The organism is Streptomyces sp. Q6 (assembly GCF_036967205.1).
GTDB classification, from domain to species: domain Bacteria; phylum Actinomycetota; class Actinomycetes; order Streptomycetales; family Streptomycetaceae; genus Streptomyces; species Streptomyces citrinus.
This window is the reverse complement of sequence record NZ_CP146022.1, coordinates 8,428,339-8,542,306: the sequence shown is the minus strand read 5'-3', so window position 1 is coordinate 8,542,306 and position 113,968 is coordinate 8,428,339. Positions and strand designations below refer to the sequence as shown.

101 protein-coding genes and 8 pseudogenes (1 of these 109 cut by a window edge) are annotated in these 113,968 nt (G+C 68.9%); 41 read left to right on the top strand and 68 right to left on the bottom strand.

The features are described from left to right. From istA to V2W30_RS39315, 3 genes are all read right to left on the bottom strand, one after another. A protein-coding gene (gene istA, locus V2W30_RS39325) for an IS21 family transposase (protein ID WP_338703402.1) crosses the window boundary here: on the bottom strand, positions 1-1,066 show its 5' portion. Its footprint begins 353 nt before the window's first position; 1,066 of the gene's 1,419 nt are visible here — the first part of the coding sequence; the start codon lies at positions 1,064-1,066; its stop codon lies beyond the left edge, outside the window. Between the two features lie 278 nt (positions 1,067-1,344). Then, complete coding sequence (locus tag V2W30_RS39320) at positions 1,345-1,524, bottom strand: DUF6480 family protein (RefSeq protein ID WP_338703398.1); 180 nt, start codon at positions 1,522-1,524, stop codon at positions 1,345-1,347. 79 nt (positions 1,525-1,603) lie between these two features. Continuing rightward, positions 1,604-2,935 carry a glycosyltransferase gene (locus V2W30_RS39315; protein WP_338703396.1) on the bottom strand — a complete coding sequence of 444 codons (1,332 nt, stop codon included), beginning with the start codon at positions 2,933-2,935 and terminating at the stop codon, positions 1,604-1,606. A 337-nt stretch (positions 2,936-3,272) separates the two neighbouring features. Between V2W30_RS39315 and V2W30_RS39310 the strand changes: the two are divergent. From V2W30_RS39310 to V2W30_RS39290, 5 genes and pseudogenes are all read left to right on the top strand, one after another. Then, a pseudogene (locus tag V2W30_RS39310) lies at positions 3,273-3,515 on the top strand (fasciclin domain-containing protein); the annotation flags it as partial. A 218-nt stretch (positions 3,516-3,733) separates the two neighbouring features. Continuing rightward, positions 3,734-4,636 carry an oxygenase MpaB family protein gene (locus V2W30_RS39305; RefSeq protein ID WP_338703395.1) on the top strand — a complete coding sequence of 301 codons (903 nt, stop codon included), beginning with the start codon at positions 3,734-3,736 and terminating at the stop codon, positions 4,634-4,636. Positions 4,637-4,655: 19 nt separating this feature from the next. Further along, positions 4,656-5,330: an SDR family NAD(P)-dependent oxidoreductase gene (locus V2W30_RS39300; protein ID WP_338703393.1), complete on the top strand. Its 675-nt coding sequence runs from the start codon at positions 4,656-4,658 to the stop codon at positions 5,328-5,330. 102 nt (positions 5,331-5,432) lie between these two features. Further along, positions 5,433-7,475, top strand: a complete 2,043-nt coding sequence (locus V2W30_RS39295; protein ID WP_338703391.1) for a glycosyltransferase family 4 protein — start codon at positions 5,433-5,435, stop codon at positions 7,473-7,475. Between the two features lie 199 nt (positions 7,476-7,674). Then, positions 7,675-7,890: a hypothetical protein gene (locus tag V2W30_RS39290; RefSeq protein WP_338703390.1), complete on the top strand. Its 216-nt coding sequence runs from the start codon at positions 7,675-7,677 to the stop codon at positions 7,888-7,890. Positions 7,891-7,986: 96 nt separating this feature from the next. On the opposite strand, the gene V2W30_RS39285 is transcribed toward V2W30_RS39290, so the two are convergent. From V2W30_RS39285 to V2W30_RS39275, 3 genes and pseudogenes are all read right to left on the bottom strand, one after another. Then, positions 7,987-8,748 (bottom strand): hypothetical protein, encoded by a 762-nt coding sequence (locus tag V2W30_RS39285; protein ID WP_338703966.1) that lies wholly within the window; start codon positions 8,746-8,748, stop codon positions 7,987-7,989. A 322-nt stretch (positions 8,749-9,070) separates the two neighbouring features. Continuing rightward, a pseudogene (locus V2W30_RS39280) lies at positions 9,071-9,817 on the bottom strand (IS5 family transposase); the annotation flags it as partial. A 36-nt stretch (positions 9,818-9,853) separates the two neighbouring features. After that, positions 9,854-10,432 (bottom strand): O-methyltransferase, encoded by a 579-nt coding sequence (locus tag V2W30_RS39275; protein WP_338703388.1) that lies wholly within the window; start codon positions 10,430-10,432, stop codon positions 9,854-9,856. A 613-nt stretch (positions 10,433-11,045) separates the two neighbouring features. Between V2W30_RS39275 and V2W30_RS39270 the strand changes: the two genes are divergently transcribed. The 3 genes and pseudogenes from V2W30_RS39270 (at position 11,046) to V2W30_RS39265 (ending at position 12,278) form a co-directional block, all read left to right on the top strand. Beyond that, positions 11,046-11,513, top strand: coding sequence for a hypothetical protein (locus tag V2W30_RS39270; protein ID WP_338703387.1), 468 nt, complete (start codon positions 11,046-11,048; stop codon positions 11,511-11,513). A gap of 280 nt (positions 11,514-11,793) precedes the next feature. Further along, positions 11,794-11,941 (top strand): annotated as a pseudogene (locus V2W30_RS41780) (IS256 family transposase); the annotation flags it as partial. Positions 11,942-11,954: 13 nt separating this feature from the next. After that, positions 11,955-12,278 (top strand): hypothetical protein, encoded by a 324-nt coding sequence (locus V2W30_RS39265; protein ID WP_338703385.1) that lies wholly within the window; start codon positions 11,955-11,957, stop codon positions 12,276-12,278. 240 nt (positions 12,279-12,518) lie between these two features. Here the strand turns inward: V2W30_RS39265 and V2W30_RS39260 are convergent, their stop codons facing one another. From V2W30_RS39260 to V2W30_RS39245, 4 genes and pseudogenes are all read right to left on the bottom strand, one after another. After that, positions 12,519-13,502, bottom strand: coding sequence for an NADPH:quinone reductase (locus tag V2W30_RS39260; protein WP_338703935.1), 984 nt, complete (start codon positions 13,500-13,502; stop codon positions 12,519-12,521). Between the two features lie 423 nt (positions 13,503-13,925). Next, positions 13,926-14,096, bottom strand: a pseudogene (locus tag V2W30_RS39255) (PadR family transcriptional regulator); the annotation flags it as partial. Between the two features lie 393 nt (positions 14,097-14,489). Next, on the bottom strand, positions 14,490-15,476 hold the full coding sequence (locus tag V2W30_RS39250; RefSeq protein ID WP_338703384.1) for an aldo/keto reductase: 987 nt from the start codon (positions 15,474-15,476) through the stop codon (positions 14,490-14,492). A 1,006-nt stretch (positions 15,477-16,482) separates the two neighbouring features. Continuing rightward, entirely contained in the window at positions 16,483-17,067 is a 585-nt protein-coding gene (locus V2W30_RS39245) for a hypothetical protein (RefSeq protein ID WP_338703383.1), read from the bottom strand. 589 nt (positions 17,068-17,656) lie between these two features. On the opposite strand from V2W30_RS39245, the gene V2W30_RS39240 reads away from it, so the two are divergent. Beyond that, entirely contained in the window at positions 17,657-19,126 is a 1,470-nt protein-coding gene (locus tag V2W30_RS39240) for a hypothetical protein (RefSeq protein WP_338703382.1), read from the top strand. Positions 19,127-19,817: 691 nt separating this feature from the next. On the opposite strand, the gene V2W30_RS39235 is transcribed toward V2W30_RS39240, so the two are convergent. After that, positions 19,818-20,033 (bottom strand): DUF6199 family natural product biosynthesis protein, encoded by a 216-nt coding sequence (locus V2W30_RS39235; RefSeq protein ID WP_338703381.1) that lies wholly within the window; start codon positions 20,031-20,033, stop codon positions 19,818-19,820. A gap of 195 nt (positions 20,034-20,228) precedes the next feature. Continuing rightward, positions 20,229-20,951 carry a winged helix-turn-helix domain-containing protein gene (locus V2W30_RS39230; protein WP_338703380.1) on the bottom strand — a complete coding sequence of 241 codons (723 nt, stop codon included), beginning with the start codon at positions 20,949-20,951 and terminating at the stop codon, positions 20,229-20,231. Between the two features lie 108 nt (positions 20,952-21,059). Here V2W30_RS39230 and V2W30_RS39225 point away from each other — a divergent pair, with 108 nt between their 5' ends. Next, positions 21,060-21,566: a GNAT family N-acetyltransferase gene (locus V2W30_RS39225; protein WP_338703379.1), complete on the top strand. Its 507-nt coding sequence runs from the start codon at positions 21,060-21,062 to the stop codon at positions 21,564-21,566. On the opposite strand, the gene V2W30_RS39220 is transcribed toward V2W30_RS39225, so the two are convergent. From V2W30_RS39220 to V2W30_RS39190, 7 genes are all read right to left on the bottom strand, one after another. Beyond that, positions 21,548-22,822 (bottom strand): SGNH/GDSL hydrolase family protein, encoded by a 1,275-nt coding sequence (locus V2W30_RS39220; RefSeq protein ID WP_338703378.1) that lies wholly within the window; start codon positions 22,820-22,822, stop codon positions 21,548-21,550. The two genes, V2W30_RS39225 and V2W30_RS39220, sit on opposite strands and share 19 nt — an antisense overlap. A 59-nt stretch (positions 22,823-22,881) precedes the next feature. Next, positions 22,882-25,245 carry a glycosyl hydrolase family 95 catalytic domain-containing protein gene (locus V2W30_RS39215; RefSeq protein WP_338703377.1) on the bottom strand — a complete coding sequence of 788 codons (2,364 nt, stop codon included), beginning with the start codon at positions 25,243-25,245 and terminating at the stop codon, positions 22,882-22,884. 89 nt (positions 25,246-25,334) lie between these two features. Continuing rightward, on the bottom strand, positions 25,335-26,666 hold the full coding sequence (locus V2W30_RS39210) for a glycoside hydrolase family 27 protein (protein WP_338703376.1): 1,332 nt from the start codon (positions 26,664-26,666) through the stop codon (positions 25,335-25,337). 25 nt (positions 26,667-26,691) lie between these two features. Next, positions 26,692-27,531 (bottom strand): carbohydrate ABC transporter permease, encoded by an 840-nt coding sequence (locus tag V2W30_RS39205; RefSeq protein ID WP_338703375.1) that lies wholly within the window; start codon positions 27,529-27,531, stop codon positions 26,692-26,694. 3 nt (positions 27,532-27,534) lie between these two features. Further along, positions 27,535-28,506, bottom strand: a complete 972-nt coding sequence (locus V2W30_RS39200; protein WP_338703374.1) for a sugar ABC transporter permease — start codon at positions 28,504-28,506, stop codon at positions 27,535-27,537. A gap of 6 nt (positions 28,507-28,512) precedes the next feature. Further along, positions 28,513-29,781, bottom strand: a complete 1,269-nt coding sequence (locus V2W30_RS39195) for a sugar ABC transporter substrate-binding protein (protein WP_338703373.1) — start codon at positions 29,779-29,781, stop codon at positions 28,513-28,515. A 47-nt stretch (positions 29,782-29,828) separates the two neighbouring features. Beyond that, positions 29,829-30,983, bottom strand: a complete 1,155-nt coding sequence (locus V2W30_RS39190; protein ID WP_338703372.1) for an ROK family protein — start codon at positions 30,981-30,983, stop codon at positions 29,829-29,831. 74 nt (positions 30,984-31,057) lie between these two features. Between V2W30_RS39190 and V2W30_RS39185 the strand changes: the two genes are divergently transcribed. Continuing rightward, entirely contained in the window at positions 31,058-33,130 is a 2,073-nt protein-coding gene (locus tag V2W30_RS39185; RefSeq protein ID WP_338703371.1) for an alpha-galactosidase, read from the top strand. Positions 33,131-33,478: 348 nt separating this feature from the next. Here the strand turns inward: V2W30_RS39185 and V2W30_RS39180 are convergent. From V2W30_RS39180 to V2W30_RS39170, 3 genes and pseudogenes are all read right to left on the bottom strand, one after another. Further along, positions 33,479-34,506 (bottom strand): annotated as a pseudogene (locus tag V2W30_RS39180) (IS630 family transposase); the annotation flags it as partial. Positions 34,507-34,834: 328 nt separating this feature from the next. Beyond that, positions 34,835-35,971 carry a hypothetical protein gene (locus V2W30_RS39175; protein WP_338703370.1) on the bottom strand — a complete coding sequence of 379 codons (1,137 nt, stop codon included), beginning with the start codon at positions 35,969-35,971 and terminating at the stop codon, positions 34,835-34,837. Positions 35,972-36,365: 394 nt separating this feature from the next. Continuing rightward, a complete protein-coding gene (locus tag V2W30_RS39170) occupies positions 36,366-37,259 on the bottom strand; it encodes a ribosome-inactivating family protein (protein WP_338703369.1) in 894 nt (297 codons plus the stop codon). A gap of 571 nt (positions 37,260-37,830) precedes the next feature. On the opposite strand from V2W30_RS39170, the gene V2W30_RS39165 reads away from it, so the two are divergent. Continuing rightward, complete coding sequence (locus tag V2W30_RS39165; RefSeq protein WP_338692552.1) at positions 37,831-38,232, top strand: hypothetical protein; 402 nt, start codon at positions 37,831-37,833, stop codon at positions 38,230-38,232. A gap of 17 nt (positions 38,233-38,249) precedes the next feature. On the opposite strand, the gene V2W30_RS39160 is transcribed toward V2W30_RS39165, so the two are convergent. After that, entirely contained in the window at positions 38,250-39,371 is a 1,122-nt protein-coding gene (locus V2W30_RS39160) for an IS630 family transposase (RefSeq protein ID WP_338692551.1), read from the bottom strand. Positions 39,372-39,526: 155 nt separating this feature from the next. Here V2W30_RS39160 and V2W30_RS39155 point away from each other — a divergent pair, with 155 nt between their 5' ends. Continuing rightward, complete coding sequence (locus tag V2W30_RS39155; protein ID WP_338703368.1) at positions 39,527-39,679, top strand: hypothetical protein; 153 nt, start codon at positions 39,527-39,529, stop codon at positions 39,677-39,679. Positions 39,680-39,998: 319 nt separating this feature from the next. Here V2W30_RS39155 and V2W30_RS39150 read toward each other — a convergent pair whose 3' ends face one another. Next, positions 39,999-40,397: a hypothetical protein gene (locus V2W30_RS39150; RefSeq protein ID WP_338703367.1), complete on the bottom strand. Its 399-nt coding sequence runs from the start codon at positions 40,395-40,397 to the stop codon at positions 39,999-40,001. A 608-nt stretch (positions 40,398-41,005) separates the two neighbouring features. After that, positions 41,006-42,004 (bottom strand): NADP-dependent oxidoreductase, encoded by a 999-nt coding sequence (locus V2W30_RS39145; RefSeq protein WP_338703366.1) that lies wholly within the window; start codon positions 42,002-42,004, stop codon positions 41,006-41,008. Between the two features lie 122 nt (positions 42,005-42,126). Between V2W30_RS39145 and V2W30_RS39140 the strand changes: the two genes are divergently transcribed. Further along, entirely contained in the window at positions 42,127-43,002 is an 876-nt protein-coding gene (locus V2W30_RS39140) for a LysR family transcriptional regulator (RefSeq protein WP_338703365.1), read from the top strand. Between the two features lie 271 nt (positions 43,003-43,273). Here V2W30_RS39140 and V2W30_RS39135 read toward each other — a convergent pair whose 3' ends face one another. Continuing rightward, the gene (locus tag V2W30_RS39135; RefSeq protein ID WP_338703363.1) at positions 43,274-46,852 is read right to left on the bottom strand and encodes a CDP-glycerol glycerophosphotransferase family protein; all 3,579 of its coding nucleotides are present in this window, start codon (positions 46,850-46,852) and stop codon (positions 43,274-43,276) included. A gap of 366 nt (positions 46,853-47,218) precedes the next feature. Here V2W30_RS39135 and V2W30_RS39130 point away from each other — a divergent pair, with 366 nt between their 5' ends. Both V2W30_RS39130 and V2W30_RS39125 read left to right on the top strand, forming a co-directional pair. Beyond that, positions 47,219-48,577, top strand: coding sequence for a capsule biosynthesis protein CapZ (locus V2W30_RS39130; protein ID WP_338703362.1), 1,359 nt, complete (start codon positions 47,219-47,221; stop codon positions 48,575-48,577). A gap of 261 nt (positions 48,578-48,838) precedes the next feature. Next, entirely contained in the window at positions 48,839-50,593 is a 1,755-nt protein-coding gene (locus V2W30_RS39125) for a hypothetical protein (RefSeq protein WP_338703361.1), read from the top strand. Between the two features lie 137 nt (positions 50,594-50,730). On the opposite strand, the gene V2W30_RS39120 is transcribed toward V2W30_RS39125, so the two are convergent. After that, positions 50,731-51,510, bottom strand: a complete 780-nt coding sequence (locus V2W30_RS39120) for an alpha/beta fold hydrolase (protein WP_338703360.1) — start codon at positions 51,508-51,510, stop codon at positions 50,731-50,733. A gap of 535 nt (positions 51,511-52,045) precedes the next feature. Between V2W30_RS39120 and V2W30_RS39115 the strand changes: the two genes are divergently transcribed. After that, a complete protein-coding gene (locus V2W30_RS39115; RefSeq protein ID WP_338703359.1) occupies positions 52,046-52,387 on the top strand; it encodes a GNAT family N-acetyltransferase in 342 nt (113 codons plus the stop codon). 161 nt (positions 52,388-52,548) lie between these two features. On the opposite strand, the gene V2W30_RS39110 is transcribed toward V2W30_RS39115, so the two are convergent. Continuing rightward, on the bottom strand, positions 52,549-53,199 hold the full coding sequence (locus tag V2W30_RS39110) for a TetR/AcrR family transcriptional regulator (RefSeq protein WP_338703358.1): 651 nt from the start codon (positions 53,197-53,199) through the stop codon (positions 52,549-52,551). A 115-nt stretch (positions 53,200-53,314) separates the two neighbouring features. Here V2W30_RS39110 and V2W30_RS39105 point away from each other — a divergent pair, with 115 nt between their 5' ends. Then, the gene (locus tag V2W30_RS39105) at positions 53,315-54,085 is read left to right on the top strand and encodes an SDR family oxidoreductase (protein ID WP_338703357.1); all 771 of its coding nucleotides are present in this window, start codon (positions 53,315-53,317) and stop codon (positions 54,083-54,085) included. A 78-nt stretch (positions 54,086-54,163) separates the two neighbouring features. Here V2W30_RS39105 and V2W30_RS39100 read toward each other — a convergent pair whose 3' ends face one another. The 8 genes and pseudogenes from V2W30_RS39100 to V2W30_RS39065 form a co-directional block, all read right to left on the bottom strand. Next, entirely contained in the window at positions 54,164-54,610 is a 447-nt protein-coding gene (locus V2W30_RS39100) for a VOC family protein (protein WP_338703356.1), read from the bottom strand. Between the two features lie 142 nt (positions 54,611-54,752). After that, on the bottom strand, positions 54,753-54,941 hold the full coding sequence (locus V2W30_RS39095) for a hypothetical protein (RefSeq protein ID WP_338703355.1): 189 nt from the start codon (positions 54,939-54,941) through the stop codon (positions 54,753-54,755). 296 nt (positions 54,942-55,237) lie between these two features. Next, complete coding sequence (locus tag V2W30_RS39090) at positions 55,238-57,304, bottom strand: glycosyl hydrolase family 28-related protein (RefSeq protein ID WP_338703354.1); 2,067 nt, start codon at positions 57,302-57,304, stop codon at positions 55,238-55,240. A gap of 177 nt (positions 57,305-57,481) precedes the next feature. Next, a complete protein-coding gene (locus V2W30_RS39085; RefSeq protein ID WP_338703353.1) occupies positions 57,482-58,003 on the bottom strand; it encodes a DUF6328 family protein in 522 nt (173 codons plus the stop codon). A gap of 321 nt (positions 58,004-58,324) precedes the next feature. Continuing rightward, positions 58,325-58,699 (bottom strand): ATP-binding protein, encoded by a 375-nt coding sequence (locus tag V2W30_RS39080; RefSeq protein ID WP_338703352.1) that lies wholly within the window; start codon positions 58,697-58,699, stop codon positions 58,325-58,327. 142 nt (positions 58,700-58,841) lie between these two features. Next, on the bottom strand, positions 58,842-59,210 hold the full coding sequence (locus V2W30_RS39075) for an STAS domain-containing protein (RefSeq protein ID WP_338703350.1): 369 nt from the start codon (positions 59,208-59,210) through the stop codon (positions 58,842-58,844). Between the two features lie 367 nt (positions 59,211-59,577). Then, complete coding sequence (locus V2W30_RS39070) at positions 59,578-59,763, bottom strand: hypothetical protein (RefSeq protein WP_338703349.1); 186 nt, start codon at positions 59,761-59,763, stop codon at positions 59,578-59,580. 189 nt (positions 59,764-59,952) lie between these two features. Beyond that, positions 59,953-60,171 (bottom strand): annotated as a pseudogene (locus tag V2W30_RS39065) (DUF5133 domain-containing protein); the annotation flags it as partial. A gap of 236 nt (positions 60,172-60,407) precedes the next feature. On the opposite strand from V2W30_RS39065, the gene V2W30_RS39060 reads away from it, so the two are divergent. The 3 genes from V2W30_RS39060 to V2W30_RS39050 all read left to right on the top strand — a co-directional run bounded on the left by V2W30_RS39060 (position 60,408) and on the right by V2W30_RS39050 (position 61,817). Then, positions 60,408-60,812: an ATP-binding protein gene (locus V2W30_RS39060; protein ID WP_338703348.1), complete on the top strand. Its 405-nt coding sequence runs from the start codon at positions 60,408-60,410 to the stop codon at positions 60,810-60,812. Positions 60,813-61,091: 279 nt separating this feature from the next. Continuing rightward, complete coding sequence (locus tag V2W30_RS39055; RefSeq protein WP_338703347.1) at positions 61,092-61,265, top strand: CsbD family protein; 174 nt, start codon at positions 61,092-61,094, stop codon at positions 61,263-61,265. A gap of 162 nt (positions 61,266-61,427) precedes the next feature. Continuing rightward, positions 61,428-61,817 carry a hypothetical protein gene (locus V2W30_RS39050; RefSeq protein WP_338703346.1) on the top strand — a complete coding sequence of 130 codons (390 nt, stop codon included), beginning with the start codon at positions 61,428-61,430 and terminating at the stop codon, positions 61,815-61,817. A 120-nt stretch (positions 61,818-61,937) separates the two neighbouring features. On the opposite strand, the gene V2W30_RS39045 is transcribed toward V2W30_RS39050, so the two are convergent. Together V2W30_RS39045 and V2W30_RS39040 are read right to left on the bottom strand one after the other, a co-directional pair. Then, on the bottom strand, positions 61,938-62,933 hold the full coding sequence (locus V2W30_RS39045) for a YihY/virulence factor BrkB family protein (protein ID WP_338703345.1): 996 nt from the start codon (positions 62,931-62,933) through the stop codon (positions 61,938-61,940). Between the two features lie 299 nt (positions 62,934-63,232). Continuing rightward, positions 63,233-63,670 carry an ATP-binding protein gene (locus tag V2W30_RS39040; RefSeq protein WP_338703344.1) on the bottom strand — a complete coding sequence of 146 codons (438 nt, stop codon included), beginning with the start codon at positions 63,668-63,670 and terminating at the stop codon, positions 63,233-63,235. Positions 63,671-64,232: 562 nt separating this feature from the next. On the opposite strand from V2W30_RS39040, the gene V2W30_RS39035 reads away from it, so the two are divergent. Further along, on the top strand, positions 64,233-64,634 hold the full coding sequence (locus V2W30_RS39035) for a hypothetical protein (protein WP_338692552.1): 402 nt from the start codon (positions 64,233-64,235) through the stop codon (positions 64,632-64,634). Positions 64,635-64,651: 17 nt separating this feature from the next. Here V2W30_RS39035 and V2W30_RS39030 read toward each other — a convergent pair whose 3' ends face one another. From V2W30_RS39030 to V2W30_RS39020, 3 genes are all read right to left on the bottom strand, one after another. Then, positions 64,652-65,773: an IS630 family transposase gene (locus V2W30_RS39030; protein ID WP_338692551.1), complete on the bottom strand. Its 1,122-nt coding sequence runs from the start codon at positions 65,771-65,773 to the stop codon at positions 64,652-64,654. Positions 65,774-65,856: 83 nt separating this feature from the next. Beyond that, on the bottom strand, positions 65,857-66,012 hold the full coding sequence (locus V2W30_RS39025) for a hypothetical protein (protein ID WP_338703342.1): 156 nt from the start codon (positions 66,010-66,012) through the stop codon (positions 65,857-65,859). Positions 66,013-66,529: 517 nt separating this feature from the next. Then, positions 66,530-67,705, bottom strand: coding sequence for a spore photoproduct lyase family protein (locus V2W30_RS39020; protein WP_338703341.1), 1,176 nt, complete (start codon positions 67,703-67,705; stop codon positions 66,530-66,532). A 357-nt stretch (positions 67,706-68,062) separates the two neighbouring features. Here V2W30_RS39020 and V2W30_RS39015 point away from each other — a divergent pair, with 357 nt between their 5' ends. The 3 genes from V2W30_RS39015 (at position 68,063) to V2W30_RS39005 (ending at position 70,686) form a co-directional block, all read left to right on the top strand. Then, the gene (locus V2W30_RS39015; protein ID WP_338703339.1) at positions 68,063-68,521 is read left to right on the top strand and encodes a hypothetical protein; all 459 of its coding nucleotides are present in this window, start codon (positions 68,063-68,065) and stop codon (positions 68,519-68,521) included. Positions 68,522-68,820: 299 nt separating this feature from the next. After that, positions 68,821-69,963, top strand: a complete 1,143-nt coding sequence (locus V2W30_RS39010; RefSeq protein WP_338703338.1) for a fused response regulator/phosphatase — start codon at positions 68,821-68,823, stop codon at positions 69,961-69,963. A gap of 231 nt (positions 69,964-70,194) precedes the next feature. After that, positions 70,195-70,686: a GNAT family N-acetyltransferase gene (locus tag V2W30_RS39005; RefSeq protein ID WP_425244726.1), complete on the top strand. Its 492-nt coding sequence runs from the start codon at positions 70,195-70,197 to the stop codon at positions 70,684-70,686. 89 nt (positions 70,687-70,775) lie between these two features. Here the strand turns inward: V2W30_RS39005 and V2W30_RS39000 are convergent, their stop codons facing one another. Then, positions 70,776-71,249, bottom strand: a complete 474-nt coding sequence (locus V2W30_RS39000; RefSeq protein ID WP_338703336.1) for a hemerythrin domain-containing protein — start codon at positions 71,247-71,249, stop codon at positions 70,776-70,778. A 283-nt stretch (positions 71,250-71,532) separates the two neighbouring features. Between V2W30_RS39000 and V2W30_RS38995 the strand changes: the two genes are divergently transcribed. Then, on the top strand, positions 71,533-71,748 hold the full coding sequence (locus V2W30_RS38995; protein WP_338703335.1) for a hypothetical protein: 216 nt from the start codon (positions 71,533-71,535) through the stop codon (positions 71,746-71,748). 256 nt (positions 71,749-72,004) lie between these two features. Here the strand turns inward: V2W30_RS38995 and V2W30_RS38990 are convergent, their stop codons facing one another. The 7 genes from V2W30_RS38990 to V2W30_RS38960 all read right to left on the bottom strand — a co-directional run bounded on the left by V2W30_RS38990 (position 72,005) and on the right by V2W30_RS38960 (position 78,245). After that, entirely contained in the window at positions 72,005-72,448 is a 444-nt protein-coding gene (locus V2W30_RS38990; protein WP_338703334.1) for a response regulator, read from the bottom strand. Further along, positions 72,445-74,076, bottom strand: a complete 1,632-nt coding sequence (locus tag V2W30_RS38985; protein ID WP_338703333.1) for a sensor histidine kinase — start codon at positions 74,074-74,076, stop codon at positions 72,445-72,447. The genes V2W30_RS38990 and V2W30_RS38985 overlap by 4 nt, the downstream gene beginning before the upstream one ends. Then, a complete protein-coding gene (locus V2W30_RS38980) occupies positions 74,073-75,344 on the bottom strand; it encodes a PP2C family protein-serine/threonine phosphatase (protein ID WP_338703332.1) in 1,272 nt (423 codons plus the stop codon). Before V2W30_RS38980 ends, V2W30_RS38985 begins: the two co-directional genes overlap by 4 nt. A 158-nt stretch (positions 75,345-75,502) precedes the next feature. Beyond that, the gene (locus V2W30_RS38975; protein ID WP_338703331.1) at positions 75,503-76,030 is read right to left on the bottom strand and encodes a MarR family winged helix-turn-helix transcriptional regulator; all 528 of its coding nucleotides are present in this window, start codon (positions 76,028-76,030) and stop codon (positions 75,503-75,505) included. Between the two features lie 442 nt (positions 76,031-76,472). After that, entirely contained in the window at positions 76,473-76,898 is a 426-nt protein-coding gene (locus V2W30_RS38970; protein ID WP_338703330.1) for a DUF6299 family protein, read from the bottom strand. 179 nt (positions 76,899-77,077) lie between these two features. Further along, positions 77,078-77,548, bottom strand: a complete 471-nt coding sequence (locus tag V2W30_RS38965; RefSeq protein ID WP_338703329.1) for a spore-associated protein A — start codon at positions 77,546-77,548, stop codon at positions 77,078-77,080. A 220-nt stretch (positions 77,549-77,768) separates the two neighbouring features. Beyond that, positions 77,769-78,245, bottom strand: coding sequence for an SRPBCC family protein (locus V2W30_RS38960; protein WP_338703328.1), 477 nt, complete (start codon positions 78,243-78,245; stop codon positions 77,769-77,771). A 492-nt stretch (positions 78,246-78,737) separates the two neighbouring features. Here V2W30_RS38960 and V2W30_RS38955 point away from each other — a divergent pair, with 492 nt between their 5' ends. The 5 genes and pseudogenes from V2W30_RS38955 to V2W30_RS38935 all read left to right on the top strand — a co-directional run bounded on the left by V2W30_RS38955 (position 78,738) and on the right by V2W30_RS38935 (position 82,809). Then, on the top strand, positions 78,738-79,280 hold the full coding sequence (locus tag V2W30_RS38955) for a hypothetical protein (protein ID WP_338703327.1): 543 nt from the start codon (positions 78,738-78,740) through the stop codon (positions 79,278-79,280). 225 nt (positions 79,281-79,505) lie between these two features. Beyond that, complete coding sequence (locus V2W30_RS38950; protein WP_338703326.1) at positions 79,506-79,874, top strand: VOC family protein; 369 nt, start codon at positions 79,506-79,508, stop codon at positions 79,872-79,874. 209 nt (positions 79,875-80,083) lie between these two features. After that, the gene (locus tag V2W30_RS38945; RefSeq protein ID WP_338703325.1) at positions 80,084-80,668 is read left to right on the top strand and encodes a hypothetical protein; all 585 of its coding nucleotides are present in this window, start codon (positions 80,084-80,086) and stop codon (positions 80,666-80,668) included. Between the two features lie 557 nt (positions 80,669-81,225). Next, entirely contained in the window at positions 81,226-82,083 is an 858-nt protein-coding gene (locus V2W30_RS38940; protein WP_338703324.1) for a GAF and ANTAR domain-containing protein, read from the top strand. Then, a pseudogene (locus tag V2W30_RS38935) lies at positions 82,073-82,809 on the top strand (ZIP family metal transporter). Before V2W30_RS38940 ends, V2W30_RS38935 begins: the two are co-directional and overlap by 11 nt. 140 nt (positions 82,810-82,949) lie before the next feature. Here V2W30_RS38935 and V2W30_RS38930 read toward each other — a convergent pair. From V2W30_RS38930 to V2W30_RS38915, 4 genes and pseudogenes are all read right to left on the bottom strand, one after another. Next, positions 82,950-83,090, bottom strand: coding sequence for a hypothetical protein (locus V2W30_RS38930; RefSeq protein WP_338703322.1), 141 nt, complete (start codon positions 83,088-83,090; stop codon positions 82,950-82,952). Positions 83,091-83,246: 156 nt separating this feature from the next. After that, positions 83,247-83,813, bottom strand: coding sequence for a type 1 glutamine amidotransferase domain-containing protein (locus V2W30_RS38925; RefSeq protein ID WP_338703321.1), 567 nt, complete (start codon positions 83,811-83,813; stop codon positions 83,247-83,249). Between the two features lie 56 nt (positions 83,814-83,869). Beyond that, positions 83,870-84,114 (bottom strand): annotated as a pseudogene (locus tag V2W30_RS38920) (NAD(P)H-dependent oxidoreductase); the annotation flags it as partial. A gap of 354 nt (positions 84,115-84,468) precedes the next feature. Beyond that, complete coding sequence (locus V2W30_RS38915; protein WP_338703320.1) at positions 84,469-85,029, bottom strand: hypothetical protein; 561 nt, start codon at positions 85,027-85,029, stop codon at positions 84,469-84,471. 424 nt (positions 85,030-85,453) lie between these two features. On the opposite strand from V2W30_RS38915, the gene V2W30_RS38910 reads away from it, so the two are divergent. The 3 genes from V2W30_RS38910 to V2W30_RS38900 all read left to right on the top strand — a co-directional run bounded on the left by V2W30_RS38910 (position 85,454) and on the right by V2W30_RS38900 (position 88,445). Then, positions 85,454-86,464, top strand: coding sequence for an aldo/keto reductase (locus V2W30_RS38910; RefSeq protein WP_338703319.1), 1,011 nt, complete (start codon positions 85,454-85,456; stop codon positions 86,462-86,464). A gap of 173 nt (positions 86,465-86,637) precedes the next feature. Then, entirely contained in the window at positions 86,638-87,126 is a 489-nt protein-coding gene (locus V2W30_RS38905; protein ID WP_338703318.1) for a MarR family winged helix-turn-helix transcriptional regulator, read from the top strand. Then, the gene (locus V2W30_RS38900; RefSeq protein ID WP_338703317.1) at positions 87,123-88,445 is read left to right on the top strand and encodes an MFS transporter; all 1,323 of its coding nucleotides are present in this window, start codon (positions 87,123-87,125) and stop codon (positions 88,443-88,445) included. Before V2W30_RS38905 ends, V2W30_RS38900 begins: the two co-directional genes overlap by 4 nt. A 367-nt stretch (positions 88,446-88,812) precedes the next feature. On the opposite strand, the gene V2W30_RS38895 is transcribed toward V2W30_RS38900, so the two are convergent. The 3 genes from V2W30_RS38895 to V2W30_RS38885 form a co-directional block, all read right to left on the bottom strand. Further along, positions 88,813-89,571, bottom strand: coding sequence for a DUF4232 domain-containing protein (locus V2W30_RS38895; protein WP_338703316.1), 759 nt, complete (start codon positions 89,569-89,571; stop codon positions 88,813-88,815). Positions 89,572-89,904: 333 nt separating this feature from the next. Beyond that, a complete protein-coding gene (locus tag V2W30_RS38890; RefSeq protein WP_338703315.1) occupies positions 89,905-90,180 on the bottom strand; it encodes a hypothetical protein in 276 nt (91 codons plus the stop codon). After that, positions 90,177-90,995, bottom strand: a complete 819-nt coding sequence (locus V2W30_RS38885; protein ID WP_338703314.1) for a phytanoyl-CoA dioxygenase family protein — start codon at positions 90,993-90,995, stop codon at positions 90,177-90,179. Before V2W30_RS38885 ends, V2W30_RS38890 begins: the two co-directional genes overlap by 4 nt. Positions 90,996-91,068: 73 nt before the next feature. Between V2W30_RS38885 and V2W30_RS38880 the strand changes: the two genes are divergently transcribed. Then, positions 91,069-91,857: an AraC family transcriptional regulator gene (locus V2W30_RS38880; protein ID WP_338703313.1), complete on the top strand. Its 789-nt coding sequence runs from the start codon at positions 91,069-91,071 to the stop codon at positions 91,855-91,857. Between the two features lie 245 nt (positions 91,858-92,102). Here V2W30_RS38880 and V2W30_RS38875 read toward each other — a convergent pair whose 3' ends face one another. Continuing rightward, entirely contained in the window at positions 92,103-92,534 is a 432-nt protein-coding gene (locus V2W30_RS38875) for a PRC-barrel domain-containing protein (protein ID WP_338703312.1), read from the bottom strand. Between the two features lie 1,555 nt (positions 92,535-94,089). Continuing rightward, a complete protein-coding gene (locus V2W30_RS38870) occupies positions 94,090-94,635 on the bottom strand; it encodes a hypothetical protein (protein WP_338703311.1) in 546 nt (181 codons plus the stop codon). A 307-nt stretch (positions 94,636-94,942) separates the two neighbouring features. Here V2W30_RS38870 and V2W30_RS38865 point away from each other — a divergent pair, with 307 nt between their 5' ends. After that, the gene (locus V2W30_RS38865) at positions 94,943-95,704 is read left to right on the top strand and encodes an esterase/lipase family protein (protein WP_338703310.1); all 762 of its coding nucleotides are present in this window, start codon (positions 94,943-94,945) and stop codon (positions 95,702-95,704) included. Between the two features lie 171 nt (positions 95,705-95,875). Here the strand turns inward: V2W30_RS38865 and V2W30_RS38860 are convergent, their stop codons facing one another. Next, the gene (locus tag V2W30_RS38860) at positions 95,876-96,286 is read right to left on the bottom strand and encodes a helix-turn-helix domain-containing protein (RefSeq protein ID WP_338703309.1); all 411 of its coding nucleotides are present in this window, start codon (positions 96,284-96,286) and stop codon (positions 95,876-95,878) included. A 99-nt stretch (positions 96,287-96,385) separates the two neighbouring features. On the opposite strand from V2W30_RS38860, the gene V2W30_RS38855 reads away from it, so the two are divergent. Continuing rightward, on the top strand, positions 96,386-97,252 hold the full coding sequence (locus V2W30_RS38855; RefSeq protein WP_338703308.1) for an alpha/beta hydrolase: 867 nt from the start codon (positions 96,386-96,388) through the stop codon (positions 97,250-97,252). Positions 97,253-97,442: 190 nt separating this feature from the next. Here the strand turns inward: V2W30_RS38855 and V2W30_RS38850 are convergent, their stop codons facing one another. The 7 genes from V2W30_RS38850 to V2W30_RS38820 form a co-directional block, all read right to left on the bottom strand. Continuing rightward, complete coding sequence (locus tag V2W30_RS38850; RefSeq protein WP_338703307.1) at positions 97,443-97,970, bottom strand: DUF6584 family protein; 528 nt, start codon at positions 97,968-97,970, stop codon at positions 97,443-97,445. 294 nt (positions 97,971-98,264) lie between these two features. Further along, positions 98,265-98,891: a LysE family translocator gene (locus tag V2W30_RS38845; protein WP_338703306.1), complete on the bottom strand. Its 627-nt coding sequence runs from the start codon at positions 98,889-98,891 to the stop codon at positions 98,265-98,267. Positions 98,892-98,974: 83 nt separating this feature from the next. Continuing rightward, entirely contained in the window at positions 98,975-99,271 is a 297-nt protein-coding gene (locus tag V2W30_RS38840; RefSeq protein ID WP_338703305.1) for a hypothetical protein, read from the bottom strand. Between the two features lie 42 nt (positions 99,272-99,313). Then, positions 99,314-100,150, bottom strand: a complete 837-nt coding sequence (locus V2W30_RS38835) for a hypothetical protein (protein WP_338703304.1) — start codon at positions 100,148-100,150, stop codon at positions 99,314-99,316. A gap of 673 nt (positions 100,151-100,823) precedes the next feature. Then, the gene (locus V2W30_RS38830) at positions 100,824-101,393 is read right to left on the bottom strand and encodes a dihydrofolate reductase family protein (protein ID WP_338703302.1); all 570 of its coding nucleotides are present in this window, start codon (positions 101,391-101,393) and stop codon (positions 100,824-100,826) included. A 69-nt stretch (positions 101,394-101,462) separates the two neighbouring features. After that, entirely contained in the window at positions 101,463-102,398 is a 936-nt protein-coding gene (locus V2W30_RS38825; RefSeq protein ID WP_338703301.1) for a sigma-70 family RNA polymerase sigma factor, read from the bottom strand. A 189-nt stretch (positions 102,399-102,587) separates the two neighbouring features. Then, complete coding sequence (locus tag V2W30_RS38820; protein WP_338703300.1) at positions 102,588-103,007, bottom strand: FKBP-type peptidyl-prolyl cis-trans isomerase; 420 nt, start codon at positions 103,005-103,007, stop codon at positions 102,588-102,590. 221 nt (positions 103,008-103,228) lie between these two features. Here V2W30_RS38820 and V2W30_RS38815 point away from each other — a divergent pair, with 221 nt between their 5' ends. Continuing rightward, on the top strand, positions 103,229-103,507 hold the full coding sequence (locus V2W30_RS38815; protein WP_338703299.1) for a DUF3253 domain-containing protein: 279 nt from the start codon (positions 103,229-103,231) through the stop codon (positions 103,505-103,507). Between the two features lie 161 nt (positions 103,508-103,668). On the opposite strand, the gene V2W30_RS38810 is transcribed toward V2W30_RS38815, so the two are convergent. Next, complete coding sequence (locus tag V2W30_RS38810; RefSeq protein WP_338703298.1) at positions 103,669-104,067, bottom strand: hypothetical protein; 399 nt, start codon at positions 104,065-104,067, stop codon at positions 103,669-103,671. A 224-nt stretch (positions 104,068-104,291) separates the two neighbouring features. Here V2W30_RS38810 and V2W30_RS38805 point away from each other — a divergent pair, with 224 nt between their 5' ends. From V2W30_RS38805 to V2W30_RS38795, 3 genes are all read left to right on the top strand, one after another. Beyond that, complete coding sequence (locus V2W30_RS38805; protein WP_338703297.1) at positions 104,292-105,257, top strand: YihY/virulence factor BrkB family protein; 966 nt, start codon at positions 104,292-104,294, stop codon at positions 105,255-105,257. 175 nt (positions 105,258-105,432) lie between these two features. Next, complete coding sequence (locus V2W30_RS38800; protein WP_338703296.1) at positions 105,433-109,305, top strand: LPXTG cell wall anchor domain-containing protein; 3,873 nt, start codon at positions 105,433-105,435, stop codon at positions 109,303-109,305. Between the two features lie 550 nt (positions 109,306-109,855). Continuing rightward, entirely contained in the window at positions 109,856-111,451 is a 1,596-nt protein-coding gene (locus V2W30_RS38795) for a cation acetate symporter (RefSeq protein ID WP_338703295.1), read from the top strand. Between the two features lie 1,465 nt (positions 111,452-112,916). On the opposite strand, the gene V2W30_RS38790 is transcribed toward V2W30_RS38795, so the two are convergent. Continuing rightward, entirely contained in the window at positions 112,917-113,870 is a 954-nt protein-coding gene (locus V2W30_RS38790; protein WP_338703294.1) for an ADP-ribosylglycohydrolase family protein, read from the bottom strand. Positions 113,871-113,968 lie beyond the last annotated feature (98 nt).

The window sequence follows — 113,968 nt, the reverse complement described above, 5'->3', positions numbered from 1 at the left end:
CGACGAGTTGGCGGGCGCGGACCTTGCGGGCCGGCACCGAGTAGAGGTTCGCGTCGAAAGCGACCAGGCAGTCCTTGCCGACGTGTCGCAGGTGCCGTTGCGTGACCACATAGGGTGCCTGCGGAAGAGGCTGCAGAGCCACGTGATCGCGGACTGCCCGGTTGCCGATGACTTCGCCATGGGTGCGGTGAGTGCGCGACCGGCGGTCGGGAACCCAGGCCATGAACGCGGCATCCATCTCCTCGAGGGAGGAGAAGGCCCGCCCCGCCAGCACGTGGTCGCGGACGATGTCGACCTGCCGTTCGACCCGGCCCTTTCCCGTCGGCCGATAGGCGGCCAGCACGTCGATGTCGAAGTCGTAGTGTCCGGAGAATGCAACCGCCTCAGGATGCAGGGGGACAGCCTCTCCGGGGGCGACATGCCTGCGGACCACGGTCTTGGTCCGGTCATAGACGATCGCCATCGGAATGCCACCGAAGTGTGCAAATGCCTGGCGGTGGCAGTCGAAGAACGTCGCCAAATCCTGGCTGGTGGTAAAGCAGCAGAACGGATCACGCGAGTAGGACAAGGTCATGTGGAACGAATAGACCTTCGGGGTGCCCATGTGGGCGAGGACCTTTCCCTTATCACCCCAGTCCACCTGGGCCTGGGCCCCTGGGACCACCTCGAACCGGCGGTGCAGTCCAGCCAGTTCATCAGGTGCAATGCCCAGCTCGGCCGCGATACGGGGCCTTGCTTCCTGCAGATAGAGCTTCACTCGCTGGTAGTTGCCGGCGAAGCCGTACTCCTTCACCAGCCGCTCGTGGATTACCGCTCCCTTGATCAGGATCTCGGCTCGCAACATGGCGTCGATCAGCGGCGCGACCTCGTCCACCACGCGCCTGCGAGGCTGCCCATTGGGCGCCCGCCGCGGCGGAGCCACCGGAGCCTGTGCCGCCAGGTATTTGCGCACCGTGCGTCGGTTGAGTCCGGTCTCCTTCGCGATCTCCGAAAGGCTCATCGCCCCGGACTCGACCAGACCGCGAAAGCGGCGAAGCTTCAACCATCGATGCTGATCCAGGACCACCGTCAGCCGCCCCTCTGCCACCCCAAGAACAGACAGCAGCAGATTGCCGACCCACCGGCCTCAGCACATCAACAACTGAGCACATTCATCCGTACGTAGCTGGGCACGTTCACGTGTACGCCGACAGTTGTCAGTAAACCAGTTGAGCGGCGGGGTGGGGCGGGCACCCGGCCGGCGTACTCCATGCGCTCAGCCTGGTCGTCCGGGATTGAGTCCGTGTCGTCGGCGAGCGCAGGAGCGGGGAAGCCGCTGGCTGCCCGTGCTGAATTCGGTCGTGTTCAGAGGCTCCAGATACGCGCCACGAAGAACCCGGCCACCGAGAGGGATCCGACCACGATGAGCAGTACCCACCAGTATGGATGCGCCCAGATTCCGCCGTCGGCCCGTTCTCGATGCGCCTCAGCGATCGAACCTTCCGCCGGCGGAGTCTCCGTCGGCGGGATGAGTGGATGAGTCATACGTCAACGGTCCCTCATCCGGCTCCGGTGTGCATGTCGAACTCGGGGCACGGGGGCGACAAAGCTCCTCTGGCCAGCTCTACGCCACGCGGTTCATGGCTCCCAACAACCGTGCAGCTGCCCATGAGGGGCCTCGCTGCCGCATTGCTGCGCTGGAGACCACGTCCAACGGCCGTCGGCCGCCGGACCAGAGCATCTGCAGCGCGTGCGGCACCGCGTCCTCGGTCAACGCGTTGGGATCCAGGGCTACTCCTACGCCTGCCCGTTCGGCATCCGCGGCCACGCTGAACTGGTCGCTCGAGAAGGGCAGCACCACAGCAGGGACTCCGGCCCGCATGCACTCGGTGAACGAGTTGGCGCCGCCGTGATGGACCATGGCGTCCATGTGCTCGAGCAGGGCTTGCTGGGGTACCTCCGGGGAGATCAGGCACCGTTCGCCGGCCAAGTCCGCCAGTACGTCAGTGCGATTGCCTGCGGCCATGATGACGCCGACGTCGTCAAACGCTCGCAGGATGCTGCGTGCCACGGTGCGCAGCACGTCATCGCGCGCGGACAAGAAGGTGCCGAGCGCTACCAGCACCAGCCGTCGGGTGCAGCCACGGAGCTGAGTCACGCGGTGGGCCCACGTTGCGGGCAAGGGGTGCTGAGGCCCCACCATGTGGCCGGCGAAGAAGTGGGCCCGTCCGCGGGGGCGCGTAGGCAGCCATGGCAATTGCGGATAGGAGTAGACCACCGCGTGCGGGGAGGTGAGGGCAAAAGCCCGCCCTGGGGGAGGCGCGGCCGGAGCCGCAGTGCGTGCAACAGCCGCGAACGCCCTGGTGAAGGCTTGGTCGTTGTCTTTGACCCAGGTGTGCAGCGCGGCCAGTTCCCGGGGGGCGGGGCGCATACGGGAGGGCCAGGCGTGCGGCATGCCGAAGTAGGCGTCCTCCGCGCCCAGCACGTAGCTGGGATGGCCAGGACACAGGGTCGCGTACGGCAGTTGAAGACAGTGAAGAGCCAGAGTGACGGCATAGCTCAGTTGGTCGACGACATACCAGTCGGCGCGTACGCGCCTGTGCAGGGTGCGCATGGCGGCGAGCACGGCTTCGGGGTCCGGGAGCATGTCCTCACGGCGGTGTGCGGCCTGTGTGATCAGCGCCGACACCGCGCCTCGCCGGGTGGCCTCCAGGAACGCCGAGAGTCGAGTTGCCTCCTGGGAGGACTGCACGGTGGACTCTGCCACCCCCGTATTCGCATTGCGCGTCACCACAAGTTCCTCGAACCGGGTGCCGGACTGTCGGGCCAGCGGCTCGAACTCGGGACCGCATGCGAAGTGGACGTCGGCGCCGGCCTGACGCAGCGCCGCCGCGAGGGAGGCTAGTGGCCTGGCATGCGAGGCGAACGGCGGACTCACCACCACGATGCGCGGCATGCTGTTCCTCTCACGACGGTCGTGCACGGTGACTGGCACAGATGGCATTTCTGGCGGGATCGCGCCCGTGGATGCACCGGGGCCGAGTGTCCGGCCGAGAAGAGCAGGAGTCGCAACCGGGCCAGGCGGCGGGTGCTCGTCGATGCTTCCGACTTCGAAGGCAATGAATTACTCATGCGATGCATCCGTCTCTGGCGTCACGCTGAAAGAGATAGAGATGGGCTGGCGAGCTACCGCGATTGATTCCAGCGGTCGTCGCCGCTTCTCAGCAGTGGGCAGTGATCGCAGGGAAAGCATCCCGTGGATGCGCCCGCCAGTTTCGTGAGGAGGGTTGATCATGACCTCTCATCCCGCTCGAACCCGCGTCCTCGTTGCTGCCGCGGTGCTTGTGGTGCCGGCGTCATTCGCGGCGCTCTCCCCCGCCTCCGACGACGACATGGACGGCCCCTTCGGGTCCGCATGCTCGACGGTGCTCAAGGACGGCGCAGGATCGTAGGACGGCATGGCCAAGGACCCGGTGGCGACGGCAGCGTTCCACAACCCAGCACTGACGACGCTGGTCAGCGTCGTGAAGAGGGCGGCTGATCGGTGAACGACTCAGCCAAGATCGTCTGTGGAGATATCGAGACGAGCCACTCCCCCGGTCCACACCATCGATACCGAGCTCATACCCATGAGTTGAGGCTCGCAGGTACCTGTCGGCCCGCAGGAACTCCCGACGGCCGCCACGCCGACACACGAAGCAGGATGGGCAGCACGCAGCACTCAACTCGCACGTCTCCTCTGTGAGGTATACGCATGGCCCCCGTCACGATGCGTGCCTTCGAGCCGTTGCGCCTCCGGGCCGGTCAGATGCTGTTCGCCCGCGTCGCCGGACCGGAAGGCCCTCGTAACCGCGCCTTGATCCACAACACTCCCGGGCCGCGCTGGTTCCCGCCAGAGAGCCCGATCCGGCGCGTTCACGCGGACAGCGCCATGTTCGTCGGTGGCCTCTCCGCCCTCTTGCTCCAAACACTTCACCCTGTGGCGATGGCCGCGGTCGCCGCGCATTCCGGCTACCGCGGCGACCCCTGGGGCCGGCTCCACCGGACGAGCACCTTTCTCGCAACCACAACCTACGGAACGGCCGACAGCGCCCAGGCCGCCTGCGACCGGGTCAACGCCGTGCACGCCCAGATTCAAGGCGTCACCGAGCAGGGCATCGCCTACCGCGCCTCCGACCCACACCTGCTCGAGTGGATTCACATCGCCGAAGTCGCCTCCTTCCTGCGAGCTCACCAACGCTTCGCTGCGCAACGGCTCACGGCCCGTGAATGCGATCAGTACGTGGCGCAGATGGCACACCTCGCCCAAGCCCTGGGGGTGCCCTCGCCCCCGCACTCCCTGCACGAGCTGCGGACCCGACTCGCCGCGTACCGCCCCGAACTGCGGGCCACACCGCAAGCCCTCGACACCGCCCGCTACCTGCTGCTCAGCCCGCCGCTCCCCGTCCCCGCACTGCCCCTCTACGCAGCGCTGGCATCCAACGCGATTGCGCTGCTGCCTCCGTGGGCTGCAGCAGAACTGCACCTGCCGCGCTGGAGGCGCGCGGAGCGATGGACGGTCCGGCCAAGCGGCCGGATCATCACCAGCTTGATCCGTTGGGCGATGCAGGTCCCCACCGAACCGTCCCGCGGCCCGGTCGCGTCATCGAGCCCCTGATCCGCGAAGGAGCGCTGCCATGAACATCAACGGAGCCCGGATCCTTCTTCCCGGAGCCACTGGTGAGCTGGGCAGTGCCCTGGCCCGCAAGCTGCACAACAGGGGCGCTCTCCTGCACCTCGCCGGACGCAACGAGACGGTGCTCCGCAGGCTTCAAGACGAGCTTCCCGGCGTGCGGACAAGCACCTTCGACGCATATGACCTGGACGCGTGTGCGGCTTTGACCCGTCGAGCTGCCGAGCAGATGGGCGGCCTGGACATCGTGGTGACCTCCATCGGTGTTCCGGCCTTCGGTCCTGCCGACCGCATCAGCGACGCCGTTGCAGAACATCTCATGACAGTGAACGCGCAGGGACCCATTGCCTTCCTGCGGGCCGCGCTCCCCCTGATACCTCCCGGCGGCGTCCTTGCAGCCATCACCGGCACAGTCGCCGGCAACCCGCCCGCTCACATGGCCGACTACGCCGCCGCCAAAGCAGCCCTTGCCGCGTGGCTGCAGGCAGTAGGCAAGGAACAGCGCAGGCGTCAGGTCACCCTCATCGATCTGCGTCTGCCACATGTGAACACTGGTTTCGCCACTCGCGCGGCCGCAGGGCGCCCACCCCACCTGCCCCCGGGACTGCCCATCGCCGCAGCCGTAGAGCTCGTGATGGATGCTCTCGCGGATGCTGAAACTGACACATGTACGGCCTGAACACCTGCGCGCCCGGCCCAGCGCTCACCACCGCCCGCTGCATCCGGTGAGTGCACCCCGACAGAACACCCCACGCCAGCTCTTCGCGACAAGGAGTTGCTCGTGGTCCCCCACCCCTCACCCCTCTCGGTTCGCCTCTGCCCACCGGAGGCAGCCGATCCTTTTCTCCTGGCACGAGCAACCCTCGACACCTCTCAGGCATCCACCAACCACTTGCTCCACGACGGCGACAACGCTCTGCAGCGCCTGCTGCAAGCCGAGTACGGCCACGATCCGGATGATCCCGTGAGCACCGCCCCGGCACCGCTGAGCTCCGAGGACCTCGCAACGGCTGCACTACGGCGCGCCCGTCGGAGTGGGACCGTCCTGCCCCTTGCGGCCCTCCTGGCCCATGGCCGCACCGGCCCTCATGCCACCATCGCGGCAACCGAGATGTGGCCCGAGACCGCCCGGTGGCACGGGGCGGCACACGCTGAGAGCAGCCTCCGCTCGGCGCTGTGCCACACCACCTCTCCGAAGGACGCCACGTTTCTGGTCGACCTGGCGATCGCGGCGGACTTGCGTCCGCTCACCACGGACGCCACCGTGCAGCTCCTGGAGACGGCCGACCGGGGCCTGCGCCACGCGCTCTGGCGCTACCTGCACCAGACCACCGGTCCTGACACTCCGCTGCCCGCACTCGCCACCGCATCCGACCCCTACGAGCAGCTCCTGCTGCAGCCTCCTCGCCTCTCCCTGCCACGCCGTCCCGAGGCTTCGGGACTATGCGTCGTCCAGAGCATGTTGCTCGGAGGCATCGACACCCCCGGCGAAGGTGCCAGCGGCGGCCTCTCGGTCCTCTTGGGCGGCTTGGGAGATCAGCTCGCCCAAAGCCCGGACATCGGCTGTATCGTCACTCTGGTCGCCGCCGGACACCGGGACTTCGTCCACGACCCTCGACTGTCCTACGAGCACAGCGCCGGGCACTACATCGTGCGTGTGCCCGTGGATGCGCCCACAGTCCCCGCGCAAGGTGACATGCACCGTCACCATGCCGCGCTGACGTGGTGGGTTGTTCGCCTGCTGCGACAACTCCCCCGTGTGGACGTCTTTCACCTGCGCTATGCCGACGATGGCAGCCTGGCATTGGCGGACGCCGCTGAGCGGCTCGGCAGCGACATGGTGTTCACCGTGACCCCGGATCCACACCGGCATCTCAGTCGTCGCCACGCCGAGACGCGCGTCAGCGATCCCCGGCGCATGGCGGAGCTCCGCTTCGACCTGCACAAGGTCTTCGCCGCGGATCGCCTGGTGGCCCGGGCCACACGCGTCGTATCGATTCCCGGCCGCAGCGGCAGCCAAGAACTCATGCGCTACTTCCCGCAGATCGCTGACGCCAACGCCGGTGCCGGACCCACCGCAGCTCCCGAAGGCATCACCCCCTTCGCGGCCTCGTCGCACCGCGAGGTGAACGGAGCATCGCCGCTGCGCACGCTGTATGCCGACAGCCGACGCGGCGATGCCCTGGGACCGGAGGACCAACGCCTACCCGTGTGGCTGTGCGTGGGCCGCCTGCATCCGATGAAGCAGCAGGACCACCTCGTCCGCGCCTGGCTCGCTACGGAAATGTGGCGCGTCTCCACTCTGGTTCTCATCGGCGGATCGCGCACCGGGGCCACCGAGGTGGAGAAGGAAATGAGGAGCAAGATCGACCGCTTGCTCGAAGGGAACCTGACTGCCCGTCGACGGCTGGCCCTTCTGCCGGCCCGAGACAATCGATGGATCAGAAGCCTGGAGCGCACACTTGCCGATCCTGCTCGCAACGTTCCGTCCTGGTACGTGTGCCCGAGCGCCAAGGAAGAGTTCGGCATCGCCGTACTGGAGGCAATGGAAGCGGGACTGCCGGTAGCGGGCCCGCACAGCGGCGGAGTACCGCACTACCTGCAGGACGGTGTCAACGGCATTCTCTGGGACACGAACCGCCCAGCGGGCCTTGAACACGGCATGCGGCGTCTCGCCCGTCTGCCGAAGGGGAAGCGTCTCGGCCTGGCAAAAGCGGGTCAGGAGACGGTGCGGCAGCACTTCTCGGTCGAGCGTATGGCCCGCGTCCTTGCAGCCGAGTACCGCTCAGCCCGAAAGGCTCGGCCCGGACAGGACCCTGCCTGAGTATGTCGTCACGAACATGTCCTGACGAACCGCGGGAGAACGTGTGCGGAAGTGCTGCGCGGTCTAAGCGGGACGGTCGGCAGACTCGATGCATCCGATTGTCCGTTTAGTCGCGAATCAGATGTTGTAAGTGCACACGATTCGGTGTCCCGTCCGCGAGCAACCGAACGGGCTCATACTGCATCTCCCTGGAGGAACTGTGATCGTCAAGAAGCTGCACGATGCCGGTCTCAAGAGCGAGCACGCCTACCTGGCCGCGGTCGGCTCCATCGGGCTGTCCCTGGCCTCATGGCTCACCTCCAGCAGGAACGAGAGCCTGGAGCGCGCCGACCGCTGGGGAATCTTCGTCGGCGAGTGGGCTCCCACGTTCTTCGCCCTGGGCCTGGCCCTGGCCAATTTCGAAGAGCCGGAGTGACATCGCCGGCTCTGACAGCGTGTGGCCCGGTGTTCCGTGTCACCGAACATCGACCGAGTGCCATCGCCCGCCGAAACCGCACCGCCCCGGGGTCCTTCACGAGAGCAGACCGAAGGCCAACCATGCGCCGAGCGCGAGAAGAAGGACCCCGGGGATCAGACGTAGGACCACCTTGCGGATCACTGCGCCTGGCTGGACCTCGTGGACGGCCCGGTGCGGTCGGCGCGGGTCGTAGGTGACACGTATGGTGCGTCGGCCGGCGCGTACGCCAGACCCGCCGTCGTAGTGGTGCGGAACGCCGTCGGCGTCGTTGAAGTAGTACATGGGAACCCGGCGACCGATGTCCTCAGCCTCGACAGTGACGCCGTGCCGGGCGAGGTCGCGTCGGCGGAACACTTCATCCGCGGCCATGACGCAGAGGATCAGGCCGATGAAGAGGGGAATCACACCGGCTACCGGGCCGAGGACCCGCCAGCCATGAGTGACGCCGACCCAGACCATGTAGCCGGTGTAGGCGAGGGCGCCGAGCGTGAAGGCCGTTGGGTGGTGGCCCATGTACCCCTTCGGGTCGTCGAGCCGGGTGATCGTGGCACTGCCGGCCGAGTCCCGCTGCTCGGGCAGCACGCTCCTGAGGGTGGCGGAGAACTTCGCCATCGCGGCCGAGTCGACGCAGTCGATGTGGTGGATCTCCCCGTCGGTGAACACGATCTCGAGGGAGCGGGGCTCGGGGACGCGGACCTCTGCGACGGCCGCGAGGGGTACGACGATTCGTCTCTCCGAGACGCGTGACACGACGAGTGCGCTGGCGCCGAGCGTGAGGGAGACCCGACGATCGTAGAACGTATGCATGGAACCCATGCGGTCGATCATGACAGCGGCTGAGCCCTTGCCGACTGCATTCTTCGGAGTCGCGCTTTGCGTGGGGATGACCGGTCAGGACGGACGCCTGGTGCCGGCCGCCGTCTGCGCACACGCGTGCGGCGTGGAAGGAACAGTGAGGGCCGTCCTCGACGCCGCGGGCCCATACGTGTTCGTCGCCAGCGACTCCTGTGGGCACATAGCTAGAGTTGGTTGGCCGTGCGGTCGGCGCCTCGGCCTCGCGTCGCCGGGCTGCGGTGCACTTCTCGCCCTCGCGAACAGCGGTGCGTGCCTGCTTCGCGGCGGTCGACTGCTTCATCGGCATGACGCACTCCATGGCAAGGTGAATCAGGGCTTCGAAGCGGTGCGGGTGGGTTTCGTAGTCGCGTGCGAGGCGGCGGTGGAGCATCAGCCAGCCGTAGGTCCGCTCGACGGTCCAGCGTTTCGGGATCGGCGTGAACCCCTTCGTCCCGGGCTTGCGTTGGACGATTTCGAGGTCGATGCCAAGGGTGGCGGCGTGGTCGATGAAGTGCTTGCGGTAGCCGCCGTCGACCCAGACCTTGCGCAGGCCGGGGTGGTCGGCGGCGGCTGGCGCCAGCAAGGTGCGGCCGGCGGTCGAGTCCTGCACGCTCGCCGCGGTGACCAGGACCGCCGGCAGCAGGCCGAGATCGGTGATGATGTTGCGCTTGCGGCCCGCGATCTTCTTGCCCGCGTCGATGCCCTGGCTCCGGGCGGGGACACTGGTAGAGGTCTTGACGCTCTGGGCGCCGATCACGCAGGCCGAGGGGTGACGGCGCTTGCCCTCCTGGGCTCGTACCAACTCCCGCAATAGCCCGTTGAGCTGGGCGAAGATGCCGTCGGTCTGCCATTTGGCGAAGTAACCGTAGACCGACTGCGAAGGCGGGAAGTCGTGCGGGAGATAGGCCCACTGGCAGCCGGTGCGGTCCACGTACAGGATCGCGTTCATGATCTCGCGCAGGTCGTGCCGGGGCGGACGCCCGAAGTCCACGGCGCGGCCGCGGCGCTCGAAGCGCCAGGCGGCCGGCACCGGCGCACCGCTGACCCACTGCTCTTTGGCAAAGGTCCCGCGCCCAGCAGACCGGCGTCAGGCTGTGCGCACCGCCATCAGCAGTCCGCTTGCCCAGGCCAGGCGGACGCATCGGAAGTCCTCGCATTCATCCAGCTCGGCCAGAAGGCGTTTGACCGAGGCTTCGTGGCCCTCCGGCCAGCCGGGCTGGGGGAACAGGTCGTCGATCAGGTAGGTCCCGCCGGGAGCCACGAGGTCCAAGGCCCGGTCGAGGTGGGTGAACTTGCCCGGCCAGGTGTCCGCGAAGACGAGGTCGAAGGGGGCACCGTCGAACTCCTCCAGCCACGCGCCGCCGTCCCCGGACACGAAAGCCACCCGCGGGTCGGCGCCCAGCTCTTCCTGGGCGATGGCCTGGACAGCGGGGTCGAGTTCGACGGTGGTCAGGCGGGAGGCGGGGTCCATCCCGCTGAGGAGCCAGGCGGTGCCCTCCCCGGCTCCGGTGCCGAGTTCGAGGATCCGCCCCGCGGGCCGGGCGGCAGCGAGTGCTGCCAGGAGGCTTCCTGTGCGGTCCTCACTGGACATGATGAAACCCGCGTCGCGCGCCCTGGAACGCAACGCAGGCAGGGCAGTCGGGAGGCGTCTCGGCGTGTCGTCCATCCGCAGATGATGCGAGGACCGTGTCCTGGCGGGCAAGGTCATTTCTCATCGCCGTCTCGCCAACTCCAGGCCACGGGCGGCGCATGACTACGGAAGTGTCCTGTCTCGGTGAACTGCGGGCACGACGAACCTGTGAACTGCAGTGCCCACACTTCCGGGAGGCGCCGGGCGGCAGCATTGTCCCGGTGGGCAAATCGCCGTGCACAGCTCGGGCCGGGATCTCAGAGAGCTGGCGGGGACGACCTGTTTCGACTCCGCTTGACGGCCGCGGCCGCCTGACCGCCAGCACCCGCTCGGGGCGGGATCCCCCGCTCAGAGCACGGCCGAGTTCCCTCCCCGTCCCGGTCGCGGTGGAGGGAGGTGTGCATGTATGTGGCTTTGTCAGCAGCGATGCTTCCGCTGATCACGAGGCGCGCCGACAGCGCCGGTCCATGGAAGGCAAGCAGGGCAAGAAGTCATCTCATGGAGCAGGGATGAGGTGTCGCTCACGCTTGGCGCACCGGGTGATCGTGCAGGTCAGCCCGGCAGGCGAGGTGGACGGGGTGAGGACGTGACTGACCGAGGTGGCCTCTCTGGCCTGGTTGGCTTGTTGCCGCCGCCCGCCGGAGCGGGGGTGACGGTCGACTGGGAGGCTGTACAGAGGGCCTGGGAGCTGGTGTTCGCTTCAGACTTCGAGGGGTTCGTTGCCCGGTACGGTGAGGGCCTGTCGGATCTGGATCTCAGCGCGATTGTTTCTTCGACTGTGACCGCTGAGACCTGGGACGAGCCGCGTGTCGGGGGTACGGGGTTCATCACGGCGGACACGCGAGCTACCTGGATGGATACCGAACCCACCGGAATCGATGCAGCAGCCGAGGATCTGGTGACCTGGGGAGCAAGTAGCAGTGCCGATTCGTACTGCTGGCTCACCCACGGCGCCCCCGGGGACTGGCCGGTGGCGCTCTTCAGTCACGGCGTCGACACCTGGACACGTTTGGACTGCAGCATGACGGAGTTCCTGCACCGGGTGCTCAGTGCCGACAGCCGGGTCGAGGTTATGAAGGATTCGGCACTGTGGGATGCGGGCTTGCACCGGCTCTGAACTCGATGGTCACGTGGTGCGGAAGCTTCACCCCCACGGGACACAGAGCCGCGCCAGCCGTTGCCCGCCATGCACCGACCGCAATGCTGAGCATCTGGAGTCGGCCATCCAGGCCACGTACTTCAGTGAGCGCATTCGAGTACGCCGACACTCCCTGTCAGAGGCAGACCTACCGCAAAAAGAATGCCAAGCCGGCAGGCCCCGCCCGCACAGCCGAGTACGAGCGCCTCCTCGCTCTGTGGTCGGAGGCGACGCCAGATGAGTTCGAGCGCGCGGCACCGCCCTGGCCATGGTCTTCAAAGCTCGTTGAGTCCGCTCAACAGCGGTGGCGGACCGTGAACGCGACCCACCTCGTCACCTTCGTCCGTGCCGGACCCCGCTTCGAACGAGGACCACTGGCCAAGTCCCCCGGCACTGTCGCGGCATAGGGTCTGGTGCATCATGAGCGACCACCACACCTACGGCACCAGTACCCACACCGCCGACGAGCTCGCCCGGCTCGTCGGCGACCGCCTCAGGCTGGTCTTCACCGAGCGGGACAGCTACTACCGGGGCATCTACCACCTCGTCGGCAGCCCCAACAGGCGGATCGAGATCCAGACCAACCTCATCCCTGGCGACGAGGGCGAAGACGACCTCTATGCTCCAGAACATCCGTCGGCCCAGGTGCTGTTGCTCACCACCACCCCGATCCCAGACCCCGCCCTGCGTGCCTGCCTGGACTCTCTCGAAGGCCTTATCCACCTGCACCACGAGACAGTGTGAACAACCACTGATCCACAGCTTTTGACAATTGCTCCGGCCTGCTTCCCGACCCGCCCTGCGAACGCGGACCTACCAGGTGACCATGGAGATGCCTTCAGCGCTTCCGTTGGCACCGTGAGCTCTTGAGCCGGCAGTGCGGGGAGCTGGCGGACGCGTCGGATCAGACGTTTTCCCGTGCTTCTGCCGTGCACGGTGATACGCGACCAGTGCCCTGCCTGCGTGGAGAGGCGTCTGCGGACACTATTGGGGAATGGTGACCAGGGTGCGGCCGTGTCCACTGCCGGTGTCGACGTGGTCATGGGCCTTGGCGATGTCGTCCAGTGGGTAGCGGTGGCCGACGTGGACGGTGAGGGCGCCGACGGCGGCTGCGGAGGTGAGGTCGCGGGCGGCCTGGCGCTTGGCCGCGGCGGGGAAGTCGTCGCTGCCGAGCAGCCGTAGGGTGACGTTGTTGAACAGCAGGGGCCAGAAGGGGATTTCGGTGCGGTCCGCGCGGGTGGCGTAGGCGGCGATGACGGCCTCGTTGGCGGCGACGGCGTTGTCGAGGTCGGCGTTGTCGGACAGTGCGACCTCGATGATCCGGTCGACGCCCCGCGGCGCATACGCGCGGATGGCTGCGGCGGGGTCGTCGGTGTCCAGGGCGACGGCGTGGGAGACGACGGCCGGGTCGACGCGGTCGAGGTCCGCGGTTCGGCGGACGGTGGCGATCACGGTGGCTCCGGCCCAGTGGGCGAGCTGGGCGGCCAGCGAGCCGACACCGCCGAGAACCCCATGGACCAGGACGAGTTGGCCGTCGACCGGTCCGTCGGCGAAGACGGTGCGGTGCGCGGTGATGCCGGGGGTGCCGAGGCTCGCGCCCATCTCGTCACTGAGGTGGCCGGGCAGCGCTACGGCCTGGTGATCCGGTACGACGGTGAACTGAGCTGCGCTGCCGAAGGGACGGTAGGATTGGGCACCGTGCACCCAGACCCGTTGTCCGACGCGGCGGGCGTCCACGCCGGCGCCTACGGCGTCGATCACCCCGGCGCCGTCACTGTGCGGGATCACTCGCGGGAAAGGCATCGATGAGCCGAGCCAGCCGCGCCGCTTCTTGGTGTCGCCGGGGTTGACGCCCGAGACGGTGACCCGGACACGGACCTCGCCCGGGCCAGGGGCGGGGTCGGGGAGGTCGCCGATGTGCAGGACATCGGCGGCGGGGCCTTGGTCGTCGTACCAGGAAGCAAGCATGGGGGTACCTCCGTGGGGGGGGCAGCTCGTGGGAGCAGCGGGCGGATCACTGTCGCGGCCCGTGGTCTCGAAGGCGGGCGGAATCTCGCCGAGGGTCTCGCGCAGCCAGGTCCGTTCGGCGCGGCTGGTGGCGCGGGCGGTGATCAGCATGCCGCGCCGGTAGGGGTCGGTGACTTCCTCGGCGCGCAGAGGCTGGTCGTTGTCGTAGAAGAAGCTCGCCGGTTCTTCCAGGAACGTCAGCCGTCTGCGCAGCACTGCGTGTTGTTCGGCCACGTCGGGCAGGTGAGAGAGGAAGGCCAGGACGACGTAGAACCGGGTGAAGTCGGTGATCTTATGGTCGGCGGGCTTGCGCAGGCGCTGAAGCATGTCGGCCTGTCCGGTCACGGTCAGGCTGAGCATGTAGCGGGCCGCCCCGCCGGCCGGGTCGGCGTGCCGCTCGATCAAGCCCGCCTTGGTCTGGCGATTGATCGCTGGATACAGGGTCCCGTCGCTGACCGGCCGTGTATAACCGGTCAGCTGTGAGAACCGGCGGCGCAGCTCGTGTCCGGGCAAGGAGGCCTCGGCCAGGAAGCCGAGTATCGCGAGTTCCAGCATGAGTCCCTCCTCACACGACCGCAGCGAATCGATGTGAACAACGAATCGATGTAAACATCGATTCGATGTTGCGGTCGCAGGCGTCCACACCGTCTTTGGAGAGGCACAGCAGGATGTCGCCACAGTCCAGCGGGTCAGTGGCGCGCCGCTTCGTCGAGTTCCTCAATACCGGCAACGAGGTGCTAGCCCGCGAGGTCATTTCTCCGGACTCGGTGTTCCACGCATCCAGTCACCCGGAACCCTTGCGGGGACCGAGGGGTAGGTGGAAGACCTAGGAACGATGCGCAGCGGCTTGAGCAGGACATGCACAGCCGTCTGTCATCAATCCCAGTCGCCGGTACTGCTTTGCTGGTTTCAAGAGCGGCGCGGCGCTTTCGTCGAGATGCGGTCGGCCTACTTGCCCACGAGGCCCAGGTGCATCTCGTTGTAGCGGTCGCCGTGCACGCCGATGCGGGCCGCGGTGGCGTCGAGGTCGGCGATGTCATCGGCGGACAGGGCGACCTGCGTGGCGCCGGCGTTCTCATCCAGGCGCTCGACCCTGCGGGTTCCGGGGATCGGGGCGATCCAGGTCTGCTGGGCGAGCAGCCACGCCAGGGCGACCTGGCCCGGGGTGGCGCCATGGGTGTGGGCGAGCGTTGCGACGTGGTCGACGAGGGCCTGGTTGGCCGCGAGGTTGTCCTCGTCGAACCGGGGGATGGTGGTACGGATGTCGTCCTTGGCGAACGCGGTCGTGGTGTCGACGGTGCCGGTGAGGAAGCCCTTGCCGAGCGGGCTGAACGGAACGAATCCGATGCCGAGTTCGGCGAGCGTGGGCAGCACCTCGGGCTCGGGGTCGCGGGTCCACAGGGAGTACTCGCTTTGCACGGCGCTGACGGGGTGCACGGCGTGCGCCCGTCGGATGGTCCGCGCGCCCGCTTCGGACAGGCCGAAGTGCCGTACCTTTCCTGCCTGTACGAGCTCCGCGACGGCGCCCGCGACCTCCTCGATCGGGATGTCCGGGTCGACTCGGTGCTGGTAGAAGAGGTCGATCGTGTCCGTACGCAGACGGCGCAGCGAGGCGTCCGCGACCCGCTTGATGTGCTCGGGGCGGCTGTCGAGGCCGGCCGAAACGCCGTCCTCGATGCGCCAGCCGAACTTGGTCGCGATGACGACCTGGTCTCGTACCGGCGCCAGTGCCTCGCCCACCAGTTCCTCGTTGGCGTAGGGGCCGTAGACCTCGGCCGTGTCGAAGAACGTAACGCCCCGGTCCACGGCCGCACGGAGCACGCCGATCCTGTCGTCGCGGTCGCCGGGGTTGGGACCGTAGCTCTGGGACATGCCCATGCAACCCAGTCCGATCGCCGAGACCTGAAGGCCCTGGCCGAGGGTTCGCGTGTGCATCGTGGAGGCTCCTTGTACGAGGCGGGCTGTGGAAGGTTCAGGTCGGACGGTGTTCAGCGGCTCGCGCGTACTCGGCGGATGTGGACCGGTCCGCAGCGAACCCAGCAGCGGGCACCGGGAGTTCAGTCTCGCCCCCCCCCTGCGCGCTGTGCGGGGAGGCGCGTCCCCGACCAAGGCGGCTCCAGCCGCCATTCTCCAGGTCAAGAGGGGCCTCCCGCATCCCACCACGACGGAGGACACCCGCGCGAGGAATCGATGAGGGGAAACCTCACTCCTCGCGCTCAACACGACCGTCGCTATTCGAATGGCGACGGCCGGCGTCCCCCGCACCGCCGAAACGAAACCGAGCCGGCAGCAATGCACGCGCCCCCGACGCCACTCCCTGCACCAGCAAGTGACACCACCACAAAGCGAGTTACTCAACCTCCACCACTTCGGGGTTGAAAGTCCGGTTCTCACCCAGACCCCGACACCGCGACCGCGACCGCGACCGCGACCGCACAGAATTCGGCGGGCGGCTCGGAGGAAGCGCAGCGGCCCAGAGGACGGTGTCCCCTTGCGGGAGATGGCCGAGGACTTCCTCGCGGGCACGGAACTTCCCGTTATGGCCGCCCAGTTCGGGATCTGGCCCGTCCTGCTGGAAACACGCCTGACGGCCGCAGGGTTCTGGCCGGTGGGCGACCTCGCCCGCCGGTACTGGTGCCACGATCCCGTACGACAGATCGCCGCCGCACACGCGAGGACCGCGGAGCAGGTCTATCGACTCCTGGACCGCCACGGCGTGGCGCGCGACGCGACCGCCGACGACGCGAACCGCCCCTCCCCAGCGCGGAACTCGCCCGCCAACATCTCGCCGTTGAGTCGCTCGCGGCCGCGTACGGGGTCTCCCCCGACACCCTCCGCCGCCGCGCACGACCCAGGCTCCCCCTCGTCAGAGATCACGAGGGGACGGCACCCGTACCCGGCAGCCACCCCTCAGAGCGGCTGTCCGGACCGGCGCTCAGGATCAGCCCGCAAGGACCTTGGCGTACAGGTGCCGCGTGCCCCCGTTCTCGTCGCCCTCGTGTTGACGGCCGACCATGACCTCTCCCGGCATCGCCAGGAAGTTGCTCACGCTTTCAGGCTGCCACTCGGTCCGGCGCCCCGGCGAAGCCAGTTGCACGGGGCGCCCCGACACGGTCATGGTGGCGGTCGCGTACCTCGTGGGCCCCTGCTCGTCTTCCTCGTGGCTACGACCGACCAAGACCTCGCCGGCCCCCGCGGTGAAGACCGAGTCCGACTCCATCTGGGGAGCACTCCACTTGGGCGCACTGACCTGGACCCGCGTCCCGCCGATGAAGACGGAGCCGCAGCGGTAGATGGTCCATCCGTTCTCGTCCCCCACATGGGCCCGGTCGAGCAGGACCTCATTCGACGGGCAGACCACAGGGTGACCCGACGACTCGACCACCACATAAGCGTTCGACGACCTTACGACTTCGATCTGCGCGGCCCTCGGGCCCGCACTCGCCGCCGTCGCCGACACCGGCGGCAGCGCGAGAAGCACCGCCGCCACCGCCGTGAGACCCGCTGCCGCAGAAGACGCTCGCATGTATCCGACCTTTCGCTTGACTACGGAAAGTGGCGTCAATGTAACCGAAAGTATCCGTCGTCTCGTGCTGCTGCCCCCCTCCCACCACCGCGTTGCACGGGGGCCAGGGCGGATCCGCGGCTCGCTCACAACTCAGTCCACCAGCACGTTCGGTGGCCTGAGACAGCAGCGACATCTGATCGATGCGGTCGTGGGGGCCTCCAGTGCCGACGAGAGCCAGTGGCTGGAGGAGAAGTCGCAACTCGATGTGCAGGTGGTCGACGAGGGCCCGCTCATCGCCGGTGCCGTGGTACTCGGGCACGACTCACCGCTCGCAGGAACGCTCTGCTGGATCAAACATGACAAGAGTGCGTGCTCGGCATCCGCACACGGAACCTGCGCAGGCACGCGTCGACGCCCCTGCTCCATGCGCCATGTTCCTGGTATGCGGCCAGCGCGAATTACGACCAATGGCGAATGGAACCTGCGCCTGGGTCTGGGCAGAGTGGCCCGCAACACCTCAAGGCGGAAACGATGCGCAACCGAGGCCGCGGAGGGTCTCCCTGACGCCGGGTGGGTGAAACGGCCCGTCTCCCAACAGGGACCTCACATGCTGACGACCAGACGCGCCCGCGCGGTGCTGACACACATGACGATGGCTGTGGTCTCAGCTCTCGTCCTGCAGGTTCCCCTGTCGCTGGCGGAGCAAGCACGCGCGGTGGCCGACCCGGCACCGGCGGCGGACACCTGCAGCCCCGGTGCGGACTGCGTTGAGCTGGGTAAGCCTTCGGGGCACGTGCTCACGACGATCAACACCGGCGGCCTACGGTGCACCATCACCTGGACCGTCGACTGGGGCGACGGCACCGCACCCACCCAAGTCACCCTGCTGCCGGGCTCGCAACAGCTGATTTCGCACACCTATCTGGCGGTAGGCACCTACACGGAGACCGACACCCCGAGCATCGACCCATCCTCGGACCCCGACTGCTCCAGCATCCCCGGCGGCTGGTTCGAGCAGCGCACCCACCAGGTGGTCAACGGCCTGACGGCCAGGATCGCCCCGGTCCCCCCGGTACTACGCGCAGGGCACGCATTCCTCGACGCGTCAGGCTCCGCCGGGCCCAGGCAGATCGACACCTACACGTGGAACTTCGCACCGGAGGGAGACTGCCCCGGCAACCTCAGCCTGACGAACTCGTCGGTGACCTCCTCCAGCCCGACGCTGGACATCGTGGCGCTGTGCGACCTCTCCGTACGGCTGACGGTCAGCGATGTCCGAGGGCGCACCGCGCAGCAGACCGCTCACGTGTCCGTTGATCCGCGGACGGCCGGCCAGTGGAAGCCAACCACCGTCGACCTGGTTCCCGAGGGTTCCTCAGCCGATCCGCGCACGCCCAGGGAGGACTTCGCCTTGCCCCGGGGTGGGTTCAGGTTCGCGCTCAGCGCGTCGCGCTGCCGGCGCGACACCCGGCCCCCACTCCTGTGCCCGCCCACCGACGGGCTCGGCACCCTGGAGGGCAAGGCGTTCAACCTGGCAGACGTGAACGACCCCAACGGCCCCTTCCACGGCTTCTGGTTCGTGGTCCATAACAAGGTCACCGTGAAGATGACGGGTCTGTTCAACCCGAACCTGTTCAAGTCCTCCGCGACCAAGCATCCGGACCCGGACCATCGCGGAAAAAAGATCAACTGGTTCACACTCAACCAGCGGCGCGGAAAGCCCGTCAGCGCGCTGACTCAAGCAGTACGGGCGCACGAAGGCTGGGGGAAGAACGGGTCCGCCGCTCGCCCCAACAACAGTGGCCATGCGGGTGCGGAAGCCTGCTATCTACGCAAGGACAGGACTCGTCACAACCCGGCTGTGGTCCTCGAAAGGGGCTTCGACCAGCAGAAGGCCGACCTCGTCTCCCATGCGAACGACAGCCTGCGCCGGATCAGCGGTGAGCTCCACAAGGCGGCGGCCGATCCACTACCGGTCATCTGGAAGGGAACCATGCTGTTCTGGAGCAGCACGAAGCACCGCTGGCAGCCCGCCGAGCACACGGTCGGACTTGCACACCGCGCACCAAGCTGCTGACCCCCTTGAACCCGATGGCGCCGCAGGTCCCGGTATGGCGTAGCTGCTGATGTGCTTGTTGATCTTGTCTGTGGCCTGCCGTTGTTCAGTCGTACGGACATTGGGGACCGCCGCCGCCCTCGGCGACAGCGGCTCCAGGGTCGAACGACGCTGATCTGCGCACGAGGAGAGGCCGCGGGGCCGCCTCCCGGCGTGGGCGGGCACCTTGAGTGCGCAGCCTTGTAGCGGCCGCGGCCTCGGTAGGGGGTGCGGTGGGAGGTTTCAGGAGGCGCGCAGCACGGCCGGCTCGTATGGGGGCGGCGGCTTCCGAGTGGCGCCGCTGCGGGCAGAGACGACGTTCTCGTTGATCTGTTGGCTCGCCAGGCGATGCGGACTGAGGAGCAGGGGCTGCGCGTGGCAGTGGCAGTGGTACAGCAATGGGGCCGCGTCGAAGTCGCAGTTGCCCTCGCTCCAGGTCCATGGCCCGCCGCCTGGGCCGGTTTCCTTATAGCGGGGGTCGGCCAGGCTTTGGCCTCTGCCGGCACTGGTGAAGAGTTCCGCTGGCAGGAACAAGGTGGGGTCCTCCCCCGCATACACGGGTCGCCGCCCTCTGCCATGTAGTCCCGTATGCCCTGGACCACGGCCATCAGCCATCAGCAGTCCTGTTGTAGAGCGACGTAGGCCGTGGCCATCAAGGCCCTGTCAGGTGGGGTCAGGTGACGTGTGTGACGAGCATCCATGTCGCCATGGCCAGGAAGACCACTCCCACGGCCCGGGACATCGTGTAGCCCGCCTTGGTCGGTTCGGTGGCGTCGTAGTCCTTCACGAACGGACGCTGGAGCGGACGGTTGGCCTTCCACAGCAACTGTGGACTGAACACCTGAATGAGCCCCACCACTACAAAGAAGCACAGCACTACGACGATCACTTCGTTCCCCTCACCTGGACTTCCGGCAGGCGCGTCTTCCGCCAGATCGGGTGCCCCCGCCCAGGGCAAACAAGCCGCGCACGCAGGGAGCCGGCGAGCGGCGAGGGTAATCGGGCCTCAGAGCCCCGGGGAGAGTCCTGTTCGCCCGGCTTGATCACGCGTCCTCGGTGTGGCCGGGGCAGGTCCGGTTCAGGATCAGAGTTCAGCTGGTGGCAGGCCGAGGTGGTCGTGCAGTGCCCGGCTGCCGGCGGGTGTCACGAGGAGGGCGCGGCTGGTTCCGATGCGCGTCATCCACCCGGTGGCGAGTGCGTGGGCGGACAGGGCGGCACCCACCGCGCCGGCCAGGTGGGGACGGCGCTCGGTCCAGTCGAGGCATGCGCGCACCGGTGGCCGGCGGGAGCCGGCGGGTACCGTGATGCCGACCTCGGCAAGCCAGAGGGCGCCCTTGCAAGTCCGGCCCGGCTCGGATCCCCACTCCAGGAGTCCGCGTTCGACCATTGCGTCGGTGATGGCCAGTGCGGTGGTTCCGGCCAGGTGGTCGTAGCACAGCCGGGCGCGGGCCAGTGCCTGCTGCCGGCCGGAGGCCGACAGCGAGCGTGGTGGGGCGCTGTGCTGCGGGGCCAGCGCGGCAAGGCTCTCGATCAGTTCGATCACTCTGCGGTCGGCCACCCGTACGTAGCGGTGGCGTCCGTGGCGCTCCTCGACGAGGAGTCCGCCGTCCACGAGCAGGTTCAGGTGCGAGGTCGCGGTGGACGGTGCGACTCCGGCGTAGCGCGCGAGCTCGTTCGCCGTCCATGCCCGGCCGTCGAGCAGCGCGAGGCAGAAGGCGGCCCGGGTGCCGTCGGCCACCAGTCTGGCCACGCCCGCGAGGTCCACACCCACATCCTGCCCTGCGCGCTGAATGTCCACGGTGCCCATGGTCGGCGACGTCCCTTCGACGTCCGTCGAAGCGTCCCCGTCCTAGCGTCGGCTCGTGGCCAATTTCACCGGCCCAGCACTCGCATCCGCTCACGTACTGGAGCAACCATGACCGCGTCCGACGCTGCTGTCACCATCTCCCACCAGCCCAAACCTCAGACGGACTGGGTGCTCACCGACGCCCCCACCCCGGAAGACGTTGCGGTGATCTCCGACGCGCTGGACCGCTTCAACATCGACCACACAGGAATCGCCGACCGCAGACCTCTGGCCGTCCTGGTCCATGATCCCGAGACGCGCCAGGTGGTCGGTGGACTGACCGGGCGTACCTCGCTCGGGCTGTTCTTCCTCGACCTCTTCTACCTGCCGCCCCGGCTGCGTGGCAGCGGGCTGGGAACGGAGATACTCCGGCAGGCCGAGGATGAGAGCCGTGCCCGTGGCTGCCGCACGGCCGTGCTCTACACCATCACCTTCCAGGCTCCCGGCGTTTACCAGAAGCACGGGTGGCAGCGGCTGGGAGAGGTGCCCTGCGATCCGCCGGGCACCAGCCGCGTCTTCATGACCAAAGAACTCACCGCATCGACTGCGGACAACGCTCACCGGTGCAGGAGGTGAAGATCCACGGCGTCGGCCATCGCCCGCATGCCCGCGTCGTCGGGATGGATGTGATCGCCCGAATCGAAGTCCGGGTGGAGGGCCGCGGGGTCGGCCGGATCGCGCATTGCCCGGTCGAAGTCGATGACGCCGTCGAAGGCGCCGCTGGTCCGGATCCAGGTGTTGGCGCTGCGGCGGATCTCCTCGGCGGCGGGCGTGTAGTAGCCGTTGCCCTTGAAGGGCATCAGGGTCGCGCCGATGACGCGGACGTGGACGGCGTGCGCCTGGTCGATCAAGGTGCGGTAGCCCTCGACCAGGTGCTGCGTGGTGAGGGCGCCGCCGTCGGGTCCCGCGTCGTTGCCGATGTCGTTGATGCCCTCCAAGAGGATCACGTCCTTGACGCCTGGCCGGCCGAGGGCGTCGTGACGGAAACGTTTGAGGGCGCTGACGCCCTGCCAGGGATTGGGTACGTCGGTCAGGACCCGGTTGCCGCCGATGCCGGCGTCGACCACGCTGAGGCGCTGCGGTCCGGGCGCGGCGGCCAGCCGGGTCGCGAGGAAGTCGGGCCAACGGGTGTAGGTGCCGGTCGTGGAGTGGTAGCCGTCGGTGATGGAGTCGCCGAACGCGACGACGGTGCCCTTGGCCGTCGGGGACAGGACGTCGAGGCCCGCCAGGTAGTACCAGGAGGTCGTGGTCGTCGTGAACGCGGCAGCGCCGGTGTCGCCGGTGTGGTCGCCGGTGGCGATGTAGGTGGTGTCGAACGCGTCGGAGTGCCAGGTCGACGGGCCCGTGGACTCGGGCAGGTAGAGGGTGACGAGCAGGTTCTGGCCGGCCTCGACCGCGAGCGGGACGGTGTCGCTGAACCGTTCCGCGCCGGCCGGGATCGTGGTCTGTGCGGCGCCACCGAACGTGAGGTGGTGGACGGTGCCCGGTTCGGCGGCGCCGCCACCGGCCTGCACGGCCACGTCGGCGACGGCGACGCGCAGTGGCTGGGGGCTGTAGCGGTTCGAGAGGGTGATCCGTGCCTCGGAGCCCGCGACGCTGCTGTGCACCACCATCCGGATGGTCCGGTTCTCGAAGGACGGGCCGCCGGTGGTCATGCCCGGCGACCAGGCGCTCACCCGGGTGCCCGTCGTCTGCTCCTGCGGCGTGGTCGCGTGCGCGGTGATCGCGCCGGCGGCCGCGACGGCGAACGCTGTCAGCGCTGCGAACAGGGTCCGCAGGGAGCGTCCGCGGCGGGTGTGTCTGCTGCTGTGGCCTTGGCGGTCGTGGGGCATGGACGGGGGCCTCCGCTGGTGTCGGGGATCGGTTCGGCGCGTGCGTCGCGCGGCTGCGGTCAGCCGACGAGGGCGTTCAGTTCCGCCGACTGCCCGGGGCGCAGGGTGACGGTGGTGGTGCGGCCGCCCGCGGTGACCGTGGTCGTGCGGCCGCCGGTGCTGTGCAGCGTCGCCCGGCGTACACGGCCTTGTTCCCAGGTCATGTCGACGGTGAAGCCGCCGCGTGCCCCGGCGCCCTTCAGCGATCCGGACGCGGCCCAGGCTTCGGGCAGGGCAGGGAGCAGTTCGATGTGGCCGGGGCGGGAGTAGAGGAGCATTTCGAGCATGGCGGCGGGGGTGCCGAGGTTGGCGTCGATCTGGAAGATCGCGCGGGTGTCGGAGACCCGGTACATGTCGAAGAAGTTCATGGCGGTGCCGGTGTCGGCGCCCGCCCACGGCCGCAGGTTCGTCAGCAGCAACTGGTAGGCCTTTTCCGCGTCCTTCAGGCGTGCCCAGCATGCCGCCCGCCAGGCGCATGCCCATCCGTAGCTCTCCATGCCGCGCGCGGTCAGGAGCGCGGTGGCGCCCTTGAGGGTGGCGGGGTCGCCGGCATCGGGCCGGATCCGGTCGCCGGGGAACAGGCCGACGAGCGGGGAGAGGTGGCGGTGGGTCGTCTCGCCCAGGTTGTCCTCGCTCATCCACTCCTCCAGCCAGCCGGACGTCGCGCTGACCCGCGGAAGGTAGAGGCGCTTCCGCAACTCCCCTATGGCGGCTGCGTGTTCGCTGTCCCGTCCGAGGATGCGGCACGCCTGTTCGTACTGGCCGAAGAGGGACCACAGGAGTTCTTGGGTGTAGGTGATGCCGCGCGCGTCCTGCGGTCCGTGCTCGGGTGACCAGTCGTGGTCGTCGACGAGGACCTCGTGGCCGTCGACCGTGATGGTGAGCAGCCGTGCTTCCCAGAAGGCGCAGGCGCCTTTGAGGAGGGGGTGGATGCGGGCGAGGTAGGCGGTGTCCTGGGTGAACTCGTAGTGCTCGAAAAGGGATGCGCACAGCCAGGCGTTGCCGGCGGGGTGCCACCACCAGCCGCCGCCTCCGTAAGGGTTGGTGGAGATGGCGACGGTCCATCCGGCGACCTTGCCCGAGGTGTTGCGGAAGCGGTTGCGCGGGTCGTTGAACTGTTCTTGGGTGACCTTGCTCCAGGCGGGCAGTTGGGCGAGGCAGTAGTCGGCGAAGGCGTCGAAGGCGTCCTCGATGCCGGCCCGGTCGGGGAGCCAGTAGTTCATCTGGATGTTGATGTCGGTGTGGTAGTCGCCCATCCAGTCCGGCGTGTTGCCCTCCAGCCACAGCCCTTGCAGGCCCATGGGGAGGCTGTCGCGGGAGCCGCACAGGGCCAGATAGCGCCCGAAGTGCAGGTAACTGGCCTCCAGTTCGGGGTCGGGGGTGGCCTTGTCGGCGGCTCGGGCGGCCAGCCGGGACCAGGTGTCGAGTCGGCGCTGGCGGCCGGTGGAGGCGCCCAGGTCGAGGCTGAACCGGTCGTAGCGGGAGCGGTAGTCGGCGACGTGTGTGTCGCGCAGGGTCTCGCCCGCACTGGCGCTCGCGGCCAGGACCTTGGCCTGGGCCAGGCGCAGTGGGTCGGCGTCCGGGTCGCGGTAGCCGGTGGCGTGGTCGGGCGCGTAGTCGGTGCCGCCACTGAGCACGATGACGACCTCGGAGCATCCGGTGAACGTGACGCGGGAGCCGGAGGCGCTCACCGTGCCGCCCGTCGCGGCGGCGGTGACAGCGGCCGCGTAGCGCAGGTCGTTGCCGAAGGTGCCGACGAAGGAGGCGAGGTGGCGGACGGTGTCCGCGGTGGTGGTCTCGCCGTGGGTGCCGGACAGGACGAGGCTGCCGGTGAGAGGGGCGCCGCCGGCCTGGCGGAGCCTGATGACAAGGGCGTCGTCGGGGGCGCTGACGAACATCTCCCGGACGTGGCGGACCTTGTCCTTGGTGTACGTGGTGGTGACCAGGCCGTTGCTCAGGTCGAGGGTGCGCCGGTAGCCGCTGACGGCCGCGCGGTCGTGGCCGGGCAGGCTCAGGATGGCGCGGGTGAGCAGCGTCATGCTGCCGAAGTCGTCGCGTCCGTAGGGGAACTGGCCGTCGCTGTCGAGTGTGTCGTTGGCGCCGCCCGTCCACAGCGAGGCGTCGGTGACGTGGAGGATCTCACGGGCGGGGTCGCCGCCGACGAGGGCGCCGAGGCGGCCGTTGCCCAGCGGCAGGCCCTGTTCGATGAGGAGGTCCTCGTCAGCGGGCTCGGGGTACCACAGGGTGGTCGCCTCGTCGGCGGGGACGAGCGGGGAGGTGGTGGGGCGGCCGGGTGCGGCGTGGGCGGTGAAGGCGGGCACGGTGCTCAGGGCGAGGGCGGCGCCGAGGCCGAGGGCGGTGCGGCGGGACGGTCCGGTGCTCATGTGCGGGGGTCCTTCCGTACGACGACGAGCGGGCCCTGCGCGGCGGCCGCGCGGGGCCCGGGCCTGCTGGGGCGGTGCGGCCGTGCCGGTTACGACAGCTTGATCAGCCGGGATCCGTGGGCGGGCACGGACGGTGCCGTCCACGACCGCTTGGCGGTGCCGAGGTTCTTGCGGGCGACGAGGTCCCGCAGTTGCTGCGGGCCGTGCAGGCCGAGGTCGGCGAGGTTCACGGTGATGTCGGCGGCCGTGGAACCCATGTTGTACACGGCCAGGTAGGTGTCATGGCCCACGGTCTTGGTCCACACCTGCCGGTCGCCGGCCTGTATCTGCCGCGGCAGCACGGCCGCCTGATCGACGGCGATGACCTCGGGGTTGGTGAGGATCGCCTTGGCCCGGTCGTCCAGGAACCAGATGTCCCCGCCGACGTACAGGGGGGAGGACGCCATCGACCAGAACGTCATGACGCTCTGCCGCTCGGTGTCGTCGATACCGTCCTGGAGGCCGCTGCCGGTGTTGTTGTTGATCGGCATGGAGTCGAGGTCGGGCAGGTAGTGCGGGGCGTCGAGCTTGTCGAGCCACCGGGGCAGGTCGTTCCAGCGGTCGTCGACGGAGCTGGTCCAGGTGCTGGTGGTGTCGCAGTAGCACTCGACGTCGGTGTCGACGCGGACGCCGTTGGCGTACGGCGTCAGGCCGTCGGCGGCCTCGATGTCCACGGGCCAGGCGCTGGCGGTGAGCCACATCCCGCGGCCGCTGTGGTCGATGGCCGTGGACCAGGCCTTGATGTCCTCGACGTTGTCCTTCGTCACGCCGTCGATCTTGATGAAGTCGACGCCCCACGAAGCGAGCCGGGCGACGATCGAGTCGATGTAGTCCTGGGCGCAGGGGTTCGCGTAGTCGATCTTCCAACTGCCGCCCCACTTGTTGGTGGGGGTCAGCGGCTTGACCGCGATGTCCTGCGCCGTGCAGTCGGTGCCGAGGATCGGGGCGTCCTTGTCATAGACCTCCTTCTCGAGGCCGGCTGCCCCGTACAGTCCGAACTTGAGGCCCTTGCCGTGGACGTAGTCGGCCAGGGCGGGCATGCCGCTGGGGAAGCGCTCCTTGTCGGCGTCGGGGATGCCGTGGGCGTCGGAGTGATAGGTCCAGTCGTAGGTGAAGTTCCAGCCGGCGTCGATGTTGAGGTACTTGTATCCGGCCGAGGACAGCTTGCCGCTGAGGGAGTCGGCGGCGTTCTTGATGTTGCCCTCGTTCAGCCAGTGGGTGCCGTAGCCCTCACGCGAGGAGGACTCCACGCTCCAGCTGCTCCAGCCCATGAAGGGCTTGACGTACGGCGTTCTCGCCTCGGCGGTGGCGGACGGCAGGGCGAGGCTCAGGGGCAGCGCGCAGGCGGCGAGGAGAGCGGCGCGGCGGGTGCGGGTTCTCACGGAAGTGCCTCCAGGAAAGGGGGAGTTACGACTTCAGGCCGGACATCGCGATGCCCTGGACGATGTGGCGCTGCGCGACCAGGAACATCACCACGAGCGGGAGGATCGCGACGGCCGTGCCGGCGAACAACTCGGGCAGATCGACGGTCTGCGACGTCAGGAAGCTGGAGAGGGCGATCTGTACGGTCCAGCTGTTCGGGTCCTGGCCGATCATGAGCGGCCACAGGAAGGAGTTCCACGCCTCGATGAAGGAGAGGGCCCCCAGCGAGGCGATCATCGTGAGCGAGTTCGGCAGAATGATCCGCCCGTAGACGCCGAGGTGGCTGAGCCCGTCGAGCCGGCCCGCCTCTTCGATCTCGGCGGGGAAGGACACGTAGAAGCTGCGGAAGAGCACGACGGCGAAGGCGTTGAACAGGCCGGGGGCGAGCAGCCCCCACATGGTGTTGACGCCGCCCATGGAGCCGACCACCACGAACGTCGGCAGGAACGTCACGGCCTGCGGGATCATCAGGGTGCCGACGATGAGCGCGAGGACGACGCCGCGCCCCGGGACGGCGATCCGGGCCAGGGCGTACCCGGCCATGGAGGCGAGCAGGGTGGACACGGGCGCCGTGATGACGGCGATCACGAGCGAGTTGACGAGCGAGCGGCCGAAGGGGCGCTCCGGGTTGTCGAACAGAGCGGTGAAGTTGTCCCCGCGCAGGGCCGAGGGCAGCCAGTGCCAGTCGGTGGCGGTGATCTCGGGCGTCGTCATGAAGGCGTTGCGCAGCAGGACGTAGAACGGGACGAGGAAGACCACGGCCAGCAGACACAGGATCGTGTACGTGGCGAGGGATCCGGCGAGCGTGCCTCGGTATCGGTTCATGGTTCAGTCCTTGTTCCGGGCGAATCCGAGGATCCGGCCCTGGAGCAGTGTGACCAGCACGATCAGCAGCGTCAGCAGGAAGGCGCCGGCCGAGCCGACTCCGTAGTCCTGGTCCTGGAGCGCGACCCCGTACAGGTGCATGAGGGGGGTGCGCACGGGTTCGCTGCCGAGCGAGGCGCCGGTGGAGAAGATCGCGTAGAACTCGTCGAACGCCTGGAGGGCGGCGATGAGCATCAGCAGCAGGATGGCGACCGAGGTGCTGCGCAGCATGGGGAAGGTGACGCTGCGGAAGGTACGCCAGGGGCCCGCGCCGTCCAGGGCCGCGGCCTCGTACAACTGGGGTGGGACGGATTGCAGGCCGGCGATGAACAGGATCATGTAGAGCCCGACCTGGAGCCACAGGCGCAGTGTGACCAGGACGATCCAGTACAGGGGTGGGCTCGTGGTCTGGATCCAGGGGGTGGCTTCGGCGCCGAACAGGGCGCCGAGGGTGTTCGCGAGTCCGGAGGGGACTCCGCTGAACAGGGCCATCTTCCAGAGCATGGCGGCGGCTACGTAACTGACGGCGGCCGGCAGCAGGAACGCGGTGCGGAAGAAGGCCCGGCCGCGCCGGATCCGGTTGACGAGGACGGCTAGTCCCAGAGAGGCGGCGAAGGTGACCGGCACGATGAGGGCGGTGAACAGCACGATCATCGTCAGTGAGTCGCGGAAGCGTTCGTCGCCGAGCAGTTGCCGGTAGTTGGCCAGGCCGACCCAGTCACCGAGGGAGATGGTGCGGCGGGCCTCGCTGAAGCTGAGCAGGAAGCTCCAGGCGATGGCGACGTAGCGGAAGACGCCCAGGCCGATCAGCATCGGCGCGGTCAGCACGGCGAACGCGAGGGCCTTGGACTGCCGTTCGCTCAGTCGTCTGCGCCGCGGTGTCGCGGCGGGTGCCGGGCGGGCCTGGTCCAGGGGCCGGGTGCCGGTGACGGTCATGGCGGGTCAGCCCATCTGCTTGTCGAGGTCCGACTGGGCCTTGGACTGGGCCTTCTCCAGGGTCTTCGCGGGTGCCGCGCCCTTGGCTATGTCGGCGGCGGCGGCGATGAACCCGGCCTGCATGGCCTGGGTCCATTCGGCCGGGAAGGAGATGCCGTTCTTGGTGCCGATGGTGACGGCGTCCTTGGCCGCTCCCTTCGCCAACTCAGGTGTTCTCGCGGCGACGTGGGTCTGCGGCGGTACGTGGAAGCCGTACTTGACGGCCCAGTCGATCTGGAGGTCGGCCTGCTGGATCCACAGCCACCGGAGGTACTTCTTGGCCTCGTCCTTGTACCTGCTCTTCGCGTTCACGGCCTGGGTCCAGCCGCCGAGGCGGGCGACAGGTCTGCCGGTGGTGTCGTAGGCGGGCCAGGGCATGACGCCGAAGTCGTCGCCGAGCGCCTTCTCGATGGTGGGCAGGGCCCACAGGCCGCACCACTGCATGGCGGCGGCGCCCTGGGTGAACGCGCCGGCGTCGTACCAGTCGGTGGTGAAGCCGAGCAGGACCGATTTGTCGGCGTGCAGGTCGTGCAGGCCGCCGATGGACCGGGCGGCGTCGGCGTAGACGACCTTCTTCCCGTCGATCAGGTCCTTGCCCTGCGACCAGGCGAGCAGGTAGGGGCTGTCGCCGATGCCGTCATTGCCTATGAACAGGCCTTTGACGTCGCCGGACGTCAACTCCTTGGCTGCGTCGACGAGTTCGGTGAACGTGGTGGGCGGGGTGACACCCGCCTTCTTCAGCAGCGACTTGCGGTAGTAGAGCACCATGACGTCGTCGATGGTTTTGATGCCGTAGAGCTTTCCGTCGACGGTCAGGTAGTCGAGGTCGGCCCGGTTGAAGCCGTCCTTGGCCGCGCCGTAGACGTCGTCGAGCGGTTCGAGTTGCCCTTTGCGGGCCATCTCGGCCCGGAAGTCGCCGAGTTCGAAGAGGTCGGGGGCGTCGGCCCCGAGCAGTGCGGCGTTCAGCTTGGTCTCGTACTGGGACGTGTCGGCACCCCAGACGACGTTGACGGCGACGTCCGGGTGGGCCTTGGTGTACTGCTCGGCGTACCGCTTGACCGCGGCCTGGGTCCCCTCCTCCCCGTACTGGTGGTACCACTGCGTGAGGGTGATCTTCGCGCCCTTGGCCTGTGCGGCCTCCTGTGGGTTGCTGGAGCAGGCGACGACGGAACCGGCGACGAACAGCAGGGACGTACCGAGGAGTCCTCGGCGGGACAGGGCGGAGTGGGCAGACATGACGAGGTCCTTCCAGGGAGCGGAGGGGCTGCGGGCGAGCGGCGGGGTCAGGCGGTGAAGAGGGACTGGATGCCGACGGCGGCCGCGCCGCGCGCCCATTCCTCCCAGGGCAGCGGGCGCACGACGAGCGGGCAGCGGGCAGCGGCACCGAACGCCTGCGCGGTGAAGGCGGCCCGGATCTGTTCTTCGAAGAGGTCGTACGCGGCCAGGCCCTCGCCGGAGACGACGACGCGTTCGGGACCCATGAGGTTGACCATGGCGGCGAGGCCGAGGCCGATCGCCTGACCCGCCTCGGCGAACACGGCACGCACGGCCGCGTCCCCGCCGTGGGCACGGTCGATGGCCCCGGCCATGTCGAGGTGCGGATCGTCCGCCGCCCGGCGAGCGCGGGTGACGATGGCTTCCTCGGAGGCGATGGCCTCGACGCAGCCCCGCCCGCCGCAGTGGCACGCGGGTCCGTCACCGGCGGCCACCGGAATGTGCCCGATCTCCCCCGCCACCCCGTAACCGCCCGCCACCAGGCGACCGTTGACCACCAGGCCGCAGCCGATGCCGACGCCGACGGTGGCCAGAGCGAAGGAGTCCGTGCCCACGCCTTCGCCGAACCATTGCTCGGCGACGGTCAGCGCCTTGACGTCGTTCTCGACCGTCACCGTCGATCCGGTCGCCCGGCCGACGAGTTCGGCGAGCGGGACGTCGCGCCAGCCCAGGAAGGGCGAGTAGCGCACCCGGCCGCCCGCCCGGTCGACGTCACCGGACACGGACACCCCGATGTGGTGGGTGCGTCCGCTGTATGCGGCGGACACCTCCCGTACGAGCGCGGCGATGCCGGCCACGACCTGGTCGACGCCGCGATCGGTCACGGGCACCCGGTGGGCGGCGCGGACCTGCGCCCTCAAGTCGGTGACGACGCCGATGAGTTCGTCCGCGGTGACCTTCACTCCGACGAAGAACTCGCGATCCGCGCAGACCGCGAGGGGGTGGGCCGGGCGCCCGGCCCCCTCCACGGTCCGCTCCGCCCGCGTCAGTTCCTCCAGGTAGCCGGCCTCGATCATCGGCTTGGCCGCCTTGGTGACGGCGGCCGAGGACAGCCCGGTGATCCGGGCGATCTCCGGGCGGGCCACCGGTCCACGGGTGAGCACCGTGGTGAACACCGTGTTGGCCGCAGGAGACGCGAGCAGCACTGCTCGGTTCAGCAACATGGGGGAAACGTAGAGGCATTAATTTCCTTCGTCAATATTTAAATTCAAGGAAATGACGCCTAGGCTCCGTGCCCATGTCACAGGTGTCCTCGGTGGCCTTCGACGCCGCCAGCCGCACGTTCCTGCTCACCACCCCCGCCTCGTCCTACGCCCTGCGCATCGGCGCCGACGACGTCCCCCACCATCTGCACTGGGGGGCTCCACTCACACTCGGCCAGGCAGCCAGTCTTCCGGTGCACGACGGCGTCACCAGCAGTTTCGCGTCGACCAGCGGTGAGGAACTGGGAGTTGAGGGCGGGGCGCGGTTCGGTGTGCCGTCGCTCCTCGTGCGGTACGCGACCGGCGCACGCGGCGTCGAATGGGAGTACGAGGGCCACGAGCTCGGCGGCGAACAGCTGTGGGTGCGGCTGCGGGACCGCCACTACCCGCTCAGCTGCACCCTCCACTACCGCGTCCACCAGGACAGCGACGTCATCGAACGCTCCCTGACCTTGCGCCACTTGGGGACGGGCGACCACGCCGACGACCCGATCGACGTGCTGCGCTGCGACGCCGCCGCCTGGTCCGTGCCCGCCGCGTCCGGGGTGCGTCTGAGCCACACCGTCGGCCAGTGGTCGGGCGAGACGCAACTGCGCCGCACCGAAGCCCCTTACGCCGAGACGGTCTTCACCAGTCGGCGCGGCATCTCCGGGCACTTCGGCAACCCGTGGCTGATGGTCGACGCGGGCGACGCGGACGAGACGGCCGGCGACGTGTGGAGCATGGTCCTCGCCTGGTCCGGAAGCTGGCGGATCGCCGCGCACCGCGACCACACGGGGGGCCCGCTCACGGTGACCGGCGGCGCCGGGCACGACGGGCTCACGTGGCGTCTCACGCCCGGCGAGCAGCATCAAACCCCTGTCTTCGCGGGCCAGTTCAGCACAGGCGGCTTCGGTGCGACCAGTCGCGGCTGGCACGCGTACATCACCGCGCATGTGCTGCCCCGCCCCGACGAACCACGTCCCGTCGTCTACAACAGCTGGGAGGCGACCGGCTGGAACGTCACCCGGGAGGGTCAGCTGGCGCTCGCCGAGCGCGCCGCGCGCCTCGGTGCCGAGTTGTTCGTCGTCGACGACGGCTGGTTCGGAGCGCGCACCGACGACCGGGCGGGACTCGGCGACTGGCACCCCTCACCCGAGCGGTTCCCGGACGGACTCGCCCCGCTCGTCGAGGAGATCCGCGCCTTGGGTATGCGGTTCGGGCTGTGGGTGGAACCGGAGATGACCAACCCTGACAGCGATCTGTACCGCACCCACCCCGACTGGGTGCTCCACATGCCGCACCGCCGCCGCACCCGACTCCGCAACCAGTTGGTCCTCAACTTCGCCCGCCCAGACGTTTCCGCATGGGCGTACCAGTGGCTCGACCAGCTCGTGTCGACGTACGCCATCGACTTCCTCAAGTGGGACATGAATCGTGCGTTCACAGAGGCCGGCTGGCCGGGCCACCCCGACGGCGAACGCCTGTGGACCGACCACACACGCGGCGTGTACGCGGTCATCGACCGGCTGCGCCGAACCCACCCGGCCCTGCGCATCGAGGGCTGCGCGGGGGGTGGCGGCCGCGCGGACCTGGGCATGCTCGCCCGCACCGACCAGACCTGGATCTCGGACAACACCGACGCCACCGACCGCATCCACATCCAGCACGGCTACAGCCAGATCTACCCGGCACGCACGATGTCGGCCTGGGCCACCGACAGCCCCAACCCGCACACCGGGCGCGCGGCACCCCTCGCCCACCGCTTCCACATCGCCATGGCCGGCGCGCTCGGCATCGGCGGCGACCTCTCGCGCTGGACCGAGGCCGAACTCACCGAGGCTCAGGGTCTGGTGGCCCTCTACAAGGAGATCCGCCCGGTGGTGCAGTTCGGCCGGCAGTACCGCCTCGACGACGCCGTTCAGTACGAACGGGACGGCCGCGTCGTGGTCATCGCCTGGGGCCACGACCGCGATCTGCGCCTGGCCGGCCTCTCCCCCGCCGAGGTCTACGCGGACGAGGAGACGGGCACGGAGCACCGCGCGGCGGACCTCCTCACCCACGGGTGGCCCCTGCGCCTCGACGCGCACGGCCGGGCGAGTTCCGTGGTTCGGCTGGTGAGGCGGTGAGGCGCGGGCGCGCCCAGGAGCCGACGGCGGCTTGGGGCCGCCGTGCGTGTGCGGTCCGGCCGCGAGCCGGATCAGGTCGAGCGTGGTCATGCCGATGCGGGCGAAACACGGCTCGGCTTCGCGGCCGACCAAGCGGTGACGGCTCGCCCGTGGGCGACGCGTACTGGTTGATGACCAAGATCTGGATGGCCAGAGGTACGAGTACCTCGTCCCCCTCCGCGCGGCACGTCCCCAGCCGGCGCTTCGACCTCGACTCCCTCAACGATGTCCACATCACGGAGTCAGCACATGGCCGAGCCCTTCCACCCGCCGAGCAGGGGGAAGGGCCAGGACCGGGCTTCTACAGTAAGCGGCATTCCAGAAGTCCTGTCGGTATCTCGTGGGGAACCAGGGCTTGTCCAGGGTGCGGCGGTGGCCAGGTTCTGATCCGGTAATCGGCTGCGGAAGAAGGCATGGATTTGTCGTTTGCGGCCGGGCCAGGACCCTGCGGTGTTCGCGATGAAGGTCTTCTGGGCGGGCCCAGATCCGTTCGGTCGGGTTGCCGTGCGGGCTGTAGCGGGCGCTGAACCACAGGTGCACGCCGGGGTGGTCGGCAATGAAGTCGCGGACCGCGCGGGCGTGGTGGATCTGGTCGTTGTCACACACGATGGCGAGGGCCGGGGCATCGGGGTAGGCGGCCAGGAGCTGCTGAAGCAGGGCGAGGAAGTCGGCCGCACAGCGGCGCCCGAGTCGGTAGAAGAAGGCGCCGGAGGTCACCTCCAGCGCACCCAGCACGGTGACCTGGCGATTCCTGCCCGGGGTGAGGACTTCGGGGCGGTGGCCGGGCCGGATCCAGCGGGCACGGACGTGGGGCAGCAGGTGCACATGCGTTTCATCGGCGGTGAAGACCTTCGCGCCGACGGGAAGTAGTGGCACGCGGCGGCGCAGGGTGGCCAGGATTGCGTCCCGGTGTGGATCACCGCGGGCGATCAGCTTCGGCCGCCGCCACACGGCCACCTCGCGCAGGCGCCGGTACAGGGTGCGGGTGCTGACCTTTGATCAGCCCAGATAGTGGTGCAGCTGACGCACCGTCCACGGCCTGGTCCGCTCCAGGAGTGCGGCAATCCGCCCGGTCACCCGGCGCTCGCCCAGCCGCGGCCGTCCGCCGCGGGGGCGGTCCTCCAGGCCGGCCACGCCATGGGCGTTGAAGCGGCCGATCCACCGCCGCACCGTGGCCGGGTCGTACCCCAAGAGCGAGGAAGTCTCCGCGGGAAGCAAGCCATGCAGGGGCAGCAGCACCATCACCGCCCGAACCATCGAGCGGCCAGGACCGCGCAACAGGCCGCGTATCCTCTCGCACTCACGGTCGCGTTGGCGAACACGGTGGGCGGGCGCACACTGACCACAACCTCGCCGGGTGGACGGACGATGCTGACACTTCGATCGAACGCCCGGCGACAGCCATGTCAACGCCTCGTGCAGCAAGCAGCCTCAACTGCCTGTGCCTGAGCGCTTCAGTTGGCCCCTGCGTGCTGTGGTTGGCCCGGCTGAGCGTTTCGATTGACCAGCCGGGTAGCGGTGAGGGCTGTGACCTGCGGCGTGTTCTTGTGAACTGGTACGGGATGGCGCGTGGTGGTGCCGACAAGGGTCAGCGAGAGCCGTCAACCTTTACCGAGAACGGATGTCGGCCATCATCGGGCCAATGTAACAACGCCCTCCGACGAGTCAGCCCCGCTTTCCCTGCCGCCGCCACGTGCGCCCGCCGTCGTCCGAGGCGTACAGCCCCTCGCCCTTCACCAGGTCGTACGTCGGCTTCGTCGCGTCCGCGATGCCGTACAGCGTCTTGCCCTGGACGGTGAACGAGGTAAACGGCACCGGGATCTTGAGCTGGTGAAAGGCCCGGTTCGAGCGGTCGTCGGCGAGCCAGTAGCGGCCCTCCCTCTCGCCGACGAGCAGCCGCCCGTCCGGCAGCGCCCGCAGTACCAGGAACACCACATCGCGCTTGAGGTCCTGCCAGGGGATGCCTCCCCCGGTGAGGTTGCGCCAGTGCGCGCCGTCGTCCGCGGTCACCATCAGGCCTCGGACCGTGCCGTTGGGGCCGCCGCGGAGCAAGGCCAACGCCGTCGTGCCGCCCGCCGCGGTGACGGCGCCGCCGCTGGTGTACGGCTTGGGCATCGGTATGGAGGTGAGGGTGCGGCCGTCGCGTTGCTGCACGACGCGGTTGGGCATCCGCGACTGGTCCACGAACCAGACCGAGCCGCGCTCGTCCAGCGCGAAGTCTACGTATTCCGGTGCGCCGGCCGGGGCGGCCACGGTGCGGTTGGCGGGGCGGTAGAAGCGAGCCGGCGTCCCCTCGTGGAGGACGATGTCGCCGGGGCGGGTGCCCAGCGCGCGGTCCGAAGTGGTGACCTTGTGCCGCTTGCCGCGTACGTCGAGCGCGTACGCGCTCTCCGCGCCCCGGCTGCTGCGGTGCCAGCGGACGAAGCCGTCGCGCACGCCGATGTACTGGTCCGGCTGATCCTCCACGTTCGCGTGCCACGCCTGCTGCGCGACCGTGCGGCCGGCCGGCGAGACGATCCGCCAGGCGGCGGCCGCCGGGCCCTCGTCGTCCCCGATGTCGCGCGCGTTGTACGACAGCAGCAGGGAGCCGTCGCCCGCCCGCGCCACCCCGGCCGGTGCGCCGGCCGCCTCGATGACGGCGTCAGGACTCGGGTGCGGGTCCTTGATGACACGCTTGTACGCCGCCTCGCGGTCGCCGCTGCCGACCTTGGAGTCGCTCTGCGCACACGCGGTCAACGCCAGGGACATGACGCTCACGACCGCCGCGGCGACTGCGAACACGCGCTTTCTCAGCCTCACCATCGCGCCATCCTCGCAGCTCAGCGTCGCGGAAGGGCACCTTCCGGGCTCTTGGTCATCTCGATCCGGTGACCGGCCGACTGATCGGCAGGCCGCGCCGCGAAGCTTCGGGCATGTCCTCGCCACCGGATTCCGCGCCGACTCGGCAGCCGTCGCACCTGCAGCACCACCGCGACAACTTCGATGAGAACGAGACACCTTCAATGAGGAGACCCCCGCCCCAGACGCCTTCACTGAGATCGCGACACCTTCAGTGAGAACGAACACATGCCGCCGGGACGGGCCAACCACCACGCACAGCCGGGTAAACCACGGCACTAAGAGGCCAACTGTAGCGCTAAGTCTCACTGCCGTTACGCGCAGGACTTTTGGATACACGCTCAGCGGCGTAGCGGATTCAGAGCTCCGTGTGCCACCAGTCGCCGACGGCATTGACCTGCGAGGGGTCGCCGATGACCATGCGGACACGCGACGTCAGCTGCGAACTGTTCGAAATGGTCCCGGCGTTCGGTCCTACGTACACCGGCGCGGGGTTACGCCCGGCCTGGAGATTCCGGGCGTAGTTGGAGAGTTGCGACCAGTCGTTCTCCAATTCCTGCTGCCTCAAGGGGAGCGCCGGATAGTACGTGTTCCCGTTACGCATTATGTCGACCATGACGCCGTAAACATCCCAGAACCGTACGGCCTCCGACGTGTACTGGATCATGAACAGCAGCGAGGCTGCTGTACTGCTGCCGTCGCCGCCGTATTGCAACTGATAGGCGTGGTTGTACAGAAGGCTGTACGAGTAGGGCAAGTTCCCTCTCGAATACCCGTCCGTAGCCTGCACTATGTCGTTGTAGTGGGACGTGTAGCTCAGAGTCTGGACCTGCCCGAGGTTGGGCAGCAAGCCACCGTCAGGGCCGTGGCTGAGATTCTCCATGACCTCGCCGAGATTGTAATCGGCGTCAGCGAACTGCCAGGTATCGCCGTTGTGGTTGGTGAAGCCACGCAGGTAAAGGTTGTTGGGGGTGAACCACAGGCGCAGCTCTTCGCCATTGAAGTTCAGGTCCGCACGGATCAGCGAGTCACCCCTGCCAGCTGTTTGCGTCGCGGCGATCCCGTTCCACCAGTAGTGCCCAGCCGCGTTCTGCAGACTTGAAATGAAGCCACCGTACTGACTGGCCGGCGTATCTCCGGTGCCGTACAGGTTGTACCAGACGTGCGAAATTCGCCCCTCCGCCGTGTCTGCCTTCGCGGGGCTGACACCCGCGAAAAGTGCCACGAGGGTGACGGCAAAGACAGCAAGCACGGAAAGGAAGCTTCCACGCCTGTGTCCCTCTGGGCTCCGTAGGGTGAACCCCTCAGAAAACATCGTTTCTCCTCAAGACTGATGGGGCGACGAGAGTGCCCACCTTGCGTACATCACAGGCACCTCCATCAGAATCGCGAGATACGGCCACAGGGGCATCAGTCAGATGACTCAACTCGCAACGGCTCATACACTGACCACAGTTGCCGACGGATGATGAGGCGGCAGTAGACCGGCCTCAGCAAGGCTTCGTGGATCTCGGCTCGGCGTTCCCAGCGAACGCGAAGTCGGTGAAGCCGGCAGCCAAATGACGTCTCGCTCCAGAACCGGCGCACTCGGCTGGTACCGCGCGCCCCCTTGCGCGCCCCTGCCCCAACTCACACGCCCCGTTCACACCACAGGGCCCAGGAAGCGCAGCGCCACTGGCCTCCCAGGGGGTCCGGTGCCAGGTCACTAGTGCCCTGACCGGGAAGGTTCGCCGGGTTGAGCGGGCGGTGGATGGCGTGATGGCTTCCGATGAGGGAGATCTGCCTCATAGGATCTTGAGCCCAGGCTCGGATGTCGGAGGGCGATGATGGAACTACCGCGGATACGCCTCGGCAGCGACGACGTGTGGGTGGAACTGGCTCGGACCGATGGCGACACCTGGCAGGTCACTGCCGATTGGTGCTCGTGGCTGACGGCTGACTTCACCGCGGATGTCAGCGCTGCGGAGGTCATGGACTTCGCGGCCCGCGTGCTCTCTCACCTGCGCGCGCCGTCGGGTGGACGCTTTTCGGTGGCGGTGACTCCGGGCCGGAGCAATCCGATGACGTTGAAGGCGGAGCCCGTCGGGGACGGTTTCGCCTTTTTCGTGCGTCTGACTCCCAACGGCGACGACGGCGTGTGTCATTTGCAGATGGAGATCGATCCGATCGCCACGTTGGAACTTCGTGAAGCATTCGATGCGCTGCACGCGGCGCTGGTTGTCTGACCCGCCGGAACATCTGGTCAGGCCGCCATCGTGAGCGGGCGTCCGCCCCATCGGATGCCCTTCTCGCTGCGGATGCGGGCGCGTTCCCTGCGTTCGGCGGCCAGGACGTCACGATGGCGGGCGTTGACGTTGCGCCAGCGCAGGTAGGCGTGCAGAGCCTTGGTCTGCACGATGTGGTTGGGGTGGTGGGAGTTGGCGATGGTGAACTGTCTCAGCGGTCCGAAGTGGGCCTCTATGGGGTTTGCCCACGAGGCGTAGGTCGGGGTGAAGCACAGCTCGACCTTGTTCTTCTTCGCCCAGCGGCGGATGTCGGCGCCCTTGTGGGCAGACAGGTTGTCCAGGATCACGTAGATCGGTGCGCCGTCGGGGCGGGCGGCACGGATCGACTTCAGCGCGGCCAGCGTGTTCGCGGCGCCCTTCTTGCACCGGTTGACGCCCCACAGGCGGTCGTCCCCAACCGAGTAGCAGCCATGGAAATAGCGCACCCCGTGGGTGCGGTGATATGTGGCGGGCAGTCGGCCGGGGCGCTTTCGTTCGGCCCAGCACGAGCCGGCGGTGGGCCGGATCCCGAGCGGGCCGAACTCGTCGAAGGCGAAAACCCGGTCGGAGAAGCGGTGAAGGACCTCTTCGATCCGGTCCAGCTTCGCCTCGCGGTCCGGGTCCGGCGACTCCTTCCATGTCTTGGTGCGCTGGAAGGTAACGCCGCGGCGGGCGAGCAGGCCACGTAACGCCTCGCGGCCGATGCGGATCACCCGGCCGTGAACTTTCCGCAGGTAGGCGACGAGCTTGCGCAGCGACCAGCGGGTGAAGGGCTGGCCGAGCTTGGTGGGGCGGGTGATGGCCGTCTGGATGACGAAGTCCTCGTCATCACGATCGAGCAGGCGGGGACGGCCTCCCGCCCACCGAGGGTCCAGGCAGGCCAGGCCGATCTCGTTGAACCGGTGGATCACATCGCGCACGGTGTCCTCGTCGGCCTGCACCAGCTTCGCGATCACCGGTGCCCGGTTCCCGCCGGCCGAGGCCAGCAGCATCATCGCCCGCCGGTACCGCACCGAACTGGTGCTGCCCCGGCGCACGATCTGCTGCAGCTTCTGCCCTTCCTGGTCAGTCAGTCTGCGCACCCGAACAGGCTCAGCCACCGCACCCCCAACGGTCGGATCGGACGTCACCGCACATCCAACCGCCACCACCAACAACCCGGCGAACCTTCCCGGTCAGGGCACTAGCCACCTGCATCCTGACCGCCAACTTCAGCTACTCCCCCGGTCTACTGCTCACCGACCAGACGGTGTCCGTGAACAGCAACAGGCGGTACGCCACCTGCGTGACGACGGACCCCGGTGTCACCTCCGGCCTGTCCATCAGAACAGTCACCGTGACGACCTCCTGCCTGAACCTGGGCAACTCCTCCTCGGGCACGGAGACCATCACGCGGTGGGCGAACTGATCATTGCCTCACCGTGACCGACAGCCTGGGACGCGCCATGGGAGTGCGGGCAGAGGGAGGGGAGGCCCGGAGCGTCCGTACCCTTGGGGGGCGGAGCATGACCCGTACCAGCTCCAGCGCTACGCGAGGTGAGACTGCGACTCCCTCGCGGCAGCCCGGTCAGGTTCGCCGGGAACAGACCAGCGAGGTCGTGGCCTGCTACTGGCTCCTGCGAGCCAGTAGGTGACGGAGCCAGTGACTACGGGTTCACGGATCCCCAGCGCGTCGATGGCGGGGATCCGCAGGGATCTCTTTGATGGTTCGAGCTGCCGGCGGTGGCTTAGCGGATGGTGACCTGGACGGTGTTGGAGACGGCGCCACCGCCTACGATGCGGATCTTGTTGAGACCCTTGAGACCGAGCTTCACACGCAGGTTGTAGGTGTGGCTGCGCGTGGTGTTCATGTGGATGGGCAGGCTCACCCACTTCTTCTTCTGCATCTGCTGCAGGGTGACGCGGGTCCCAGCCGGAAGACGGGTGGAGGAGCCGTAGACGCGGAACTCCTGCCAGGCCCTGATGGATTTCACGGTGGCCTTGGCCGACAGGGTGGGCCGCGGCGCCGACTGCACCGACGCGGCAGCGGCGGAGGGGCTGGCGACGGCGGGGGCCGCGGCCAGAGGAGCGGCGGACAGCAGCAGACCGGCGCCTACCGAGGCGATACGGACGCAGACAGGATGCATGACAAGCCTTCCGTGACGAACTCATTGAAACAGCCACAAAATACGACAAGAAGGCTGATTTGATAGTTCGACGCGTCCACCGTGCACCGTCGTTTAGCGTGTTCGGACGGATGCAGGAAGCGGCTCGGAGATCGAAGGCCCTGCGGTTGCGGTGGGTGCAGGCGGACATACGCGTCCCCATACGCCGCCCACGAGTTCTGCGCTGGGACTGGACGCAGGACCCCGTCGTCAACCGGCTGTGATCTCGATGTCAGCGCCTGGGGCGCCCGAGGAGCCGACACGGCTGCTTGACGAGCACGTCGCCGAGCTCGTGGAGGAAACACCCCGGCGAACACGTCGTGCTGCACGTCGGCGATCACGGCGTGGACATCCGGTCAGCAGACGGCGACCTCCACGGCACTCCACTCCCCGCTGCCGACGCCGTGACGCAGCGCCTCCAGGAGCACCGTGTCGGCCTCCACATCGTCGGGGCGCCCACCCTCCCTCAGGCCGCGTACGGTGCCGTCCCGCGCACCGTCCTGGACGAGGTGACAGTTGCGATCTCCCAGCAGAACACCGCCAAGCGGCCCCTCCGTGCCCGGTCCCTCTACATAACGCGTGATCGGCGATCACGAGACCACCGTCAGCACGATCTTGCCTTGGATGTGGCCCCGCGCGGCCCGCTCGTGTGCCGTGCCCGCTTCGGGCAGCGGATAGGTGCTGTCCACCCCTACCTGGAGCTTGCCCTCGTCGAACAAGCGCCCGATCTCGGCGAGCTGGGCACCGCTGGAACGCACCTGGATGTTCGAGACCGTGATGCCCAGACTCGCCGTCACCTCCGGGTCGTACTCGGCGAAGAACACCGGCAGCATGGCGCCGCCGCGCTTGAGCACCGTCAGAAAGCGTGCGCTGTCCGGGCCACCGACGGCGTCGATCACCAGGTCCACACCGCTGACGACGTCCGCGGCCCGCGTCCTGGTGTAGTCGATGAACTCATCGGCGCCGAGCTTGCGCAGGAACTGCTCGTGCCGGCCCGAGGCCACCGCGATGACGTGCGCCCCTTTCCATTTCGCCAGCTGCACCGCGAAGTGGCCCACGCCACCGGCGGCCCCGTTGACCAGCACGGTCATTCCTGGCGTGATCGGTACCGGCCGGTGCACCTGGCCGGTGAAAGGAGACGGCACGTCGTGGCCGAGATCCACCAGGTACTGCCAGGCCGTGAGCACGGCCATGGGAGCCCCGGCCGCCTGCACGTGGCCGATTCCGGCCGGCTTGTGAGCCAGGTCCGAAGCCGGCGCGGCCACGTACTCGGCGTACGTCCTGCCGTCGAATCCGGGGAACCGCAGCATGCCGAAGACCTCGTCACCGACGGCGAACCCCCGCACGTCCGGAGCGACCGCCTCGACCACACCCGACATGTCCGTTCCGGGGATCAGGGGGAACGCCAGCGGCGGCCTCATCTCGGCCGGCATGACCTTCATCCCCTCACGCAGGTACCAGTCCGGGGGGTTGATGCCCGCCGCGTGCACCCGGACGAGGACCTCGCCCGGACCGATCTCGGGAACCGGCACCTCGTCGTACCGCAAGACTTCCGGGCCGCCCGCTTCGTGGAACTGGATCGCCTTCATCGCACCTGTCTCTTTCCTGGGGAAACGTTGCCCGTTCAGTCAAAGCCCAGGACGGCACGGGCGTCCAAGACCGGTTCGGCAACCTGATCTTTCCGAAACGGCATGACACGTACGCTGGAAGCGTGAACGATCTCGGACAGGACCTGGAACTGCGGCTGGTGCGCTACTTCACCGTGGTGGCGGCGCACCAGCACTTCGGCCGGGCCGCCGCCGACCTGCACGTGGCCCAGCCGGCGCTGAGCCGCCAGATCCAACGGCTGGAGAAGTATCTCGGCGTACGACTGCTGGACCGCGTCCCCCAGGGCGCCCGGCTCACCGTGGCCGGCCAGACCTTCCTCCCCCGGGCCCAAGCCCTGCTCCAGGCCGCCCGCCAGGCCGAGCTGGCCGTGCGCGAACCAGCCGAGACCGAACGAATCACGATCGGTTACGTCGAAGACCTGGTGATCACTGCCGCCGTACGGGAACTGCGCCGTCGCCATCCGGACGCCGAGATCGCCACCCGGTACCTGAGCTGCCGCGACGTCGAGGCGCTGTCCGACAAGCGCGTCGACGCACTGATCGCGCGGGCCCCGCTGCCGTTCGGCGCCGGCGACGTGTCCACCACCCCGCTGTACGAGGAGTCACGGATGCTCGCGGTCCCGCGCGGCCATCCCTTGGCCGACCGCGCGTCGGTGACCGCGGACGAACTGGCCGGCGAGGAGGCGGCGCCCTGTGCGTTCGAGACCGCGGACTGGACCTCGTACCGCATCCTCGGGACCGACGTGCCAATGATCGAGAGCTACGAGGACAAGCTCGAACTCGTCGCGAGTGGCAGGGCGATCGCCGTGCTGCCGGTCGGCGATCGGCGTAGCTCATTGCGTCCCGACCTCGTCACCGTACCGATCGAGGACGCGCCTCCCAGCCAGGTCGTCCTGATCAGCCGCAAGGGCGACCCGAATCCGATGATCAGGAATCTCCGGCTGGCCGCCACGTCCGTACTGACCGCCTCTGCAGCCTGACCGCGACCGGCCGACCCGCCCGGCCCCGAGGGCGGTCCATGGGTGGAACGCGTGACCACTGGGCCGCCGGTCTGGGCCCTCAGGCTCGGACAACCCGCGTCGGTCTGGCTGCTCAGCTCACAGCTTCCTCCCCAACTGCCGTACGGAGCAGGCCAGTTCAGATCAGATGCCGACCGATCGAGCGGCAAGCCCCCGCGATGCTCGCCGGCGAGGGCCAGGCGTAGAGCTGCTCCACCGCCAGGGCAGCTCTACGCCTGGGTGCACTTGGCGATCAGGCGCTGCCGATCTCCAGCATGCGGTCCACCACGCGCGCGGACGCGCTTCCGTCATCGAGGCCGCAGAACGTCTCCAGGAACTTGCTGTAGCGGTCCTGGTGGTCGGCGCGCACCGTGTCGATGGAGCGTACGGCGTCGATGACTTGGTCCGACGTGCGCAGCAGGGGGCCGGGGGCGTTCTTCTCGAAGTCGAAGTAGAAGCCGCGCAGGGTGTCCCGGTAGTGCTCGAGGTCGTATGTGAAGAACAGCATGGGGCGGCGGGTGTGGGCGAAGTCGAACATCACCGAGGAGTAGTCCGTGATGAGGATGTCCGAGGCCGCGTAGAGGTCGGCGATGTCCGGGTAGTCCGACACGTCGAACACGAAACCGTTGTCGGCGCCCGGGACGCGGTCGACGATGTTGGAGTGGCGGCGCACCAGCAGGACGTGATCGGCGCCGAGCGCGCTCTTGGCGGCCTCGACGTCGAGTTGCATGTCGAACTTGAACCGTCCGGCGCCGTGCTTGAGGTCGTCGCGCCAGGTGGGGGCGTACAGCACGACCTTCTTGTCGTACGGGATGCCGAGCTTCTCCCGTACTTCCTTGCCGAAGGCTTCGATGTCGGAACGGTAGAGGTAGTCGTTGCGCGGGTAGCCCGTCTCGACGATCTCGCCGTCGAAGGAGAAGGCGCGCTTCAGGATCGGGGTCGAGAACCGGTTGGAGGAGACGAGGAGGCTCCACTGCTGAGCCTCCAGGCGCAACCGGTTCTGGTACTCCTTGTCGAAGTGCAGCGTCTCGATGTCGTGGCCGATCTTCTTGAGCATGGTGCCGTGCCAGGTCTGGACGATGACCTGGCCGGGACGCCGCTCGATCCACTCCGGCAGGTGCCCGTTGGTGACGATGTACCGGCTCGTCGCGAGGGCCTCGAACCATGCGCGGCTCCACATGGGCACCGGGTCCGTGCCCTCGGGCAGCGTGACCTGCCCGTCGCGTACGGCCCACAGGTGTCGCAGGGCGGTGCCTCGTTGCTGGAGTTCCTCGTGCATGGCACGCGGGCTGTCGGAGTACTGCTTGCCGTTGTAGGAAAAGTAGAAGACCTGGTCGCGCAGCGGTTCGCTGCGGCGCAGGCGGTGGTAGACGCTGTTGCGGAGTTCGAGTTGACGGTAGGGGCCGCGCTCCAGGTCGCTGAGCTCGCTGCGGCAGTTGAGCTGCAACTGATCGAAGCGGCGTGATTCCAACCAGTAGCGGCGGCCTCGTCGAACCGTGTGGTGGGGGAACGTCGCCGACGCGAGCCGATCGAGGCGGACGGGGACGTCCTCGGCATGGTCACTGTCGCGCAGCTTGAAGTCCCAGCGCCCGGCGGGCAGCGGCTTGTCCCCCTCGCGGCCGGTGCGCGCCGGGTCGAAGACCGCTTCGAACGTGGCGATTCCGTCGGCCGATCCGCCGACGCGACGCGTGGGCACCAGACGCTCCTCGAACCGGCCGTCGGCACTGACCACGAGCGACGGATTGGACAGGCGGGCGCCGGTGGTGAGGAGCATCCGGAAGCCGGCTTCCGTCTCCGTCATCTCGGTGAGGAGTGCGTGGGCAGGGCGGTGCCGGAACTTCAGGTAGCCCGTGTGGCCGGCGATCACGGCGATCTCGGAGTCCGCCCCGCCCGTCTCGTCCCCGCCGGGTGCGTCCAGCGGGTAGGACCTGTCGGCCAGTCCGTCGGCCATGACGGCTCCGAATCGGCGCTCTTCGGCGTCGGGGCCGTCGGTCACCACGATGTCGGTCGACCAGTTGCACTGCGGGATGTCACCTGTGAACGAGGTCAAGGGAGCGGTGAAGCGGAAGGAGCGCCGTCCGAGGCCGTCGGTCGAGACGTCCAGGGGCAGGTTCAGCACCTGATCGGTGTCGGAGGATCGCACACGCAGCACGGCGGACGCCGCCTCGACGTCGGTAAGGGGAGTACGGATGTCGCCTTCGAAGGTGAGGCTGTGCGTCGACGTTTCCAGTGCGTACGAGTGGACGACCGCCCGCACCCTTTCCACCCGCAGTTTGAGCTGGTTCTTGGTCACGAACGGGCGCAGCCGGAAGTCGTCGTCGAGCCAGCGGTAGGGCGGATAGTGAGCGCGTGAGGGCCCCGATGCCTGCACGGCGAGCTTGCGCCGCTGCGCGCCGGTCATGACGAACATGCCGACACTCCAGGTCGACTCCTCCCAGCGCCCGCCGCGGCCGCGCAGCCGATCGGGGTCGAGGGTGAACTGCCAGCCGGCCCAGTCGTAGTTGTGCTGCGCCTGCCCCGAGTCCGTCGTGCACAGCGGGCTGTAGCGGTTGCGCAGAGGCACCACGATGCGCCTGCGGCTGCCCGTGCGGCGCAGCTGCAGCACCTTGACCGTGGAGAAGCGGTTCGGTACGTCCATCCTGTGGATCCAGGCGTCACCGGTGAGGACCAGCTTGTCGGCTTCCCACCGGGCGTCACGCAACGGCGCCTTCAGGTTCAGCTCGCGGTCGAAACGCAGCGCCTTCTTCGGCAGGTTCACCTCGGAGCCACGCAACGCGGCGGGCGCGGCGTACTTGCGTACCCACCCCTTCATCTGGAGTGGTTCGCGGCTGCGTTCGGCGGCGATCTGCGCCAGCAGCTCCTGCGTACGCCGCTCGCGTACCAGCAGCCACTTCACCCGCAGGGCGATGGGCAGGGCGAGCACCAATCGCTCGTCGATGGTGTCGAGGTACGAGTTGACCGCCGTCATGAACGTGCTGCGGTACTCGTCGTCGCCCTCGGGAAACACGTCGAGGAAGATCTTGAGGTCGTCCTTGAGGGTCCGCGCGTCGTAGGCCGACTTGAAGGCGGCGTACTCCGGTCCCGGCCGCGAGGCGAGAAAGTCGGAGACGTGCTGCACCGCGGCGACGCGATCGCGCACCGCCTTGGGCAGCGTGCGCCGCTGCGTGATCGAAGCCTCGCCGCCGTCGTCCCGCGTCCGCCAGTGGTACGTGACATCCGCGATGACGTCCACCGTGCGCGCGAGGTAGTGCGCGGGAACCACGAGGGGAATGTCCTCGTGGAGCACGCCTTCGGGGAACGTGAGGCCGTGCTCCGAGAGGAACGACCGACGAAAGACCTTGTTGCACGCGATCCGGTCCGCGACCAGTCCCGGAAACTCACTGATGTGAGTGGCGGCCCGCGGCTCCCTTCCCAGCATCGACAACAGCGGAACCTGCCAGGTCTTCACCGAGTTCACGTGGTGCACGTTTCCCGTAGCGAAGTCCGACCCCGTCGCGTCGAGACTGTCCGTCATCGTCCGGTAGGCATCCGGCGGCACCGTGTCGTCGCTGTCCACGAAGGCCACGTACTCGGTGCGCGGGTCGGCCGCCGCCATGCCTGCGTTGCGCGCCGCACCGAGCCCCGCGTTCTCCTGACGCACCAGCCTGATCCGGGAGTCACGCGCGGCGTATGCGGCGGCGATCGCCGCCGAGCCGTCGGGCGACCCGTCATCGACCACGACGATGTCCAACTCCCGCAAGGTCTGCGCGACCAGCGAATCCAAACACGCGGCGAGATAACGCTCCACGTTGTACACGGGCACGATCACGCTCAACCGGGGAACGAGGGACACCTGAAGCCTTTCTCTGGGCCGCCGGGCATCTCCTGCGAGGTGTACGCGTGGGCAAGGAGAAGCACGTAAACGCAGCCGGTCTCAGCGGGGTACGTCACGCATCGCTCGCGTTAACGACCAGCGCTGGGCAAGGGCACGGTCCGTGGGACAAAGTCCCGTCACAGTTCCGTGAGGCGTGCGGATTCCGTCCCGGACCGACATCCGAAGGGAAGCCCGATAATCCGATATTCCCTCCGGATTCATGGGTCATGGAGCGCTGCGCGCGACTGTATGCTGCGCGATCTGTTGGAGCTGAAATCCTGCGCCGAGATGCGGTCAAGCGTTTGAAGAGCATCGGGCGCGACCACAGTAGGAGAAGGGCGACCCATGACGTCAGAGGCCGTCGAACGCGCCGAGATGGCACCCGTAACGGACCGCGAGGAAAACCTGAGTGCGGAAATGCTGCGTACAGAAATGTTGAGGATCGAAGAGAAGGTCGCTCAGCTGACCGACGTCATCAATCGTTCTGAGCGTAGATCCGGTCCTCTCCCTTTGGAGGAGTTCCTCGAGCCGGTGCGTCGCGCGAAGGACGCCTGGGATCGCAGTCGCGCTTCCGCGAAGCCACCGAAGAAGACCATCAAGGTCGTCGAGCCGAGCGGGATGACACTGCCCGCACATTCCGATCTGCGCCGCGAACCTCCTCGCAAGCCCGCCGACCAACAGCCCGACTACCTTGAGAAGTTCGACAGTACGACCCTCTACTACGACGCCTTCCGTCACGACGACGGCGTATGGCTCTCAGGTCCGCCGCTGCGCAATCTGCGAGCGGTGCTCGAGGGCGCGGACTGGCGGGTGGACGGCGTGCCCGTCAACGGCTCGCTGTCCTTGAGCGATTGGGGCCGCACTCAGCGCTCGCGCATCGTGGACGCACCGGCCGGCAACACATTGACACTCGCCGTGCACGGTTGCGAATTCACCATGGACATCGCCCCGGACGAATCAGATCTGTTCGCGGGGCAACGCACGCTGATCACGGTGTCCAAGGACAATGATCTCGTCTGGCTCAAGGACTATCTGCACTATTACCACGTCGTTCACGGCGTGACCGGAATCGTCCTCTACGACAACAACTCCACGCGGTACACCCCGCACGACGTCGCGGACGCGATCGCCGAGGTCGAGGGAATCACGACGGCGGTTGTCGTCGCCTGGAACTACCCCTGGGGTGCGGAGCGCGGCCCGAACAACGTCTGGGATTCCGACTACTGCCAGTATTCGCTGCTCGAACACGGCAGGTTCCGCTACTTGGCCAAGGCGGCCGGCGTCATCAACGCGGACATCGACGAACTCGTCCTGGCCGACGACGGCCGATCGGCATTCGAGCACGCCGCGGAGTCCGAGACGGGCGTCGTCACCTACCACGGGCACTGGATCGCCATGGCGACGCCGCAGCCCATGAGCCCCACCCGTCAACGGCGCTTCGTCGACTACCGCCACCGCACCGGCAAAGCCGCCACTGCCAAGTGGACGCTTCTGCCGAGCCACTTGGACTGGCGCACCACCCAGTGGCGCGTGCACAGCGTCGACGGCTCCGGCGCCCAGCCGACCCCGCACCTCCACCACCGGCACTACCAAGGCATCACCAACGGCTGGAAGTACAACCGGACCGAAGTCGTGGCGCAGCCGGGGGCTCACCACTTCGACGTCCGGATGAGCCGCGTCCTGGACATCGTCTTCGGCAACTGAAGCGCTGGAGGCCACTCCAGCACCCCCGTTGGGAAGTCCGCGGCGGAGTCGGGACGCCTCCGTCCCGACTCCGCCGATCCGGAGTCGCCCCACCGCGCAGTGGGGCGGGAGCGGTGGCGACCGCAGCCATCCGAGTGAACGCCGTCGGAACCAACAGCGCTCGCGCCGCACAGGCCAGGATCGGCTCGTGTCCTGTGTCAAGGTGAGGCAACACCGCTGATCAGCGACGTCCTCTCGCCGAACTCCTGACTGGGATCCCGTGTGACCGCTCCGCCCGAGGGCAACCAACTGTCCTACGTCCCCTCCCCCGCCCCTCCAGCTCGTCCCGCTGTACGGTTCGGTCGCCGCGCCCCGTGGCGGACCCTCACCGTCGTCCTCCCTGCGTGCTGGATCCTGATCGCCGGGTGGAACCATCGCTGGATCGGCGACGACGGCCTGATCTACACGCGGGTGGTGCGGCAGATCTTGGCGGGCAACGGCCCCGTGTTCAACGTCGACGAACGCGTGGAGACGTCGACGGGCACGCTGTGGCAATGGCTGGTTGCGGCCGCGACACTGCCGACGGGCAAGGACCCGGCGACCGTCGCCGTCTGGCTCGGGCTGGTGCTGTGCACCGCCGGTTTCGTCCTCGCGCTGCTCGGCACCCTCGGACTGTACGGCCGCCCCACCCGAGTCGTTCCGCTGGGCGTCGTGGCCCTACTGCCGGTCCAGGCGACGTGGGACTACGCCACCTCGGGGCTGGAGACGGGGCTCGCCTTCTGCTGGCTGGGGGCCACGTGGTGGGCGCTGGTCCACACCGGACGCAGCGGCCGCCATCTCGTCCCGGTCGCCGTCCTGTTGGGCCTCGGGCCGCTGGTGCGCCCCGACCTGTCGCTGGTGACCGCTCTGTACGCGGTGGTCCTCTACGCGCTCGTCCGTCCGGCTCCACGGCGCGCGCTGACCGCGCTCGTCGCAGGACTGGCACTGCCCGTCGGCTACGAGATCTTCCGCGCCGGGTACTACGGCATCCTCGTCCCGCTTCCCGCGGTGACCAAGGAGGCGTCGTGGACGCTGTGGGACCGGGGCCTGTTCTACCTCGCCGACTTCGTCGCTCCGTATCAGCTGTGGCTGCCTCTGGCGCTGCTCGCCGCGCTGTCCGTCCCGGTCGCGGCGGCGCTCGGTGACGCGTCGGACGGCCGCCGCACCCTGGTCATCGCCTCTGCGCCGGTCGTGGCCGGACTGGCATCGGCCCTGTTCGTCACCAAGGTGGGTGGTGACTTCATGCACGGCAGGATGCTCCTGCCGGGCCTGTTCCTGGTGCTCCTGCCGGTCTTCCTCGTGCCACTCACCCGGATCGCGGCCTCCGCGCTCGCCGCGCTCACGGTGTGGGCCGGCGCCTGCCTGCTTCTGTGGCGACCCCCGCACACGAACGACGACGGCTCCCACTTCGTCGTCGACGAACACACCGGTTACGTCAACGTCACCGACCAGGACCACCCCGTCACCCAATCCGCGCACGCCGCGCGCACGTTCCTCTTCGCGCGTGAGGCACGACGGCTCACGGCCGCAGGCGAGCGGGTCGTCCTGATCGAGACGTCGTACGACCGAAAGGTCGAGGCGCTGCCGCTGTCCGCGCGGCGTCACCCCGCGATCCGCTTCGCCGGCGTGGAGGCGCGCCTGGGGCACGCGGGCGTGGCGATCCCCCTGACCGAGAGCGCCACCGACTCCTTGAGTCTGGCCAACCCGGTGGGCGCCCATACCCATCCGGTCGTCTTCAGGAAAGCCGGCCACGAGAAGCCGATCAACCGGGCCTGGGTGATCGCCGACTACACGGACCCCTCCCCCGCCGACTCCCCCGCCGTACGCGCCGCCCGCCACGCCATGACCTGCGGCCCGATCGCCGAACTGCGGGATTCGGCACGCAGCCCGCTGACCGCCTCACGCTTCTGGCACAACCTCATCGGATCCTGGGAACGCACACGGCTGCGGATTCCCGCAGACCCGGCGGCGGCTGAGAGGCAGTTCTGCGTCAAGTGACGCCGAGAGCGCCGAACCGTCCATGGAGGGGACTCAGGAGCCTGTCTGACGCGCGGTCGCCGGCCGGCGAGATGACGACAGCGCTCGGCCAAGCTTGGGCTCGATAAGGCGTTCGAATACGGTGCCCGGGTGGCTTCTCAGCGTTCTCTGCTGCCGCGTTCGGCACCGGCCGCCTCAGGTGTATCGTCCCGTTCGATCAGCGAGCAGCAGGTGCTGATGAACTCCAGCAGGTCGGTGTTGAGTTGCTCCTTGTGCGTGATGTACATGCCGTGGCCGGCGGTGGGGTACTCCTTGAACGTTGCGCCCGGGATCAGTGCGGCCGTGCGGCGTCCTGTCAGAGCGACGGGCGCGGAGGAGTCGACCGTTCCGTGGACCACCAGAGCGGGCACCGAGATCTTGCGCAGTGGCTCACGATGATCCTGGTGGAACATGGACTCGAACAGTGCGGAGCCCGCCCACGGCGAGGTGGCCAGACACTGGGCGATGGTGTGGTCGATCGTGGCGGTGGACACCTCGTTGAGGTGCGTGGCGAACCACGACTGCGCCTGCCGGGCGAACCATTGGGGGCGGTCGGTGCGGAGCGCCCGGAGGGTCGCGTGCAGGGCGTTCTCCGGCAGGCCGTCGGGGTTGTCGGCTGTCGCCTTCAGGAACGGCAGGACGGTCGAGAGGAAGGCAACGCCGGCGACACGGTGTTCGCCGTGCCGCGCGAGATAGCGGGCGATATAGGCACCGCCCGCGGAATGACCCACCAGGACCGCGTCGCGCACGTCGAGGTGGTCCAGGAGCGCGGCCAGGTCATCGGCGCCGGTGTCCAGGTCGTATCCGCCCGAGGGCCGATCGGAGTTGCCATGGCCTCGTCGGTCGAGCGTGACGCAGCGGACCCGTGCTCGACAAGGACGGGCAACTGGTACTCCCACATCTGCCCGCTCAGCGTCCAGTCGGCAGCGACACGATCGGTCGGCCCTGGCCGTAGTCCTCGTACGCCAGGCGGGTTCCGTCACTGGTCTCGAAGAACATCACTCCTCCCTCGGCTCGGTGCGCCGATCGTAGGATCCGAACGAGTGCGACCTCCATGACGCGCGAGGTCATGGTCAACTCGCCGGTCTACAAGCCGACCTCGCCTTTTGCCTGCGACAAGTACGCCTTCGAACAAGAAACTCGTTCGATCCCAGCGCCTCACTCTCGTATCGCGAGGGCCGCGAGGGCTTCTCGAACCGGCGACGACCGATCCGCGGACGTCGGTTGCGCGTGTCGTGCACGCGCGGCATCCGTTCTCGACAGCGCGGCATGAGACACGGAGATAAGGGCATTCACGGTGGAATGCAGGGAAACCAGATGTACGCCACGGGCAGCGCGCGCGGTCGATCCGTACGGGAGGGCAGCGCGCAGGAGCGAGCGAGGGGAAGGCACCGACGTCCTGGACGACGAGGGGGCCGGTGGCATCGCAGGTACGTGGCCTACCGGCGTGTCGAGATGCTGGCCTCTCCAGCTCCGGAGAGCGCGGGTTCGGTGTGTTTGCTGCTGGTACACATCCGCAAGGTGGTCGGGCGAGTGACCTATCGAGTCTGCGACGAGTGCGCCGAGGGCCTCATCACCGATGTCGTTCTCGACGAACCGTTCCGCGACTGCGGGCTGGGCACCAGAGCGCTGTCTCATCTGCGCGCGCAGCATCCCGACATCACGTGGCACACCACGCTCGAGAAACGCCTCTCTCGCGATCTGCTGCACCGGATGCGCGTACCGAAGGCGGCTTCGGGAGACGGGTGTGCCACTCTGACAGCCGATCTCGGCTAGTGAGCAGCCTCAGATTCGCCGCAGAGCTGGGCAGGTCCGCGCCCCGCGACGGACGAGGCTCCCGCACCCTGGGGACAGCGCTCGGAGCGCGTGCTTGAGCCGGTTCCGGCGGCCGGGTGCTGATGGGACCCGCAAGAAGTGAAGTCCTCGCTGACCGGGCCTCAGTCGATCCGCCGCTCCACGAGAGCCCCTCCCCCCTGCCGGACGGTGAACTCCCGGTCGACGAAACGCAGATGCTCGATTCCGGTGTCGAGCGCCGCCCTGAGGTGGGTGGAATCACCGGTGGACATCATGATCGTGACACCTCCCTGGATCCCCGCGAGCAGAGCCGCGGCGGCCCGGTCCGCGTCGAGACGGGACGACACGAGCCCCTTCTCCTGCACCGCGCGCACTCCGCGGGCGAGCTGCTCCTGCCATTGCCGCATCAGCTCCGTGACGATCGCCCGCGCGCCCGGACTCGACCGGCCGACCTGGAGGAACAGCGCACCCAACGGGCAGTGGTCACCCTGGAGTTCGTAACGCTCCACCACGACGTCCCGCCACCGCTGCCAGGTCTCCCACGAGTCGAGGCGACCCAGATGCGGCTGCTGATCCTCGAGCACCCGGTCGGCTTCGAACCGGGCGACGGCCAGCAAAAGCTCGTCCTTGCCGTCTGGGAAGTAGTGGAACAGCTGGCTCTTGCTGGTCCCGGTGCGGGCGCGGACGTCATCGAGTCTGGTGAAGGCGACGCCCTGCTCGCGCAACACCTCGGCGGCGCCCTCGACGATGCGGGCCCGGGTGGCGCGCCCCTTCGCGGTCGACGGTTCCGTCATGAATCTCCTCGTCTCAGCTCCCTTCCCCGCACCGTACGCCTTTTTGGACTTGCTGGTCCATTTTTGACGCGGCACGGTGGGCACCACGCGAGAGACGGAACAAGGAGATGACGTCATGAGTGGACGACTGCACGGCAAGACAGCACTGGTCACGGGGTCGACCAGCAACATCGGTCAGGCCATCGCCGAGACGTTCGCCGCCGAAGGCGCCCACGTCGTGGTGTCCGGGCGCACCGTGGAACGCGGAGCCGCCGTCGTCGACGGCATCCGCGCCGCCGGCGGTCGAGCGGACTTCGTCGCAGCGGATCTGGACGGCAGCACGGAGCTCTCCCGCCGCCTCGCCGAGCAGGCCACGACGGCGCTGGGCGGCCGGATCGACATTCTGGTCAACAACGCCGGCGTCTACCCCTCCCCCGGCACCGCCGACACCACCGAGAACACCTTCGACCATGTCTACGCCGTGAACGTGAAGGCACCGTTCTTCCTCACGGCCACCATCGCGCCCGCCATGGTGGTCTCCGGCGGCGGCACGATCATCAACCTCGGCTCATGGATCTCCCGCCTGGGCGTCCCCGCGGGCGCGCTCTACAGCTCCACGAAGGGCGCCATGGAAACCCTCACCCGGGCCTGGGCCGCGGAGTTCGGCCCCCAGGGTGTACGCGTCAACGCCGTCTCCCCCGGCGTGATCCTGCCCCCGTCCACCGACGGCACCGCCCCGCACCTCGGCCAGATCATGATGCACGGCACCCCGGCCGGCACGGTCGGATCGCCCGCCGCGATCGCCCACGCGGCCCTCTGGCTGGCGAGTGACGAGGCGTCCTTCGTCCACGGCACCGTGGTCGACGTGGACGGCGGACGGACGGGGGTGGCCGTGGTCGCGGCGTAGCCCGCGACGGACCTTGTCGGGGATCCCCCCTGGCGAACCGCCCTCGACAAGGTCCGTGCTCCCGACGAGCGCTCGCTGTCAGTTCTGCGCCGAGAACGCCTTGGTGGTGAGCTCCTGGAGATCGGCCGGCGCCACGTCACGGAGATGTCGCGTCAGGCCCCACCGGTGACCGAAGGGGTCCAGCAACTGCCCCTCCCGCTCGCCCCAGAACGCATCGCTCAGCGGGCGTATCACGGTGGCACCGGCGGCAACGGCCCTCTGCCAGGCGGCATCGACATCATCGACATGCAGGTAGACGGCTGCGTAGGTGCCACCGAAGTGCTGCGGGCCGAAGGACTTCAGCTCGGGGAACTCGTCGGCCAGCATGAGCGCGACGGTCCCGATGCGGATCTCGACATGGATCAACCGGCCGTCGGGGACCACCAGCCTGGTGAGCTCCTCGGCTTCGAACGCCGTCTGATACCAGCGCGATGCCTCGTCCGCGCCTTGCACGTTGAGGTGCACAGCGGAGGAAGTGAACGGCATGGTCAGCCCCTTCCGAGTCGGGATCGAGCAGATTCAGGATCCGTCGGTGACGGCCCCTCCTCCTACGACAAGGCAAGGGTCCAGAACGTCAGGCACCGGCCCTGCCGCCCTCGTCATCCGGGACTCGGCTCGGGAGCGATCTCTACGGCCGCACGGCGGCGGCGTCATTCGCCAGGGCGCTGCGCAGCGCCACGAGACCTGTCAGATCCGACAGGTCGACGTCTGCGACGAATCGCTCCAGCAGAATGCCCACCCGCCAGTAGCTGCCGTCGTGGACGGCATCGACGATCTCCGCGATCGCCGCGCGCTGATCGTCGGACAAAATCGCCATCAGGACACCTTTTCCCAGGGGAGCAGAACCCTGAGGGCCCCTCACGGAAACCTTCCCACACATTCCGTCCGGGATGCGGGAATCGAGAATTCCTTTTCTGATTCATTCTCGCCGGAAAACGACGGGAGAGGAATACTCGCGTAGCAATTCTCGGAATTCTCATTTCGTTGCAGCAGATATTGGGAGGTTCCCGCCGCAGGGCTTGCCCTCGACGTGCGGCAGACGGGTAGACGGGCACGATCCGCAGGCCCGACGAGCGCGTGGCTCATCGGGCCTCGTTCAGGGCCGGTGTGTGGTCACCACGTCCCAGGGGCGGGCGGGGTGACGACCGGGGGACGGTCGTCGCACGTGATGGTGTTGGGAAGTTCCCAGGGCGCCAGCCAGGGGCCGCTGGTGCCGCCCCCGTCGTTGCCACCGAGGTCCTGGACCGTGAACTCCGATCCGGTCGAGGGGAAGTTGAAGGATCCGCAGTTGTTGATCCCGACGGCGCCCACGTTGCGGGCGTCGACGTTCTCGAACGAGGCCGATCCGGCCGAGCGCGCGCTGACGACCGAGGTGCCGGTGCCGTCCACGCGGATGTCCTTGAAGTGGACGTTCTTGATCTCGTACTTGTCCTTCACCGGGAAGTCGGACACGAGCATGATCGCGTTGTAGGTGTTGTCCAGGAAGTGGTCGCCGGTGACCTGGATGTCCGCCTCGATGTCCTTCTCCAGCGCGTAGAACCAGATGGCGCCCAGACCGATCCGCCAGTTCAGCTCGAACGTGCCCGCGCGCACCGTGGTGTTGTCGGAGATCGTGAGGTGACCGGCGAAGGGCTCGGCACCGAACCGGGAGCCGACCTGGATGGCGCTGCCCTCCCTGATCGGGTCGGCGATGAGGTTGCCGGTGACGGTGTTGTCCGTACCGCCGTAGACCGCGATGCCGTTGGCGAGGACGGGGGTCTGGACGGTGTTGTGCGCGAGGACGTTGCGCGCGTTGCCTGTCTTCTCCGACCACAGGGCGAGCGCGTCGTCGCCCGTATTGCGGACGAAGTTGTTCGAGACCGTCGAATCGGTCACGCCCGTATGGAAGTTGAGGCCGTCGGCGATCTGGTCGACGATGACGTTGTCGGTGACGCGCAGCCCGCGCATGGGGCCGTCGAACCACAGTCCGACCTTGGTGTGGTGGAGGTAGAGCCCGGAGACGGTGGAGTCGTCGAGCGCGCCGCCCACGGCGTTCACCTGGTCGGTGTCGATCCGCTCGCGGACGTCGCCCTCGACGGCGAACCCCGAAAGATGGACGTCGCTGCTGCCGCCGTTCGCCGCGTCCTTGCCGTAGAAGCCGACCCCGGTGTGCACCGAACCGTCCGGTGCCGGGGTGCTCAGGGCGACCTCGCGCCCCTTGAAGACCGTGTACCAGCTGCCCGCGCCGACGATCGTCACGTCGTCCACCACGATGTGCCGGTTCACCTGGTACGTGCCTGGCGGGACGTACACCTTCAGGTGCTTGCGCTGGGCGAAGGCGATGGCCTTGTCCAGGGCGCCGGCGGAGTCGCGATGGCCCGACGGGTCGGCGCCGAACGCCAGCACGTTCGCGGCGCCGGACACGACGTGGGGCGGGGCCACGAGTTCCGAGTCGAGCAGGTCGATCACGGTCCAGGCGGCCGGACTCCGGGTGGGCACGCTCAGGCGCACCGTGTCGCCGGCGTGATAGGTCCTGCCGAGCTTCATCCGCTGCTCGTCGTAGAAGTGACTCGGCCGGAACGGCTTGTCGACAGCCGGGGCGGGCGTGGTCGCGTTCGGAACGCACTGGCACTCCGTGATCCACCAGTCGGGGTGGATCAGATCGGCCTGGGGGTCGTTGCTGAACGGATACTGGTTGTAGAGCCATGAGTACTGCGAGGTGAGCGTCATCGAGGTGCGGCGTGCGCCGTTCACCGAGACGTCCAGCGGTGCGACGATCCCGCCGCCGCGCGCGGAGTCCGGAATGCTGTAGCGGACCGTGAGGGCGTTGGCGCCGCGCGGCAGGGTGAACTCGACGTGCTGGCCGGGCTTGAGCTTGACGGCGCTGCGTCCCGACGCCTCGGACGCGAGGGTGTACGCGGTGCGGTCGGGCCCGATGACCGTACCGTTCGTCGAGGCGTTCTCGGCCTCCTGCTCGACGAAGGGCACGTCGGCGCCACGGCCCGCGACGAGCGCGGGGTCGAGCCCCGCGCGCGTCACGACCGGTCGGGCGCCGGAATCAGGCCGCGCCACGGCGTCGGTGCCGACGAACGTGAGGCCGAGTGCGGCGGATACCGCGATGAGCGCGGTGGCGGTCCTGACGGGTCTTCGCGACGGGACGTCGAGCCGTCCCGCGGCCGCGCGGGTGCTGTACCACGACATCAGTTCCTCGTTTCTCTCACGGGTGCGGTGACAGTAGGGCCGCCGGGGCCACCCCCACAAGAGAGGAGCGAGGAGTTTTCATCGTGGAGTCAAAAATCTACGTACATCCGTTGAGGATTTGCTCAGTGCTGGAGCGGCGGGCAGACACCCGCCGCGTCGGCAGTCCCCGCGGTGCGCTCACCGCGGCAGCCGCCGTTCACGGCGTGCGGAGCGCTTCTTGAGGTAGAGCGGAAGGCCGTACCAGCACAGGGCGAACCAGAGGAGGACCGCACCCGCGAAGATCTCGGCGAGCAGGTCCGGCAGCACCACGTGAAGTATCAGGAGCACTGTGCCGCTGATGGTGAGCGACAGGAGCACCAGGCCGGTCACCATCAGCCGCCCGGCGACCTTCACCAGGTCGTCCTTCATCCGTTGGCCGGTCAGCATCCGGTGCAGTGCCACCGGGGCTATCAAGGCACCGGTGGCGGCTGCTCCGAGGATCACGGTCGCGACGTAGACGTTGGTGTCGAAAGCGCCGAGGTCGTCGAAGCGCGAGGTGAACGCCACACTCAGCAGGAAGCCGAAGAGGATCTGTACTCCCGTCTGCGCGACCCGGGTCTCCTGGAGCACCTCGGCCCACCGCCGGTTCACTCTCTCGTGTGCCTCCTCCCGGGCACTCTCCCGGGTCTCCACCGGCCTCGCGATCTCGTCCGTGCTCATCGGCGCCTCCTTCGTAGACACCTCGGATGCCCGCAGTTCGGGAGGTTACGTATGACCGGCATACGGAAGGGCCGGACATGGCCCGGGAACGCGGGCCGCCGCCGTGACACGTCGCTCCACCGTGCCCAGGCCGCGGCGGCAGGTACGTCGCGATCGACGGTCTCCAGCAGTGGCGCGGTCGGGCGAGCTTTCCTGTACCGCACCGCGGGTGGGCCACGGGATGTCCGGGCCGCGACACAGGTGCCTCGGTACCCCTTCGGGGCGACCAGGCGCAGCGATTCTGCCGACGACCGCTCCGCATGATGTGCGGGCCGGGAGGTCTCAGACGGCCATCCGGGAGGCGTCGAGAGTGACGCGGATGGTCTTGCCGTGTGCGTCGGGTTCGACCGCGACATCGGTGCTGAGCCGCTGGACGACGAACCAGCCGTGGCCGCCGGGCACCGATGGAGCCGACGACCGCGGCCTGGGTGGGGTGGTGGATCCGTCGCTGACGCGAATGATCAGCGTCTGACCCTGGACACCGACGTCGAAGTCTCTGACGCCTCCCGCGTGCAGCATCGCGTTCGTCACCAGTTCGCTGGTGATCAGACAGGCGTCCTGTTGCAGTCGCTCCGCCTGCCGCTCGGGGAGCGTGTCACACAGTGGTTGGAGCACCGATCTGACGCGGCTGCGCGCTTCGGGACAGGTCAGGCTCATGGTCCGATGTTCGGGCGGGCTTGCCATGCCGGCCTCTTTCTGCCTGCCGGACGAGTTCGGTCAGTGCCGTCCGGGGTGTGTACCCGTCCCGCCTGCCCGCCTTGAGCCCCGGCACACGCGCGCAGCCCCGTGCCCCGGGCCGTTATCGGGGCGGGATGTCGAGCTCGTCCAGGGCGGTCCCGAGGTCCGCCGCGACGTCGAGGATCTCGTCGGTCCCCGTGATCTGGAGCAGTCGCTCGACTCCGGAGTGCAGGGGTCCCGCGATACGCAGCGGCCTGCCCTCGGCGCGGTGGTCGGAGTGTGCCTTGAGGAGCTGGTTGAGAAGAACGCTGTCGGCGAAAGTCAGGGCCGACAGATCGATCACCGTGCCCTTGGTCCGCGGATCACTCAGAGCCTGGGCGAAGGCCTCGACGACCTCTGCGAGGTTCTGCAGGTCCGCCTGGCCGGACACCGTCACGGTGGTGACGCTTCCGTGCTGCTCGACGCGGATGTCGCTGCTGCCTGATGTCATGGCCCGTACCTTCGCACACCTGTCCGCGCGTACGCACCGGACCCCGTGGCTCCGCCCGGACGCCCCGTGATGCCGGGCCGCTTGAGGAGGCGGCGCTCTTCAGTGCGTCGCAGGTGCTCTGGAACTCATCCCTCAGCCATGCCGTTTCCACCGTCGACCGCCGACAACGGCACCGGTGACGCCGCGTTCACCAAGGCGTACGTGAACCACCGACTCGGCGTGGATGCCGGTACGTGGATGCCGGTACGCACTTGCCGATCGACGGGGCCGTATTGCGTTCGTGCCCGCAGGATCCCGCCGCCCCCGCTCACCGCGGCCATCTCCGTCCGTTGCGCGTTCTCCGCACGTGTTCCGACCGCTCCTCACGCTAGGGCGCTCCGGACAGGCCGGGCGCGGCGGTCGGACCCGGATCCTGCCGGAGCCCGGCCGCCGGCTGCCCGCTCTGGCGCGTGATGCCGCACCACATGCAGTCGCTGCCGTGCAGAGGGGACGGGAGCGCGAAGGCCTCCAGGAGCATCAACGGCTCTTCACGGCCTTCGAAGGGTGTGTTCATGCCTGTCCCAGTGCCCACTCTGTCGTCGGTGACACGGGCGCTTGAACACCGGTGTCAGGGGGAGTCGCCTCAGGCCGCCGGTGTGGTCTCCGGCCGCGTCAGCGCGTCCGGCTCCGCCGAGGTGGCGACGGATGCGGGGACGACACCGAATTCGACGGCATCCTCGGGGACCCGCTGGGCGGTGTCGCCCAGGACGGAGTCGTCCCCGGGCCGGGCCCCGGGGAGCTGATGGCGCGCGGCGACGAGGGCACTGTCGATGTCCCGGGTTCCGGTGGTCACGCACAGGGTGTAGGAGATGTCCTCCATGCGGCGTTGCACCTCGGGAGAGCCCTCCTGGGCGTTCAGCGCGACCAAGGTCGCGTACTGCTCCAGGAGACGGGTCAGGACCGCGGGATGCGCCAGAAGCATGCGGGTCTGCCAATCTGATCGTGGGCTGGGCGCCCGGCCAAAGTGTTCGCCACCCCGTTTGCCCCGCCGCTCCCGATGCATGCGCCTCTTCGACATCACGGACGTTCCGGCACAGCCCTCGAAGCCTCGGGATCACGGGGCGCGGGTGTGTGGGGCCGGTGATACGGGGCAACCAGGGAGGAGCACATGACCGTCGGCCGCCACCGAGCCCGTACGGGGAAGAGAGCGAGGCCGCCATGAGCGTTGCGAGGGCGACAGAGCCGAAAGGCATCAGCAGCGCGGACGCCAGATCCCAGCTCCGCTCGGTCCTGGCAGAGGTGTGTTGCGGCCTTCCCCTGCCCGAGGCCCGGCGCCTGCGGGACGACGCCCTGCTCGTAGCCAGCGAGTTGATAGCGAACGCGCTCCAGCACGCGGGCGGCGTGACGCGCTTCAGCATCCGCCTGAGCAGCGAAGAGCTTCAGCTACGGGTCAGCGACAGCAGCGACACACGTCCGCGCGCGCTCGACAACGAAAAGGGTCAGCCGGGGTGCTACGGCTGGGCGATGGTGCGTCGCCTGTCCTCACGCCTTCAGGTCACCACCGACGCGTGGGGCAAGACGGTCACGGCCGCGCTGGCGCTCCCGCTCGCGCCCCAGCCCTGACCCAGCGTCTCGACGACCGGTAAAGGCTTCTGGTGCACCTCCGATTCATCAAAGGTCGAAACAGCGCACGCAGCGGCGATTAGCGAAACACAGCGGCTGTTCGCAGATGCGGGCATCCCGCCCGCTCAGCCGAATTGTGTCCACGCTGCTTGGCGGCCTCATTGCGGAGAATGACACGAGGGTCTGAACTTCTGATGGATTCCCAGGGTTTATGACGGAACGCAGCGGCCAGACGGAGAGTGCACAGAGAACGCTGAGACCAAGGGAGCGTGAGCAGATATGAGCGCCAACGAAAAGGCCAAGGCGAAGACCGAGCAGGCCACCGGTTCCGCCAAGGAAGCCGTCGGCCGCACGGTGGGCAACGAGCGGCTCACCGCCGAGGGCCGCGCCGAGCAGATGAAGGGCGATGCCCGTCAGGCCAAGGAAAAGGCGAAGGACGTCGGCAAGCACTGACCGGCACAGCGCCGGCCGACTCATGCGCGAGGGGCGGCTCCCGATATTCGGGAGCCGCCCTCGCGCATGAGTCGGCCGCGGCCGCGCACGCCCTTCACACGCCGACGCCATACTCTTCTCACAAATGTGTTTGAGCAGCGCGGTGTCGGCCAGACGGAGTGCATGGCTGAAAATGCGAAGACCACCCAGACCGCACAGAAATCGAAGGCCGGCACGGCGGCTCGATCGGCCGGCAGTTCCGCCGCGTCCAAGGCGTCGGCGGCGGCAAAGAAGTCCTCATCGACAGCCGCCGATCTCCGCGACAAGAGCGCCGGTCAGGTGAGCACTCTCGCCTCCAAGGCGAAGGCGGGCGGCGCGATGCTGTCCACCGTTCCGACGAAGTCCGTCCAGGCCGCGGCGACCGCATGGAGCGTCATCAAGCACCGCAAGGCGATCGCGACCGGTGCGGGTGGCGGTGTCCTCGCCGGACTGGTGGGCGCCTACGCGCTGGGCCGGGCGAACGCTCGGCGCGGTCACGGCCCGATCACCCGGTGGACCGGCGGACGGTTCTGACCGCACACGAGAACTCTCGTAGCCCGCAGTCGAGGAACCCGGCCCCCAGGACGGCGGCCGGGTTCCTCGACTGCGGGCTACGTTCTTGGGGCCCGGCACCGCAGCCGGGCCCCGTACGCCTCAGCTCACCTGCTCTTCGTCCCGCTCGTCCCATGCCTGCGTGTCGCGGGGCTCGACGAACGGCTCGGCGTCCTCCGGATGTCCGGCGACCATCGCGCGCTGCCGGGTGATCTCGGCGTCGAACTCGAGCCCGAGGAGCAGGGCGAGGTTGGTGAGCCAGAGCCAGACGAGGAAGACGATGGCACCCGCCATCGTTCCGTACGTCTTGTTGTACGAGGCGAAGCCGGACACGTAGACGGAGAAGCCCACGGATGCCACCAGCCAGATGAGGAGCGCGACGCCCCCGCCCGGAGTGACCCAACGCCATCCCCGGCCCTTGGCATTGGGGGTCGCCCAGAACAACAGGGCCATCATCAGCACCACGAGCACCGCCAGCACCGGCCACTTCGCGACGGACCAGACCGCGAGCACCGTGTCTCCGACGCCCAGCGCGCTCCCCGCGTTCTCGGCGATGCCACCGGTGAAGACGACGATCAGCGCGCTCGCCATCGCGAGAGCCATCAGGGCGACGGTGAGTCCGAGCCGCAGCGGAAGAATCTTCCACAAGGGGCGGCCCTCCGGTACGTCGTACACCTGATTCGCCGTCCTGATGAACGCCCCCACGTAACCCGAAGCCGACCAGACGGCCAGCACGAGTCCGACGACAGCCATGATCGACCCCATGCCGGCATTGCCCTGCAACTGGGAGACGGACGTGGTGAGGATGTCCCGGGCAGGTCCTGGTGCCAGCGACTCCAGCCCCTTCAGCACCTTCCGGGTGGCGCTCTCCCCCACCACTCCCAGGACGGCCACCAGCACGAGGAGTGCGGGGAAGATCGACAAAATGCCGTAGTACGTCAACGCCGCGGCACGATCGACGAGTTCGTCCTCCTGGAACTCCCGGACACTCCTCTTGAACACCGCTCTCCAGGCATGTTCGGGAAGTTCGGTCGGGGAGTCGGGGGCCCGCTCCTCGACGGCTGCGGACGGGCCGTACTCATCCTTGTTGTCTGTCATTCACCCCGCATGTCCCGCAGGTGGAGGCCGCACGCACGCCGCGAGGCGAAAACCTTGGTCGGCCGGCACATCGCCGCCATGGGTCTCGTGCGGATCAGCCTCGACGCGCTGAGCGGGAACGGCTCCGCCTGTTGTTCTCGCGTGGGGTGGCGGAGGTCATGTGCGGTTGAGCCGGTTCGGCGGCCTGCTCGATCCGGACGACATGCTTGTCCCGGATCGAGCAGGCCGCCGAGGCCACCGCGGAAGATGCTCGTCTCATCGAAGGTGGGCGTGGGTGACAGCCCGACCTTCGAACTCGTTCAGCCGAGCGCGACGGATGCGGCGATCCGCTTGCCCACCGGCGCGCGGTGAACACTGAAGCTCTGGCACACCGCCATGACGATCTCCAGCCCGTGCTGCCCGATCCGCTCCGGGTCCGCCGCCTGGACCGACGGCAGCGTGGTGCTGCTGTCCCACACGCTGATCTCCACGGCGCCCCCCTTGAGCTCCAGGTCCACGAGGCACGGACCCGGCGCGTACTTGCTGGCGTTGGTGACCAGCTCGCTCACGACGAGTTGGACGACACCCATCGTCTGAGGCGGTACCGGCAGACCGTGCTCTGCCTGCAAGGACGTCAGGAACTCGCGGGCCATGAGCCGCGCGGCCGCGATCTCGGCACTGCTGTCGAAAGCAGCGCCGACCGCCGGCGAGCGATCAACGTGCGCCTCCTGGCGCAGGGTCTGCACATCAAGGTCCATGGATCCGCCTCACATCCGAAGCGCCGCTAGTAACTCAACCCCCGATACCCCCGAATCAGGACCGTACCGCGCACGGGTGAGATGAATGTGCCCGGGCGGGCCCGGAACCTCATCGGAGACCTCGCCGAAGGAGCGGTTTGACCGGACATCAGGCGGTTTACGTCTGAACGATCCGGCGGTCGGTCGCGCACCGGAGTGCCTTCGCCCCGCGCGGCCAGGCCGGATGGTGTGGACGTGCGGACACGCTGTCCGAATGCCACACAAGACAATGCCCGCACAAGCCAGTGCCCGCACTGGTCACCGGCGGAACGCCGGTGACCAGTGCGGGCATAAATCAACCCACATGTCCTGGTCGTGGATGCGGTTGGCGCCTTGAGTACGCAGCAGCAGGGTGGCTCACTCGTGCCTCAGAGGCAGCTCTGCCCACCTTGCACGCACTCGGGGCTAGTGCCCTGACCGGGAAGGTTCGCCGGGTTGAGCGGGCGGTGGATGGCGTGATGGCTTCCGATGAGGGAGATCTGCCTCATAGGATCTTGAGCCCAGGCTCGGATGTCGGAGGGCGATGATGGAACTACCGCGGATACGCCTCGGCAGCGACGACGTGTGGGTGGAACTGGCTCGGACCGATGGCGACACCTGGCAGGTCACTGCCGATTGGTGCTCGTGGCTGACGGCTGACTTCACCGCGGATGTCAGCGCTGCGGAGGTCATGGACTTCGCGGCCCGCGTGCTCTCTCACCTGCGCGCGCCGTCGGGTGGACGCTTTTCGGTGGCGGTGACTCCGGGCCGGAGCAATCCGATGACGTTGAAGGCGGAGCCCGTCGGGGACGGTTTCGCCTTTTTCGTGCGTCTGACTCCCAACGGCGACGACGGCGTGTGTCATTTGCAGATGGAGATCGATCCGATCGCCACGTTGGAACTTCGTGAAGCATTCGATGCGCTGCACGCGGCGCTGGTTGTCTGACCCGCCGGAACATCTGGTCAGGCCGCCATCGTGAGCGGGCGTCCGCCCCATCGGATGCCCTTCTCGCTGCGGATGCGGGCGCGTTCCCTGCGTTCGGCGGCCAGGACGTCACGATGGCGGGCGTTGACGTTGCGCCAGCGCAGGTAGGCGTGCAGAGCCTTGGTCTGCACGATGTGGTTGGGGTGGTGGGAGTTGGCGATGGTGAACTGTCTCAGCGGTCCGAAGTGGGCCTCTATGGGGTTTGCCCACGAGGCGTAGGTCGGGGTGAAGCACAGCTCGACCTTGTTCTTCTTCGCCCAGCGGCGGATGTCGGCGCCCTTGTGGGCAGACAGGTTGTCCAGGATCACGTAGATCGGTGCGCCGTCGGGGCGGGCGGCACGGATCGACTTCAGCGCGGCCAGCGTGTTCGCGGCGCCCTTCTTGCACCGGTTGACGCCCCACAGGCGGTCGTCCCCAACCGAGTAGCAGCCATGGAAATAGCGCACCCCGTGGGTGCGGTGATATGTGGCGGGCAGTCGGCCGGGGCGCTTTCGTTCGGCCCAGCACGAGCCGGCGGTGGGCCGGATCCCGAGCGGGCCGAACTCGTCGAAGGCGAAAACCCGGTCGGAGAAGCGGTGAAGGACCTCTTCGATCCGGTCCAGCTTCGCCTCGCGGTCCGGGTCCGGCGACTCCTTCCATGTCTTGGTGCGCTGGAAGGTAACGCCGCGGCGGGCGAGCAGGCCACGTAACGCCTCGCGGCCGATGCGGATCACCCGGCCGTGAACTTTCCGCAGGTAGGCGACGAGCTTGCGCAGCGACCAGCGGGTGAAGGGCTGGCCGAGCTTGGTGGGGCGGGTGATGGCCGTCTGGATGACGAAGTCCTCGTCATCACGATCGAGCAGGCGGGGACGGCCTCCCGCCCACCGAGGGTCCAGGCAGGCCAGGCCGATCTCGTTGAACCGGTGGATCACATCGCGCACGGTGTCCTCGTCGGCCTGCACCAGCTTCGCGATCACCGGTGCCCGGTTCCCGCCGGCCGAGGCCAGCAGCATCATCGCCCGCCGGTACCGCACCGAACTGGTGCTGCCCCGGCGCACGATCTGCTGCAGCTTCTGCCCTTCCTGGTCAGTCAGTCTGCGCACCCGAACAGGCTCAGCCACCGCACCCCCAACGGTCGGATCGGACGTCACCGCACATCCAACCGCCACCACCAACAACCCGGCGAACCTTCCCGGTCAGGGCACTAGAAATAGTGCTTTCGCCCACCGACGGCACGGCCCGAGGCTCCCAGCAGCCACAGGACGGCGCCGACGACGATCAGGACGCTGTCTATGGTCGTCAGCAGGCCCATGCCCACCAGCAGGCCGATGATCAGCAGGATCAGTCCAAGAGCAATCATCACGATTCCATTCGTTCGAGTTCTGCGGGTCGATGTGTACGAAACGATCTCCGGAAGCTCAGCCCACGACCTGCACCATGAACGCCCCATGCCGTCGGGACGCCGTCCTGGTTCCCGCCGACACCCCTACGTGAGCCGAGGCCGAGTTCAGCCGTAGCGACGTCATGGTCGGGCAGGTGCCAACTCCGCATGGAGACGATCACCGCAGCTACGGCCGCCAGGGCCAAGGTCACCAGGAGAACGGTGAGATCCCAGGGTGGCAGGCCGTCCCACAAGGGCCTGTCCGCCGCCACCACCGCTGCCCTCATCAGCCGCCTCACGTCCTCGTACCGTTTCGCCTTCCGCACACGCGAATGCCCCGCAATCACCTCCGCACGCACACGATCGTCAAGGAATCACTCAACTCGGAGCACCGACTGCAAAGATCAACCTCATGCGCCGATCCCGGCACCTCTGTGCCCCGCACAGGGCGCGTCCTGGAGGCGGCCATCCGCAGTACTGCCGGGCCGCCGCCACCTCAGAACGCGTACCTGATACGCAGCCAGGGCGTGTGCGCGGTCAGCAGCGTGCGGAGTTCGGCGAGCGCCCGCTGCTTGATCTCGACGGCATAGCGCACGTTCAGCGCCCCGTTCCGCGAGCGCTTCGCCTCCTGGACCTGCGGCTGCCAGAGCACGTCCTCGGCCTTGGGGTGCCAGCCCAGATTGACCTCGTGCAGCGCCTGGTTGTGCGTCAGCATGATGACCTCGGCGGCCGCCTGCCGCTTCACCCTCGGCGGCAGGACGTCGTCGAGGTGCGTGAGGAGGGCCGCCCAGTCCCGCTGCCAGTCCGGGCGCAGCACGACGGGTGAGAGGTTGAAGTGCACCTCATAGCCCGCGTCGAGGAAGTCGGCGGCCGCGGCGATCCGCTCCGCGACCGGGCTCGTGCGGATGTCCAGCAGCCGGGAGTCGTCGGGCGGCATCAGCGAGAAGCGGATACGGGTGCGACCTCGCGGATCGAGCTCCAGCAGGTCGGGGTTGACGAACTTCGTGGCGAAGGAGGCCTTGGCGGTGGGCAGCGCGCGGAACGTCGCGACGAGGTCGGCGGTGTTGTCGCAGACCAGGGCGTCGACCGAGCAGTCCCCGTTCTCGCCGATGTCGTACACCCAGGCCTCGGGGTCGCACTGGTTGGGCTCGGACTTGGGGCCCTGAGCCCGTACGTGGCGCCGGACGTGGGCCACGATGGCCTCGATGTTGGTGAACAGCGTGATCGGATTCGCGTACCCCTTGCGGCGGGGGACGTAGCAGTACGCGCAGGCCATCGCGCAGCCGTTGGAGGGGCCGGGGGCGATCCAGTCGGCGGACCTGCCGTTGGGGCGGGTCTCCAGGGTGCGCTTGACGCCGAGGACGAGCGTCTCCGTCTTGATGCGGGTCCAACGGGCCACGTTGCCGTCGTTGCCGTGCAGCGACGGGATCCGCCAGTGACTGGGCACTTCGGTCACGCGTACACCGGGCAGGCCGGCCATGATCTGTCGGCCGCGCGGGGAGGCGAGGGCGGCGGGTTCGGCGTAGACCTCGCGCACGTCGAGCATGCGCCGCGCCACGGCGCTCCCCCGGAACCCACCGCGTGACGGGGCGGCGGGCACCGGCTCCGCCCAGTCGAAGAGGGCTCCCTGCCCCGGCTCGTCGTCGCTCGGCTCCGCCCGAACCCCGTCCACATGCTCCCCTTTCCGGCCCCTCGGACCGGTCAGAGGTGCGAGGCCGCGTGCCGCGCAGGTGCGCGGGCGCCCAGTATCCGCGGTCCACGGCCACGAGCCCGCGTCGGCACGCAGCCGGCTCTCCTCCTTGTTTCCCTCGCGGTGTCGCGGCCAGGGAAAGATCCACCCACTTACTTTCGGAAGCATCGAGGCTTTTGGCCGACTGCGACGGGCCGTGACGGAGTACTCGACGACCTCGAACAGCGAACCGGAGGCCGAAGGCCACCCTGCGTGAGGAGGGATCGCAGGCGTACGGCATGCTCCCTCTGCCGGTCAGGTGATGGCCTGAACGGTTCGATCGCACTCTCTGGAGCACCCGTGAACGCAAAGCGCCGCCGTCTGCTGCTGGCCACCCTGTCCCCGATGCTTGCACCTGACGAGCAGGTCGAGGTCACGACCATCGTGAACCTGAGCTCGGTGTCGGTGCGCCGCACGGCCGCGTTCGCGGCGGCCTCGGCCATCCTCAGCGGTGGAGCTGTCGCGGTGATCCCGACGCCGCGGCCGATGTACCTGGCCATGACGAACCATCGAATCTTCGTCTTCCAGGCCGATCCGACGTTCGCCAAGACGGGCGAGCACGTCATGACGATCCCACGCGCCGGGCTCGTACGCGGTCCGATACGGGAACGCTGGCTGAACTCGTCCTTCGTCGTCTCCTCGCCCGCCGACGACCAAGGGCTGAAGATCATCTTCCCGCTCCTGGGGCGCTCCGAACGCAATGTGATCGCCGCGGCCCTGCCCCTCGACCAGCCGGAGGCAGCCACGCCCACCGCATGATGGGCTCCTGTGCGGCATCGCCGCCATACCGGGCGCGGTTCGTCAACGGCGACCGGCCTGGCGGCGATGGGTCGAGCAACTGGTGAGGCCTCCGGGCTGCTCCGGCTCCTCGGAGGCGGCCACGAAGGAGTGCTCCCGGCACAGCCCGGCAGCTGCCTGCCGTCGGCGAGTTTCGCGGGCGCGGCGCGGTGCAGGGCCGGATACCGGGAGCACACCTGGGCCCTGTACGCGCCCTTCTCGCCGGTGCGCATTCAGTGCAGACCTTGTGCGCGCCCCGCGCAGGCCCGTAAGTTCCGCGCGTGAGCGACAAGATGTCCAGCACCGGCCCGGCAGGCACCATTCTGGTCGTGGATGACCATGAGCCGAACCGGTTCGCTGTCGGCAGTGTGCTGCGCCGGGCCGGCTACCACGTGCTGGTGGCAGACTCGGCCGCCCAGGCCTTATCCGCCCTGCACCGAACCGATCCCTTGCCGGACATGGCACTGATCGACGTCCATCTGCCGGAGGTGAGCGGGTTCGAACTCGCCCGGCGGATGGCCGCCGACCCCGCGCTCTCGCGCGTTCCGGTCGTGCACATCTCCGCGGAGGCCAACGAGGCGCACGACCGCGTCGAGGGGTTACAAGGAGGCGCCAGCGCCTACCTCGCCTCCCCCGTCGCTCCCGAGGAGCTGCTGGCCACGGTCCACATGGTGCTGACCGCCGGACGCAAGGCGCAGGCAGCCCACGATGAAGGCCGCTTCGCCCTCGACCTCCAACAGGCGTTCCTGCCCCCGGCTCACAAACTGGCCACGTTGAAGGGCATCGACCTCGCCGTCGGGTACGTACCGGCGATGCGGCACTCGCAGCTCGGCGGCGACTTCTACGCGGCGTTCGCCGTCGAGCGCCGCCTGCTGCTGGCCGTCGGCGACGTGGCCGGGCACTCCCTGGCCGCCGCCACCGTCATGGTCGAGCTCCGGCACGTCCTGCGGGCCTACGCGCTCGAGGGCCACGAGCCGCACCACATCCTGCAGTTGATGGACCGCCTCCTGCTGCACTTCCACCCCGACGTCACCGCGACGATGTGCCTGGCCCTCCTCGATCCGCACTCCGGCGCGATGGAGATCGCCAACGCCGGGCACCTGCCACCCCTGATCGTGTCCCCCGGTGGGCGGGCGCACTATCTCTCGGTCCACGGACCTCTGTTGGGCCTGGGTCTGGCTCACAAGCCCGCCGCGTCCGCTCGCATGGAACAGGGCCAGATTCTGCTGATGATCACCGACGGGCTGATCGAACGTCCCCGGGTCGACCTCGCGGACTCCATGGAGGACCTCCGCCGCCGCGCGAGCCGACTGCCCTGCATCCCGCACGCACTGCGAGACGCCCTGCTGCACCACTACAGCGCCGACTCCGACGACGACATCGCCCTGCTCGCCGTACGCCGGCAGTCGGCTCTGGACGGTTGACGGCTCAGGGCGCGAACCGGGCGCGGTGTCGACTTCGCGTCTCAGAGCGATCTCCGCCATCGGCTCGCCGAACTCCAGGTCCGTCCACTCCGCCTTTCAGGAAGCGTCGAACTCCCTGCCGCACGCGTACATGACGCCGTACCGCCCGTGCGGCAACGGACCGAGACGCGGCCCTGATGTCGAGTAGCTTTGCGTCATGGGAGCGCTTGGCGGTGAGGGGGAGAGCGGATGATGCCCGGTGCAACCGTTCTCGACGGAGAACGGACGCGGCTTGTCCCGACCACAGAGAACGATCTCGACCTGCTGGCCGGATGGTTCGCTTCACCCGCATTCGTCGAGCACTGGGGCGGGGCCCCGATCACGCGTGAGGAAGTGGCCGAGAAGTACGTCGGGCGACGTCGGCCGCGCGTGGAGTCCTTCCTCGTGCACGCGCAGGCCTCACCGGTGGGTTACGCCCAGTACTGGTACGCAGGCCCGGCGGACGGCGGCATCGACATGGTGCTGCACCCGGTGGCCCGAGGCCGGGGATGGGGGCCGGACGCCACGCGTGCGCTCCTCTCCCACCTGGGCGAGACGCTTGGATGGCGTCGCGTGACGGTCGATCCCGTGAGGGACAACGTGCGCGCGGTCCGCGCCTGGGCGAAAGCCGGCTTCCGCGAGGTGTCCGGTGGAGCCGACAGCCTGCTCATGGAGCACAGCTTCTCCGCGGAGCGCCAGGGCTGACGGCGAAGCCTCGTGACCGGCGTCTCAGCCCACGCCGTGAGGGGACGCCCCTCGCCTCACGGACGAGGGGCACGGCACGGAGAAGCCGTTCAGCTGTCGGCGCTGGGCACGGACAGCGGGTCGTCCGGCGACTTCTTCTTGGCGGCGTCCATCTGGTCACCGAGCTCCTTGAGCCGGTTGCGGCCCATCGCCTTGCGCACCTGCGGGAACCACTCCTTCTCCTCTTCCTCGACGTGGTGCCGCACGTTCTCGATGAGCACGGTCATCTTGGCGTCGAACCGCTCGTCGGCCGGGTCGAGGTCCTTCAACTCGGAGAGCATCCACAGGACGACGTGGTGTTCCTCGACGCTTTCGAGGATGTGGTCCTTCGTGTCGGGTGCGGCCTCCCGCGAGGCCGGATAGAAGATCTCCTCCTCGATGAAGGTGTGCGTCGTGAGCTCCTGGATCACCTGGTCGGCGATCCGCCGCTTCTCGGCGTGCGCCTTGTCCCCTGCCTTCTCGAACCGCTTGAACAGCTTCTCCACTGTCTTGTGGTCTTCCTTGAGCAGCACGATGCCGTCCACAGACTTCCTCCGTACTCGCGACTCCCGGTGGCTGGGTGCCGACCAGGGGGGCTGTGTACCCGCATCGACACGCCTCACGTGCACCGCGGCACCCGAAGCCGGCGAAAGGGGGATCGGCTTGGGCCGGACGCTCACCGCCCATCGGCCGACCAGCCCGGCCGAATGCCCCGTCCTTTGAGTCACAAACACGCTGGGGCGCAGACCTCGACCGTACGTGTGGACCTCACACCGGCGCGGCTGACCAAGCCGTAGCCGACTACCGGGACACCCCGTTGCAACCGCCATGGAGACTCACCACGCGCCGTCCTCGGCGCTCGCCCGGCTGGCCGACACCTACGGCGTCGACACGCCCCACCCCGCGCCCGGCGCTGCGACGGCCCTGTGCTCGTGCATGCTCGACGCGCCCTCGCCCAGGGACGGCGTGCCGCACTTTCGGAAGATCATGATCTGCGTGGCGACCGCGCTCATCATGACCTCGATCGTCTGCACCCTGGCGTAGCGCGCCTCTGCCGCTTCGGCGGCATCGCGGCTGGACCAGTCAGCGTGGACATCGAGTTCGTCGCCGTCGGCGGGGCTCGCTCGGCGGTACGCGGCGACGGCGCGGAGGCGGCTCACGCTCACGGAACGCCCGCACATCTCGGCAGCGTCCCGGCCGGTCCGCCGGCTCCTCGACCCCCTCGGTGTCGACCAGGTGTTCACCCGCGACACGGCGACCGCCCGCGTGCTCCGCGAGGTCCTCGCGGAGCACGGGCGGGTCAACGCTTGGGCAGCTTGACGACAGTGACGAAGAAGTCGTCGATCTGGCGGATGGCCCGGATGAACTGGTCCAGGTCCACGGGCTTGGTCACGTACGCGTTGGCGTGGAGCTTGTAGCTGCGCAGGATGTCCTCCTCGGCCGAGGACGTGGTCAGCACCACCACGGGGATGTGATGCAGGTCCGGGTCGGACTTGATCTGCTCCAGCACCTGTCGGCCGTCGTACTTGGGCAGGTTGAGGTCCAGCAGGATCAGGTCGGGCTGCGGCGCGTCGGCGTGCGCACCGCGCCGGTAGAGGAAGTCGAGCGCTTCCAGGCCGTCGCGCACCACGTGCAGGACGTTGCCGATCTTGTTGTCCTCGAACGCCTCGCGCGTCATGAGCTCGTCACCCGCGTCGTCCTCGACGAGCAGGACTTCTACCGGTTGGGGCGGGGGTGTGGTCACGAGGCGATTCCTTCGGCGGTGGGGGTGTGGGCCGCGTCGGCGTCGATCGCCGGCACGCGCGGGAGGGTGAACTGGATGCGGGTGCCGACCAGGTGGGCGGTGTCGATCCAGATCCGGCCGCCTCCGTGCTCGACTATCTTCCGGCACAGGGACAGACCTATACCGGTGCCGTCGTAGGCGTCACGGCTGTGCAGGCGCTGGAAGATGACGAAGACCTTCTCCGCGAACTCGGGGGCGATCCCGATGCCATTGTCGGTCACGGCGAACCGCCAGAATGCCGGATCGTCGTCGGGCGCCGCCTCGACCGTGATGTGGGGAGTGCGGTCCGGGGCGCGGAACTTGACCGCGTTGCCCAGCAGGTTCTGCCACAGCATCGTGAAGAGCGTCGGGTCGCCCATCACCTCCGGCAGGTCCTCCGGGTACTCGACGATCGCGTCGTGCTCCTCCACCGTCGCCGCGAGATTGCGCAGCGCCCGGTCGAGGGAGGCCTTCTGGTCGACCTTCCCGTACGCGTCGTTGAGGCGTCCCACACGGGAGAAGGTCAGCAGGTCGTTGATGAGGGTCTGCATGCGCTTGGCGCCGTCGACGGCGAACGCGATGTACTGCAGCCCCCGGTCGTCCAACTGGTCACCGTAGCGCCGCTCCAGGAGCTGGCAGAACGAGGCCACCTTGCGCAGCGGCTCCTGTAGGTCGTGCGAGGCCACGTAGGCGAACTGTTCGAGCTCGGCGTTCGAGCGGCGCAGTTCGACGGCCTGGAGATCGAGTTGCGCCGCTTGGTCGGCGAGCACGGCCTCGTTCCGCCGGGACGTGGTCAGTTCGCCCACCACTCGCAGCCGCATGGCTTCCACCGTGCGGGCCACGGCCCGCAGGTCCGCAGGGCCCTTCTCGGGTATGGACAGGTCGAAGTCGCCGTCCGCGACCCGGCCCGCGGCCGTGCGCACGGACTCCAGCGGGCGCAGGACCGTGGCTCGCAGGAGCAGGGCGACCGCCGCGCCGGTCGCCAGCAGAAGCGCCAGGACGGCGAGGAAGGCGCGGTCGCGCTGGGAACGGGCCGTGTCCAGACGGCTCTGGGCCTCGCGCTGATCCGTCGCGAGTTCGGTGTGCAGGGCGGCCAGGCGCTCGCGCACCCGGTCGAAATCCTTCTTGCTCTGTTTGAGGGCGGCGGGTCCGACGCTCTCACCGTCCGCCTGCTCGGCCTTGATGGCCGGCACCGCGAACGTCTCGCGCCAGTGCCGGACCGCTCCGTCGAGGTCACTCAGCGCCTTGGAGTCGCCGCTGTCGGCGGAGATGAGGGGCCGCATCGCCTTCGTGGTCGTGCCTTCCGCGGCCAGGCCGCGGCGATAAGGCTCCAGCAGGGTCTCGTCGCCGCTCAGGAGGTAGCCGCGGACACCGGTCTCCTGATCCAGGAGGGCCGCCTGCAGCTTGAACGCCTCGGTCCGCGCCGGGGCAATGGTGTGCACCAGCCGGTCCGTCGCCTCGCTCGTCCGCGAGAGGACCACCGTCCCCACCCCTGCCGCCATCAGCGTCATGAGCCCCATCACCACGAGGGCGAGCAGGAACCAGGTCCGGACGGTCAGCTCGCGGCCCGCCGGTACCGCGCGCCGTATGCCGGACTGTTCGTGTGTCATGGGGTGTTGTTCCATTCGAGAAGCAGGACGGCGACGTCGTCGGCCAGTCCGCCGCTTGCGGCGGCGAGGGTTTCGGCGGCACCGATCACAGTGTCCACGAAGCGGTCCGGTGGATGGTGGGCGTGTGTCGCGGCGAGCCGCAGGAGGCCGTCCTCCCCCAGGCGCTCCGACCCCTCCCCCACGCGGCCTTCGATCAGACCGTCCGTGAACAGCATGAGCACGTCGTCGTCGCTCAGCGGCACCTGGGTCGAGGGCCATCGGGCCACCCCGGGCAGAATCCCCAGCATCGGACCGCCCGGCACGACTTCCATGCGCACCTGGCGCTCGCGCGAGCGCACGAGCAGACCCGGGTGGCCGGCGCGCACGACGTTCACGCTCGCCTGGCCCGCGGTCCGGGTCAGACAGCTGAGGGTGGCGAAAATCTCCGGACCCGAGCGTTCGGCGACCAGGATCTGCTCGAGCAGTTCCAGGAGTTGCTGCTCCCTGGCTCCGGCGAGCACGAACGAACGCCAGGCCACGCGCATGCAGACGCCCAGAGCCGCGGCGTCGGGCCCGTGTCCGGAGACGTCGCCCACCAGGGCGTGCGTGGTGCCGTCCGGTGTCTGGACGACGTCGTAGAAGTCGCCGCCGAGCAGCGCCTGCGCGCGCCCCGGCTGGTACCGGGCGTGCACCACCACGCTGTCGTCGAGCAGGAGCGGCCGGGGCAACAGGCCACGTTCCAGGCGAGCGTTCTCCTCGGCTCGCAGCCTGCCCTCTTGCAGCACGGCCGCGGCCAGCTCCGTGTGCTTGCGCTGGATCGCGTACCGGACGGCGCGCACGAACAGGTCCGGGTCCAGGCGCCCCTTGATGAGGTAGTCCTGGGCACCGGCCGCCACCGCGGCCAGTCCGGCCTGTTCTTCGGCGAGTCCCGTCAGCACCACGACGGCGGCCTCGCCCGCCCGCTGCAACACCCGCTCCAGGGCTTCGAGTCCCTGGGCGTCGGGAAGATGCAGATCGAGCAGCACGCAGTGCGGCACGGCGGTGTCGAGCTGGGACAGCGCCTCGGCGAGCGTGCGCGCCCAGCGCAGTTCCATGGGCGCGCCGGTGTCGGCGACCAGTTCCTCCACGAGCAGCGCGTCACCGGCGTCGTCCTCGATCAGCAGTACGTCGGGCGGCGCCCCGTCCCACAGGCCGGACGCAGGGACCGGGTCGAGGAGTGAACGCCGTTGAGGTGGCACGAAAGGGTCGCCGGTGTTCAGGGCGCTCGCGGATCTGGGGCCGTCCCCCATGACTGGGTGTCTCCTCTCGCCACCAGCCTGTCAGGCCAGTGCGGCCGCCCAAGCGCGTCCGCCAGGAGACTAAAACGATTAGTTGCCTTATGGCAACTAATGCTCGAACGGGGTATGGTGCCTCGCCGGCCGCACCCCGGATCCACTGGCCCTCGCCATCAAGCGGGACGCGCGATGCGCAGGTGCCCCTGGTCCGCCCCGCCGGTGCGATCCGCGCACGATTCCGCCCGCCGGGCGGCCATGCCCGCCCCGTCGACCACGGCCGCCGCGGCGTCACGGAACGCCGCCAGGCCTTCGGCGAGCTGCCCGAGCGCATGCGTGGGCATCGCGTCCAGCATCGTACGGACTTCTTCCACTTCCGCCGCACGGACCTCGTCGAGCAGTACCCTCCCCCGCGCGCTCAAGAAGAGCTGGAACTCGCGGCGGCTCGTCTCGCTGAGGCGCCTCTCCAAAAGGCCGGCCGCTTCGAGACGGTCGCACAGTCGGCTGGTGGCCGGCGGACTCGATCCCAACGCTTCGCCCAACGCCCGCTGGTTGCCGCCCTCGAGCCGCCCGAGGACGAGCAGAGCACGCATCTGCGAGGTGGAGACAAGGCCGGAGAGCATCCTGCCGTGAGCCCGGCCCCGCACGACGCCGAGCAGTCCTGAGACTTCGACAGCAAGATCTGCTGTGTCCGAGGTAGTCATCGGGCTTGGGCGCATTGCCGTACTGTGCCACTTTTCCGGTAGCGCTGTCAGTACGAGGTTGACGCCGATCCCCTTCTCGACGCCGCCCCGCACCGTCCCGGGGCCGAGCGCGGAGCCCGCGAGTGGCACCTGCCGCGGTGCGGGTAGGTCGGATCCCACGCAGAGCCGAACGGCCTCTGGCGCAGACGCCCTTCGGGGTGCAGAGTGCTGCGAGCGGGAGGACGCCCCGGACAGCGAGCCCCGCCGGGACACCGCTTGGGCAGTCAGGCGGTGACCCGCCCACCGGGGCTCCGGATCGGCGTCCTCCTGCTGTTCAGCGAGGTCTGGGAGGCCGAGAGTTCCGTTCCCCCTCCGCGGCGTAGGGAGCGCGATGGTCGGCCGTGATCGACACGGCCGACCCGGAGGAGAGCCCGGACGAGACGGATCTCCCAGTGAACGGACCTCAGCGACCGGTCACCATCGTGATGTCCTTCTGCCGCGTCGCGTGGAAGTGCGGCTCGGGCAGGAGGCCGCGCGGCCGGAGTTCCATCACGGTGGCCTCGACCTCTGCCGCTCCCGGCACGACGCTGCCGGCCGGCAGCTTGTCGGTGTTCTTCCATGTGTGCTCCGCGCCGTCGCACAGGGCGACCGTGCCGCCGACCCCACGTCGCACAGCGCTGTCTCCCTGCCGCACCGAGCTCGACACGATCACGGGCCCGCTGCTGTCGACACAGCGAAAGGTGCCGGACACAGTCACGGTGCCGTCCTCCGCGATGCTGCCGACGGGGTCCACCGTGACGAACTCGAGCGGTTCGGCAGCGAGCGCTGCCGGAGCGGCGAGCAGCAGTGCCGCGCCGACGACGGCACCGGTGGCGGAGCGTACGTGCATGGGAACAACCTCCATATGCGTGTGGGGATGCGTGTGGGGGCTCCTTGATATCCGGAGCCCCCGACGCGGACGCATCTCGTCACTCCATCGGGGGCGTTTCACGACCTCCTCGGGCGCCTCACACGAAAGAGTCCCGGCGGCCGCACTGCCGCCCCGCGCACTCCCCGGCCCGCAGCGGCCTAGCGGATGCGCGCTTCGCAGTTGGTCCAGTTCTTCCCCGCGACCTCACCGTTGATCTCACCGCGCCAGCTCACGCACATCCCGCGTCCGTCGAGGAAGACGGGTCCTGCGTAGCTGGTGTAGTAGCCGTCGTCGATGACGTCGGCGGTGTTGGTGCCCAGCCCCAAGGAAGCGACCATGTGCACGGCGGTGCCTTTCACCGCGCGCACGGTGACGACGCAGTTCTCTCCGGTGGACGCGCTGTAGGTGAGGTACACCGTGCCGATTTTGCCGATGTCGGCGGAGTTGACGACGGCGTATCCCGCACCGCAGGACCCGTTGTAGGCCGCACGTGCAGCTGCGGCCTTGACGGTCGCGCCGTGCTCGGTCGGCGCGGTGAGCGGTGCGGCGGCCGTAGCGGTACCGCCGGCGAGGCAGATCGCGCCCAGTCCCGCGGTCGCCACGGCCATGATCCGTCCAAGAGCGATCATTTCTTTGTTCCCCCGTACGTCGATGCTGCGGGCGCATCACCCGCACCATCTGTCGTCAGACCCGGCACCCGGGCGTGCCGTTGTCCTGGAGGACGCCGCTGTGACAGAACCGGGACAGCCGGTGCGAAGGGGCCTGCAGAGCGGCTGTGGCATCGGCGTCCCGGTTCGGGACGCGCGCCGGGTGTCGTCCGCGGAGGGGCGGCGTGTTCGGCCGAGCGCGTCAGGCGTGGGCGTCGGTCCCCGCCCGGCGGGCGCGGGACCGCTGCTCCGATGCGCATACACGCGCCAGCCTGGCGAGCATCGCGCGGTGGCGAATCTGGATGAGCACCTCGACGCCCACGTTGTGCAGGGTTCCGGCGGTACCGCGGAGCGGATGTTCATCGACCGTCACCAGGCAGTGCTCGCCCCAGGGCCGCAGCGCCAGGCAGATTCGGGCGGTGCCCAGCGCGCCGGCCTTCGCCTCCAGCTCCAGCACCGTGCCTTCCTCGCAGTACCGCACCACGGTCTCGTTACGGAGTCTCACGGGCCCCAGCCGCACCTCGTACTCCAGCGCGGCGCCCGTCCGCGGCCATTGAGGGCCGTCCACGGGTCGCGATTCGGCGGTCCCCACCACCCACTGCGCGTACCGGGTCTCGTCGGCGAGGACGGCCCACACCACAAGCGGGCTGACTTTGATGACTCTGTGTCGCTTGGCCATACCGCCTCCATCACTGTCGGGTGTGCGGCCGGGTGCCCCGCGCGGGGCTTCGAAACGTCGCCCATCCGGCCGCGCCGACGCGTCACGGCACACTCGTGCGCAACCCCGGGACAGAAGACGGAAGACCTGCCTCTGCGAGACACCGATCCTCTCCCCTACGCGAGCCTGAGCCGGTCCTCGAAGCAGCGCAGGTGAGCGCGGCCGGGGTGAGCAGGCGAACGCACCCGGTGTTGACAAGCACCGGCATTCTGCGACTCTCCAGGAGAGACGGAAAGAGCGGTTGTACGGCCGTCAAGGGCCGTTCGGACGGGTGAGGCCACCGGAGCGCAGACGCTGCGTTCCGCGGGATCGCAAGGTCCCTCCACGTCTGTGCCTGCCGTATCCGGTTTGCAGGGGACCTGGCCCGTGACGAGCGGGGACCACAGAAACCCGCCGTCCGCTGGTGCCGTGCAAGCGCCGGATGGCGTAAGCCACCGAGCAGAGGAGTCGAACATGAGACGTGGACTGAGTATCGTCATCGCGACATTCATCGTGTGGGTCGGCTCGGTCTTCTTCCTGGCCACACCGTCCAGTGCAGGCGTGCTGGACATGACGTGCACGCCGCCGACGAGCGTCCTGAACAGCTACAGCCCGGCGCTCACCCTCGCGCCGCAGACCGTGACCGTCTCGACGACCGCTCTCTACGGCCCATGTGTCTCCCTGTCGCAGCCGGCGATCACCTCAGGGACGCGCAGCGCGTCCGTGACGACCACGACCAGCTGCGCCGACCTGCTCGGCCCCGGCACGTTCACGTACACGATCACCTGGAACACCGGGCAGACCAGCACTCTGAGCACCAACTACACCAGGGTCGCGGCAGGTGGGGTCTACACCGTCACCGCCACCGGGGTCGTCACCGCCGGCGTGTTCGCCGGGGACACCGTCCTGGTCAACTACACCGGACCGTCCACCGACATCACCCTGTGCACCCTCGGTCTCGGGACGGTCTCCAGCCTCTACCTCCCCCTTGGCACGCTGGAGCTCACCTCGGTCTGATCCGAGTGGCCAGGGGCGCGCAACGGCACACTCGCGTTCGCACCCAGCGCCAACGCCTCCGCCGTGACGGCGGCCCATGGCAGTCCGGTACCTCACCCTGAACCGGCTCGGCCGCGAACCCGCCGGAGTCCGGGGCGCAGGTAGTGCGGCGGGCGGGTCGCACCGATGAGTTGGCTGTCCTCGAACGGTCTGTCCAGGGACACGACCGTTCACGAGAGGACTGCCATGTCCACCATCCAGCCAGTGATCCTCACAGCCGACCAGGACGCTCTGGTCGGCTTCTACACGAAACTGCTCGGCGCCGAGCAGGTCTTCCGCGTGCCGGAGGAAGGCCCCGCCTTCTATCTCGGCCTGCGTGTCGGCGACACCGACCTCGGTCTGGTGACCAAAGCGGACCCGGGGACCGGTGCAGCGCCACGGATCCTGTTGAGCATCAGCGTCGACGACGTCGACGAGACACTCGGCCGGGTGGAGGCGCTGGGAGGTTCGGTCCGCAGCGACCCGCAGGACATGCCGTGGGGGCAGCGCGTCGCCCACATCAGTGACCCGGACGGCAACCCGGTCAACCTCACTCAGCCGATCCCGGCCCGGTAGGGCGGCAACGCGGTTTCCGTAGAGATCGCGGGCTGCCTGCGGCAGCAGTCAGCTGTCGGAAGCGGCGTCGATGTCCGTCAGGGCGAGCAGCGCGCGAAACAGGCGGTGAGGCGCGGGGCAATCAGAGCAGAAGATTGCCGGGCGCCTGCAATGTGCGAAGGTCCGCCGTGCGTGCATGCTGATGCCGGTCGACAGAAACGGAAGCGTCAGTGGAAGCAACCACAACCCGCGGCGTGGCCCGTGCCCGCATCGGATCGGGCCTGGCGGTGACGGTTCTTCTGCTGCCTCTCGGTGGCTACGGCCTGGCCAGGGCGGGGGTCGCCCCGGGCGGCACGCCGATCGTGCTCGGCCTGCTGTCCTTGATCGCCGGCTTCGTCCTCGTACCCGCGTTGTGCGAGGAGCGAGCCCCGTTCAGGCACTCATCGACGCACCTGACCGCGCGCACGTCGACCGGCGAGCGGTCCGTCGATCTCCACCGGATCACCTCCGTCCGACTGCTGACGACCTTCTCGTACGGCGGTGCGTACCGGACGTTGTGGGTGCGCGACGCGGACGGTGTGCGTCTGGGTATCACGACCGAGAGGAGCCGCGGAAAGCTACGTCGAGCGATCGAGAAGGCGGACGCGAACGCCGTGCGAGGCGCCACCGGGCCCCGTGTGAGCCGTGCGGCCCGGACGTATCTGGGCCTCGCTCCAGGGCGGGGGCTCGTCGCTCACACGGTTCTCTCCTTCCTGCTTCTGACCGTGGCCGGGAGCCTGTACGTGGTTGCGGTGCTCCAACTCGGCGGACAGTAGGCACTCCCCCGTAGTGATTGACGAGCCCGCCACAGCCCCTTGTGATCACGATCTCCGGCTGGAGTACCGAGAACTGTTGGATGCGCCACTGACTCCGCGGCTTCGGTGTACAGCAGCCCCGTAACCCCACCGCAGACGCCCCTGTCCGGTAGGCAGCGTCCCTCCGGGCCTGCGGAGCGGGTGGTACGGCCACTCAGGCGCTTCCGTCCGCTCACCGTGGTCGAGGTACACCCGTTCCTCGATTCGGACTCCGCCGGCCGGCTCCGCGGCCTCGCATGGCGTTGCGTACCGTCTCCGACCTCGAGCAGGACGGCCGCCGCCTGCGCCGCGACCGTGACAAACGCCATAGCAGCCACAGTCTCTGCCCGCGACAAGCCCGAGAACCCGCGGGTTGGAACTTCTCGCAGGTGGGCCCCCGTATCGAGCTGGACGGCTGTGTGTTTAGGCTGGGGGCGAGTGCTTAGGCCACAGGCACACCGCGGGACGCGCCATGAACATGCGTGCGTTGCCGCGGTCGTTTCATGTCCTTATGCCCTAAGCCCTCAGGAGGTGCCGTTGTGATCGACGAAAGCCAAGGAATGTCCGGCCCCTCGCCGGTCGGCCCCCACACGGTCGAACCCCGACAGGGCGTGCACGCCGCTTCGGAAAGTGCCCTTGAAGCGCGCAACCGGCAGCTCGCGCGGGCCGCGGTCGAAGCGGCACAGCGGACCCTGGTCCACCGCTACCGTTTGGCCTGCCCTGCCGACGGGTTCGACCTGCTGAAGCAGGCGTCTCAGCGCTTCAACATCAAGCTGCACACGCTCGCCGATGCCGTGACGCGTGTCGCCGGCCCGGACGCCGACGCCGAGCAGTGGTTTCCGCGTCGGGCCCGCTTCATCGCGCCCAGGCTGCCGGATCTGGCGCTGCATGAAGGGCGGGCCGAAGGCCAGGCAGCGGTTCTCAGGGCGGCGCTGCGGCGAGTCCTCCACATCACCGACACGGATATGGGCAACGTCCAGCTCGCCGAACACGGAATGCTGCGCCTGGAGAAACACACCGGCCTGAACCGGCACTTCACCGACTTCTTCGCCTTCGTCCAGGACTCGACCACGTCATGCTCGCAGGCCGCCCAGCAGCGTCAGCAGATCACTGTGAAGAACGTCGAATCGGCCGACGTCTTCGATGACGATTCCCGTCACGCCATCCTCCAGACCGGCAGCCGGGCCGCCCACAGCCTCCCCCTCACCAGTGGCGGCCGCGTGCTCGGAATGATCTCCTCCCATCACGAACAACCCCTGACGGGTCTCACCCAGACACAGCTCACCGCCTTGGAGAGGACCGGCACCACCGTGGGCCAATGGCTGCACTGGCATCGCCATACCGTGGTCCTCGACGCCCTGGAGCACCTGCACACCATCGCGCGCGATCACGGCTGACCGGTTGTGTGCCGGGGACGGTGAGGCGCTGGGGTACGGGCTGCGAATTCCGCAAAAGGTGATCGCCACCGTGATGACCTTCGGCGCCGGGGTGTTGATCTCAGCGGTGTCCTTCGAACTGGTCGGGGAGGCGTACGAGCAGGCAGGGCAGGGCTTGCTCCCGCGGCCGTCGGCACCCTCATCGGCGCCATGGCCTAGACAGGGGCCGATGTGTGGCTGGCCCGTCGGGACGCCCGGCACCGCAAGCGGTCCGGGCACGGGCGTGCGCAGGCGCAGCCGTCGGAGGCCGAGCAGGGCGGGTCCGGAATGGCGCTCGCGCTCGGCGCCCTGCTCGACGGCGTACCGGAGTCAGCGGTCATCGGCGTCAGCCTGCTCGACGGTGGCGCCGTCAGCCTGGCGACGGTGGCCGCGGTGTTCATCAGTAGCGTCCCCGAGAGGTTGTCCAGTTCGGCGGGTACGAAGAAGGCCGGCCGCACGAAGGGGTACGTCTACGGTGTCCGGGCGGCGATCGCCGCAGCCGGCACGGTGTCGGCCGTCCTCGGCTACACGGTGGTCGGTTCCTTCTCGCCGGCCGTGATCGCCGCGGTGACCGCGGTGGCGGCCGGGGCGATCCTCGCGATGGTCGCCGACACGATGATCCCCGAAGCGTTCGACGACGCCCACCTGGCCATCGGGCTGATCACCGTCAGCGGCTTCCTCGTGTCCTTCGCCCTTTCCCACTCCTGACCGTTCGGGATCGGCAGCGGGTGGCCCGTACGAGGCGGGGAGTGCACAAGGTGCGCGGGCTCCGGTCTCGGGCTCCGGCCTGAGGTATCAGCTGGGTCCGGGCCCGTCGCCGGAACCATCGGCGGGACCGTCGTGCCGGCTCAGAGGTGGTCGCGTGGGACGGACTCGTTCCACGTACGGGAGAAGACGCGCCGCCCTCCCCTGCCTCGGAGCGAGGTCAGGAACGCGGCGGTGATCTCCCCGCGCAGCATCAAGAGCGTGACGCGCGTCGCCAGTGGCACGAGGAGGTACGGCCCTCCTACCGCGGGCGCAGCGACGACGAGCGGCGGACGTGACTCGTCGCGCCCCTGATGGCGGGTGCGTCCGCGCCGGACAGCCGCTCAGGTACGGGGGCATGCGTCGCCCTGGGCTCCTCGGGCCGTTCGCGCTCAGACCGCTCAGACCTGGGCGAGCTGTTCGCGGATCGCCGTCACGAATGCGTCCAGGTCCTTCGGGGTGCGCGAAGTGATCAGCCGGTAGCCGCCCTCCGTATCGACGACAACCGGTTCGTCCACCCACGCCTTGGCGCCGGCGTTGGTGATGTCGGTACGCAGTGACGGGTACGAGGTGAGGGTCTTGTCCCGCACTACATCGGCCTCCACAAGCGCCCACGGTCCGTGGCAGATGGCGGCGATGGGGCGCCCGCTCGCGGCGAACGCCTTCACCGTGTCGACGGCGGCCGCCTCCAGGCGCAGGTGGTCGGCGTTGAGCGTGCCGCCGGGAATGAGCAACAGATCGTGCGGGGCGGCGTCCAGAGACTCGTAGGACACGTCCGGGTCCACGCTCTCCCCGGGGTCCTTGTCCCCCTGCAAGGTCTGGACGGGGTCCGTGCTGACGGCGGCGACAGTGACGTGGACGCCGTCCTCGCGCAACTCCCGCAAGGGGACGAGCAGTTCGTCCTGCTCGACACCGTAATTGGTGACAAGGGCGAGAACGCTGCGGCCTTCGAGCCGTCGGTCGGTCATGGGGTCAGCCTTTCTGTGCCGTTCGGGTGCGGGCGGGTTCCGGCCCGGCGTCATCCGGGGTGCCCCAGCCAGATCGGGGTGGCCATCACAAGGATGTCGGCCTGGAGCACCTTCTCGCGCAGCATGGGCCAGGCGTCTCCCTCCCCCATGTCCGTCCCGACACCGGGGCGTACGTCGTGGTCGGCGACACGGATCGTCTCGGTCGTCACACCGAGCTTGTCGAGCTCGGCGCAGACCTGGTCGGACAGGAGCAGGCTGCTGGAGGGGCGGGGGACGCGTTGAGGGTGCAGACCAAGGACAGGGCACGCGTGGGGTTTCTCCTTGTGCCCTCCGTGTACCCACGGGCCGTGATCCAAGACAGGTGATCCTTCACCCGGCACCGGCGGGCCCCGGCCGCCTTGGTCCACGAGGTCACACGGCGGTCGACAGGAACACACCGGAAGCCACCGTGGCGACGAAGCCGAGAGTGCGGCTCGGACTCCCGGACGCTGTTGTTGTTGCGCGCACGCGGATGAGCACCACGAGGACCCGTCACGCCAGCCCTTGACCCGCGGATTCAAGGTGGCGGAGGCTCACGGACGGGCACCTCGTGCCGGACGGGCAGCAGTGGCCGAGACGCGGCGCGCCGCGGCGGATCGACGTCACCGCCTCCAGGTCACGCCTTGCCCCGGCGGGCCATGAGCCGTACCGCGGTGCCGATCGCGAGCAGCATGATCGCGGCCGCGGTGAGAGCGACGAGGGTCGTCTTCCTGCCGGTCTCGGCCAGTTGCGGAGGCCGGTGCTCGCCGGTGGAGGGCGCCGGTCGGGGCGGGCCGCTCGGCGTGCTGGACTTCGAAGGCCCTGGAGTGGGCGTGCCGGTGGCAGGAGTCGTGGTCGGTGGGGCGGACGGGGAGGGGGTCTGCACCACGGGCGGCCCGACGGAGGACGTGACGGACGGGGTGGGCGTGGCCGATGGAGTCTGCTCTTCGCCGTAGCCGGAGGGCTGTTCACCGTATCCGCCGGACTCCTCGCCGTAACCCGGTCCCGCCGGGACCTCGCGGTCCGTCCCGGGAGGCGGGACGGACGGGTCGCCCTTCCCCTGCTCGCCTCCGACGGCGGAGGAACCCGGCCTGCCCGGCCCGTCATCCAGGAGCGGGCCGAGGGCACTGGCGGGGGCAGCGGTCCAGCCGAGCGCGGCCGCCGCCACGGCTCCTACCAGTGCCGTGCGCACGCTCACGCGCACGCCACCCTTCACCGCATTTGTGCGATATTCACTCATAACGCAGCAGACTCGATGACATTCGCCTGGGATGGAATACGACGCACGGCAGACCTGTCCGACTTCACCCCCCTGCCCGACAGCGCCACGCCCGGAAGCCGCAGGCCGGCGGCACTGATCAGCCAGTGCCACCGCTCCCGCTGCGCCCACCCGACGGGACCGCCCTCGACTCCCCCGCAATCCCGGAATCCCGTTCAGCGGGGTGAGTCGGCGCGGCATCAGGGGCCCCCTGCGCCTCTGAGCCGGAAGGAAGGCCGCGCCGGCAGCGTTGGCTCAGGTTCCGGGCACTGTCTGGAAAGGGCGGTCGAAACCTGCCAGGGCCCGCACGCCCCGCGCCTTTGGGGTTGCGTGAGAGCGCACGCGAACTCCTAGGTTCCGGAGCATGCGATACATCAAACTCGGAACAACCGGACTGGAAGTCTCCGCCATCGCCCTCGGCTGTATGAGCTTCGGCGAGCCGGACCGGGGTGGCGAGCCCTGGTCGCTGGGCGCGGACGCCGGCCGGGACATCATCAGGCAGGCACTTGAGAGCGGCGTCAACTTCCTCGACACGGCCAATGGGTACAGCGCCGGAAGCAGCGAGGAGATCGTCGGCCAGGCGGTGAAGGACTTCACCCGGCGCGAAGAGGTCGTTCTCGCCACCAAGGTCTGGATGCGGATGCGCCCCGGCCCGAACGGCGCCGGGCTGTCCCGCAAGGCGATCTTCGCCGAGCTCGACGCCTCCCTGAAGCGCCTGGGGACCGACTACATCGACCTGTACCAGATCCACCGCTGGGACTACGACACCCCGATCGAGGAAACCCTCGAGGCGCTGCACGACGCGGTCAGGTCCGGGAAGGTCCGCTACATCGGAGCCTCTTCCATGTACGCCTGGCAGTTCACCAAAGCCCTGTACCTTGCTGATCTGAACGGCTGGACCCGGTTCGTGTCGATGCAGGACCACTACAACCTCATCCACCGAGCAGCGGAGCGGGAGATGTTCCCGCTCTGCGTCGACCAGGGCATCGGCGTGATCCCGTGGAGCCCGCTGGCGCGGGGCAGGCTGACGCGGACCCGGGACACCGCCACGGCGCGTGCCGGGACCGATCCGGGCGGCGAGATCCTCTACCACGACGGGGACCAGGCGGTGGTTGAGCGTGTCCACGAGATCGCGGGCAAGCGGGGTCTGTCCCCGGCCCAGGTCGCCCTGGCCTGGGTCATGCGCAACCCGGTAGCGACCTCGCCCGTCGTCGGGGTCACCAAGCCGGCCCAACTGGCCGACGCGGTCGCCGCGGTGGACGTCGAACTCGACGAGGACGAAGCCGCCTACCTGGAGGAGCCCTACCAGCCGCACAAGGCCGCCTACCTGGAGGAATCCTTCTACAAGTCGCGCCCCGTGGCGGCCTCCCGGTAGGCGCAGCCTTCCCGGCGCGTGTCCGGGTGGGGAGACGGCTGGCTGCTCACCCCTCGGGGGAGACAGCCGGCTGCCCCCTACCCACCGCGTTCGCTCTTTGAGCCCGCCTCACGGAGCCGTTCTTGGAGCCCGCCTTACGGAGCCAATTATCGCAGCGCTGTTATATTAGCGCTGTGACATCTTCTGATCCCACCGCGCTCCCCGACCCCTGGCACCGCCTGCACGAGCTTCTGGCCTCCATGGACGCCGAGATCGAGCAGGTCTACATCGAGCGGGGCATCCAGGGGGTACGGCCCCGCTTCGCCTATCCGCTGATCCGGCTCGCCCACACCGGACCGCTGACCATCCGCGAACTCGCGCAGTCCTTGGACCGCTCGCACTCCGCGATCAGCCAGACCATCGCCGCCATGCGCAAGGAAGACCTGGTCACCTCCGAGCCGGGGCCCGACGCCCGTACCCGGCGGATCGATCTCACCGAGCGCGGCCGGTCACTCGTTCCGTTCCTGGAAGCGGAGTGGCGCGCCACGCACGCGACGGTCGCCGAGCTGGATGGCGAAGTCCCTTACGCGATGACCGCCGTGGTGGAGGAAGTGCGCCGGGCGCTGGAACGCCGGTCGATGCGGCAGCGGGTCCTCGACCACCTTGTCGAGCCACCGCGATGAAGAGACGTGGCCGTGTCCGGTTCCTCGATACCCGCCCGCTGCGCGGCAACCGGCCGTTTCGCGCCCTGTGGATCGGCACCTCGGTCTCGCAACTCGGCGGACAGATAGCGAACGTGGCGGTGCTGGCCCAGGTCTGGGACCTGACCGGCAGCCCGGTGGGCACCGGCACCATCGGGCTCGCCACCGGGCTGCCGATGATCGGGTTCGGGCTGCTCGGCGGCACCCTGGCCGACACCGTCGACCGCCGTACGCTGGTACGGGCCACCACCGCAGGCCAGTTGATGGCCGCCGCGGGGCTGTGCGCCCAGGCCCTGGCGGACAACCGCAACGTACTGCTGCTGCTCGCCCTCGTCGCCCTGGGGACGAGCTGCGGCGCCCTGGGTGCTCCGGCTCGGCGCACCTTTCCGGTCCGGTTGCTGCCGGGCGACCAGGTCGCGGCCGGTCTCGCTCTGACCAACATCTCCTTCCAGGCGGCGATGCTGGCCGGTCCCGCGGCGGCCGGACTGATCATCGCCCGCTGGGACTTTCCCGCCGCCTACGCGGCCCAGGCCGCGGCCGCGGCACTCTCGATGCTGACGGTGTTTCGCCTGCCCGCCATGCGGCCCGAGAGCACCGGCCCGGCAGGCGGCAGACGCCGACCCGAGCCCGGCGGCTGGCGGATCCTTCTGCGCCGCCCGACTCTGTGGGGCTCGATGGCCACCGATCTGTCCGCGACCCTGCTCGCCATGCCCATCGCGCTCTTCCCCCTGCTCAACGAGATCCGCTTCCAGGGAAACCCGCAGACCCTCGGCCTGTTCCTGTCGGCCGTCGCGGTCGGCGGGATCAGCGCGGGGCTGCTCTCCGCCACGGTGACGCGCCGACGCCGCGCAGGTCTCATCCAACTGTCCGCGGCGGCCGTCTGGGGCCTGGCACTGGCCTGCTTCGCCTTGGCACAGCCGTTGTGGCTGGCGCTCGGTTGCCTGGCCGTGGCGGGCGCCGCCGACACCATCTCGGTCATCACGCGCAGCGCCTTGGTGCAACTGGAGACCCCGGACGCCTACCGGGGGCGGGTGTCCTCGGCAGAACACGTCATCGGTGTCGCCGGCCCCGAGCTCGGCAACTTCCGTGCGGGCCTGCTGGCATCGGCCACCTCCGCGCCCTTCTCCCTGCTTTTCGGCGGACTGTCCGCAGCCCTGATGATCGCCGTCGTCGCCGCGACCAACGCGCCTCTCCGCGCCTACCGCACACCGAGCGCGACCACGGCGCCGCCCGTCACCAAGAAGCCGACCGTTCCCGGGCCCGCCGCCGACGCCGCACCGGCCACCGACTCCGCACCTTGACCCGCCCTCAACTCCGCGCCCGGCAAAGGGCGTTCAGCTCGGACGGATGAGCGAGGCGACCGCCGACCAACACCGATCCGATCTCCGACGACACCGACGACGTCCCGCAGCCCCTGCCATCCGCCCTCCCTCCCGGCCGTGTTCGACGGGAGGGACGGCACCCGAACTCACAGCGCATCAATGGTCACACGTCCTGGTTCACGACCAGGCGAATGTCTTCAACCCGCAGGAGGGGGCTTCAGGCAGAGCGCGGCGCTCACGTTCCTCACGCGTGGTCAGTCGGCCCAAGTCCCGCTTGGCTCCCGGAGGAAGGTGGCGCATCGCCCGCTCCAGATCATCATGGGCGGCGCTCGTCCCGGGCGAGACGTCACACGGTCGTATGCGTCGGGTAGACCTCGACGTCGGCGTAAGCGCCCTTGATCTGACCCGCGCCCGCGGGCCACTTCAGGTTCACGGTGTGGGTCTCGTTCGGGGGCGTGACGAGAATACTGGTCGGCGACGCGAGGCTCTTGCCGGACGGGTCGATCGTGTAGGCGAGATTGAAGACAGCCGCGTCGCCCGGCTTCAGGACGGTCACACGCGGTTGCGCCGGGCCGCGCTCGATGGGGCTGGACGTGTGATCGGCGTCCTCGATGTCGACGCCCGCGAAACCCGTCACCGAGCAGGTGACCGACCCCCGGTTGACCATGGTGATGTCGATCCGGCCGGCCACCTCATCCGGCGCGGCATCCCTCGCGTCGACGGCCAGGTCCCTCGTCTTGCAGAACGTGCCCCCGCCACCGGTGCCTGCTGATCCCTCTGCGGCGTTCGCGGCGTCGGCGCCCGCCTCGCCACCCTCCGCCGAACCCTGCTTCGCGTGACCCGTTTGCGAACCACCAGAGCCCGAGGACGGAGAGGGCGACGAAGACCCGGCAGACGACGGCGAGGAACTCCCGGAGGGCGCGGCTCCTTCGGAGGACGAGTCCGCCCCCGAGCCGTTGCCGCCACAGGCCGTGAGCGCCAGGACGACGGCCACCGCGACAGCGGCAATGACAGTGCCGCGGCGAGCAGCGGAGGCGGCGCTGCGGCCGGCGGCGGGACGAGGGGTGCGGTCGGTGGTGAGAGCAGCGGTGCGGCTGGACTTCACGGTGTTCCCCCTGGAATAGCGCGGTGCGAGCGGTCAGAACTCTTTGTATCCCGCACCGAGTTACAGCCCGTCTCCCACAGCGTCTTCATCACGTCACAGACCCGGCCCCCTCACACCACCCGGGCGACCGCCCTCGGCTGGTCGGCGGGAGCCTCCCCACGCGGCCCACGCCGACTCCCGCCAGCCGTCGCGCGCGCCACCCAGAGGGCATCAACCCAGCGAAGCAGCAAGCGACTTGATGGAGGACACACCGGCAGTACCTAAGTTCTTCAGGACGGAGCCGCCGGGGTCGCCGGAGATGCTCCGGGTCACTCGCGGACAGCCGACGCCACTTCACGCCTGCGTCTCGTCCTCCCACTTCTCGAAGAAGAACTCGTGCTTGAGGAAGGACACGTCGTACTCGTGACCGGCCTGCGGCGGCAGCAGTTGGGAGGCCTGGAACAGGCGCCAGCCGTCGTACAGAGCGGCGAGCCCCGTGTCGTACGGCGGCTCGTCGCTGTCACCGGTCATGGGGCGGGTCCGGCCGGTCCCGTCGTATCGGGACCAGCCGACCACCTGTGAGTCGAGCGCGGAGGACGACAGGTACAGGACCAGGACTTGCTGTCTCATGCGTGACTCCTCAGGGCCGGGCGGTTGCTGACGCGCGTGACCCAGTGCTCGACGTCGAACGACGCGTCTCCGGTCAGGGCTCGCCACAGCAGAACCCGGTTGTAGACCTCGAGGCGGGCGGTGGCGGCTTCGTACCAGGGGAAGTAGGTGTGGAGTTCGGTGGCGACGGCCGGGTCGTCCAGGTCCGCGGTGTCCCAGAGCCGCACCTGGGGCACGGTCGGGTTGAGGCGGATCTTGTACATGAAGCGGCGGCGCGCGGTGTCGTTGCGGCGGCCGCCGTGCCAGATGCCGTGGTGCAGCAGGACGACCGTGCCCGCCGGGCAGGTCAGGCGCGACTGCCCGCGCAGATTCTGGACGCGGCCGATGTCCGTCTCGTTGACCCTGCGCAGGTGGCTGCCGGGCACGCTGAGCGTGCCGCCCATCTCGGGGGTGACTTCGTGCGGGTAGTACATGAGTTGGATGTCGAACGCGTCCGGCCGTACGTCGATGATCGCGTCGGCGTGGAGATCCTGCGCGTGTCCGTCGTGCGGCTCGCGCACGTGGACGGCGTGGTGGTCGACGGTCGGGTCGGGCCCGACCAGGCTCTCCACGGTACCGGCGACGGCTGGCAGGGCGAGCAGCTCGGACATGAAGGCGTCCTCGGGAAACGCCGTGCGGAGCGGCGTGCCGTAGGGCACTCCGGGCAGTCCGTCCGCCAGGGCGGCGAGGGCTCGCTCGTTGATCTCCTGCGGCACCACCCCGTCGAGGCGTAGGTGCCCCTGCGCGACGAAGCGCGCCATCTGAACCGATGTCAGAAGGTGTTTGCTGGTTGACATGCGACGAACGTACGGCGCCGATACTCCCGCGTCGTGGGCTGAAGTCATCCACTACTGGTAATTTTCCACCCTCATGAAGTCAGTAACGCTGCGGCTCGACGAGCCGCCCTCGGTCGCCGACATCGGCATCGGGGTGCACGGAGTCGCCACCGCGCACGACACCTTCCGGCTGCCCGACCTGTGGCAGCTGCACCTCTACCACTACGACGGCGCGCTCTCCCTCGGCGGCTCCGTCCACCGCATCCGCCCCGGCCACATCAGCCTCGTACCGCCCGACACGGACGTGCACTTCCGCTACCGGGGCAGGTCGGAACATGTGTACGTCCACTTCCGGCTGCACGACAGCGGGGCTCCGTTGAGCGTGCCGGTGATGCAGGACGCGGGCGGCGACAGCACGCGCCTGGCCGAGCTGCTGCGCAGTGCCGTCTCGACCAGGGCATCGTCTCCCCGGCACGCGACCGCCGAGGTGTGGACCGTCCTGTGGCGCGTCGCCGGACTGGCTCGTGTCGATCGCGCAGGCCAGCCGCACCCGCTCGTGGCCGCCACGCAGGCCTACGTCGAGGAACATCTGGCCGGCCCGCTGCGCGTACCGGACATCGCCGCCTCGGTCGGCGTCTCCCACACACATCTGACCCGCGTGTTCCGCGCGGAGACCGGCCTCACCGTCGTCTCGTACATCCGGCGACGGCGTCTGCAGCGGGCCCGCCACCTCCTGCTGTCCTCCACCCAGTCCATCCACGCGATCGCGGCGGCCGTGGGCATCGCGGACCTGCAAGCGTTCAACAAAGCGTGCCGCCGCGAACTCGGCGCGAGCCCACGTGCCGTCCGCGCGGGCCACGAGCACCGGCCCCGAAGGGGCTGATCCTGCCGCCGGATCGGGGCTCACTCACATCAGATGCGACACTGCTCGGGGCATCACGGTCGCCGGCATGAGAGCCCACGGCACGAGATACCGCCAGTCCGGCACGAGATCCCATGGCCCGTGAGCCCACGAAGAGCGGGGACGGCCGTTGAACCGTCCCCGTCACCGCGTCACAGAGGGAGCACCGCGCGGCAGGGCGGCATGTCTCCAGCACCGCTGAGACGCCCCGCCGCGGCGCTTCGGCGTCAGATGGTCGGCCCGCCCCGCTCACCGGGGCCGGTGCCGGGGGAGCCAGGGGTTCCCGGCGGTGTGGGCGTGGTGATGCCGCTGCCGCCGCCACGGCTGTAGTGGGTGCCGAGTTCCTGGTGGTACTCGGGGTTGTCCAGGTGCTTGTTCTTGTCGAACTCCGGGGCAGCCTTGATCTCTTCCTTGGTGCGCGCAACGCGGATGGTTTTCGCCTCGGGGTCGACATGAGTGATGGTGCCGGCGGGCAGCAGCACCTCCTTGCCGAAGATCCACACGCCCGTGTCGACCACGATGTACTGATCGGCGACGTCGCGGGAGTGCGAGTCGACCTTGCCGATACTGCCGTCGCTCGCCTCGACCTTGTACCCCGTCAGGTCTGCGCCCGGGGTGTACCCGGCGGCGTCGGGGTAGTTCCAGATGTTCTCGCTCATGGCGCATCCTCCGCAGATCTTGGCACGCGGGCGGGCGGTACGTTTTGTACCGTGCGTCCCGATCCGCGCCCCCTCCGACTTCCCTCCTGCACGCGAATAAACCGAGCTTCCGCCTTGCTTCTCGTCCGAGGGGCCTGAGTCGGCACATCCGGGGCCGCCTCCCCGCAGGCCGCTTCCACCATGAGTTCGCCGTCGGCCAGGACCTGCCCGGCCGATCATGTTGCCGACGAGGGTGCGAGCGCGTCCAGGACGAGCGTGGGGTACGGGACCAGCGGCATGGTCTGCGTTCCGCCGAAGACGGCGCCTGAGCCGTCTCCGATCGTCAGGGTCCGCAGTCAGACGAGCGCTTGGGCCCACTCGAAGGTGCGGCGCTGTTCGCCACGGAGCTTCAGGAAGCACGCGGTCCCCCGCAGCCTCCCGCACATGTCACACGTGTGCGCGATCGAGTGGCGGCATGGATGACGGACTCAGGGTCCCCCGAGGAAGGTCGCGCAGTGATGGCAGCGACTCGTGGCACGGAGGGAGGTGTTTCCCGCAGTGGCAGGCAGCGGCGCACCCTCCCCGAGCCGAGCCCAGGCCGCCAGATCAGCACCGGGCGACCAGCCCCAGCCGGCCGCCTCGGGATCGTCGACGTAGTGCACGCATCCCCCAGGAATGTGGGCTACGCCCGCAAGCGAGACAAGGATCCTGTCGAACGCGAAGTTCGGTCCCGCCTTGGGCCCGACCCGAGTCGGGTCCGCTCGGCTCGGGGAACTACCGTCAGCGGGGCAGCTACAGCCCATCCCGAGGATCATGTCGCAGCGTTCGCACCGCTCTCCACTCATACCGGCCATGCTGAACGAGTCCCCCGGACGAGGCCGCGTACTACTTCCCCTCCGGCTCTTCGGTTCGAACGCTCCGCTCCCCAGCGGGACATCGCAAAAGTAGATGTCAGCCGATACCGAAGAATGCCTGCGGAAGCGGCGGTGCACCCACCCCAGCGCTCCACGACCACGATCCGAGCCCTGCACCTTAGGGACAGGCGCAACGGAGCCAGCCGATGGCTACCGCTTCACGCCGGCTCCGTTGCGCCCGTCCAGAGACGTGCACCCTGCTCCAGGCGCGGGACCGAGCCGGCGCCTGGCGCCTCGTCACATCACAAATGGCGCGGCGGAGCATTGCGGATGGCTGAACGGCGCGCCCACAGCGCACACCCAAGGAGCACCATTCCCACCGCAGTGAAAACCCAGCCGTCCTCCACTCCGCTGATCCATCCCACACCCCAGGCCAGCGACCACAGAGCGGCCAGCACGCACAAAGCTGTCCATGATTGCACCCACATGCGCTGACGTGCCGCCAGTCGCTGCGACGTTCCGCGTTCCATCGAGCCCATGCCTTGGCTGTCCGCTCCGGTCTCATGAGTGTTCATGCCTGCGCGTGTGCCCCGCTTCACGGGCGGTATGGCCGAGATTCCCCGCACGCCGCGAAGGAGCGGCAGCTTGCCGCGATGCGAATTCCCTCCGTCAGCCCTCGATCTGACGCGGCTTCACTACGTGGAGAGACTCGCTGACGTTCGTCACATCCGATCACCGCCATCAAAGTCGTCATCACACAGTCCGGTTCGACAGCACACGGGCAGCCACTCGGCCGCCGCCTCGCGAACCCGCGCCAGACGAGCACGATCGGGTTCGATCACTGTCAGCACCTCGAAGGCGGCCCCGGCAAGTCCGGGCGAACGGGTCGACATGACCTCCTGATAGAGGAGCCACATGCCCTGGGTGGCAGCGCTCCGGCACCGTTCCGGCAGGTCGAGCCCCTCAGCGGCAGACTCCCGGTCCGTCCCCTCTCCCGTGACCAGGTACTGGAGAAGGTCGAGGAACCGCAGACGGGCCGCGGGTTCCAAGTCCTCCGCGAGGGCCGCCAGAGCGACCGACGTCACCGCGAGTGCCGGTTCCCACAGGACCACCGACGACCAAACATGGTGCTCCAAACCCGCCTGCACCGACGCCCGTTCGTCCCCGTCCTCCGTCAGCTGGAGCAGCTCGGCGACGAGATGCGCTGCCGTGTCGCCGCACCCGCACCGCATGCCCGTCCAGTCATGACGGGCGATCTCCATCTCCATGAGTCGCATAGTCAGGAACTCTAGATACCCGGGGTGTGAGGCATCCGGCCTCGGCCCGGGTCCTGTCGTCGACGACAGCCTGCCGGTACCGCATCCCTGCCCCCGGTATCGCACCTCTGACGAGGGAAGCGACGACGACGACCATCCGCGCAGCCGGTCGCCCGGACGTACCTGCACCGCACGATCCCCCACACGGCCCACAGTTACGGAACGACTCGCGCGCACTGGTGATTTCGCCGATGGCGCCGGGGCCCGTTGCCGCCACCCTGATCCGGACCAGGTACCCGCACCCCCTCAGGAGGGCTCCATGAGCTCCACTCGTCCCCGGCGCAGAATCCTCGGCGCACTCGCGGCCACCGCCGCCGCGCTCGCCTTCTTCTCCTCGACCACGACCACCGCAGGCGCCGACGACACCTCGGCCGCCGTCGCGCGCGCCACGACCTCGCAGACCACCACGCAAACCGCCGCGCAGACGCTGTCCACAAGCACGCCGGTCGTGTTCGTCCACGGCTACACCGGCAGCGCTTCCAACTGGGTCACCGCCATGAGCGTGTTCCGTGCCAACGGCTGGGCCAGTTCCAACCTCTTCGCCTACGAGTACAACTCGTACGGCAACAACATCACCAACGCGCAGGGACTCGCCTCCTACGTCAACACCGTGAAGGCGCGGACCGGCGCGAGCAAGGTCGCCATCGTCAACCACTCGATGGGCGGGCTGGTCAGCCAGTACTACCTGAAGGTTCTGGGCGGCAACAGCAGCGTCAGTCACCTCGCCTCGATCGCGGGCGCCAACCACGGCACCACCTACGCCGGCGCCTGTCTCATCTACACGACCTGTCAGCAGATGTACCCGGGCTCCTCGTTCATCTCCCAGATCTCGTCCGGCGACGAGACGCCCGGCACCACGAAGTACGCCACGTGGTACTCGGCGTGCGACGGCATCATCATCCCGTACACGAGCACCCGCCTCGATGGCGCGACCAACAACAACGTGGCCTGTCAGACCCACATCGGGTTCCTGACCGACACGATCGTCCTCGGCCAGATCGCCCGCTTCGTCGCGTCCTGACCGCTCGCCCCTGAGCAACCGGCTCGCCCCGGAACCACTCCGTCTTCGCACATCACCACACAAGGGTGGGCCCGGCTCCCGGAGCCGGGCCCACCCTCACATATCTCGTGCGGCGGTTGGACCCGTGCGCCACCCATCTCCGACGGGAGCGAAGAGACGGAAGCGAGCCGCCTACCCCCCGCCGGCCTCTTGGCCGTTGGCTTCGTTGGCACGTTCGATCTCGGCCATGTGCTCCTCCGCCCAGGTCCGTAGCCCCGCGAGCACGGCCTCCAGCGACAGCCCGAGTCCGGTGAGTCGGTAGAAGACCCGCGGTGGCACGGTGGGTTCGACCCGACGTGACACCAAGCCGTCGCTGGTCAGGCTGCGCAGCGTCACGGACAGCATCTTCTGCGAGACGCCGGGCATCCGGCGTCTCAGCTCCGCGAAGCGCACCTCGTCCGGTGCGGCGTCAGCGAGCGTCTTCACGGCCATCGACGTCCACTTCGTACCGATGCGATCCAGCAACTGCCGCGTCGGGCAGTCGGGATCGAACAGATCGCCGCGTACCCCGCGACCGGCGGCTCGGTCTCCTCCGGTGGTCACCTGTGGCTCACCACCTTCCCTGAAAGTGCCGTCTTGGAAGCGGCTAGGCGGTTACTTATCGTTTTGTGGTCACCAATAGTAACCACCTGGAGAGTCGCCATGCCGGTAACCGCCGCACCCCACCTGCATCGCATCGAGACGAACGGTGTCCAGCTCAACGTCGCGATCGCAGGGGACGGACCCGCGGTTCTGCTGCTGCACGGCTTCCCGCACACCTGGCAACTCTGGAGCGGCATCATGGGCCGACTGGCCGGGCGGTACCGGGTCATCGCCCCGGACCTGCGAGGCTTCGGCGGCAGCACACGTGCCGTCGACGGGTACGACGCGGGCACGCTCGCCGCCGACGCCGAAGGACTGCTCGACGCACTCGGCGAGTCCTCGGCAGCAGTCGTCGGCATCGACGCGGGCACCGCCCCCGCCGTCCTGCTCGCGTTGCGCCGACCGGGCCGTGTCCGGCGCCTGGTCGTCATGGAAGCACTGCTGGGCAGGCTGCCCGGCGCAGAGCACGTCGTCGCGGGCGGCGCCCCGTGGTGGTTCGGCTTCCACGCCGTCCCCGGCCTCGCCGAGTCCGTCGTGGTCGGCAACGAGGCCCCGTACATCGACTGGTTCCTCGACTCGGGGACGCTCGGGAGAGGGGTACCCGACGACGTCCGTGCAGCCTTCGTCCACGCGTACACCGGGAGCGAGGCGCTTCGCTGCGCGTTCTCCTCTTACCGGGCCCTGCCGACCAGCGCGCAGCAGATCCAGGACGCCGTCGCGACGGCGCGGCTGACCATGCCCACGATGGCCGTCGGCTCTCATCCCATCGGGACGGGGCTCGAACGCCAACTCCGTCCTCTCGCCGATGACCTGGTCGGACACCACCTCCAGGACTGCGGTCACATCATCCCCCTCGACCGCCCCGACGCATTGCTCGCGCTCCTCGCGCCTTTCCTCTCCCCCGATCTGCCGGGGTGGCCGGGGTGACCGGGGTGACCGGGGTGACCGGGGTGACCGGGGTGACCGGGGTGACCGGGGTGACCGGGGTGACCGGGGTGACCGGAGTAGGACAGTAGGCGCGGGCAGGCGACGGTGTCGCTTTCCGAGCCGCCGCTGCTGCGCGAGTCCAGGACGGGGGCGTCGCCGCCTGGGGCCAGTGAAGGCTCGCCGAGCCTGGTCAGACGAAGAGGGCGACGAGCCCATTCACCCAGATCGCGAGACACGCGAGGGCCGCCACCAGGCAACCGGCGCCCGCCAGCACACCGCCGACCGTCCACGGCCCGGCGGGCGCCTCGTGCTCCCCATCCTGGTCCTCCAGGTAGGAGGCAGCGTCGTCCCAGTCCACCGGGTGCCCCAACTCCTCGGCGTGGGCGGTCCGGACGGTGACCAACTGCCCCTCCGCGAAGGCGGTGGCCGCCTTCGTCTCAGGGCCGCGCCAGGCAAGGGCCTTCATCCGCCGCCCGGGAGTCCCGTACCGCGCCTCGAAGGCGGCGGTCTCCTCGGCGTTCCGCTCCTCTTCGAGGTACATCCAGCGTCCAGCCTCGGCGTCGTCACCGTAGAGCCGGTACACCTCGGCCAGACGACGGCGGAGCATCAGGTCGTGGGGGAAAGACGAGAGGAGACCGCGCAGACGCTGGCGCGCGACAGGAATCCGGCCGGCGGCCAGGTCAGCGTCGATACGGGTGAGGGTCTCTCGCAGGGGCATGAACGCATGATCAGGTACCGCGTCGGCGTACGTCGACCTGGTTTTGCCGCTCAGCGCTCGTACGCTCCCCACGGCATCGGCATCGGCATCGGCATCGGCTGAACCAATCGGCTGAACCAGCGGTCTGGATCCGCCCTGTTGCCGTGACGCCCATGTCTGTCGCAGCCTCGACGGAGCGGGAATCCGCGGAGACTGATCGCCGTACCGTCGAATCCGACCACCGACCTGTCCGGGCAACAGGACTCGGTCCGCCCGCGGCCGTCCCCACGGTCGGCCTTCTGGAGGGCTTCACGCTCAGCTCGCGGCCGCTGTCCGCATCCCGAAGGCGACGAGCACGGCTCCGGCCAGACGACTCGTCCCACGTCGGAATCGGGGGGTGTCGAGTGTCGTGCGTGCGACGCCGACCACCGAAGTCCACAGGAGCAGCCACACCAGTACGACCATGACGTGCGCGACCGAAAGCGCGGCGATCTGCGGTGCGACAGGGCGGCTGGAGGTGAGGAACTGCGGGACCAGGGTGAGATAGACGGACGCAGCCTTCGGGTTGAGGACGTTGGACCACAGTCCCTGGCCGAATCCACCGAGTTGAGCCCACGGAAGGCGCAACAGCCTGCGTGTCGTCGGTTCGTCACCTCGACGCGCGGAACGCCACGTGGTCACACCGAGCCAGATGAGGTAGATGCCGCCCACGAGTTTCACCACGGTGAGCGCGCGAGCCGACGACATGACCAGTGCGGACAGGCCCACCACGGCGAACGTCGCGTGGACCAGGAGCCCGCACGAGGAGCCCAGTGCGGCACGTACACCGTCGGAGCGTGAGCCCGTGATCACCTGCTGCGTGACCAACGTGAAGCTCGTGCCGGGAATCAACGTCAGAGGTATGACTGCGGCCACGAAGCCGAGTACCGGATGCCACTGCACGCACTGAGCTTACGCAAGAGGCGTGCGCCAAGCCTCCCTCCCACCTCCTGGACGAGTCATGCGGGCCGGGAACTGCCGCCCCGTCAGCGCTCGGCGGCGCCGGCGTCGGCGCGGTGGTTGTCGCGGGCCAGGTGGGTCAATGCGCAGACCGCGAGGCCCCAGAAGATTCCCGTGGCCCACGCCGTCACCGGGTCGGCGGGTGAGAGCACCAGCCATGCCACGAGGGTGAGGACCCCGAGGGCCAGAGCGACGCGGTCGGCCAGGAAGGCGAAGCGCGCCGGGCGGGGGCCGTGTGCGCCTCGCCGCACCGCGTGCGCCTCCAGTGCGACAACGGCAGCACAGAAGGCGGCCACGCCCACCCACAACAGCACCATGTTCATCCGCTTCTCCCAGGTCGCTCCAAGCCCACGACCACCACTATCTCACTTGCAGTAACCACCTCGATACGTAGAGGGAAGGAAGAGGCCCGCCGCGAACTTGATTTTCAGGCAGTGCTTGGCCGAGTTCGCGCTGACCGCCTTCGCGCTGACCACAGCCGCGTTCACGGAGTACAGGACGTTGAGCGGGGGCGGCAGGGTGTTCGCGGCGAGGGCCGCGGTGGCTCCGTAGATGGCGATGCGCCGGGTCTCCGAGCGGTTGAAGTAGGCGGTTCCGGTGACCACTCCCCAGGTGATCTTCGGGTCGGCGACCACCGGGAAGGGCGTACCGGGGCCGGGGCTGACCGTCTGGACCAGCGCCCCGTTCTCGACACGGATCCGTGTGGGTACCGCTCGGCCGCGCGCGTCCTTGGCCCACGGGGCGGCGATCTCGGCCACGGACACCAGCACACCCGGCGCTCGCTCGATGCCGACCACCGCTCCCCCGGCTCCGTCCTCCACCAGCCGGGCGCCGCGCGGCACTTGGACGGGGAAGCGGTAACGCTGCGGTGCGGCAGCCGACTTCAGCACCACCAGGGCGCGGGCCGAGGACGCATCAACGCGCTGCGCGGCCAGGGCGTAGGTGTCGTTCAGGGGGTAGACGACCGTGCCCTGGGAGGTCGTGACGCCTGCCACCCGGGCGGGCGTCTCGGGCATCCGCAGCCCGACCCCGCTCCCGGAAGCCGCCGCGCCCCACAGCAGTTCGTCGGTCGCCTCGGGCAGTTCGATACGCGGCATGGACCCGCTGCCCGGCTGCCCGGCACCCGGTGCGGCGGGCACGCCGGCGACGTGGTTGATCCACGCCGCCAAGTCCTCGGGGCCGTCAGCCGCGGTGGCCGACACGATCGGCTCCGGCTGGGGCAGGTCTGCGGCCGCCGCGGGTAAGGCCGGTGCGAGCATGCCGATCAGTGCGCAGCCGGCCAGGGCGGTCCTCCATGAGTGTCGCGCTCTGCCGACACGGCACACACGTGTGTTGTCCACTGCGTCCTCCTACAGACGGTTCAAGATCATTGGAGGCGTCCCGGCGCGGACATGCCCGTCCACGGCATCCATACGAGGGCCATCCGCGTCGACGAGAAGTCCTCCGCAGCCTCGAGGGCAGGGCTCACGCCGCCGGGATACGGCCATGGCCTGTCGCTGCGAGGGGGCGCGGCTGGTCAGGTCGCGTGGTGACCGGTCCGGGCGCTGCCGATGAGGTGCGCGGAGTGGGCGGTGAACGACTGTCGAAGCCGGTCCGCTCGTACAGCCGACGCGGGCGCAGGACGAGTTCCGGCATGCCGATGGTGGTGATGAGAGCAAGGGTGAGGGCACTGCCGAGGGCCGTGCGGCGACCACCCGCGCCGTGGGGAGCGGCGACGAGCCGGCCTCCGCTTCCCGGTCGGACGGGAAGCGGAGGCCGGGCTCATCGCCCCATTCGGACAAACCGTTGCCACGGTGCGGAAATGCGGCGGCGCCGACCTCCTTCCACTCCCTTCCCGCTCCCGCGCGCGGTCCGACTACAGCGGCTGATCGCCTGTCACTGTCGGCCGTCCGCCCTCAGGTAGCGGGCGAGGACCGCGGCACCGATCCGCTCAGCGGCCGGGCACGTCAGCTCGGTGTGCGGGCCCTCGACCGGGAAGAGGCGCCGACCGGTGCCGAGCACAGTGGGAAAGGTCAGCAGTCGGTACTCGTCGATCAAGTCGGCCTCCCTGAGCCGCTCGACGACGCTCAGGCTTCCGGCGACGATCACGTCACGCCGCTCCCGCTTCACAGCGTCGACCAGGTCGCCGTCGAGAAGCTGGGAGTTCGCCCACGCCGAGGTGTCCGCGCGGGTCAGGGTGTGGGAGGCGACCAGCTTGGGGACGGCGTTCATCCGCGCGGAGAACGCGTCGTCGCGGTACGGCCACAGCCTTGAGAACAGCTGCCAGGTGGTGCGGCCGAGCAGCAGCACCCCGTCGTCAAGCGTGCGGCCGAGCCGGAACTTGTCCCCGGCGACCGCCTCCGGGCCGTGCCGGAAAGCCCAGCCGCCCGACGGCGTGCCGGCGGCCCCGTCCGGGTCGGACACGAACCCGTCCAGGGTGACGAACTCGATGACGATGACGCTCACGGTGAGATCTCCTTCGGTTCGGTGTTCGCCGGTACGTACCGGCGGCACCGCCCCGACTCATCGCGGCTGTCAGAACTTTCGGAATCCATCGTGGGGAAGCCGACTCGGCAGTCCGAAGGTGTCGAAGACACGCGGATCGGTGAACACGACGTTGTGAGCGATCCGGCCCCCGGCGACGGTCAGGACTTGCAGGCTGTGCAGCCGGCGCCCGCCGCCGGGCTCCGGCGCGTACGCGGCGAGCGCGGGCTGCCCACTCGCGACGAGTTCTCGCATGCTCCAGCCGGCGCCCCGCATCACGAACACCCGTTCCAGGAACCGTCCGTAGTCCGCGCTGCCCCGGTACCAGAGCGGCACCGGCGGCATCTCCAGCACCGCGTCATCAGCCAGCAGCCGCACCAGCGCGGGGACGTCCGCGGCCTCGAACGCCCGCATGTAGCGCTGGACGGCCGCCCGGACCTTCGGGTCATCCGGCTCGGTGACCGACCCCGCTTCCCCCACATCGACGACGGCGGCACGGGCGCGCTGCAACGCGCTGTTGACGGCCGCGACGGTGGTCCCCAGATGCTGGGCGGTCTCGGCGGCGGTGAACGCCAGCACGTCGCGCAGCACCAGGACCGCCCGCTGCCGCGCGGGCAGGACCTGCGTCGCGGCCACCCACGCGAGTCGAAGATCGGCCCTGGCCTCCACGTCGAACCGTCCGTCGGGGAACGGCTCCAGCCAGGGCACGTCCAGCGCCGGCGTCAGCGGCGCCCCGGGATCGTCGCTCGGCGCACCCAGTCCGGACGGCAAGGGCCGTCGCCCGCGGCCCTCCAGGGCGGTCAGGCACGCGTTGGTGGCGATCCGGTACAGCCATGTCCGCACCGAGGCGCGCGCCGGGTCGTACCGGTCGCGAGCTTTCCAGGCGCGCAGCAGTGTCTCCTGCACCAGATCCTCGGCCTCGTGCACCGAACCCAGCATCCGGTAGCAGAAGGCCATCAACTCGCCCCGGTACGACTCGAAGTCCACCGGCTCATCATGCGGCACCGGCCGTCCGTCCAGAGCGGCGGGGCCGGGCCATGGTCACGGAGGGGATGTCGTACCTCGCCCCCGTCCAACGATGGTCGGCGGGTCCTGGGCCCGCGTGGCCAGGCTTCGTCGGCTACGGCGCCGAGGGCGAGCCCGGTGTGTCCGCTCGGCGCGTCATGGGCGCCGGGTTCAGGCCGAGCCGGCGAGACCTGGCCGCGCTTGGGTGGGTCCGCCCACGACCGTGACCAGGTCCACGACGAAGACCAGCGTCGAGCCGGGCGGGATCGACGACGAGGGCGATTGTTTGCCGTAACCAAGACGCGGCGGAACAACGATCTCGCGCCGACCGCCCACCTTCATTCCCCTCACTCCCCGGTCCATGCCCTTGATGGCCTTGCCACCGCCCACAGCGAACTTGAACGGCCGCCCCTGCTCCCAGGAGGAGTCGAACTCCCTGCCGGACGCGAACGTCACCCCCACATAGTGAATTTGGACGACCCGGCCCGGTCGCGCCTCGGGGCCCTCCCCCTCGACCAGGTCCCGGAACGACAGCTCGGTGGGGGCATCCCCCTCGGGAACCTCAACTGTGGGCTTTGTCAGATCGCTCATCTCGAACCCCTCGTTCGCCGCCGCGCCCTCCCTGTCAGGGCCGGACACATGGACACTCCATGCGGCAGCCGACCACGCTACCTGCGCCCCCCTGCCAGGCGTTTCACTCCATGCCGTGGCACACGGGTCTCGCGCCCGCTCGACCCGCACGAGCGAGACCGACTCATCGCGCGCCTCGCTGCGGCCGGTGGGACCCTGGCCGGGTGACCCATGACGAGCACGTGGCAGAGCGGCGTTTGCAGCAGGTCGTCCTGGACCTGCTGGCGCAACGTGATCCGAGCTCCTCGATCTGCCCCTCGGACGCCGCGCGAGCCGCGTACGAAGGGGACCGGGCCGAGGGGTGGCGTGCCCTCATGGAGCCCGTACGGAACGCCGCCCGGCAGCTCGCCCTGGCAGGCCAGGTGGAGATCACTCAAGGGGGCCGTCGCGTCGACCCGGACACGGCCCGCGGCCCGATCCGGATCCGGCGGACCCGACGCGGGGGCGGCGAGGACGCGTAGCGCACCCTCGCGCGCCCGAACGAGGCGGCCGAGACAGCCGACTACCGCGCAACGTCGTCACGTCGGATGCCGACGACATCTCCGCGCACGGCTCCACGCTCCACGTCCACGACCTCAGGGTGACCGGCGCGACGGGCATGCTGCCTCGCTTCCCCCTCGGGTCACGTCTCGTCCCGCGACTCCGTGCGATGGTCGAAGTACGCCCAGGCGAAGATGCCCGCCAGGGCGACTGCACCGACCGACACGATCTGTACGGCCATGGGCGCGCTCCGGGTCGCATAGCCGGCCCCGCCCGCCGCCAGCGCGCCCACCAGCATCACCATGCGGCTGGAGAATCTCTGGAGCGGATCAGCACCGCTGCGCTCGGTGAACAGTCCCTCCACCGCGGCCTTCGTCGGGCGCCGCGCTCCCCTGCGCCTCTTCGACCGGTACTCCAACGCGTAGCCGATCGCCAGATACACCGCGAAGATCCCGATGAACAGCGCCCAGTCGCCCGGGCCGTCCAAGGAACTCCCGCGTGCCAGCACCGTGGACGCGATCGCGGGCTCCGTCACAGCCATCACCTCTCCAGCTCCGGATCAGTTCTTCCGCCCGTCCGCTCCGTCGCGGACGGTGATTCCAACTACCCCCGAAGGGGTGCGAGTTGTCACGCCGTCGAAGGACGCCTCCGTGAGCCTCGGTCGACGTGCCCCGCGCCGAGGCAGGCCCGATCGCGTGACCGGCGAGCGAGCGGGCAGGCGGAGAGGGACCGCACCGACCTGTCGAACCGAGGAGCACCCCCGCTGTGGGAACCGTCGTCCACGTCCCTCAGACCCGGGACATGATCGGAGAGGAACTCTCCGGTGACGAAGCCTTCGCCGCCCTGCGCCGCTACGGCGGCGTGCGGCTGTTGCTGGACTCCTTCAGCCGCTTTCGTTACGCCGACGGTTTCACCAACGCTCGGGCGCTCGCCTTCCAGATGGTGCTCGGGCTGGTGCCCTTCACCGTCGTGCTCGTCGGTCTGGCGACCAGCGTCCACACCGAGCCCGTGGGCCGCGTCATCGAGCTGACGCTGGGCGGGATCGTGCCGGGCGCGAGCGCCGATGTGGTGGAGAAGGCCCTCGACGGTACGCGTCGCACAGCGGACAGCAACGTGGCGAGCACGGTGGCGCTCTGGCTCGGTCTGGTCTTCGCCGTGCTGAACCTTGCGTCGGCCATGGGCCAGGTCGAGCGGGGTGCGAACCGTATCTACGGCATCGAGCGCGACCGTCCCGGGCCCGCGAAGTACGGCCGGGCGGTGGTGCTGTCCTTCACCGCGGGGCTGCCCATGGTGCTGGGGTTCCTCGTGATGGTCGCCGGTTCGGCCGTGGGCGACGCGGTGGCGCGCAGCACCGGGGACGACCACGGCGGCATCGGCTGGTGGGGCGCGTTGCAGATACCCGCCGGGCTGCTGCTTGCCTGGATCGCGTCCGCGGTGATCCTGCGCAGGGCGCCGCGCCGGATACAGCCGGGCTATACGTGGCTCGCCTTCGGGTCGGCGGTCCACCTCGCGCTGTGGGTCGCTGCCACGTGGCTGCTGGCCCTCTACGTGGGCAAGAGCGGGGCGTTCGGGTCGATCTACGGCCCGCTCACGGCGTTCATCGCCCTGTTGCTGTGGGCCAACCTCACGGCCGTCGCCCTGTTCCTCGGCATCGCTTTCGCCGCTCAGCTCGAGGCCGCCCGCGCCGGAATCCACGCGCCCGTCCATCCGGATCCGGGACCGGGTCACTGAGGCTCGGCGGACCCGCTCTTCGGCCTCTCCCCCCGATCGACCCACCCCGCCGGACCGCGCCCGGAAGCACCCCCTCCCCCGTTCCGACTCGCGCCGAGCGCCCAGACAGGTCATTTCCGTAACTTATCGTGACGATGTGTCACATTCCGTAGCGTCCCGATGTGACTCTGTGATCATGAATCGCAGTAGATGGACCACGCCGGCGCTGCTGCTCAGTGCGGCGCTCGCGTTGAGCGGCGGACTTCCGGCACGGGCCGCGCCACCCTCCCTGGACACCATGCCGAGCAACGTCCGCGCCGCGGCCCCCGGTTCGCCGAAGGATCCGGTCCCGGTGTACGCCGAGGACTTCGAGAACACGGCGGCTCCGGTCCGGCTGACCGCGTACACCGGCGCCGCGCCCGTCGCCGATTCGTACACCGCGAACGCGGCGTGGCTGGACAACTGCAACGGCTGGGTGGTCGACAACAGCGCGGACAGCGCGAACTTCGCGCCGGGAATCACCGACTGCCGGAACAACGCGTCCTGGTGGAACATGTCCCGCGACCTCGCGCAGGCCCTCGGCACGTACAACGGAGCAGCGGCCCCGGAGCGGAACCAGGCGGTCACGGCGTTCACCGCCGCCGACCCCGGTGCCAACAAGGTCGAATTCGAGACGGCCGAACCGATCCCGCTGACCTCCCGCAACCGGTTCATCACCTTCTCCGTCGACTCGGCCGCCATGAACTGCTTCGCCGTCGGACCGTCGTTGAAGTTCTTCCTGATGGACGGGGCCACGGCGATCCCCGCCTCCGACCGGGGCATCAACCCGTGCACCGACCCGGCCGCGCGCTCCGTCGGCTCGACGAAGGTCGTCAACCGGGCCGCGGACAACCCCATCCTGTTCAGCGGCGACCAGCTCGGCGTACGGATGATCAACGCGCAGGGCTCGGGCAGCGGGAACGACGCGGCGTTCGACAACATTCGCGTCCTCGACGTGACGCCGTCCGTCGACAAGGCCTTCAGCCCCGCCGTCGCGCCCAGTGGCGGTACATCGACGCTGACGTTCACCGTCACCAACACCTCGGACCTGTACGCCAAGTCCGGCTGGTCCTTCACCGACAACCTCCCGGCCGGACTGACGGTCGCCGACCCGGCCGCCACGTCCACCACGTGCACCGGCGGAAGCGTCGGAGCGACGAGCGGCGGTACGACGGTGAAACTGTCCGGCGACCTCAGGGCCGGACAGACCTCGTGCACGCTCAGTGTGCAGATCACCGCGGACACCGGCTCGTACAGCAACTGCGCGGAGAACGTCAGCGACCTCGTCGGAGTGAACGCGCCGGACTGCGCGACGGTCGAGTTCCAGGACCCTCGCTACACCATCAGCAAGACCTCGTCCCCGGCACCCGGCGAGCCGGTCGTGCCGGGCCAGAAGGTCGACTACACCATCACGGTGAAGAACCCGGGCCGCGTGCCCGTCGCCGCGACCCTCACCGACGACCTGACGAAGGTCCTGGACGACGCCGCGTACGGGCAGGACGCCCGTGCCAGTGTCGGCGACGTCACCTACGCCGATGGGAAACTGGACTGGTCCGAGACACTCGCCCCGGGTGCCGGCGCCACGATCACGTACTCGGTGACGGTGCACGACCCGGTCACCGGCGACGGACTGCTGACCAACGCGGTCACCGGTTCCGACCGGTCGAACTGCGCCGACGCGACCGGGACAGGGTGTACGACCACCGTCGCGGTCGCCGACCTGGACATCAGGAAGACCTCCAGCGCCCGGGGAACCGTCAAGCCCGGCACCAAGGTCACCTACACGATCACCCTCACCAACTCCGGCAAAGGCCCTTACGCGGGCGCCACGTTCAGCGACGACCTGACGGACGTCGTCGACGACGCCACGTACAACAACGACGCGAAGGCCACCTCGGGGACCGTCGCCGACACCGGCCGGCAGGTGAGCTGGACCGGCGACGTCCCGGCCGGCGACACCGTCACCCTCAGCTACTCCGTCACCGTCTTCACCGACCCGTCCGAACTCGGCGACGGTCGGCTCGGCAACGCCGTCGTCTCCACGAGCCCCGGCGCCGAGTGCCCGCAGGGCTCGACGGACCCGGAGTGCGCGACGACGAACGACGTGCCCACCCTCACCCTCTCCAAGTCCGCGGACCCGGCCGCACCGCTGCCCGGAGACACCGTCACCTACACGGTGACCGTCACCAACGACAGCGATACCGCGGCCTACGACGACGCGGCCTTCACCGACGACCTGACGAAGGTCATCGACGACGCCACCTACAACGACGACGCGCAGGCCACCGGCGGCCGCGCCACCTACGCCGACAAGAAGCTGAAGTGGACCGGCGACATCCCGGCCGCGGGATCCGTCACCGTCACGTACTCCGTGACGATCAACGACCCGCTCACCGGCGACCAGAAGATGACCAACACCGTCACCGGTGACGTTCCCGGCACCAACTGCCCCGCCGAGGCCCGGAACCCGCGGTGCACGACCACCACCCCCATCCCGTCCCTCACGATCCGGAAGACGGCCGCACCGCAGAACCCACGGCCCGGTGACACCATCACGTACACCGTGACCGTCACCAACGACAGCGATGCGCCCTACCCCGGCGCCACCCTCACCGACGACCTCGCCGACGTCCTGGACGACGCCACCTACAACGACGACGCCCGGGCCACCACCGGCACCGTCACCTACACGGAGCCGACCCTGTCCTGGACCGGCGACCTCGCGCCGGGAACCACCGCCACCCTCACCTACACCGCCCGCGTGGGAGGACCCGGTGACGGCGACGGCACCTTCGTGAACGGACTGGTCGGCGGCCCCGGCTCCAACTGCCCGGCCGGCACCACCGATCTGGACTGCCGCACCGTCCTGCCCGCCCCCTCGTACGACTTCGGCGACGCACCCGACACCTACGGCACCACCCGCGGCGAGGCGGGCGCCCACCACGAGATCGTCGACGGCCTGCGCCTCGGCACGGCCGTGGAACAGGACACCGACGGCGCGCCGCACGGTGACGCCGACGCCGACCAGGCGGAGGACGCCCTCAGCGCGCCCCGCCTCTCCACCCACCAGGGCTCCGTCACGCTGCACCCCAAGGTCACCAACACCACGGACCGTCCCGCCCTCCTGGTGGGCTGGCTGGACCGCGACCAGGACGGCGAGTTCGAGGCCCGCGAGGCGGTACAGGCCACGGTTCCGCCCGGCGCCACCAGCGCCACCCTCACCTGGAACGGCCTGGAGGACCTCACCGCCGACACCACGTTCCTGCGGCTTCGCCTGTTCGGCGCCGAGAGCCTGGGCACCGATCCCACCCCGGCGAGCGGCACACCGGTCGAACGGGCCGCCTGGAGCGCCGTGTTCGGCAAGCGGGCTCCCGGCGATCCGTCACCGACCGGGTTCGGCGGCCCCGGTGAGATCGAGGACTACGCGGTCCCGGTCGAGGCCGCCCATCTCGTCCTCGCCAAAACCGCTTCCACCACCACGCCCGAGCCCGGCGACACGGTGACCTACACCGTCACCGTCGCGAGCAGCGGTTCGGCGGAGTACGTCGGCGCCACCTTCACCGACGACCTGACCGGCCTTCTCGACGACGCCTCCTACAGCGGCGCCGCCTCCGCCACCGCCGGCACGGTCTCCTACACCAGGCCGAAGCTGACCTGGAGCGGCACCGTCCCGGCTGGCAAGACCGTGACCGTCACCTACTCCGTCACCGTCGACGACCCGGTCACCGGCGACCGCACCATGACCAACACGGTCATCGGCCCCGACGACTCCGACTGCCGGACCGGAACGACGCGCTCAGAGTGCTCCACCACCGGAAAGATCCCGCCGCCCACTCCCAGCGTGCCGAACGAGCCCCACACGCCCGGGACACCGGACAAGCCCGGCACGCCCGCGTCGCCGCAGGGCCATCTCCCGGAGACGGGATCCTCCGACGCCATGCTGTTCACCGGCATCGGCGCCGCGATCCTGCTCTGCCTCGGCACCCTGCTCTTCGCCGGCGCACGCCGCTCGCGCCGCACGGGCGACTGAGTCCCGACCCGACTCGACGCCCTGTACCGACAGGCTGGATCGAAGGGATCTCCACGTAGGAAGCCGGCGAGAGGCCCGGTCGCGACCACGCGCCGGGCCTCTCGCACGCACTGGGCCGAGGTGGAGGTGACCTGGATGCGATACGTGGTCGCGGACGGCCGGCAGCATCGGAACGTCCGGCCGGTCAGCGCTCCTGGGGAGCCGCCATCAGGCTGGAAGAGCTGCTCTTGAGGAGCGGGGTGGTTCCGGCGTTCGCGTCGCGGGGGACGTCCTCGTTCACGGCGCCGGCCACGACTTCGGCGTACCCGCCGCCGAGCTGAGGGTTTGTACGCCTGCACAACACGTTCTCGGCCACGTTGTGCGGACGCCTTCAGAACGTTCCTTCGTCTGTACGCGTCGGCCGAGCGGCTGATGCCATACCCGGCATGTCTTCTCCCGCACCTCGTTCGACTCGGACGGGGACTCCGTATCCGAGTCCGAGTCCGATTCCTTCAGCCGTCCGCATCCCCCTCACCCACCGTCGGAGACCGGTCGTGCGGGAGCGTCGACCGTGAGCGGCGGCGACGGACAGTCGTTCGCGGTCGTGGTCTTTCTCGGCTTCGTCGCTGTGTCGCTGCTGCTGTGCGGGCTCGCGGCGGCCGATCTGGACGACCCCGAGCACTTCTACGCGGGAGGCAGCGCGGCCTTCGGACCGGTCGGCGGTGGGCTCGCCATCGCCGGTGACTACATCTCCGCGGCGACCTTGCTCAGTACCACGGGCGCGGTCGCCCTCGACGGCGCGGACGGCATGTTGTTCGCCGGTGCCACGGTCCTGTCTCTGTTCTTCGTGATGCGGTTCCTGGGCGAACGCCTGCGCCGCGTCGGCGCGTTCACCCTGGGCGACTTCCTCGCCGACCGGCTCGGCGATCCGTCGGTTCGCAGGGCGCTGGGTGTCGCGAGCCTGGTCGTCCTCACTCCTCTGCTCCTGGTGCAGCTGACCACCGCCGGACGGATCCTGGCCGCCATGTTCGGCCTCCCGGACGGCGCGCTCACCGGATGTACGGTCGCGGGTGGAGCCCTGATGATCGGCTACGCCGCTTTCGGCGGCATGCGCGGGATCGGCTACGTACAGATCCTCAAGGTCGGTGTGGTGCTCATCGCGCTGTCGCTGCTGGCGGGCATCGTCCTCGCCCGGTACGGCTGGTCGCCCCTGGCCCTCGTGGACGCCGCCCACGACCGATCCGGAGCCGGCGCCGACTACCTGCGGCCGGGCCAGCACTTCGGCTCCTCCGTGGCAGGCCACCTCGACCTGATCAGCTTTCAGGCCACCCTGCTGATCGGCGCCGCCTGTCTGCCGCACCTCACCATGCGCCTGCACCCGCTCAGGGACGACCTCACCGCGCGACGCGCCGTGGGCTGGGCCGTGGGCCCCGTCGCGGTCGTGTGCACCGGGGTGGTCGTGGCGGGGCTCGGGGCCTGTGCGCTGATCGGCCGTGACGCGATCCGGGCAGCCGACCCCGGAGGGGCGACCGCGCTGCTCATGGTGACGGGCGCGCTCGACCCCGCCGCCGGAGGCGCGCGGCACAGCATGCTGTTCGCCATCATCGCGTGCGCCGTCTTCGCGACCACCCTCGCGGCCGTGGCGGGAATCACGCTCGCCGCCGCGTGCAGCATCACTCGCGACCTGGGCCGAGCCTCGCGCAGCGCCTCGACGTCGTCGGCCGCCCGGGAGATCCGCAGGGCGCGCCTGAGCATCGTGCTCGTGGGAGCTGTCGCTGTCATCCTCTCGGCCGCCCTCGCGGACCGCGGCAGGCTGACGCTGATCTCCCTGTCGTTCACCGTCGCGGCCTCCGTGCTCGCCCCGGTCCTGGTGTACGCGCTCTTCCTGCCGGGGTATTCGGCCACCGGTGTGCGCTGGAGCGTCTACGGGACCATCCCCCTCACGTTGTTCCTGCTGGCCGGGTCCCCGGCTGTCACCGGTTCGCCCATCGCGGTCTTCCCCGACCAGGACGTGCACTGGTTCCCGCTCCAGACGCCCGGACTGATCACCATTCCGGTGGGCTTCCTGCTCGGACTCGTGGGGCGCACACACCCTGATGAGACGCGGCAACGCGCCTGGCACGGCCTGGTGACATCAGGTCAGGGCGGCGGGGGCGAACGGTCGTAGCCCGGTCGTTCCCGGTTCTCTGACGACCGGTCGGTCTCCGGGAGAGGCACCGGGGCGGGTCCGACGGACACGCGGCGCCGTCGTGGTGGAGGCAGATCGTCCGTGGGTCTCGAACTGCGGAGCGCACCGTCCGGCCCGTGGCCTTGACCTGTGCGAAGTCCGCCCGGCCTGATCGCCCTCAAGCGCCCGGCCGCGAGCCGGGACAACCGGGTTCGGCTGGAGCCGTATCGCCGACAATACGGCTCCAGCCTCAGCCCTCCGCCACGTGGCCGGGCGACAAGGCAGCTCACGCGGCCTCGCCCGCACGCCAGAAGGGCTCCACGCGCCAGGACCGGATCCGGGGGAGCTCCGGTCCCGCGCGGTCTGAGGGGCCCTGGTGCCAGGTGGCACCAGGGCCCCGAAGGAACAGAACAGCTACACCATCCGCCGGCCCGGGTCCTGCGCCGGCCTCGTGCATCCACGTACTTCCCGGAAGGGGGCGGGGGGATGCGGGGATCGCGGTTGCTCGACCGGAGATCACCTCACTATCGATGTCCTGCGGTACCCGGGCCTGGTGACAGCGCCCGGGCGATCCTGATGATGCCGCTTCCTCCGTTCTCACCCGCGTGAACAACTGCGCATCGTGCGTTTCGCAAGGGGGACTTCATACCGCTGGTACTGCTTGTTCCGCTTCCTGCTCCGTGGCCTGCGCGAGCGCCACACTTCGACAGCCGGCTCCTCGCCCGTCCTTCCACTGCTCTGGCTCGGAACCCCCACTGCCGAACTTCCCGGTGCGCGCGTCGGCAGCGAGACGCCTTCACCGGGGAACAACTCCACGCACTTCACTGCCGGGTCATGCACTTACATGAACTACGGTCCCGCTCTCGGCAGCCCCTGATCACTGCGGGCCACCCGGTCCGGCCGTCAGTCCCGTCGCCGTCCTACGAGAAACCTGGCTCCGGAACTCCACCGCCGCACCGACCTGCGTACTTCAACTACGTACTGCTACCGGGCAGTCCATGCCTGCCCGGGCCTTGCTCGTTCTCACCTGCGAGAGAAACCATAGCCACACCGCCGCACAATGTCTACTCTCGCCAAAGTAGATTTCCAGTCGCATGTTCGAGAGGTAAACGCACGCTGCCGAAACAGGACCATGGGCGGACACCCGCCCATGACGGGGCTGCCACCCAAGACGGGAGCGATGCTGTCGCGCAGGCCCGCGACTGACCGTCGCGCGCACGTGAGACTCCGCGACCTTTCGCCCCCCCCTGGCCACGCACCCCGAAGCCGGACCGAGCCTCGCCACGAGCACCTGCCGCCTCGATGCGGATGCGGCCACCCGCGAGGAACGGTTCGCCGGGGCGATCCCCAGCTCGCTCCACCCGGCCCTGCCGCCAGAGACCGTCGTCTGTCGTAACCGATCGAGCCGGCCTCCTCGCGGAGCCACTGGTCAGGTGACCGCGCCGCCTGTGGAGGGGCTCCCGGTTCAGCCCCCGAGGCGGTACGCGAGTCGGAGAAGATCCGGCAAGTGCAGCACCCGTCCGCCGAATCCGGGGAGGGGGACATGGAGCGGCTGGGTCCAGCGGGCGGGGATGGCGTCCAGGCCGTAGTACGCCCCCGCGAGACCTCCGGTCACCGCCGCGACGGTGTCCGTGTCACCGCCGAGGTCGATCGCCGCGCGTAGCGCGTCCTCGAAGCCATCGGTGGTGCGCAGGGCCCACACGGCGGAGCCCAGGCAGGGCCACACGGCACCGTTGAACTCGGTCGCCTGGTCGGGGTGCCAATGGGGCGCGAGGACGGTGGCGTAGCGGTCGCGGTGGTCGGGGTGGACATGAGCCAGGATGTCCGGGAGCGCGGCGAGAGGGTCTGCGTCGTCGAGGGTTACGCGGACGAGTTCGTGGAAAATCGCGGTTCCTTCCCAGGCCGCGCGGTCGCCGTGCGTGAGAGCAGCGATCCGGCGGGCCGCGTCCATGGTGGCTTCCCGGCCGGCGGCAGCGAAGCGGACCGCGGAGGTCGATGCCCGCATCAAGGAGCCGTTGCCCGCTGCTCGTTCGTTGACCTGGACGTGGAACGCGGCGGCGAGGTCCCAGGGCCTGCCGTTGGTCAGGACGTCTTCGGTCTGCAAACCGATGTCCTTCGGTTCCGACGATGCCCACCGCTGGAAGCGGGCGAATATGTCCGGCAGATCCAGTCCGCCCCGCTCCAGCAGCGACTCAGCGACCAGGACGGCCATCTGCGTGTCGTCGGTCGCCTCGCCGGGATCCCAGCCGCCACCTCCGCACATCTCGCCACCGCCACCGCCACCGGCACCGGCATCGACATCGGTCACAGGAAACCGGGCGGAAAACGCACCCTGGTGACCGAACTCGAAGGGGCCTCCCAGCGCGTCGCCCACCGCCGAGCCGACGATCACGCCGGCGGCCCGCTGAATCCGCTTCATCGACGCAGATTATCCGTAGCGCGCAGACCGCCATGGCCTTCGCACCGCCTCTGCCGCCGACCAGGTAGGCGGCGATGGTGGCGGAGACCTTCATCGAG

What these genes read in the sequence shown, in the direction of transcription:
- V2W30_RS39320 (WP_338703398.1), bottom strand. Translation starts at nt 1,524, where the DNA reads ATGACTCATCCACTCATCCCGCCGACGGAGACTCCGCCGGCGGAAGGT.
- V2W30_RS39315 (WP_338703396.1), bottom strand. Translation starts at nt 2,935, where the DNA reads ATGCCGCGCATCGTGGTGGTGAGTCCGCCGTTCGCCTCGCATGCCAGG.
- V2W30_RS39305 (WP_338703395.1), top strand. Translation starts at nt 3,734, where the DNA reads ATGGCCCCCGTCACGATGCGTGCCTTCGAGCCGTTGCGCCTCCGGGCC.
- V2W30_RS39300 (WP_338703393.1), top strand. Translation starts at nt 4,656, where the DNA reads ATGAACATCAACGGAGCCCGGATCCTTCTTCCCGGAGCCACTGGTGAG.
- V2W30_RS39285 (WP_338703966.1), bottom strand. Translation starts at nt 8,748, where the DNA reads ATGGGTTCCATGCATACGTTCTACGATCGTCGGGTCTCCCTCACGCTC.
- V2W30_RS39275 (WP_338703388.1), bottom strand. Translation starts at nt 10,432, where the DNA reads ATGGACGACACGCCGAGACGCCTCCCGACTGCCCTGCCTGCGTTGCGT.
- V2W30_RS39265 (WP_338703385.1), top strand. Translation starts at nt 11,955, where the DNA reads ATGAGCGACCACCACACCTACGGCACCAGTACCCACACCGCCGACGAG.
- V2W30_RS39260 (WP_338703935.1), bottom strand. Translation starts at nt 13,502, where the DNA reads ATGCTTGCTTCCTGGTACGACGACCAAGGCCCCGCCGCCGATGTCCTG.
- V2W30_RS39250 (WP_338703384.1), bottom strand. Translation starts at nt 15,476, where the DNA reads ATGCACACGCGAACCCTCGGCCAGGGCCTTCAGGTCTCGGCGATCGGA.
- V2W30_RS39245 (WP_338703383.1), bottom strand. Translation starts at nt 17,067, where the DNA reads ATGCGAGCGTCTTCTGCGGCAGCGGGTCTCACGGCGGTGGCGGCGGTG.
- V2W30_RS39240 (WP_338703382.1), top strand. Translation starts at nt 17,657, where the DNA reads ATGCTGACGACCAGACGCGCCCGCGCGGTGCTGACACACATGACGATG.
- V2W30_RS39230 (WP_338703380.1), bottom strand. Translation starts at nt 20,951, where the DNA reads ATGGGCACCGTGGACATTCAGCGCGCAGGGCAGGATGTGGGTGTGGAC.
- V2W30_RS39225 (WP_338703379.1), top strand. Translation starts at nt 21,060, where the DNA reads ATGACCGCGTCCGACGCTGCTGTCACCATCTCCCACCAGCCCAAACCT.
- V2W30_RS39220 (WP_338703378.1), bottom strand. Translation starts at nt 22,822, where the DNA reads ATGCCCCACGACCGCCAAGGCCACAGCAGCAGACACACCCGCCGCGGA.
- V2W30_RS39215 (WP_338703377.1), bottom strand. Translation starts at nt 25,245, where the DNA reads ATGAGCACCGGACCGTCCCGCCGCACCGCCCTCGGCCTCGGCGCCGCC.
- V2W30_RS39205 (WP_338703375.1), bottom strand. Translation starts at nt 27,531, where the DNA reads ATGAACCGATACCGAGGCACGCTCGCCGGATCCCTCGCCACGTACACG.
- V2W30_RS39200 (WP_338703374.1), bottom strand. Translation starts at nt 28,506, where the DNA reads ATGACCGTCACCGGCACCCGGCCCCTGGACCAGGCCCGCCCGGCACCC.
- V2W30_RS39195 (WP_338703373.1), bottom strand. Translation starts at nt 29,781, where the DNA reads ATGTCTGCCCACTCCGCCCTGTCCCGCCGAGGACTCCTCGGTACGTCC.
- V2W30_RS39190 (WP_338703372.1), bottom strand. Translation starts at nt 30,983, where the DNA reads ATGTTGCTGAACCGAGCAGTGCTGCTCGCGTCTCCTGCGGCCAACACG.
- V2W30_RS39185 (WP_338703371.1), top strand. Translation starts at nt 31,058, where the DNA reads ATGTCACAGGTGTCCTCGGTGGCCTTCGACGCCGCCAGCCGCACGTTC.
- V2W30_RS39175 (WP_338703370.1), bottom strand. Translation starts at nt 35,971, where the DNA reads ATGGTGAGGCTGAGAAAGCGCGTGTTCGCAGTCGCCGCGGCGGTCGTG.
- V2W30_RS39165 (WP_338692552.1), top strand. Translation starts at nt 37,831, where the DNA reads ATGATGGAACTACCGCGGATACGCCTCGGCAGCGACGACGTGTGGGTG.
- V2W30_RS39150 (WP_338703367.1), bottom strand. Translation starts at nt 40,397, where the DNA reads ATGCATCCTGTCTGCGTCCGTATCGCCTCGGTAGGCGCCGGTCTGCTG.
- V2W30_RS39145 (WP_338703366.1), bottom strand. Translation starts at nt 42,004, where the DNA reads ATGAAGGCGATCCAGTTCCACGAAGCGGGCGGCCCGGAAGTCTTGCGG.
- V2W30_RS39130 (WP_338703362.1), top strand. Translation starts at nt 47,219, where the DNA reads ATGACGTCAGAGGCCGTCGAACGCGCCGAGATGGCACCCGTAACGGAC.
- V2W30_RS39110 (WP_338703358.1), bottom strand. Translation starts at nt 53,199, where the DNA reads ATGACGGAACCGTCGACCGCGAAGGGGCGCGCCACCCGGGCCCGCATC.
- V2W30_RS39105 (WP_338703357.1), top strand. Translation starts at nt 53,315, where the DNA reads ATGAGTGGACGACTGCACGGCAAGACAGCACTGGTCACGGGGTCGACC.
- V2W30_RS39100 (WP_338703356.1), bottom strand. Translation starts at nt 54,610, where the DNA reads ATGCCGTTCACTTCCTCCGCTGTGCACCTCAACGTGCAAGGCGCGGAC.
- V2W30_RS39095 (WP_338703355.1), bottom strand. Translation starts at nt 54,941, where the DNA reads ATGGCGATTTTGTCCGACGATCAGCGCGCGGCGATCGCGGAGATCGTC.
- V2W30_RS39090 (WP_338703354.1), bottom strand. Translation starts at nt 57,304, where the DNA reads ATGTCGTGGTACAGCACCCGCGCGGCCGCGGGACGGCTCGACGTCCCG.
- V2W30_RS39085 (WP_338703353.1), bottom strand. Translation starts at nt 58,003, where the DNA reads ATGAGCACGGACGAGATCGCGAGGCCGGTGGAGACCCGGGAGAGTGCC.
- V2W30_RS39080 (WP_338703352.1), bottom strand. Translation starts at nt 58,699, where the DNA reads ATGAGCCTGACCTGTCCCGAAGCGCGCAGCCGCGTCAGATCGGTGCTC.
- V2W30_RS39075 (WP_338703350.1), bottom strand. Translation starts at nt 59,210, where the DNA reads ATGACATCAGGCAGCAGCGACATCCGCGTCGAGCAGCACGGAAGCGTC.
- V2W30_RS39070 (WP_338703349.1), bottom strand. Translation starts at nt 59,763, where the DNA reads ATGAACACACCCTTCGAAGGCCGTGAAGAGCCGTTGATGCTCCTGGAG.
- V2W30_RS39060 (WP_338703348.1), top strand. Translation starts at nt 60,408, where the DNA reads ATGAGCGTTGCGAGGGCGACAGAGCCGAAAGGCATCAGCAGCGCGGAC.
- V2W30_RS39055 (WP_338703347.1), top strand. Translation starts at nt 61,092, where the DNA reads ATGAGCGCCAACGAAAAGGCCAAGGCGAAGACCGAGCAGGCCACCGGT.
- V2W30_RS39050 (WP_338703346.1), top strand. Translation starts at nt 61,428, where the DNA reads ATGGCTGAAAATGCGAAGACCACCCAGACCGCACAGAAATCGAAGGCC.
- V2W30_RS39045 (WP_338703345.1), bottom strand. Translation starts at nt 62,933, where the DNA reads ATGACAGACAACAAGGATGAGTACGGCCCGTCCGCAGCCGTCGAGGAG.
- V2W30_RS39040 (WP_338703344.1), bottom strand. Translation starts at nt 63,670, where the DNA reads ATGGACCTTGATGTGCAGACCCTGCGCCAGGAGGCGCACGTTGATCGC.
- V2W30_RS39035 (WP_338692552.1), top strand. Translation starts at nt 64,233, where the DNA reads ATGATGGAACTACCGCGGATACGCCTCGGCAGCGACGACGTGTGGGTG.
- V2W30_RS39025 (WP_338703342.1), bottom strand. Translation starts at nt 66,012, where the DNA reads ATGATTGCTCTTGGACTGATCCTGCTGATCATCGGCCTGCTGGTGGGC.
- V2W30_RS39005 (WP_425244726.1), top strand. Translation starts at nt 70,195, where the DNA reads ATGCCCGGTGCAACCGTTCTCGACGGAGAACGGACGCGGCTTGTCCCG.
- V2W30_RS38995 (WP_338703335.1), top strand. Translation starts at nt 71,533, where the DNA reads ATGGAGACTCACCACGCGCCGTCCTCGGCGCTCGCCCGGCTGGCCGAC.
- V2W30_RS38985 (WP_338703333.1), bottom strand. Translation starts at nt 74,076, where the DNA reads ATGACACACGAACAGTCCGGCATACGGCGCGCGGTACCGGCGGGCCGC.
- V2W30_RS38980 (WP_338703332.1), bottom strand. Translation starts at nt 75,344, where the DNA reads ATGGGGGACGGCCCCAGATCCGCGAGCGCCCTGAACACCGGCGACCCT.
- V2W30_RS38975 (WP_338703331.1), bottom strand. Translation starts at nt 76,030, where the DNA reads ATGACTACCTCGGACACAGCAGATCTTGCTGTCGAAGTCTCAGGACTG.
- V2W30_RS38970 (WP_338703330.1), bottom strand. Translation starts at nt 76,898, where the DNA reads ATGCACGTACGCTCCGCCACCGGTGCCGTCGTCGGCGCGGCACTGCTG.
- V2W30_RS38965 (WP_338703329.1), bottom strand. Translation starts at nt 77,548, where the DNA reads ATGATCGCTCTTGGACGGATCATGGCCGTGGCGACCGCGGGACTGGGC.
- V2W30_RS38960 (WP_338703328.1), bottom strand. Translation starts at nt 78,245, where the DNA reads ATGGCCAAGCGACACAGAGTCATCAAAGTCAGCCCGCTTGTGGTGTGG.
- V2W30_RS38955 (WP_338703327.1), top strand. Translation starts at nt 78,738, where the DNA reads ATGAGACGTGGACTGAGTATCGTCATCGCGACATTCATCGTGTGGGTC.
- V2W30_RS38950 (WP_338703326.1), top strand. Translation starts at nt 79,506, where the DNA reads ATGTCCACCATCCAGCCAGTGATCCTCACAGCCGACCAGGACGCTCTG.
- V2W30_RS38925 (WP_338703321.1), bottom strand. Translation starts at nt 83,813, where the DNA reads ATGACCGACCGACGGCTCGAAGGCCGCAGCGTTCTCGCCCTTGTCACC.
- V2W30_RS38910 (WP_338703319.1), top strand. Translation starts at nt 85,454, where the DNA reads ATGCGATACATCAAACTCGGAACAACCGGACTGGAAGTCTCCGCCATC.
- V2W30_RS38900 (WP_338703317.1), top strand. Translation starts at nt 87,123, where the DNA reads ATGAAGAGACGTGGCCGTGTCCGGTTCCTCGATACCCGCCCGCTGCGC.
- V2W30_RS38890 (WP_338703315.1), bottom strand. Translation starts at nt 90,180, where the DNA reads ATGAGACAGCAAGTCCTGGTCCTGTACCTGTCGTCCTCCGCGCTCGAC.
- V2W30_RS38885 (WP_338703314.1), bottom strand. Translation starts at nt 90,995, where the DNA reads ATGTCAACCAGCAAACACCTTCTGACATCGGTTCAGATGGCGCGCTTC.
- V2W30_RS38880 (WP_338703313.1), top strand. Translation starts at nt 91,069, where the DNA reads ATGAAGTCAGTAACGCTGCGGCTCGACGAGCCGCCCTCGGTCGCCGAC.
- V2W30_RS38875 (WP_338703312.1), bottom strand. Translation starts at nt 92,534, where the DNA reads ATGAGCGAGAACATCTGGAACTACCCCGACGCCGCCGGGTACACCCCG.
- V2W30_RS38870 (WP_338703311.1), bottom strand. Translation starts at nt 94,635, where the DNA reads ATGGAGATGGAGATCGCCCGTCATGACTGGACGGGCATGCGGTGCGGG.
- V2W30_RS38865 (WP_338703310.1), top strand. Translation starts at nt 94,943, where the DNA reads ATGAGCTCCACTCGTCCCCGGCGCAGAATCCTCGGCGCACTCGCGGCC.
- V2W30_RS38855 (WP_338703308.1), top strand. Translation starts at nt 96,386, where the DNA reads ATGCCGGTAACCGCCGCACCCCACCTGCATCGCATCGAGACGAACGGT.
- V2W30_RS38850 (WP_338703307.1), bottom strand. Translation starts at nt 97,970, where the DNA reads ATGCCCCTGCGAGAGACCCTCACCCGTATCGACGCTGACCTGGCCGCC.
- V2W30_RS38840 (WP_338703305.1), bottom strand. Translation starts at nt 99,271, where the DNA reads ATGAACATGGTGCTGTTGTGGGTGGGCGTGGCCGCCTTCTGTGCTGCC.
- V2W30_RS38820 (WP_338703300.1), bottom strand. Translation starts at nt 103,007, where the DNA reads ATGAGCGATCTGACAAAGCCCACAGTTGAGGTTCCCGAGGGGGATGCC.
- V2W30_RS38810 (WP_338703298.1), bottom strand. Translation starts at nt 104,067, where the DNA reads ATGGCTGTGACGGAGCCCGCGATCGCGTCCACGGTGCTGGCACGCGGG.
- V2W30_RS38800 (WP_338703296.1), top strand. Translation starts at nt 105,433, where the DNA reads ATGAATCGCAGTAGATGGACCACGCCGGCGCTGCTGCTCAGTGCGGCG.
- V2W30_RS38790 (WP_338703294.1), bottom strand. Translation starts at nt 113,870, where the DNA reads ATGAAGCGGATTCAGCGGGCCGCCGGCGTGATCGTCGGCTCGGCGGTG.